General features: G+C 72.8%; 106 protein-coding genes and 1 pseudogene (2 of these 107 cut by a window edge). 62 read left to right on the top strand and 45 right to left on the bottom strand.

Translation table 11 applies throughout. The features are described from left to right. The 3 genes from groL to ACFC8N_RS09245 form a co-directional block, all read left to right on the top strand. Positions 1-680, top strand: partial view of a chaperonin GroEL gene (gene groL / locus ACFC8N_RS09255; RefSeq protein ID WP_356020274.1) — the final stretch only. 943 nt of this gene lie to the left of the window's left edge; the window shows 680 of its 1623 coding nt (coding positions 944-1623); the start codon falls outside the window, past its left edge; it ends in the stop codon at positions 678-680. 228 nt (positions 681-908) lie between these two features. Beyond that, on the top strand, positions 909-2036 hold the full coding sequence (locus tag ACFC8N_RS09250) for an NADH:flavin oxidoreductase (protein WP_356020272.1): 1128 nt from the start codon (positions 909-911) through the stop codon (positions 2034-2036). Positions 2037-2123: 87 nt separating this feature from the next. Then, a complete protein-coding gene (locus tag ACFC8N_RS09245; RefSeq protein WP_376287637.1) occupies positions 2124-3650 on the top strand; it encodes a carboxylesterase/lipase family protein in 1527 nt (508 codons plus the stop codon). Here the strand turns inward: ACFC8N_RS09245 and ACFC8N_RS09240 are convergent. Continuing rightward, positions 3645-4217: a hypothetical protein gene (locus tag ACFC8N_RS09240; RefSeq protein WP_356020267.1), complete on the bottom strand. Its 573-nt coding sequence runs from the start codon at positions 4215-4217 to the stop codon at positions 3645-3647. The two genes, ACFC8N_RS09245 and ACFC8N_RS09240, sit on opposite strands and share 6 nt — an antisense overlap. A gap of 333 nt (positions 4218-4550) precedes the next feature. Here ACFC8N_RS09240 and ACFC8N_RS09235 point away from each other — a divergent pair, with 333 nt between their 5' ends. Together ACFC8N_RS09235 and ACFC8N_RS09230 are read left to right on the top strand one after the other, a co-directional pair. Beyond that, positions 4551-4709, top strand: coding sequence for a hypothetical protein (locus tag ACFC8N_RS09235; protein ID WP_376287756.1), 159 nt, complete (start codon positions 4551-4553; stop codon positions 4707-4709). Then, the gene (locus ACFC8N_RS09230; protein WP_356020264.1) at positions 4706-5356 is read left to right on the top strand and encodes a class I SAM-dependent methyltransferase; all 651 of its coding nucleotides are present in this window, start codon (positions 4706-4708) and stop codon (positions 5354-5356) included. Before ACFC8N_RS09235 ends, ACFC8N_RS09230 begins: the two co-directional genes overlap by 4 nt. A 25-nt stretch (positions 5357-5381) precedes the next feature. On the opposite strand, the gene ACFC8N_RS09225 is transcribed toward ACFC8N_RS09230, so the two are convergent. The 4 genes from ACFC8N_RS09225 to ACFC8N_RS09210 are packed head-to-tail and all read right to left on the bottom strand — an operon-like array spanning position 5382 to position 9021. Further along, a complete protein-coding gene (locus tag ACFC8N_RS09225) occupies positions 5382-5684 on the bottom strand; it encodes a hypothetical protein (RefSeq protein ID WP_362816817.1) in 303 nt (100 codons plus the stop codon). A 30-nt stretch (positions 5685-5714) separates the two neighbouring features. Then, positions 5715-7133 carry a PTS transporter subunit EIIC gene (locus ACFC8N_RS09220; protein WP_376287635.1) on the bottom strand — a complete coding sequence of 473 codons (1419 nt, stop codon included), beginning with the start codon at positions 7131-7133 and terminating at the stop codon, positions 5715-5717. Between the two features lie 16 nt (positions 7134-7149). Next, positions 7150-8073, bottom strand: a complete 924-nt coding sequence (gene murQ / locus ACFC8N_RS09215) for an N-acetylmuramic acid 6-phosphate etherase (RefSeq protein WP_356020257.1) — start codon at positions 8071-8073, stop codon at positions 7150-7152. Between the two features lie 42 nt (positions 8074-8115). Continuing rightward, positions 8116-9021 (bottom strand): MurR/RpiR family transcriptional regulator, encoded by a 906-nt coding sequence (locus ACFC8N_RS09210; protein WP_356020255.1) that lies wholly within the window; start codon positions 9019-9021, stop codon positions 8116-8118. Positions 9022-9077: 56 nt separating this feature from the next. Between ACFC8N_RS09210 and ACFC8N_RS09205 the strand changes: the two genes are divergently transcribed. Next, positions 9078-9488 carry a hypothetical protein gene (locus tag ACFC8N_RS09205; protein WP_362816813.1) on the top strand — a complete coding sequence of 137 codons (411 nt, stop codon included), beginning with the start codon at positions 9078-9080 and terminating at the stop codon, positions 9486-9488. Between the two features lie 22 nt (positions 9489-9510). After that, a complete protein-coding gene (locus tag ACFC8N_RS09200) occupies positions 9511-9792 on the top strand; it encodes a DUF4031 domain-containing protein (RefSeq protein WP_356020251.1) in 282 nt (93 codons plus the stop codon). Here the strand turns inward: ACFC8N_RS09200 and ACFC8N_RS09195 are convergent. Both ACFC8N_RS09195 and ACFC8N_RS09190 read right to left on the bottom strand, forming a co-directional pair. Next, a complete protein-coding gene (locus ACFC8N_RS09195; RefSeq protein ID WP_376287748.1) occupies positions 9774-10853 on the bottom strand; it encodes a GNAT family N-acetyltransferase in 1080 nt (359 codons plus the stop codon). The genes ACFC8N_RS09200 and ACFC8N_RS09195 overlap by 19 nt on opposite strands. A gap of 52 nt (positions 10854-10905) precedes the next feature. Beyond that, positions 10906-11547, bottom strand: a complete 642-nt coding sequence (locus ACFC8N_RS09190) for a hypothetical protein (RefSeq protein ID WP_376287632.1) — start codon at positions 11545-11547, stop codon at positions 10906-10908. A 139-nt stretch (positions 11548-11686) separates the two neighbouring features. Between ACFC8N_RS09190 and ACFC8N_RS09185 the strand changes: the two genes are divergently transcribed. Beyond that, complete coding sequence (locus ACFC8N_RS09185; RefSeq protein ID WP_362816806.1) at positions 11687-12388, top strand: copper homeostasis protein CutC; 702 nt, start codon at positions 11687-11689, stop codon at positions 12386-12388. Between the two features lie 21 nt (positions 12389-12409). On the opposite strand, the gene ACFC8N_RS09180 is transcribed toward ACFC8N_RS09185, so the two are convergent. The 3 genes from ACFC8N_RS09180 to ACFC8N_RS09170 form a co-directional block, all read right to left on the bottom strand. Beyond that, a complete protein-coding gene (locus ACFC8N_RS09180; protein ID WP_376287630.1) occupies positions 12410-13066 on the bottom strand; it encodes a hypothetical protein in 657 nt (218 codons plus the stop codon). 42 nt (positions 13067-13108) lie between these two features. Next, complete coding sequence (locus tag ACFC8N_RS09175; protein ID WP_376287628.1) at positions 13109-15253, bottom strand: HelD family protein; 2145 nt, start codon at positions 15251-15253, stop codon at positions 13109-13111. A 103-nt stretch (positions 15254-15356) separates the two neighbouring features. Next, positions 15357-15491 (bottom strand): hypothetical protein, encoded by a 135-nt coding sequence (locus ACFC8N_RS09170; protein WP_376287626.1) that lies wholly within the window; start codon positions 15489-15491, stop codon positions 15357-15359. Positions 15492-15621: 130 nt separating this feature from the next. On the opposite strand from ACFC8N_RS09170, the gene ACFC8N_RS09165 reads away from it, so the two are divergent. Further along, the gene (locus tag ACFC8N_RS09165; RefSeq protein WP_356020240.1) at positions 15622-15804 is read left to right on the top strand and encodes a hypothetical protein; all 183 of its coding nucleotides are present in this window, start codon (positions 15622-15624) and stop codon (positions 15802-15804) included. A 30-nt stretch (positions 15805-15834) separates the two neighbouring features. Here ACFC8N_RS09165 and ACFC8N_RS09160 read toward each other — a convergent pair whose 3' ends face one another. Then, positions 15835-17478, bottom strand: coding sequence for a DNA repair helicase XPB (locus ACFC8N_RS09160; protein WP_356020238.1), 1644 nt, complete (start codon positions 17476-17478; stop codon positions 15835-15837). Between the two features lie 78 nt (positions 17479-17556). Further along, complete coding sequence (locus ACFC8N_RS09155) at positions 17557-20121, bottom strand: helicase C-terminal domain-containing protein (protein WP_376287624.1); 2565 nt, start codon at positions 20119-20121, stop codon at positions 17557-17559. Between the two features lie 110 nt (positions 20122-20231). On the opposite strand from ACFC8N_RS09155, the gene ACFC8N_RS09150 reads away from it, so the two are divergent. Both ACFC8N_RS09150 and ACFC8N_RS09145 read left to right on the top strand, forming a co-directional pair. Next, positions 20232-21308, top strand: a complete 1077-nt coding sequence (locus tag ACFC8N_RS09150; RefSeq protein ID WP_376287622.1) for a hypothetical protein — start codon at positions 20232-20234, stop codon at positions 21306-21308. Positions 21309-21359: 51 nt separating this feature from the next. Beyond that, a complete protein-coding gene (locus ACFC8N_RS09145) occupies positions 21360-21983 on the top strand; it encodes an HAD family hydrolase (protein ID WP_356020231.1) in 624 nt (207 codons plus the stop codon). Here the strand turns inward: ACFC8N_RS09145 and ACFC8N_RS09140 are convergent. Continuing rightward, a complete protein-coding gene (locus ACFC8N_RS09140; protein ID WP_356020229.1) occupies positions 21953-22210 on the bottom strand; it encodes a hypothetical protein in 258 nt (85 codons plus the stop codon). The genes ACFC8N_RS09145 and ACFC8N_RS09140 overlap by 31 nt on opposite strands. A gap of 186 nt (positions 22211-22396) precedes the next feature. On the opposite strand from ACFC8N_RS09140, the gene ACFC8N_RS09135 reads away from it, so the two are divergent. After that, positions 22397-22780 carry a cold-shock protein gene (locus ACFC8N_RS09135; RefSeq protein ID WP_353598846.1) on the top strand — a complete coding sequence of 128 codons (384 nt, stop codon included), beginning with the start codon at positions 22397-22399 and terminating at the stop codon, positions 22778-22780. A gap of 201 nt (positions 22781-22981) precedes the next feature. On the opposite strand, the gene ACFC8N_RS09130 is transcribed toward ACFC8N_RS09135, so the two are convergent. From ACFC8N_RS09130 to ACFC8N_RS09115, 4 genes are all read right to left on the bottom strand, one after another. Beyond that, positions 22982-23842 (bottom strand): 1,4-dihydroxy-6-naphthoate synthase, encoded by an 861-nt coding sequence (locus ACFC8N_RS09130; RefSeq protein ID WP_356020227.1) that lies wholly within the window; start codon positions 23840-23842, stop codon positions 22982-22984. After that, positions 23829-24617, bottom strand: coding sequence for a futalosine hydrolase (locus ACFC8N_RS09125; RefSeq protein WP_376287620.1), 789 nt, complete (start codon positions 24615-24617; stop codon positions 23829-23831). The genes ACFC8N_RS09130 and ACFC8N_RS09125 overlap by 14 nt, the downstream gene beginning before the upstream one ends. Beyond that, positions 24587-25066, bottom strand: coding sequence for a DUF2771 domain-containing protein (locus ACFC8N_RS09120; protein WP_362816793.1), 480 nt, complete (start codon positions 25064-25066; stop codon positions 24587-24589). The genes ACFC8N_RS09125 and ACFC8N_RS09120 overlap by 31 nt, the downstream gene beginning before the upstream one ends. A 62-nt stretch (positions 25067-25128) precedes the next feature. Then, the gene (locus ACFC8N_RS09115) at positions 25129-26532 is read right to left on the bottom strand and encodes an MFS transporter (RefSeq protein ID WP_356020220.1); all 1404 of its coding nucleotides are present in this window, start codon (positions 26530-26532) and stop codon (positions 25129-25131) included. A gap of 261 nt (positions 26533-26793) precedes the next feature. On the opposite strand from ACFC8N_RS09115, the gene ACFC8N_RS09110 reads away from it, so the two are divergent. From ACFC8N_RS09110 to ACFC8N_RS09100, 3 genes are all read left to right on the top strand, one after another. Further along, positions 26794-27720, top strand: a complete 927-nt coding sequence (locus ACFC8N_RS09110) for a DUF3027 domain-containing protein (RefSeq protein ID WP_356020217.1) — start codon at positions 26794-26796, stop codon at positions 27718-27720. A 267-nt stretch (positions 27721-27987) separates the two neighbouring features. Then, positions 27988-28959, top strand: coding sequence for an esterase/lipase family protein (locus ACFC8N_RS09105; RefSeq protein ID WP_376287617.1), 972 nt, complete (start codon positions 27988-27990; stop codon positions 28957-28959). A 103-nt stretch (positions 28960-29062) separates the two neighbouring features. Continuing rightward, on the top strand, positions 29063-32203 hold the full coding sequence (locus ACFC8N_RS09100) for a sacsin N-terminal ATP-binding-like domain-containing protein (RefSeq protein WP_376287615.1): 3141 nt from the start codon (positions 29063-29065) through the stop codon (positions 32201-32203). A gap of 194 nt (positions 32204-32397) precedes the next feature. Here ACFC8N_RS09100 and ACFC8N_RS09095 read toward each other — a convergent pair whose 3' ends face one another. Genes ACFC8N_RS09095 through ACFC8N_RS09085 form a run of 3 tightly spaced genes read right to left on the bottom strand, consistent with a single transcriptional unit; the run spans position 32398 to position 35778 of the window. Beyond that, positions 32398-33039 carry an HAD family hydrolase gene (locus ACFC8N_RS09095; RefSeq protein WP_356020210.1) on the bottom strand — a complete coding sequence of 214 codons (642 nt, stop codon included), beginning with the start codon at positions 33037-33039 and terminating at the stop codon, positions 32398-32400. 59 nt (positions 33040-33098) lie between these two features. After that, positions 33099-35495 (bottom strand): HAD-IC family P-type ATPase, encoded by a 2397-nt coding sequence (locus ACFC8N_RS09090; protein WP_376287613.1) that lies wholly within the window; start codon positions 35493-35495, stop codon positions 33099-33101. A 16-nt stretch (positions 35496-35511) separates the two neighbouring features. Beyond that, complete coding sequence (locus ACFC8N_RS09085) at positions 35512-35778, bottom strand: DUF2530 domain-containing protein (RefSeq protein WP_071382145.1); 267 nt, start codon at positions 35776-35778, stop codon at positions 35512-35514. Between the two features lie 150 nt (positions 35779-35928). On the opposite strand from ACFC8N_RS09085, the gene ACFC8N_RS09080 reads away from it, so the two are divergent. Then, a complete protein-coding gene (locus ACFC8N_RS09080; protein WP_356020205.1) occupies positions 35929-37371 on the top strand; it encodes an NCS2 family permease in 1443 nt (480 codons plus the stop codon). On the opposite strand, the gene ACFC8N_RS09075 is transcribed toward ACFC8N_RS09080, so the two are convergent. Continuing rightward, entirely contained in the window at positions 37364-37564 is a 201-nt protein-coding gene (locus ACFC8N_RS09075; protein WP_362816785.1) for a ribbon-helix-helix protein, CopG family, read from the bottom strand. The genes ACFC8N_RS09080 and ACFC8N_RS09075 overlap by 8 nt on opposite strands. A gap of 154 nt (positions 37565-37718) precedes the next feature. On the opposite strand from ACFC8N_RS09075, the gene ACFC8N_RS09070 reads away from it, so the two are divergent. From ACFC8N_RS09070 to thpR, 3 genes are all read left to right on the top strand, one after another. Beyond that, positions 37719-38162 (top strand): MarR family winged helix-turn-helix transcriptional regulator, encoded by a 444-nt coding sequence (locus ACFC8N_RS09070; protein WP_071372570.1) that lies wholly within the window; start codon positions 37719-37721, stop codon positions 38160-38162. A 27-nt stretch (positions 38163-38189) separates the two neighbouring features. After that, positions 38190-39539, top strand: a complete 1350-nt coding sequence (locus tag ACFC8N_RS09065; protein WP_376287610.1) for an MFS transporter — start codon at positions 38190-38192, stop codon at positions 39537-39539. A gap of 82 nt (positions 39540-39621) precedes the next feature. Next, positions 39622-40194 (top strand): RNA 2',3'-cyclic phosphodiesterase, encoded by a 573-nt coding sequence (thpR, locus tag ACFC8N_RS09060; protein ID WP_356020198.1) that lies wholly within the window; start codon positions 39622-39624, stop codon positions 40192-40194. Positions 40195-40341: 147 nt separating this feature from the next. Here thpR and ACFC8N_RS09055 read toward each other — a convergent pair whose 3' ends face one another. Next, positions 40342-41337 carry an aldo/keto reductase gene (locus ACFC8N_RS09055; protein ID WP_356020196.1) on the bottom strand — a complete coding sequence of 332 codons (996 nt, stop codon included), beginning with the start codon at positions 41335-41337 and terminating at the stop codon, positions 40342-40344. 49 nt (positions 41338-41386) lie between these two features. Continuing rightward, the gene (locus tag ACFC8N_RS09050; protein WP_356020194.1) at positions 41387-41980 is read right to left on the bottom strand and encodes a Uma2 family endonuclease; all 594 of its coding nucleotides are present in this window, start codon (positions 41978-41980) and stop codon (positions 41387-41389) included. Between the two features lie 303 nt (positions 41981-42283). Here ACFC8N_RS09050 and hemA point away from each other — a divergent pair, with 303 nt between their 5' ends. From hemA to ACFC8N_RS09025, 5 genes are read left to right on the top strand one after another with little or no spacing between them, the layout of a single operon-like run. Continuing rightward, positions 42284-43513 carry a 5-aminolevulinate synthase gene (gene hemA / locus ACFC8N_RS09045; RefSeq protein WP_356020191.1) on the top strand — a complete coding sequence of 410 codons (1230 nt, stop codon included), beginning with the start codon at positions 42284-42286 and terminating at the stop codon, positions 43511-43513. Further along, positions 43510-44046 carry a GNAT family N-acetyltransferase gene (locus ACFC8N_RS09040; protein ID WP_376287607.1) on the top strand — a complete coding sequence of 179 codons (537 nt, stop codon included), beginning with the start codon at positions 43510-43512 and terminating at the stop codon, positions 44044-44046. Before hemA ends, ACFC8N_RS09040 begins: the two co-directional genes overlap by 4 nt. Further along, on the top strand, positions 44043-45125 hold the full coding sequence (locus ACFC8N_RS09035; RefSeq protein ID WP_362816777.1) for a Gfo/Idh/MocA family oxidoreductase: 1083 nt from the start codon (positions 44043-44045) through the stop codon (positions 45123-45125). The genes ACFC8N_RS09040 and ACFC8N_RS09035 overlap by 4 nt, the downstream gene beginning before the upstream one ends. Beyond that, positions 45122-46351: an MFS transporter gene (locus ACFC8N_RS09030; RefSeq protein WP_356020185.1), complete on the top strand. Its 1230-nt coding sequence runs from the start codon at positions 45122-45124 to the stop codon at positions 46349-46351. The genes ACFC8N_RS09035 and ACFC8N_RS09030 overlap by 4 nt, the downstream gene beginning before the upstream one ends. Positions 46352-46365: 14 nt before the next feature. Then, positions 46366-47235, top strand: coding sequence for a LysR family transcriptional regulator (locus tag ACFC8N_RS09025; protein ID WP_356020182.1), 870 nt, complete (start codon positions 46366-46368; stop codon positions 47233-47235). Between the two features lie 21 nt (positions 47236-47256). Here the strand turns inward: ACFC8N_RS09025 and ACFC8N_RS09020 are convergent, their stop codons facing one another. Next, positions 47257-47940: an SGNH/GDSL hydrolase family protein gene (locus ACFC8N_RS09020; protein ID WP_356020180.1), complete on the bottom strand. Its 684-nt coding sequence runs from the start codon at positions 47938-47940 to the stop codon at positions 47257-47259. Positions 47941-48028: 88 nt separating this feature from the next. Here ACFC8N_RS09020 and ACFC8N_RS09015 point away from each other — a divergent pair, with 88 nt between their 5' ends. Further along, positions 48029-49003, top strand: coding sequence for a WD40 repeat domain-containing protein (locus ACFC8N_RS09015; protein ID WP_376287604.1), 975 nt, complete (start codon positions 48029-48031; stop codon positions 49001-49003). Positions 49004-49007: 4 nt separating this feature from the next. Here the strand turns inward: ACFC8N_RS09015 and ACFC8N_RS09010 are convergent, their stop codons facing one another. From ACFC8N_RS09010 to ACFC8N_RS09000, 3 genes are all read right to left on the bottom strand, one after another. Further along, the gene (locus ACFC8N_RS09010; protein ID WP_376287602.1) at positions 49008-49460 is read right to left on the bottom strand and encodes a PPOX class F420-dependent oxidoreductase; all 453 of its coding nucleotides are present in this window, start codon (positions 49458-49460) and stop codon (positions 49008-49010) included. Between the two features lie 110 nt (positions 49461-49570). Beyond that, the gene (locus tag ACFC8N_RS09005) at positions 49571-49945 is read right to left on the bottom strand and encodes a VOC family protein (protein WP_362816770.1); all 375 of its coding nucleotides are present in this window, start codon (positions 49943-49945) and stop codon (positions 49571-49573) included. A 108-nt stretch (positions 49946-50053) separates the two neighbouring features. Beyond that, positions 50054-50311, bottom strand: a complete 258-nt coding sequence (locus tag ACFC8N_RS09000) for a hypothetical protein (protein WP_376287600.1) — start codon at positions 50309-50311, stop codon at positions 50054-50056. A 134-nt stretch (positions 50312-50445) separates the two neighbouring features. Here ACFC8N_RS09000 and ACFC8N_RS08995 point away from each other — a divergent pair, with 134 nt between their 5' ends. Then, on the top strand, positions 50446-50937 hold the full coding sequence (locus tag ACFC8N_RS08995) for a Scr1 family TA system antitoxin-like transcriptional regulator (RefSeq protein ID WP_376287598.1): 492 nt from the start codon (positions 50446-50448) through the stop codon (positions 50935-50937). A gap of 164 nt (positions 50938-51101) precedes the next feature. Here ACFC8N_RS08995 and serC read toward each other — a convergent pair whose 3' ends face one another. Beyond that, the gene (gene serC, locus ACFC8N_RS08990; protein WP_356020172.1) at positions 51102-52220 is read right to left on the bottom strand and encodes a phosphoserine transaminase; all 1119 of its coding nucleotides are present in this window, start codon (positions 52218-52220) and stop codon (positions 51102-51104) included. Between the two features lie 157 nt (positions 52221-52377). Here serC and ACFC8N_RS08985 point away from each other — a divergent pair, with 157 nt between their 5' ends. The 4 genes from ACFC8N_RS08985 to ACFC8N_RS08970 all read left to right on the top strand — a co-directional run bounded on the left by ACFC8N_RS08985 (position 52378) and on the right by ACFC8N_RS08970 (position 58852). Beyond that, entirely contained in the window at positions 52378-55287 is a 2910-nt protein-coding gene (locus ACFC8N_RS08985) for an FAD-binding and (Fe-S)-binding domain-containing protein (RefSeq protein WP_376287596.1), read from the top strand. 189 nt (positions 55288-55476) lie between these two features. Then, positions 55477-55611 (top strand): hypothetical protein, encoded by a 135-nt coding sequence (locus ACFC8N_RS08980; RefSeq protein WP_356020167.1) that lies wholly within the window; start codon positions 55477-55479, stop codon positions 55609-55611. Positions 55612-55730: 119 nt separating this feature from the next. Continuing rightward, positions 55731-57803, top strand: coding sequence for an ABC transporter ATP-binding protein (locus ACFC8N_RS08975; protein ID WP_376287594.1), 2073 nt, complete (start codon positions 55731-55733; stop codon positions 57801-57803). An 86-nt stretch (positions 57804-57889) separates the two neighbouring features. Then, positions 57890-58852, top strand: a complete 963-nt coding sequence (locus ACFC8N_RS08970) for an EamA family transporter (protein ID WP_362816763.1) — start codon at positions 57890-57892, stop codon at positions 58850-58852. 187 nt (positions 58853-59039) lie between these two features. Here ACFC8N_RS08970 and ACFC8N_RS08965 read toward each other — a convergent pair whose 3' ends face one another. After that, positions 59040-59234 (bottom strand): DUF397 domain-containing protein, encoded by a 195-nt coding sequence (locus tag ACFC8N_RS08965; RefSeq protein ID WP_376287592.1) that lies wholly within the window; start codon positions 59232-59234, stop codon positions 59040-59042. Next, on the bottom strand, positions 59194-60039 hold the full coding sequence (locus ACFC8N_RS08960) for a helix-turn-helix transcriptional regulator (RefSeq protein WP_376287591.1): 846 nt from the start codon (positions 60037-60039) through the stop codon (positions 59194-59196). Before ACFC8N_RS08960 ends, ACFC8N_RS08965 begins: the two co-directional genes overlap by 41 nt. Before the next feature lie 118 nt (positions 60040-60157). On the opposite strand from ACFC8N_RS08960, the gene ACFC8N_RS08955 reads away from it, so the two are divergent. The 9 genes from ACFC8N_RS08955 (at position 60158) to ACFC8N_RS08915 (ending at position 71489) form a co-directional block, all read left to right on the top strand. After that, positions 60158-60952: a TIGR03084 family metal-binding protein gene (locus ACFC8N_RS08955; protein ID WP_362816759.1), complete on the top strand. Its 795-nt coding sequence runs from the start codon at positions 60158-60160 to the stop codon at positions 60950-60952. After that, entirely contained in the window at positions 60949-62625 is a 1677-nt protein-coding gene (locus ACFC8N_RS08950) for an acyclic terpene utilization AtuA family protein (protein WP_376287589.1), read from the top strand. The genes ACFC8N_RS08955 and ACFC8N_RS08950 overlap by 4 nt, the downstream gene beginning before the upstream one ends. After that, positions 62622-64220 carry an acyl-CoA carboxylase subunit beta gene (locus ACFC8N_RS08945; protein WP_376287587.1) on the top strand — a complete coding sequence of 533 codons (1599 nt, stop codon included), beginning with the start codon at positions 62622-62624 and terminating at the stop codon, positions 64218-64220. The genes ACFC8N_RS08950 and ACFC8N_RS08945 overlap by 4 nt, the downstream gene beginning before the upstream one ends. An 8-nt stretch (positions 64221-64228) precedes the next feature. Continuing rightward, complete coding sequence (locus ACFC8N_RS08940; RefSeq protein ID WP_376287585.1) at positions 64229-66091, top strand: acetyl/propionyl/methylcrotonyl-CoA carboxylase subunit alpha; 1863 nt, start codon at positions 64229-64231, stop codon at positions 66089-66091. Positions 66092-66098: 7 nt separating this feature from the next. Beyond that, positions 66099-67259, top strand: coding sequence for an acyl-CoA dehydrogenase family protein (locus ACFC8N_RS08935; RefSeq protein ID WP_376287584.1), 1161 nt, complete (start codon positions 66099-66101; stop codon positions 67257-67259). Between the two features lie 39 nt (positions 67260-67298). Further along, entirely contained in the window at positions 67299-68867 is a 1569-nt protein-coding gene (locus ACFC8N_RS08930; RefSeq protein WP_376287582.1) for a 4-coumarate--CoA ligase family protein, read from the top strand. A gap of 9 nt (positions 68868-68876) precedes the next feature. Continuing rightward, the gene (locus tag ACFC8N_RS08925; protein ID WP_356020144.1) at positions 68877-69614 is read left to right on the top strand and encodes an enoyl-CoA hydratase family protein; all 738 of its coding nucleotides are present in this window, start codon (positions 68877-68879) and stop codon (positions 69612-69614) included. A 10-nt stretch (positions 69615-69624) separates the two neighbouring features. After that, positions 69625-70221: a TetR/AcrR family transcriptional regulator gene (locus ACFC8N_RS08920; protein ID WP_376287580.1), complete on the top strand. Its 597-nt coding sequence runs from the start codon at positions 69625-69627 to the stop codon at positions 70219-70221. Positions 70222-70454: 233 nt separating this feature from the next. Beyond that, positions 70455-71489, top strand: a complete 1035-nt coding sequence (locus ACFC8N_RS08915; RefSeq protein WP_376287578.1) for an isopenicillin N synthase family dioxygenase — start codon at positions 70455-70457, stop codon at positions 71487-71489. A 49-nt stretch (positions 71490-71538) separates the two neighbouring features. Here the strand turns inward: ACFC8N_RS08915 and ACFC8N_RS08910 are convergent, their stop codons facing one another. Beyond that, complete coding sequence (locus ACFC8N_RS08910; RefSeq protein ID WP_356020138.1) at positions 71539-72639, bottom strand: citrate synthase 2; 1101 nt, start codon at positions 72637-72639, stop codon at positions 71539-71541. A 262-nt stretch (positions 72640-72901) separates the two neighbouring features. On the opposite strand from ACFC8N_RS08910, the gene pdxH reads away from it, so the two are divergent. From pdxH to ACFC8N_RS08895, 3 genes are all read left to right on the top strand, one after another. Further along, entirely contained in the window at positions 72902-73540 is a 639-nt protein-coding gene (gene pdxH, locus ACFC8N_RS08905) for a pyridoxamine 5'-phosphate oxidase (RefSeq protein WP_376287746.1), read from the top strand. A gap of 312 nt (positions 73541-73852) precedes the next feature. Then, complete coding sequence (locus ACFC8N_RS08900) at positions 73853-74311, top strand: GNAT family N-acetyltransferase (RefSeq protein WP_356020133.1); 459 nt, start codon at positions 73853-73855, stop codon at positions 74309-74311. 115 nt (positions 74312-74426) lie between these two features. Continuing rightward, on the top strand, positions 74427-75878 hold the full coding sequence (locus ACFC8N_RS08895) for a PAS domain-containing protein (protein WP_362816742.1): 1452 nt from the start codon (positions 74427-74429) through the stop codon (positions 75876-75878). Between the two features lie 28 nt (positions 75879-75906). Here ACFC8N_RS08895 and ACFC8N_RS08890 read toward each other — a convergent pair whose 3' ends face one another. Then, a complete protein-coding gene (locus tag ACFC8N_RS08890; RefSeq protein WP_376287575.1) occupies positions 75907-76662 on the bottom strand; it encodes an SIS domain-containing protein in 756 nt (251 codons plus the stop codon). 217 nt (positions 76663-76879) lie between these two features. Between ACFC8N_RS08890 and ACFC8N_RS08885 the strand changes: the two genes are divergently transcribed. Next, positions 76880-77572 carry a metal-dependent transcriptional regulator gene (locus ACFC8N_RS08885; RefSeq protein WP_055710351.1) on the top strand — a complete coding sequence of 231 codons (693 nt, stop codon included), beginning with the start codon at positions 76880-76882 and terminating at the stop codon, positions 77570-77572. Positions 77573-77903: 331 nt separating this feature from the next. Next, positions 77904-78788 (top strand): alpha/beta hydrolase, encoded by an 885-nt coding sequence (locus ACFC8N_RS08880; RefSeq protein WP_362816739.1) that lies wholly within the window; start codon positions 77904-77906, stop codon positions 78786-78788. A 192-nt stretch (positions 78789-78980) separates the two neighbouring features. On the opposite strand, the gene ACFC8N_RS08875 is transcribed toward ACFC8N_RS08880, so the two are convergent. After that, the gene (locus ACFC8N_RS08875) at positions 78981-79646 is read right to left on the bottom strand and encodes a bifunctional DNA primase/polymerase (protein ID WP_356020125.1); all 666 of its coding nucleotides are present in this window, start codon (positions 79644-79646) and stop codon (positions 78981-78983) included. 284 nt (positions 79647-79930) lie between these two features. Between ACFC8N_RS08875 and ACFC8N_RS08870 the strand changes: the two genes are divergently transcribed. Continuing rightward, positions 79931-81316 (top strand): transcriptional regulator, encoded by a 1386-nt coding sequence (locus ACFC8N_RS08870; RefSeq protein WP_356020123.1) that lies wholly within the window; start codon positions 79931-79933, stop codon positions 81314-81316. A 202-nt stretch (positions 81317-81518) separates the two neighbouring features. Further along, positions 81519-83102, top strand: coding sequence for a hypothetical protein (locus ACFC8N_RS08865; RefSeq protein WP_376287572.1), 1584 nt, complete (start codon positions 81519-81521; stop codon positions 83100-83102). A gap of 74 nt (positions 83103-83176) precedes the next feature. Here ACFC8N_RS08865 and ACFC8N_RS08860 read toward each other — a convergent pair whose 3' ends face one another. Next, the gene (locus ACFC8N_RS08860; RefSeq protein ID WP_356020119.1) at positions 83177-84493 is read right to left on the bottom strand and encodes an ABC transporter substrate-binding protein; all 1317 of its coding nucleotides are present in this window, start codon (positions 84491-84493) and stop codon (positions 83177-83179) included. A 117-nt stretch (positions 84494-84610) separates the two neighbouring features. Between ACFC8N_RS08860 and ACFC8N_RS08855 the strand changes: the two genes are divergently transcribed. Together ACFC8N_RS08855 and purU are read left to right on the top strand one after the other, a co-directional pair. Beyond that, positions 84611-85111, top strand: a complete 501-nt coding sequence (locus ACFC8N_RS08855) for a hypothetical protein (protein WP_362816735.1) — start codon at positions 84611-84613, stop codon at positions 85109-85111. Between the two features lie 119 nt (positions 85112-85230). Beyond that, positions 85231-86112: a formyltetrahydrofolate deformylase gene (gene purU, locus ACFC8N_RS08850; protein ID WP_356020115.1), complete on the top strand. Its 882-nt coding sequence runs from the start codon at positions 85231-85233 to the stop codon at positions 86110-86112. A gap of 33 nt (positions 86113-86145) precedes the next feature. On the opposite strand, the gene ACFC8N_RS08845 is transcribed toward purU, so the two are convergent. Together ACFC8N_RS08845 and ACFC8N_RS08840 are read right to left on the bottom strand one after the other, a co-directional pair. Further along, positions 86146-86658 (bottom strand): EF-hand domain-containing protein, encoded by a 513-nt coding sequence (locus ACFC8N_RS08845; RefSeq protein WP_356020113.1) that lies wholly within the window; start codon positions 86656-86658, stop codon positions 86146-86148. Positions 86659-86834: 176 nt separating this feature from the next. Next, positions 86835-87215 (bottom strand): STAS domain-containing protein, encoded by a 381-nt coding sequence (locus tag ACFC8N_RS08840; RefSeq protein ID WP_071372601.1) that lies wholly within the window; start codon positions 87213-87215, stop codon positions 86835-86837. Positions 87216-87571: 356 nt separating this feature from the next. On the opposite strand from ACFC8N_RS08840, the gene ACFC8N_RS08835 reads away from it, so the two are divergent. Both ACFC8N_RS08835 and ACFC8N_RS08830 read left to right on the top strand, forming a co-directional pair. After that, the gene (locus ACFC8N_RS08835; protein ID WP_356020111.1) at positions 87572-88141 is read left to right on the top strand and encodes a sigma-70 family RNA polymerase sigma factor; all 570 of its coding nucleotides are present in this window, start codon (positions 87572-87574) and stop codon (positions 88139-88141) included. Continuing rightward, complete coding sequence (locus tag ACFC8N_RS08830) at positions 88138-89598, top strand: zf-HC2 domain-containing protein (RefSeq protein ID WP_376287570.1); 1461 nt, start codon at positions 88138-88140, stop codon at positions 89596-89598. The genes ACFC8N_RS08835 and ACFC8N_RS08830 overlap by 4 nt, the downstream gene beginning before the upstream one ends. Positions 89599-89759: 161 nt before the next feature. On the opposite strand, the gene ACFC8N_RS08825 is transcribed toward ACFC8N_RS08830, so the two are convergent. After that, the gene (locus tag ACFC8N_RS08825; RefSeq protein ID WP_376287568.1) at positions 89760-91271 is read right to left on the bottom strand and encodes a class I adenylate-forming enzyme family protein; all 1512 of its coding nucleotides are present in this window, start codon (positions 91269-91271) and stop codon (positions 89760-89762) included. Positions 91272-91357: 86 nt separating this feature from the next. Between ACFC8N_RS08825 and ACFC8N_RS08820 the strand changes: the two genes are divergently transcribed. The 4 genes from ACFC8N_RS08820 (at position 91358) to ACFC8N_RS08805 (ending at position 95728) form a co-directional block, all read left to right on the top strand. After that, a complete protein-coding gene (locus ACFC8N_RS08820) occupies positions 91358-92551 on the top strand; it encodes an amidohydrolase family protein (RefSeq protein WP_356020104.1) in 1194 nt (397 codons plus the stop codon). 11 nt (positions 92552-92562) lie between these two features. Beyond that, positions 92563-93696: an acyl-CoA dehydrogenase family protein gene (locus ACFC8N_RS08815; RefSeq protein WP_356020102.1), complete on the top strand. Its 1134-nt coding sequence runs from the start codon at positions 92563-92565 to the stop codon at positions 93694-93696. 85 nt (positions 93697-93781) lie between these two features. Next, positions 93782-94678, top strand: coding sequence for an acyl-CoA dehydrogenase family protein (locus ACFC8N_RS08810; RefSeq protein ID WP_376287744.1), 897 nt, complete (start codon positions 93782-93784; stop codon positions 94676-94678). Positions 94679-95242: 564 nt separating this feature from the next. Continuing rightward, entirely contained in the window at positions 95243-95728 is a 486-nt protein-coding gene (locus ACFC8N_RS08805) for an ATP-binding protein (RefSeq protein ID WP_356020597.1), read from the top strand. A 281-nt stretch (positions 95729-96009) separates the two neighbouring features. On the opposite strand, the gene ACFC8N_RS08800 is transcribed toward ACFC8N_RS08805, so the two are convergent. After that, positions 96010-96936: a cyclase family protein gene (locus ACFC8N_RS08800; RefSeq protein WP_376287566.1), complete on the bottom strand. Its 927-nt coding sequence runs from the start codon at positions 96934-96936 to the stop codon at positions 96010-96012. An 86-nt stretch (positions 96937-97022) separates the two neighbouring features. On the opposite strand from ACFC8N_RS08800, the gene ACFC8N_RS08795 reads away from it, so the two are divergent. The 3 genes from ACFC8N_RS08795 to ACFC8N_RS08785 are packed head-to-tail and all read left to right on the top strand — an operon-like array spanning position 97023 to position 100166. Next, positions 97023-97958, top strand: coding sequence for an SDR family NAD(P)-dependent oxidoreductase (locus tag ACFC8N_RS08795; protein ID WP_356020098.1), 936 nt, complete (start codon positions 97023-97025; stop codon positions 97956-97958). A 10-nt stretch (positions 97959-97968) separates the two neighbouring features. Continuing rightward, complete coding sequence (locus ACFC8N_RS08790; RefSeq protein ID WP_356020096.1) at positions 97969-99117, top strand: acyl-CoA dehydrogenase family protein; 1149 nt, start codon at positions 97969-97971, stop codon at positions 99115-99117. Then, positions 99117-100166 (top strand): Zn-dependent alcohol dehydrogenase, encoded by a 1050-nt coding sequence (locus ACFC8N_RS08785; RefSeq protein ID WP_356020094.1) that lies wholly within the window; start codon positions 99117-99119, stop codon positions 100164-100166. The genes ACFC8N_RS08790 and ACFC8N_RS08785 overlap by 1 nt, the downstream gene beginning before the upstream one ends. Here the strand turns inward: ACFC8N_RS08785 and ACFC8N_RS08780 are convergent. Continuing rightward, positions 100156-101154: a helix-turn-helix domain-containing protein gene (locus tag ACFC8N_RS08780; protein WP_356020091.1), complete on the bottom strand. Its 999-nt coding sequence runs from the start codon at positions 101152-101154 to the stop codon at positions 100156-100158. The genes ACFC8N_RS08785 and ACFC8N_RS08780 overlap by 11 nt on opposite strands. Positions 101155-101225: 71 nt before the next feature. On the opposite strand from ACFC8N_RS08780, the gene ACFC8N_RS08775 reads away from it, so the two are divergent. Then, positions 101226-102545 carry an MFS transporter gene (locus ACFC8N_RS08775; protein WP_376287563.1) on the top strand — a complete coding sequence of 440 codons (1320 nt, stop codon included), beginning with the start codon at positions 101226-101228 and terminating at the stop codon, positions 102543-102545. Positions 102546-102647: 102 nt separating this feature from the next. Continuing rightward, a pseudogene (locus ACFC8N_RS08770) lies at positions 102648-103586 on the top strand (methyltransferase); the annotation flags it as partial. Between the two features lie 207 nt (positions 103587-103793). Here ACFC8N_RS08770 and ACFC8N_RS08765 read toward each other — a convergent pair. From ACFC8N_RS08765 to ACFC8N_RS08750, 4 genes are all read right to left on the bottom strand, one after another. Then, entirely contained in the window at positions 103794-104408 is a 615-nt protein-coding gene (locus ACFC8N_RS08765; protein ID WP_356020087.1) for a flavin reductase family protein, read from the bottom strand. A gap of 54 nt (positions 104409-104462) precedes the next feature. Then, the gene (locus ACFC8N_RS08760) at positions 104463-105263 is read right to left on the bottom strand and encodes an enoyl-CoA hydratase-related protein (RefSeq protein ID WP_356020085.1); all 801 of its coding nucleotides are present in this window, start codon (positions 105261-105263) and stop codon (positions 104463-104465) included. Next, complete coding sequence (locus ACFC8N_RS08755) at positions 105260-107482, bottom strand: acetate--CoA ligase family protein (RefSeq protein ID WP_376287560.1); 2223 nt, start codon at positions 107480-107482, stop codon at positions 105260-105262. Before ACFC8N_RS08755 ends, ACFC8N_RS08760 begins: the two co-directional genes overlap by 4 nt. 166 nt (positions 107483-107648) lie before the next feature. Then, the gene (locus ACFC8N_RS08750; RefSeq protein WP_376287558.1) at positions 107649-108848 is read right to left on the bottom strand and encodes a flavin-containing monooxygenase; all 1200 of its coding nucleotides are present in this window, start codon (positions 108846-108848) and stop codon (positions 107649-107651) included. A 224-nt stretch (positions 108849-109072) separates the two neighbouring features. Between ACFC8N_RS08750 and ACFC8N_RS08745 the strand changes: the two genes are divergently transcribed. The 3 genes from ACFC8N_RS08745 to ACFC8N_RS08735 are packed head-to-tail and all read left to right on the top strand — an operon-like array spanning position 109073 to position 110802. Beyond that, positions 109073-109525 carry a DoxX family protein gene (locus tag ACFC8N_RS08745; RefSeq protein WP_376287556.1) on the top strand — a complete coding sequence of 151 codons (453 nt, stop codon included), beginning with the start codon at positions 109073-109075 and terminating at the stop codon, positions 109523-109525. Next, positions 109522-109917 (top strand): Zn-ribbon domain-containing OB-fold protein, encoded by a 396-nt coding sequence (locus tag ACFC8N_RS08740; RefSeq protein WP_356020077.1) that lies wholly within the window; start codon positions 109522-109524, stop codon positions 109915-109917. The genes ACFC8N_RS08745 and ACFC8N_RS08740 overlap by 4 nt, the downstream gene beginning before the upstream one ends. An 18-nt stretch (positions 109918-109935) precedes the next feature. Continuing rightward, the gene (locus ACFC8N_RS08735) at positions 109936-110802 is read left to right on the top strand and encodes a GNAT family N-acetyltransferase (RefSeq protein WP_376287554.1); all 867 of its coding nucleotides are present in this window, start codon (positions 109936-109938) and stop codon (positions 110800-110802) included. Positions 110803-110806: 4 nt separating this feature from the next. On the opposite strand, the gene ACFC8N_RS08730 is transcribed toward ACFC8N_RS08735, so the two are convergent. Together ACFC8N_RS08730 and ACFC8N_RS08725 are read right to left on the bottom strand one after the other, a co-directional pair. Then, complete coding sequence (locus tag ACFC8N_RS08730; RefSeq protein WP_362816716.1) at positions 110807-111472, bottom strand: pyridoxal 5'-phosphate synthase; 666 nt, start codon at positions 111470-111472, stop codon at positions 110807-110809. A 36-nt stretch (positions 111473-111508) separates the two neighbouring features. Continuing rightward, positions 111509-111589: the end of a pyridoxamine 5'-phosphate oxidase family protein gene (locus ACFC8N_RS08725; RefSeq protein WP_356020070.1), read on the bottom strand. It continues 345 nt past the right edge of the window; the window shows 81 of its 426 coding nt (coding positions 346-426); the start codon falls outside the window, past its right edge — the gene reads right to left on this strand; its stop codon occupies positions 111509-111511.

The following is a 111589-nucleotide window of genomic DNA, read 5'->3' as shown; positions in this document are numbered from 1 at the left end:
TGGGCCGCGCCCGCAAGGTCGTCATCACCAAGGACGAGACCACCATCGTGGACGGCGCCGGCTCCTCGGAGCAGGTGGGCGGCCGCGTGAACCAGATCCGCGCCGAGATCGAGAACAGCGACTCGGACTACGACCGCGAGAAGCTCCAGGAGCGCCTGGCCAAGCTCGCGGGCGGCGTCGCGGTCATCAAGGCCGGTGCCGCCACCGAGGTGGAGCTCAAGGAGCGCAAGCACCGCATCGAGGACGCCGTGCGCAACGCCAAGGCGGCCGTCGAGGAGGGCATCGTCGCCGGTGGTGGCGTGGCCCTGCTGCAGGCCTCCTCGGTCTTCGAGAAGCTGGACCTGGAGGGTGACGAGGCGACCGGCGCCAACGCCGTGAAGCTCGCGCTGGAGGCCCCGCTGAAGCAGATCGCCGCCAACGGTGGCCTTGAGGGCGGCGTCGTCGTGGAGAAGGTGCGCAACCTGGCCGTCGGCCACGGTCTGAACGCCGCCACGGGCGAATACGTCGACATGATCGCCGAGGGCATCATCGACCCGGCGAAGGTGACGCGTTCCGCGCTGCAGAACGCGGCCTCCATCGCCGCGCTGTTCCTCACCACCGAGGCCGTCATCGCCGACAAGCCGGAGAAGGCCGCCGCGGCCGCTCCGGGCGGCATGCCGGGCGGTGACATGGACTTCTGATCCGTCCGGATCACCTGTCCTTCTCCGAGGGCGGCACTTCCAGCTTCCGGCTGGGGGTGCCGCCCTCGGGCGTTTCCGGAGGCGGCACCAGGACGTGTCCTGGATCACACAAGCGCGGATCGCGGACCGGAATGCGGGCCCGCGCACAGGCCGTTTACTTAAGGAGCTGCAACAATGCGTGCTCACATACCGACCGGTTAACTCCGCTGCCCCCCGAGGAGCCCCTACGTGACCGCCACGACGACCCCCGCCTCCCGCGCGGCCCAGATCCTGTCCCGCCCGATCACCCTCAACGGCCTCACCGTGCCGAACCGGATCGCGATGGCGCCGATGACCCGGATGTTCTCCCCGGGCGGCGTACCCGGCGAGGACGTGCGCTCGTACTACTCCCGCCGTGCCGCCGCCGGAGTCGGCCTGATCGTCACCGAGGGCACCTACGTGGGCCACGACTCGGCGGGCCAGAGCGACCGCGTGCCGCGCTTCCACGGCGAGGAGCAGCTGGCGGGCTGGGCGAAGGTCGCCGAGGACGTGCACGCGGCGGGCGGCACCATCGTCCCGCAGCTGTGGCACATCGGCATGGTCCGCAAGGACGGCGAGGCCCCCTTCCCGGAGGCCCCCGCGATGGGCCCCTCCGGCCTGGTCACCGCGGGCGCCGAGGCCACCGGCCGGGCGATGACCCAGCAGGACCTCGACGACGTGATCGCCGCGTTCGCCCGGGCGGCGGCCGACGCCGAGCGCATCGGCTTCGACGGCGTGGAGCTGCACGGCGCCCACGGCTACCTCCTGGACCAGTTCCTGTGGGAGGGCACCAACCGCCGTACCGACGCCTACGGCGGCGACCCGGTGGCCCGTGCGAAGTTCTCCGCGGAGATCGTGGCGGCGGTCCGCGCGGCCGTCTCCCCCGAGTTCCCGGTCATCTTCCGCTACTCGCAGTGGAAGCAGCAGGACTACACGGCCCGCCTCGCCGAGACCCCCGAGGAGCTGGAGGCCATCCTGACCCCGCTGGCGGCGGCCGGCGTCGACGTCTTCCACGCCTCCACCCGCCGCTACTGGGTGCCGGAGTTCGACGGCTCGGACCTGAACCTGGCCGGCTGGACGAAGAAGATCACCGGCAAGCAGGTCATCAGCGTCGGCTCGGTCGGCCTCGACGGCGAGTTCATCAAGGCGTTCCAGGGCGAGGGCTCCGGGACCAAGAGCATCGACGACCTCCTCGACCGGCTGGAGGCCGAGGAGTTCGACATGGTCGCCGTCGGCCGTGCGCTGCTCCAGGACCCGGAGTGGGCGGCCAAGGTGCTCGCCGACCGCTTCGACGAGCTGAAGCCGTACGACGCCGCGTCGCTGAAGACCCTCAGCTGACGCCGTCCGTCGCTCCGTTCGGGCACTTGTGATCGTCGCCGCACGTTCCCCTGACGACCGGTGAGACCGACGTCAGGGGAGCGAGCGATGACGAAGAGCGAGTCCGGGCCCGTGGTGCGCACCGCCTCCGGGGCGGTGCGCGGGCTGCGCGAGCAGGGGCTGTCGGTGTTCCGGGGCATTCCCTTCGCCGCGCCCCCGGTCGGCCCGGACCGCTTCCGGGCACCGCGCCGGCCCCACCCCTGGGAGGGCACCCGGGAGGCGTACGCGTTCGGCCCGCCGCCCCCGCAGGAGTCCGGCTTCCTCGGCCGCACGGCCCAGCCCCGGCAGCCGGAGGGCGACGACTGGCTGACGCTGAACGTCTGGACCCCGGACCCGGATCCGTCCGCCGCCCGTCCGGTGCTGGTGTGGATCTACGGCGGTGCGTTCAAACTCGGCTTCAGCGGCCAGCCGGGCTACGACGCCCAGCAGCTCGCCCGCACGGGCGACGCGGTGCTCGTCACCTTCAACTACCGCGTGGGCATGGAGGGTTTCGCCCTCTGGGCCGACGCCCCCGCGAACCGGGGCCTGCTGGACCAGGTGGCGGCCCTGGAGTGGGTCCAGGAGAACATCACGGCGTTCGGCGGCGACCCCTCCCAGGTCACCGTCTTCGGCGAATCGGCCGGCGCGGGCTCCGTCGCCTCGCTTCTGTCCATGCCGAGAGCCCGGGGCCTGTTCCGCCGCGCCGTCGCCCAGAGCGTGCCGGGCACGTTCTTCTCCGCGGACCTCGCCCGCGACATCGCCGGGTCCCTGGCGGCGCGGGCCGGCCGCACCCCCACGGCGGCCGACCTCGCCGCGACGGACCCCCGCGAGCTGACCCGGGCGGGCCAGACCCTGGGCATCGAGATGCCGGCGTACACCGACCGCTGGGGCCGGGCGGCACCGACCTCGGTGCCCTTCGCGCCGGTGGTGGACGGCGACGTCCTGCCCACGACTCCCTGGGAGGCGCTCTCGTCGGGCGCGGCGCGGGACGTGGACCTCCTGGTCGGCCACAACCGCGACGAGTACCGCCTCTTCCTGGTCATGGCCGGCATGTCCGGCAAGATCACGGACGACCTGGCGGCCCGGACCCTGCGGCTGTACGCACCGGGCGGGGAAGCGGGCGAGGCGGCGTACCGCTCGGCCTTCCCGGAGTGGGGCGCGGAGCAGCTCTTCGAACGGGTCCAGACGGACTGGCTGTTCGGGCAGCCGAGCCTGCGGCTGGCGGAGGCCCAGCGGACGGGCGGCGGCCGCGCCCACGTCTACGAACTGACCTGGCCGGCCCCCGACTCCGCGGGCGCGCTGGGCGCCTGCCACGGCCTGGACATCCCGCTGCTCTTCGGCACGTTCGGCGCCGACCTGGGCGCCCTCCTCTTTCCCGGCGGCAGACCCACACCGGAGGCGGAGCGGCTGTCGGCCTTCGTCCAGCGCGCCTGGACGGCCTTCGCCCGCACCGGCGACCCGGGCTGGCCGGCCTACGACCCCCGCTCCCGCCTGGTCCAGGTCCTGGACGCGGAACAGCGGGTGGCGCCGTACCCGGAGGAGGCGAGCAGGCGGATCTGGGAGGGGTACGCGTTCGGCGCGTTGCCGCTGCTATAGGTTCCCCAGCGGCTCGATGTCGACGCGCACGGGGGTGCCCCACACGCGGAGCACCTCGTAGTCGGTGAACTCGTGCACGAGCCGGTACGCCATGGCGGGCCGGGACGAGCGGCGCTGGGCGGCGAGATACGCCTCGGCCTCGCGCTTGTCCCGCCGGGGCGTGCCGCACAATTGCCACTCCTGGCCGTTCCACGCCTCCGGCAGCCAGCGCTGCTGCGGCTGCGGCCGGTCGGCGCGGACGCCGTAGCGGGAGGGCGCGGTGGCCGCGGCCGCGGCTTCGGTCCTGCCGCCGCCGTGATACTCCGACCGGCGTGCGGCCCGGCGCCGGGTCTCGCACAGCAGGCACAGGTCGGGGGCGCTCTCGTCCACGGGGCCCTGCGGATGCTCGGGACACCGGGTGGCGGGCGCGCCGGCGGCGACACTCTCGTCCAGCAGATCGAGCGCTCGGCGCAGATCGGCCTTGATCTCGTGCAGCCGGGAGTCCGGGGTGTCGGCGCCGAGCGCCTCCCCGTGCTCCCCGACGAGCCGCAGGGCCCGTCCGAGGGCGGTGAGCTGGGCGTGGTTCATGTCAGTCCGCGTAGTCCTTGAGTTCCTGGGTGTCCAGTGTGAAGCCGACAGGGGCGGGTCCACCGGGGATCCCCAAGGGTACGAGAGCGACTGCTGATAGCGGCCTTGTCGGCTCGCTGAAGACAGGTGAGGGTCTGGTTGTCGCGGTCGATGAGGAGGCAGGCCGGCGGTCAGGGTGTGGAGTACGGCCTCGTCGGTGGTCCCCCGGGCGAACCACTCCGCCACCAGCGGGGCGAGTTCCGCACAGTCGGCGGCGGAGAGGGACAGGACGGGCCCGGTCCTCCGGTGGCGGCTCCGGCTGCGGTACGTCGCCGCGCGCGAACGTCGAGTCCGGTGACCGGCGCGCGTGACGAGCCGTTTGCGTCGGTCGATCCGGGGCGCTGCAATGTCCGTACCGCCGAGCGGCCGGCGGACGTGCTCAAGGCGATGTCCGTCGGTGAGGAACTGCGGGTCAAGGTGCGGCAGGTGAACCGGGAGAGGCGCAGTCGTTGAGCAGACTGATCGAGGCACTGCACGGCTTCAACGCCGCCCACCCCTGGGACCACAACGCCCGCTATCACCGCTGGCTGCTGCGGCAGTTGCCCCGCGGGGCCGGGCGGGCCCTGGACGTGGGGTGCGGCAGTGGGGAACTGGTGCGGCGGCTGGCCGGGCGGCGGGCGGAGGCGGTCGTCGGAGTCGATGCCGACGCCGGGATCCTGGAGCGGGCGCGGGAGGCCACTCCCGCCGACGCCCCCGTCGCCTACACACTCGCCGAGGTGCCCGATCAGCTTCCCCCGGGACCCTACGACGTCATCACCTGCGTCGCCGTACTCCATCACCTCCCCCTCGCCGAGAGCCTCGTCCGGTTCCGGGAGGAGTTGGCGAGCGGTGGCACCCTGGTCGTGGTCGGCTGTGCGCGGGCGGAAGGGGCTCTGGACCACGCGGTCGGGCTGGCAGCCGTAGCGCTCAACCCGCTCATCGGCTGGGTGAAGAACCGGGGGCGGGTCGCGTCGCACCGGCCCGTTTCCATGACCGCCCCTGTCCGGGATCCGGAGATGACCTTCGCCGAGATCGGTCGTGAGGCCCGGCGGATCCTTCCCGGGGTCCGGCTCCGCCGCCGGCTCTTCTGGCGTTACACGCTCGTGTGGCGCGCACCGTAAGGCCCGACGAGCCCTCCTGAGGCCCTCAGCGGTTGCCGTGCGGGCCCTGGTGGCCCCGGTGGCCGGGGCGGATCAGGCTGCCCTCGCCGCACGCGGTGGTGTTCTCGCGCACCTGCAGCGGCGAGACCTCCTTGAGGACGGGGACCACGGCGAGGGTGTCGGCGCACTTCGCGGTGTCGGAGATCGTCCACTGCGCGTTGTCGTGGGCGGCCTTGGCGGTGGGCGTGGTGCCCGTGCCGGCCAGGGTGTCGGCGTGGGCGGGGGCGGCCAGCGCGGCGGCGGAGGCGGCGGTGAGGGCGGCCGTGGCGAGGAGCTTCATCGTCGTCATGCTGAGGCAACGAGCGGCCACCGCCGTGCGTCACGTGGCGGCGCTCGGCCGGGGGGCGCGCGGAAGGCCGAAGAGGTACGTCGCCGCGAAGCCCACCACGTAGCCGGTGAGCAGGCCGCCCGCGTAGACGGCGGCGGCCGCGCCCGCGCCCCTGTTGCCCGTCAGCAGCGGGAACAGGGCCCAGCCCGACGGGCCGATCGCGGTCGCGCCCACCGTGGTGCCGAGCATCGCGAAGAAGCCGACGAACGCCCCGCCCGCGGCCCCGCCCGCGCAGGCCGTCAGGAAGGGGCGGCCCAGCGGCAGGCACACGCCGTAGATCAGGGGCTCGCCCACGCCCAGCAGGCCGGCCGGGAGGGCCGAGCGGATCGTCGTCCGCAGTTCGCCGTCGTGGCGCAGGCGGACGTACACCGCGAGCGACGCGCCCACCTGGCCCGCGCCCGCCATGGAGAGGAGGGGGAGGAGGACCGTGTAGCCCTGTTGGGAGATGAGGGTGGTGTGGATGGGGATCAGGGCCTGGTGCAGGCCCAGCATCACCAGGGGGAGGAACAGGCCGCCCAGCACCAGGCCCGCCGCCGCGCCGGCCGTGGTCAGGAGCCAGTTCGCCGCGGTGCCGATCGCCGTCGCCACCGCACCGGCCGCGTACATCAGGCCGTACAGCGTCACGAGACCGGAGACGAGCACGGTGACCGTCGGCGTGAGCAGGACGTCCAGAGCGCCCGGCACCCGGCCCCGTACCCACTTCTCCACGCGGGTGGCCAGGAGCGCGGCGGCGAGGGCGCCGAGCACGCCGCCCTGGCCGGGGGACAGGTGGGCCCCGAACACCGTCACCTTCGCCACGCCCGGGTACACGACGACGGCCGCGACGGCACCGCCGAGCACCGGGGTGCCGCCGAACTCCCGCGCCGTGTTGATGCCGACGAACACCGCGATCAGCGCCAGGAAGGCGGAGGCGATGGCGGACAGGGCGGGGGAGAGGGAGGAGAGCCGGCCGGCGTTCAGGAGAAGGCCGTTGAGTCCGGAGAGGATGCCGCAGCCGATCAGGGCGGGGATGAGGGGGACGAAGACGTTCGCCACCCGGCGCAGGGCGGTCCTGACGCCCGTCTCCTGCTCTGAACTCCCTTGCTGCGAACTCCCCTGCTTCGAGCGGCCGTCGGAAGGCTCCGCTCCCCCCTCCGCGGCCCGTGCCGCCGCCGCCTCCGCCACCGCCCCTGCCACCGCCTCCGTGACCTCCTCGACCACCCCGGGCCCGAGCACGACCTGGCAGTGCGGGCCGTCGCAGACCAGGCCCAGCACCTCCGGGACCGCCCGCAGGCCCGCCTCGTCCAGCGCCGTCGGGTCGGCGAGGGCCAGCCGGAGGCGGGTCATGCAGTGGGTCACGGAGGTGACGTTGGCCGGGCCGCCGACCAGGTTGAGGACGGCGGTCGCGGTGGAGGCGGGGTCGATGCGCACGCCCCGAGCGTGCGGGTCAGCGGGGCGCGTGCGCCAGCGCGGCACGCAGATGGCCGCCGGACTCCTCCAGAAGGCGGGCGGCCGTGGGGCCGTCGACGCCGGCGAGGAGGGCCAGGATGGCGTTCTTCACCTCGCCGCCGGACTCGGCGAGCGCCCGCTCGATCTCGTCGTCCCCCGCGCCGGTGGCGAGGGAGACGATGCGGCGGGAGCGGGCCCGGAGCTTGTCGTTGGAGGCCCGGACGTCGACCATCAGGTTCCCGTACGTCTTGCCGAGCCGGATCATCGTGATCGTCGACAGCATGTTCAGGACGAGTTTCTGGGCCGTGCCGGCCTTCAGGCGGGTCGAGCCGGTGATCAGTTCCGGTCCGACGACGACCTCGATGCCGTGCTCGGCGGCGGCCGCGAGCGCGCTGTGCTCGTTGCAGGCCAGACCGATGGTCAGGGCGCCCTGCGCGCGGGCGTGTGCGACGGCGCCGATCGCGTAGGGGGTGCGGCCGGAGGCGGAGATGCCGACAACGGTGTCATCGGGCGTGAGCTTCAGCGCGTCCAGGTCCTGGCGGGCCAGCTCCGTGGAGTCCTCGGCGCCCTCCACCGAGGTGACCATGGCCGTGGGGCCGCCCGCGATCAGGCCGACGACCTGGGCGGGGTCGGTGTTGAAGGTGGGCGGGCACTCGGAGGCGTCCAGGACGCCGAGGCGGCCCGCCGTACCGGCGCCGGCGTAGATCAGCCGGCCGCCGCGCGCCATCCGTGCGGCGACGGCGTCGATGGCGGCGGAGATCTCCGGGAGGCGTCGGGCGACGGCCGTGGGCACGGCGGCGTCCTCGCCGTTCATCAGGCGGGCGAGGTCGGGGGTGGGCAGGCGGTCGATGTCGGCGAGTTCGGGGCGGAAGGCCTCGGTGGTCAGGGAGGCCAGCTGGCTGCGCAGGTCATGGGAGGTCATGAGGGGAGCGGCTCTCTCAGGTTCGGGATCGCGTGCGGTTACTCACCTGGGGTTGGTGCGATGCCGGTGAGCCAGCGCCTCGTACGACGCGGCCAGCGCGGGCGCCGCCGTCTCGTACGTCCGCTGGGCCACACCCACGAACAGGCAGTCCACCACGAGCAGTTGACTCGTCCGCGAGGACATCGCGGCGGGGCGCAGCTCGCTCTCCCGTGAGGTGGACGTGGTCAGTACGTGGTCGGCGTACTGGGTGACCGGCGAGTCGGGCCGGCCGGTGATCGCGACGGTCGCCGCCCCGTGTTCGAACGCGACCCGCAGCGGCTCGATGACGTCCCCCGTCGAGCCGGAGTGGGTGATCGCGATCGCCACGTCGCCCGGGCGGAGCTGCACCGCGTTGGTCACGGCGAGATGCGGATCGCTGTGGGCGTGGGCTATGAGGCCGATGCGCAGGAGCTTCTGGGTGAGGTCCTGGGCGACGAGGCCGGAGGCGCCGATGCCGTACACGTCCGTGCGGCGGGCGCCCGCCAGCGCGGTGACGGCGGCGCCGAGCTGGGCGGTGTCGAGCCCGGCGGCGGTGTCGGCGAGGGTCTGCTGCTCCTCGTAGGCCAGCTTGGTGACGACGTCGGCGATGGGGTCGTCCACCGCGATGTCGGTCGTGATGGCCGGTGCCCGGCCCGACTGCTGCTGCGCGGCCAGCCCGGCGAGGGCGAGCCGCAGGTCCCGGTATCCCGGGTAGCCGAGCAGGCGGGCGGTGCGCACGACCGTGGCCTCGCTGGTGCCGGTCAGTTCGGCGAGGCCGGTGACCGTGAGGGCGGCGCAGCCGGCCGGGTCGTTCGCGACGGCCTCGGCGACGCGGTGCATGGACCGGGTCATGGAAGGGGCGAGGGTGCGCACCTTCGCGGCGAGGGATCCGCCCGGACTGCCGAAACTTTCCTTCACGTCCTGGGTCACATATGAAAGATATTTTCGGTTCGGTGTGGTGGTCAAGAGTGCGCACAATGGGTTCCATGGACCCCGTCGATCCCGCCCACCCGGCCCGTCCCGTCACCCCCCTCGAACAGGCCCTGCACGCCGCCCGCGCGCGGGTGCTGGCCGATCTGGTCGCGGGCGAGGTCGCGCACGCGGACGTGGTCTCGCTGGTCGAGGACTCCGTGGCGGAGCGGCGCTGGTGGGTCGAGCAGTGGCCGGACGGGGCGGCCTTCGTCGCGGGGCTGGTCGCGCAGGACGTACAGGACGCGCTGCTGGAGCGGTACGGCCGCTGGCCGCTGTGCCCGGTGTGCGGCTCGGGCGATCCGCACGCCCTCGACGTGGAGCCCGAGCTGGGCCCCGATCCGCACTGGGTCTGCCACAAGGCGGGCGTGAAGGTCGCGGCGGTCGGCTCCCTGGGCTCGGCCGCCGGCCCGGCGGCCTCGTCGTGAGGCGTGAGGCGCCGGTGACCCTGTGACCCTCTACATCGACCCGCCCGTCTGGCCCGGGCACGGGCGCCTGTGGTCGCATCTGGTCAGCGATGTGTCGTACGACGAACTGCACGCGTTCGCCGCGAAGTTGGACATCCCCCACCGCGCCTTCGACGGCGACCACTACGACGTCCCGGAGCGCCGGTACGCGGACGTGGTGGCGGCGGGGGCGGTGGAGGTCAGCAGCCGCACGGTGGTGCGGCTGCTGCACGCCTCGGGGCTGCGACGGCGTAAGCGCAGGGGGGATCAGGCGCGGCGGAGGTAGAGCCCGAGCCCCTCCTCCATGCCGTGCTCGGTCCGGGCGGTCCGCTCCTCCTCCGGCGTGGCCCGGGTGAAGCCGGCCCGGGAGACCACCCGCTGCGAGGGGATGTTGGTGTGCTCGATGGTCGCGACGACCATCGAGACGTCGTCCCGGGCCAGCGCCCGCTCGGTCAGGGTGCGCAGCGCCTCGGTGGCGTAGCCGTGTCCCCGGGCGCCCTCGGCGAGGTCGTAGCCGACCTCGACCCAGCCCTCCTCGTTCGGAGCGCCGTGGAAGCCCATGCCGCCGATGGCGCGGCCGTCCTCGTGCCGGACGAGGGCGAAGACCCCGAACTCCGGCCGGTGCGTGCCCGCTTCGTACGCCTTCACCAGGAAGCCGGAAGCGTCCCGGGTGCCCTCGTAGGGGCCGCCCTCGATCCAGTCGAAGCCGCCGTCGCCGCCGAGGCGCAGGTCGCGGGCGGCGGCCGGGCGGATGCCGACCAGGTCGAACCGCTCGGCCGGGACGACCAGGTTGTTGTGCCAGCGCCAGTCGGTGACCGGGGCGCGGCCGGGCAGCTCGCCCCGCCCGGTGGCCCACAGCAGGGTCGGCCAGGGCGCGGGGCCGGGCTGGACCTGCGGGAAGATGCAGGTCAGCACGGATTCGGCCAGGTCCTCGTCCGGTGCGTAGGGGAGTCCGAGGCCCTCGGCGATGTCGTGGGTGTGCAGCAGCACCTCGGCGATGCCCATCGCCGCGAAGCCCTCGCGGTCGGCGCTGCGGAACGGGTAGGGGTGGAAGGCGCGCACGCCGGGCGGGGCGGTGTCGACGGTGGCGGCGAGCAGTGCGCCGGTCGTCTCGATCACGTGCAGCAGGCCGGTGTTGTCGGTGCCCTCTTCGAGGGTGATCTCGAAGGGGACGTACGCGTCCCGGGCGCGTCCGGCGAGGTTGCCGGCGTAGCCCAGGCAGTCCTCGGCGATGTGGAACGCGGTGGCGTGGCAACTCCACTCCACCCGGCCCGCCTTGACGGCCGTCCAGTCCCGGTCCGCCGCCTGCCGCAGCGCCGCCGTGCAGCTCGCTACGGCTCGCTTCACATCATCCCCGCTGATCGTTCGCATGGGGCGCACTGTAAGCGGGAGCGTCGGCTCAGGTCGACAGCAATTCCAGCTCGGATCCGAGGTTGTAGCGGGCGGTGGCCTCCCAGTGCGCGCGGCCGTACGGGGTGTGGAACAGCCGTGGCAGTGCGAGGAGTTGGCGCAGGATCGCGCAGCGGCCCTCCCGGAAGGCGTCGTTCGGCACGAAGTGGTACTCCTCGCGCACCTCGGCGGCGTAGACGGCGTACGCCGACGGGGGCGCGGCCAGGATCGCGAGGTCCGCGTCGCACAGCACCTGGCCGTCGCGGTCGTCGCCGGCCGGGTCGTGCGTGACGGTGAGCCGGACCAGCCGGGCCACCTCGGCGGTCTTCCCCGGTGACACCCCCGCCTCCGGGAGCGCGCGCTCGGCGAGCCGCGCCGAGCGCTCCTCGTTCTCGGAGCGCTCGGGCAGGTAGACGGCGTCGTGGAACCAGGCGGCCAGCCGTACGACGTCGGGGTCGGCGGCGTGGTCCGCGAGGACGTCGACGTGGTCGAGCACCGCCGTCAGGTGGGTCACCGTGTGGTACCGGCGCTGCGGCTCCTGCCAGCGGACGAGCAGGTTGTCGGCGTACGGCGCGGGGTCGGGGCCGCCGGGGGCGCGGGCGGCTTCCAGGGCGCGGGCGAAGCGGGGGCGCAGGGCGTCGAGGTCGGCCATGGGCCCATTGTGGCGTGCGGGTGGCTCGTCGCCGGTGCGGTCGGCCACGGGGTGGGGCAGGGCGTACCCTTTGGATTGGACTAGACCTCTAGAGCCGTACTTGGATACCTGGACCTGTAGCCGCGATGAATGGGGTGCCATGAGCAAGCGTGCAGTCCTGGAGGTGATCGCGCTCGACGTGGCGGACGCGGTCGCCGCCCAGGCGGGAGGCGCGGATCGCCTGGAGCTGGTCACCGAGATGGCGGCCGACGGGCTCACCCCCGCGCCCGCCACCGTCGCCGGGATCCGGGCCGCCGTCGACATCGACCTGCGCGTGATGCTGAGGCTGTCGGACGGGTTCGCGGCGGGAACCGCCGAGGACGTCGCCGCTCTGGTCCGGGCGGCGGGCGAGATGCGGGCGGCCGGCGCCGACCAGTTCGTGCTCGGCTTCCTCGACGCGGACGGCGCGGTGGACCTGGCCGCGGTGGAGCGGGTGGTCGCCGCCCTGGACGGCTGCGCCTGGACCTTCCACCGGGCGATCGACCGCGCCGCCGACCGCGACGCCCTGCGCAAACAGCTCGCCGACCTGCCCGGCCTGGACACCTACCTCACGGCGGGCGCCGCCGGCGGCGTGGACGAGGGACTGGCGACGCTGGTCGCGGAGGCGGGACGCCGCGGCGAGCCCGGGTACGACCAGACGGTCCTGGTCGGCGGCGGGCTGCGCCTGGAGCATGTCCGCCCGCTGCGGAACGCGGGGATCGACGCGTTCCACATCGGCGGCGCGGCTCGCTCCGCGGGTTGGGCCGGGCCCGTTTCCGAGGAGGCTGTGCGGGAATGGCGGACGGCGGTGGACGGGGAGTAGGACCTGCCCCGCCCACCGGTGTCACGCGGTCGCGAGCGCGACCAGGACGAACAGGAACACGAGCACGAAGCCGCTCAGCGGGAGCAGGCCGAACATTCCCGCCGGGCGGCGCAGGACCGGGCTGCCCGGGTCCAGGCCGGGGCCCATGGGGGCCACCGGGGCGGGGAGCTTGCGGATCTTGGACAGGGCGAAGAGGTTGATCAGCAGCGTGATGGGCGTGATGATCACCGACATCGGGCCCCACCAGCCCTGCACCATCGTGTCCGACTGCATCTTGCGGAACACGGCGAGCGCGCAGGTCTGGCAGAAGGTGCCCTTCCGCCACAGGTTCCGCATCACGATCAGGAAGCCCTGGTGGCCGCGGATCGTCACCCGCGTGGCCGGCCCGGCCCCGCACACGTCGCAGCCGGGTCCGGCGGGCGCCTGCTGGTAGGGAGCCTGCTGGCCGTAGCCGCCGGGTCCCTGCTGGTACGGCGCCTGGGGCTGGCCGTAGCCGCCGGGCGCCTGCTGGGGCTGGTACGGCCCGGGGGCGGGCTGCTGGTACGCCCCGGGCGCCTGCGCGTAGGGCCCGGGAGCCTGCTGGTACGGACCCGGCTGCTGCGGATACGCACCCGGCTGCTGCTGGTACGGACCCGGCGCCTGCGGGTAACCGGGATGCGGGGACGGCGGTGTGCTCAACGGAGGCCTTTCCATGGGGACGTGGCGGAACGGAGCAGAACCCTACTCACCGTTCCTCTCGGCGAGTTGCGCAGGCACCGGTGCAGCGTGCGTCACGATCAGCCCGGACACCGCTCGCGTGAGCGCCACGTACAGCCGCCGCAGGCCCGTCCGTTCGTCCGGCTCGCCGTCCACCACGGCCTGGGGCTCGTCCAGGGCGACGTAGTCGTACTCCAGGCCCTTGGCGAGGGAGGCCGGGACCAGGGTGAGGCGGGTCTCGCGGGTGGTCTCCTCGCCGGGGGCGAGATACGTGATCCCCGCCGCCGTCAGGGCCTCGGCCAGGGCCGGGATCCGGGCGTCGGCCGCGATCAGGCCCGTCGAGCCCTCGTTGCCCAGCAACTCCTCGCACGCGGCGACGACTTCGGCGGTGTCCGTGATCGCGCGGACCTCGAAGAAACCGGGGTTCTCACGGACCGAGGCGACCGGGGTGAGGCCGGGCGCGATGTGCGGCAGGAGCCGGGAGGCGTACGCGATGACGTCCGTCGGCACACGGAAACCGGCCGTCAGCTCCTCGATCACGCCCTCGCGCTTGCCGAGGTGGGCCAGCGCCTCGTCCCAACTCCGGGTCGCCCACGGGGTGGTGCCCTGGGCCAGGTCGCCGAGGACGGTCGCGCTGCCGGTGGTGCAGCGGCGGCCCACCGAGCGGTACTGCATCGGGGACAGGTCCTGCGCCTCGTCCAGCACGACATGGCCGAGCGAGTGGGTGCGCTGGATCAGGTCGGCCGTCTCGTCGACCAGCACCGCGTCGGCCGGAGACCACCTGGCCGACTTCACGCTGCGCACCGGCCTGTCCCACAGGATCGTCTTCTGCTCGTCCTCGTCGAGGATCCCCTCGGCGTGCTCGGCGAGGAAGTCCGCGTCCGTCAGCAGGCGCAGCACGAGCTTCGCCGGGTCGACCACCGGCCAGAGAGCCTTCACCGCCGCCTTGACCGCACTGTTGCGGGCCACCGCGTCCTGCACCCGGTCGTCCGGCGCCTCACCGGCCCGCTCCATCTGCACCAGCACCGCGTGCGCGATCCGCTGCGGCAGCGCCTCGCGGGCGGCGCCGTACCGGATGTCGCGCTCCAGCAACTCCCGTACGACGTCTTCCAGTTCGTACGCCGGTACGCGCCAGCGACGTGAGCCGCGCACCACCACGACCGGTTCCGTCGGCATGCTCACGTGCGCGTACAGCGCCCGGCGCAGCACCTCGGCCATCCGGGCGTCGCCCTTGATCACGGCCGCCGCCGCCTCGTCCGCGCCGCGCACCTCCACGTGCGCCACCAGGTCGTCCACGGTGGCCTGCTGCACCGCCAGCTCGCCCAGCGCGGGCAGCACCTGCTCGATGTAGTGCAGGAAGGACTTGTTTGGCCCGATGACGAGGGTGCCGGTGCGGGCCAGCCGCTCCCGGTGGGCGTAGAGGAGGTAGGCGACCCGGTGCAGGCCGACGGCGGTCTTTCCGGTACCGGGCCCGCCCTGGACGCAGACGGTGCCGCCCAGCCCGGAGCGGACGATCTCGTCCTGCTCGGGCTGGATGGTGGCCACGATGTCCCGCATGGGGCCGACGCGCGGCCGCTCGATCTCCTGCTGGAGGAGCTTGCTGGTCTTCGCGCTCTCCTCGGGGTCGGACAGGTGCTCGTCCTCGTACGCCGTGAGCTCGCCGCCGGTGTAGCCGAAGCGGCGGCGCAGCCCGACGTCCATCGGGTCCTTCTTGGAGGCGCGGTAGAACGGCTGCGAGACCGGTGCGCGCCAGTCGATGACCATGGGGTCACCGTCGTGGTCGTGCACATGCCGGCGCCCGATGTAGAACTGCCCGCCCGTCTCCCACCGCCGCCCTTGCAAGGAAGGCGCTTCGCGCCTCTTTTTTGATTCCTCCGCGCCCTCGGCCCGGTCCGCGCCCGGCGCGTGGAGGTAGTTCAGCCGGCCGAAGAACAGCGGGGTGTCGCTCAGGTCGGCCAGCGCCTTGATCCGGTCGTCGATCTGGCGGGCCAGCACCTGGGCGTTGACCCAGTTCGCGGCGACGTCCTTGATGTCCAGCGCCTCCACGTCCTCGCGCATGGCGCGCAGCGCGGCACGGGAGGACGTCAGATGGGCGCGCTCCCGGGCGAGCGGGTCGTCGGCCGGGGCGGCGGACGGGGCGTCGAGCGGCTCTTGGGCGGGCGTGGACAAGGGGGTGCCTCCGGTAGACCTGCTGGGTGGCTACGACGATGCCGCACGGTTACCGACCGGGCGGCGGCACTCCGCTGAGGGGAGGCGGGCAAGAGAGGGGATTTTAGTCGGGGCGGGGAGACGAGCGCCAATGAATTTCCGCCGCCGGGAACAGCCCACGCGCCAGGGCCTCGTCCAGCAACGCCCGCACGCCGCCGGGCTCGTGCAGATTCAGGTACTCCCGGTCCGGCAGACGCATCGCGGCACCCTAGGGGACCCGTCCCCCTTGGAGTAGGGGGCGAGGTCCACCCGGAGGTCTAGTCCGAGCCGCCCATAACTGGCCCTGGAGACCGATGCGGGTCAGGTGTCCGCGGAGCCACCATGGAGACATGAGCGCAGCAAGCATCTCTCCGGCCCCCGCCCGGCCCCCGTCGGGTGCCACGGCGACGGACGGCCCCCACCACCACCCGCTCGGCAACGCCCTGCGCGCCCTCAAGGTGTTCGCGGAGGCCGCCTTCAACGTGATCATCCTTGGCGAGTACGGCGAGGAAGCGGGCATACGCCGTCGGTGACGGCCCCGAACCCGCCGGCGCGCCGTCGCCTCAGCCCTCCGCGAGGATCTCGTCCGCGTCCATGATGCGGTAGGCGTAGCCCTGTTCCGCCAGGAAGCGCTGGCGGTGGGCGGCGAAGTCCTGGTCGATCGTGTCGCGGGCGACCACCGAGTAGAAGTGGGCCTGGTGGCCGTCGGCCTTCGGGCGCAGCACGCGGCCGAGCCGCTGTGCCTCCTCCTGCCGCGAACCGAACGTGCCGGACACCTGGATCGCGACCGTCGCCTCCGGCAGGTCGATGGAGAAGTTCGCGACCTTCGAGACGACCAGCACGCTGATCTCGCCCTCGCGGAAGGCGTCGAAGAGCTTCTCGCGCTGGGCGTTGGAGGTCTCGCCCTTGATGACCGGGGCGTTCAAGTGCTCGCCCAGCTCGTCGAGTTGGTCGATGTACTGCCCGATGACGAGGATCTGCTGCCCGGCGAACCGGCGCACGATCGCCTCGGTGACCTTCCGCTTGGTGTCCGTTGTCGCACAGAAGCGGTACTTCTCCTCCGTCTCGGCGGTGGCGTACGCGAGCCGCTCGGAGTCGGTCAGGTTGACCCGCACCTCGACGCAGTCGGCGGGCGCGATGTAGCCCTGCGCCTCGATCTCCTTCCAGGGCGCGTCGAACCGCTTGGGGCCGATCAGCGAGAAGACGTCCGACTCGCGGCCGTCCTCGCGCACCAGCGTCGCCGTCAGGCCGAGACGGCGCCGGGCCTGAAGGTCCGCCGTGAACTTGAAGACGGGAGCCGGCAGCAGATGCACCTCGTCGTAGACGATCAGCCCCCAGTCCCGGGAGTCGAAGAGCTCCAGGTGCGGATAGACGCCCTTCCGCCGCGTCGTCAGCACCTGGTACGTGGCGATGGTGACCGGCCGGATCTCCTTGCGCGTCCCGCTGTACTCGCCGATCTCGTCCTCGGTCAGGGAGGTCCGCTTCACCAGCTCGTGCTTCCACTGCCGGGCCGAGACGGTGTTCGTGACGAGGATCAGGGTCGTCGACTTCGCCTGGGCCATCGACCCGGCCCCGACCAGCGTCTTTCCGGCACCGCACGGCAGGACGACCACACCGCTGCCGCCGTGCCAGAAGTTCTCCACGGCCTGCTTCTGGTACGGCCGCAGCGCCCAGCCGTCCTCCAGCAGCTCGATCGGGTGCGCCTCGCCGTCGACGTACCCGGCGAGGTCCTCGGCCGGCCAGCCCAGTTTCAGCAGTACCTGCTTGATCTGCCCGCGTTCGGACGGGTGCACGGCGACGCTGTCCGGGTCGATCCGGGCGCCCACCAGCGGGACGATCCGCTTGGACCGCAGCACCTCTTCCAGCACGGGCCGGTCGGTGCTCGTGAGGACCAGTCCGTGGGTGGGGTGCTTGGACAGGGTCAGCCGACCGTAGCGGTCCATGGTCTCGGCGATGTCGACCAGCAGCGCGTGCGGCACCGGGTACCGGCTGTACTGCACGAGCGCGTCCACGACCTGCTCGGCGTCGTGCCCGGCCGCCCGCGCGTTCCACAGCCCGAGCGGCGTGACCCGGTAGGTGTGGATGTGCTCCGGCGCCCGCTCCAGCTCGGCGAACGGCGCGATGGCCCGTCGGCAGTCGTCGGCCCGCTCGTGGTCGACTTCCAGGAGCAGGGTCTTGTCGGACTGGACGATCAGCGGTCCGTTCACGCGCGGCACACCCTTTCCACTCAGGCCGAGTACATGTCGGCCAAACGTCCAGTGTGCCGCATCCCCCGCAGAACCGGGTCAGTCCTCCGCCAGCTCCGCCACCCCCGTGATCCGGTGCAGCGGGTACGTCCGTACCTCGTCCGCCGTGTGGTCGTACGCCGTGACGAAGCCGCCCTCGACGCGGACCGGGGCGATGACCCGCTGGCTGGCCGAGCCCTCGGCGTTGACGTAGCCGATCCAGAGGGATTCGCCGGTCAGGACGGCGGCCTGCATGGTGGCCAGGGTCTCGGCGGAGGAGGTGCGCGGCAGCTCGCCGCCCGCCAGCGGGGCCCTGCTCCCGGTGCCGGTCTCGGAACCGGCGGGCTTGCGTGGCGCGGTGGCCGCCAGGTCGCCCGCCCGGATCGCGCGGATCGCCGCCGCGAGGAGCGTGGCGTCGGGCGGCGGCGGGCCGTCCGGGACCGGCTCGGGTGCCGTGCGCGGCGGGGTGCGGTGGGCGTGCGCGCGGGCGATCAGGACGTCGCCCTCGGCGGACTCGGCGGCCGGTGCGAAGCCCATCGCGCGCAGGCCCTCCAGCAGGGCCGCCGGGTCGGACTGGGCGGCCAGCACGGTCGGGGCCAGCCGGCGCAGCCGCAGACCGGCGGCGCGCTTGTCGGCCAGGATCTCGTTCAGCAGGGCGTCGTCGTCGCAGCGGACGTACGCCGAGGCCGCGCCGACCCGCAGATGGCCGTGTTTGCGGGCCACGTCGTCGATCAGATAGGCGAGCGGCTGCGGGACCGGCGTGCGGGAGTGCTCGGTGAGGAAGGCGTGCAGGTCGGAGGCGGTGCGGCCGGCGTCCAGGGCGCGGCGCACCGAGGCGGGCGTGAAGCGGTAGACCGTCGCCCCGCCCTTGGACTCGACGTCCGCGAGCACGTCCAGCGTGTCGGCGAGCGGCCGCCGGAGCGGGCCCGGCGCCACCGCCGTCAGGTCGGCCTGGAGCAGGACGTGGTCCAGGGGCTCGGGCAGCAGCGGGGCGAGGACGCGGGCGGCGGCCGCCGTCGCCGCCGCCTGCTCGGCGGGCGAGAGCGGCGCCGGGGCGGGGCCGGGCGCGTGGTGGTGGACCGGCAGCCTGGCGCCCGGCCCCGCCGGAACCTCGGCGACCGGAGTCGGCGCCGGCGCCGGCGCGCCGAGCAGCGCCCGCCCCTGTGCCGACAGCGCGCCCCGTCCCGTGATCCCCAGCAGTTCCGCCTCCGACAGCGTCCAGCGGGCCAGCCGGGAGCGCAGGTCCTCCTCGCCGCCCTCCTGCCGGGGCCCGCGCAGGGGCCGTTCCCAGCGCAGCCGGTTCAGCACCGACCCGGTGTCCGGCGCCGTGCCGGTCGGCAGCCCGGCCAGCAGGGTCAGCACCCGGTGCCGTACCTCGGCGGCGGCCGAGCGGTCCAGGCCCGGGCCGAGCGCGGAGAGCGTACGGTCCTTCGCGTCCCGCCCGCCGACCAGCCCCGGCGTGCGGGTGCCCGCGAGCCAGGCCTCCGCGAGGGCGGACCAGCGCTCGGCGGCGGGCCGCTCCAGCCACTCGTCGTAGCCGGGCGTGGCCGCGTACCGCTCGTCGGCCTCGCCGTCGGAGGCGATCAGACCGGCCGCGTACGCCAGCTCCACCCAGAACGCGGCGACCGGCTCGGAGACGTCCAGGGCGACGGCCGTCCGCTTCAGATCGCGCACGCTCAGACCGCCGGCCCGCAGCACGCCCGGCCCGCCCTCGTCCCAGTCCTTCAGCAGCTCCTCGACGGTGGCGAGCGCGGTGTACGCCTGCCCGGCCGCCGTCGCGTCCACCACCTGCGGGCTGTGGGCGGCGGCCGGTTCGACGGCGGGCGGCAGCGGCTCCGGCGTGCGGTGGGCCCGGCCCTCGCGCAGGTGCAGGGCCACCTCACGCGGGAGTACGACCGTGCCGGGGGTGGTCGGCAGCAGCAGGCCCCGGTCCAGCAGCCAGCGCAGATGGGCGGCCGGATCGGCGGTGACCTGCCCGTACGGCGGCCCCCACACCAGCCGGTGCAGCACGTCGAGGGCGGCCTCCGGGGCCCCGGCGAGCAGCCTGGCCATCTTCTTGCGGTGACCGAACAGGGCGGTGAGCCCGGCCACGGCGGACACCGCGTCGTGCGTCGACGGCAGCCCGGCCGTCGTCACGATCTCCTGTATCCGGCCAGGCGACATGCCCGACGTCGCCTCCTGCACGGACGGGCCGAGCCCGGTCGGGGAGGGGTGCTGCGGGGCGGGGGCGAGGAGTTCACGGGCGGTCCGCACGAGCCGCAGCCGCTTGTCGTCGCCCCACACCAGGGCCTGCTCGCGCAGGGTGGCGACGGCCCTCGGCAGCGCGGCGGTCACGCTCTCGTCGGCCGCGTCGCCTGCCATCAGCCCGAGCAGCGTGGTGTACGACGCCGGGTCCGGGGCCACGGCCAGCGCCTCCGCCGTCTGGAGCGCGAACCGGTCCAGCCGCTCCAGCGCGCGCAGCACCGAGGCGCGGGTGCCGGCCCGGGTGGCGAGCTGGGTGAGGTCGGTCGGCACCGGCGTGATGAGGTCGGGACGGCTGCGCAGGAGCGCGGACAGCGAGGCGTCGTCCCTGGCGCGCAACGCTTCCGCGAGGGAACGGGGAGCTGGTCGGGCCGCTTGGCTCATCTGACCCACGGTAGCGGGTGCGTCCGTTCCCGCCGAGTGAACCGGGGGAGGGCGGCCAGGCGGTACCGTCCTCAGCGGGGTTTCCACACCGTCGCCCCGGAGGGGTTCCGTTGGGGATCGAGAGTGACAAGGTCGTCTACGAGTACCTGAGCCGTGTCGGAGACATCGCTCAGCAACGGCAGTTGCCGTCGTCCACGCGCATGCGGCTGGTCTCGGAGCTGCGCAACGAGATCGACCGGCACCGGGCCAGGGTGACGGTGGACTCGCCCGCCGCCGTCCGCCGCATCCTGGACCGGCTCGGCAGCCCGGACGACGTGGTCGAGGCGGCGGGCGGAACGTCCGGCGGCGCCGGCGGTATGCCGCAGCCGCCCGCCGCCGCCGTACCCGTACAGCCCGCGCCGCGCGTGCGGAAGCGGCCGCCGAAGCCGGCGGCCGGGGACGGCGCCGGTGGTGCCGCCGAGGGCGCGGGACGGCCGAAGGGCCTGCGCCGGGTCGTACCCCGCCCCCGTTCCCGCCCCCGCCCCGCCGACCCCGGGCCCGAGGGCCCGTCCGTCCCGCGCGAGGCGCCGTCGTCCCCGGCGCGCCCCGGCCCGGCGTACGACTTCGGGGACGACCTCCCCCAGCCCGAGTGGTGGCGGACCGGCGACACCCCCTTCAGCGGCGCCGGGACCGACTCCGTGCCGGGGTTCGTGGGCGGTGTGGAGATCCCGGAGATGCTCCGGCGGCCGCAGAAGGAGACGGCCGCCGAGGAGTCGAAGAAGGAGCAGGAGGCCGAGGAGGAAGCGCCGGAGGCCGCCGAGGAGGATGCGTCCGCCGGGCGCCGCCGCCTGCTGCCCCTGGGCCCCGCCGCCGGCTGGACCAACCCCCTCCTGCTGCTGGCCGCCGCCGCGCTGGTCGCCGGCGCGGTGCTCGGCAACTGGTTCGCGCTGCTGCTCGGCTGGGTGATCGCCTACGGTTCGCGCAGGCTGACCGCCGCGGAGACGAAGACGGCCGTGATGATCCTGCCGGGCGCGGCGGTGGCGGCGGGCCTGGTGTGGCTGTGGGGGCGGCAGGACGGCCGCTGGGGTCAGCCGATCGCGCAGGGGCACATGGGGGACGCGGTCGCGGGGACGTGGCCGTGGGTGGTCCGGGGCGCGGCGGTGGCGTCGGCGTTGTTCCTGGTGTGGCGGTCGCAGCGGCGCGGCTGAGTTCCCCTCGCCCCTTCGGTGCGCTCGTACGCACCCGGCACAATGGGCGACATGACTCTCACCGTCGGCTTCGACCTCGACATGACGCTCATCGACTCGCGCCCCGGCATCCGCGCCTGCTACCTGGCGCTGGCGGAGCGGACCGGGACGTACATCGACGCCGACCTGGCGGTGACGCGGCTCGGGCCGCCGCTCGCGGAGGAGCTGGTCAACTGGTTCCCCGAGGAGCGGATCCCGGCGATGGCGGACCTGTACCGGTCGATGTACCCGACGATCGCCATCGCCGCGACCCCCGCCATGGCAGGCGCGAGGGAAGCGATGGAGACCGTACGGGCGGCCGGCGGGCGGACCATGGTCGTCACGGCGAAGTACGAGCCGAACGCCAAGCTGCACCTCGCGCACCTCGGCATCGAGCCCGACGTGGTCGTGGGCGACCTGTGGGCCGAGCGGAAGGCGGAGGCGCTGCGCGAGTACGGCGCGCATGTGTACGTCGGTGATCACGTCGGGGACGTGCGTGGGGCGCGCACGGCGGACGCGCTGTCCCTCGCCGTGGCCACCGGGCCCTGCTCGGCGGAGGAACTGCGCGCCGCGGGCGCGGACGTCGTCCTGGACGACCTGTCCGCGTTCCCGGAGTGGTTCGACGGCTACCGCTCGGCGGCCGCGGCCCGCGCCTGACGCCGGCCGACCGCCACCGACCGCACCAGACCGGCGCCGGCGAGCAGGAATCCGACGCCCATGAGCATGCTCAGCAGGTACATGTAGGTCGGGAAAGGCGTCGCGCCGAGGAACAGCGGGGTCACCGTGACGAGGGTGGCCAGCGCGCCGATGAAGAACACGACGGCACCGGCCCGGACCAGTCGGTCGCCGGGCCCGGCGGAATTCGTTTGGGTTTTGTCACGCACCGGACCAGGGTAGTTCCCAGCCACGGTGAACAACCGGGGGACGTCTTGTCACCCGCCCGAAGAGCATTAGCCTTGGTAGCACTTGGTATCGCTAGGTAGCAGCGGGTCACGGTCGACCCGCTCGCGTGCTATCGAGAGCCGTTTCCGAAGTAGTTTTCCCGACGAGATACGAGGACGAGGACAGACGTGCCTACCGGCAAGGTCAAGTGGTTCAACAGCGAGAAGGGCTTCGGCTTTCTCTCCCGCGACGACGGCGGTGACGTCTTCGTCCATTCCTCGGTTCTCCCCGCCGGAGTCGACGTACTCAAGCCGGGACAGCGTGTGGAGTTCGGCGTCGTCGCCGGTCAGCGCGGTGACCAGGCGCTCTCGGTGACGGTGCTCGACCCGACCCCGTCGGTCGCGGCGGCCCAGCGCAAGAAGCCGGACGAACTGGCCTCGATCGTGCAGGACCTGACGACCCTTCTGGAGAACATCACGCCGATGCTGGAGAAGGGCCGCTACCCGGACAAGGTCTCCGGCAAGAAGATCGCCGGCCTGCTCCGCGCGGTCGCCGACCAGCTGGACGTGTGAGACCTCGGGGAAACCTCAGGGAACCTCAGGGAAAAACGAGCGCATCCGGGCCGAGGGGCGGAACAAGCCCCTCGGCCGCCGCACGTGTGAGCGGTCCGCGGATCGCGGCGCCGCTTTCGTCCGCCGCCCTTGCGCCGCTGCGGGGGCCGCGGACGGCTGTGCCGGACTCCGTCGCGGCCGTGCGTCAGGGAAAGTCGTGCGTCAGGGGAACGAGAGCGCCTCGGGCGGGAGTGCGGGCAGCAGCCCCTCGGCCGCCGCGCGTGTGAGCAGGCCGCGGATCGCGGCGTAGCCGTCCTCGCCGAGGTCGGCGGTGAACTCGTTGACGTAGAGGCCGATGTGCTGGTCGGCGACGGCCGGGTCCATCTCCTGGGCGTGGGCCATGACGTACGGCCGGGAGGCCTCGGGGTCGTCCCAGGCGGCCCGCACGGAGGTGCGCACGGACCCGGCGAGCCGCGTCAGCGTGTCCGCGCCCAGCGAGCGCTTGGCGATGATCGCGCCCAGCGGGATGGGCAGCCCGGTGGTGTGCTCCCAGTGCTCGCCCATGTCGGCGAGCTTGTGCAGCCCGTAGTTCTGGTACGTGAAGCGGGCCTCGTGGATGACCAGCCCGGCGTCCACCTTGCCGTCCCGCACGGCCGGCATGATCTCGTGGAACGGCATGACCACGATCTCGCCGACCCCGCCCGGGAGGGTGTCCGCCGCCCAGAGGCGGAAGAGCAGGTACGCCGTCGACCTCTCGCTCGGGACCGCGACGGTGCGGCCCGTCAGGTCCGCGTCCGCCTCGCGCGTGAGGACCAGCGGCCCGCAGCCCCGGCCCAGCGCGCCGCCGCACGGCAGCAGGGCGTACTCGCCGAGGACGTACGGCAGGACGGCGTACGACACCTTCAGCACGTCGAACTCGCCGCGCTCGGCCATGCCGTTGGTGATGTCGATGTCGGCGAACGTCACGTCCAGCGCGGGGGCGCCGGGGACGCGGCCGTGGGCGAGGGCGTCGAAGACGAAGGTGTCGTTCGGGCAGGGGGAGTACGCGATCTTCAGCGTCTGCTGCTGCTCACTGGTCGTCATGTCGGTTCCAACTCTCCAATGCGGGGGCGAGCTTCCCGAACGCCTCGGTGAGGGCGGCGAGGGCGTCGCCGATGCGCCACGCGGCGCGGTCGCGCGGGCCGACCGGGTTGGAGACCGCGCGGATCTCCAGGACGGCCGTCCCGTGCGCGTCGGCCGCCTCCGCCACCCCGAAGCCCTCCATGCCCTCGGCGAGCGCGCGGGGGTGCCGGGTGCGCAGTTCGGCCGTGCGGGCGGCGGAGCCGGTGACGGTGGAGACGGTGAGGATCGTGCCGGCGGGGGCGCCGGTGGCCTGGCAGGCAACCCGTACGAGTGATCTCGGCGGGTCGTGGTGGATGGCGCCGAAGCCGAGTTCGGTGACCGGGAGGAAGCCGTCGGCGGTCTGGGCGCCCAGGTCGGCGACGGTGATCCGGTCGGCGACGACGAGCGAGCCGACGGGGGCGCCGGGCGGGAAGCCGCCGCCGATCCCGGCCGAGACGACCAGGTCGTAGGGGGTGCCGGCGAGCCGGGCCGCGGTGAGCGCGGCGGCGACGGAGGCGGCGGCGCGCGCCGGTCCGACCCCGGCGGCGAGCAGGTCCCAGACTCCGGCCGTACGCGCCGAATGCGCCGTACGCGTCAGCTCCGCGCCGGGCAGGCCGACCTGCTCGACGGGGGAGTCCGGCGGGCGGAACGCCCGTGCCACCGCGTCCCGTTCGGCGGGGACGGCGGTGGCGACGAGGATGCGCGCGGCAGGCGTGGAAGACGTGGTCAGGAGGCCTTCTTCAGCTTGAAGGCCCACAGGCCCTTGCCCGGGCTGGTGGCGCCCATCTGGATGGAGACCGTGTTGGTGTCGCCCTGGGTGCCGTACTGGGCGTTGAAGAACGCGCTGCCCGGGATCGTCCGGTACGTCTTCTTGCTGGAGTCGGTGAACTGGCGGCCGTTCACCAGGATGACCCAGCCCGCGTCGGCGATCTTCGGGTCGACGCCGAAGCGGACGGTGTCGTCCGTGTCGACCGTGATCGACTTGACGTCGTTGATCTTCTTGGCGCACTTCGCGAGCGACTTGTTGTCCAGCGTGTTGCCGTCGTTGTAGCAGAGTGCCTCGGAGTTGACCGAGCTTCGTCCGACGGTGATCGTCGCGACGGGCGTCGGCTTCTCGCAGGCCGTCAGCAGAAGCAGTCCGGCGGAAACGGCGCCGGCGGCGGCGACGGCGCGGCGGCGTCGCACAGCGGATTGCAGCGTGGTCATGGCCGAAGGCTATCGGGCGCCCGGAGCCGTCCGGCCACGTGGGGTACGGCGTGCCCGGTTCGTTACGCCACGCGGGCCCTGGGACGGCCTCCGTGGCGGGCGGAGGCGAGCAGTCCGCGCAGCGTGGTGAGCCAGCCGACGGCGACGAACGCGGCGCCGATCAGCAGGCCGACGGTGCCGTCGAGCGGCAGCACGATGCCGACCGCGCCGCCGAACACCCAGGCCATCTGGAGCAGCGTCTCGGAGCGGGCGAAGGCCGAGGTGCGCACCTGCTCGGGCACGTCCCGCTGGATCAGCGCGTCCAGGGCCAGCTTGGCGAGGGCCTGGGCGAACCCGGCGACCGCGGCGAGGCAGGCCACCAGGAACGCGCCGAAGAACACGGCGGCCACGACCGCGGTGCCGAGCACCACGGCGACGACGGTCACGATGATGATCTCCGGGGCGCGCGATCTCAGCCAGTTCCCGACCGCCGTTCCGAGGGCGTTGCCCACGCCGGCGGCGACGCCGACGATGCCCAGCGAGACCGCCGCGCTCTCCCCGGTCAGCGGGTGCTCGCGGAGCAGGAACGCGAGGAAGAAGATCAGGAAGCCGGACAGACAGCGCAGGGCCGCGTTGGCGCCGAGCGCGTGCGTGACGGCGGGGCCCACGGTCCGCAGCCCCGGCCGCTTCGCCCGCTGGTTCCTGAGTGGCCCCCGCAGATGCTCCTCGTCGGCCGCGAGCAGCGCCCGGTCCTCGCCCTTGGCCGAGTCCACCTTGTGCGGCAGGGTGAACGACAGGAACGTTCCCGCGACGAAGATCACGAAGGCGCCGTAGAGCGGCCAGGGATCCCCGATCCTGTGCAGCCCTGCCGCCACCGGCGCGGCGGCGCCGGTGGCCAGCAGACCGGCGAGGGTGACCCGGGAGTTGGCCTTCACGAGCGAGAAGCGGGGCGGCAGCAGCCGCGGCACGACGGCGCTGCGGACCACGCCGTACGCCTTGGACGCGACCAGCACGCCCAGTGCGGCCGGGTACAGCTCCAGGCCGCCGCTCGCCACCGCACCCGAGATGATCAGCGCGAGCAGGGCGCGGGCCAGCATGGCCGCGGCCATCGCGGCGCGCCGGCCGTGCGGCAGCCGGTCCAGGAGCGGGCCGATGACCGGGGCGAGGACGGTGAAGGGCGCCATGGTGATGGCGAGGTACAGCGCGACACGCCCGCGTGCCTCGTCGGTGGGCACGGAGAAGAACACGGTGGAGGCGAGCGCCACGGTGACCATCACGTCGCCCGCGCCGTTCACCGCGTGCAGCTCGATCAGCTTGCCCAGCCCGGACTCGCCCGCGCCCTGGGCGTGCGTGGCCCGGCGGATGCCGCGGGCGGCACCGGTGACGGGGAAGTGCAGGGCACGCCCGACGGAGCGGGCGGCCCCGCCGACGCGGGCCGCTCCGCCGCCACGACCACTCGCCTTGTCCGCGGCTGCCACGACGTTCATAGTGCCCCGAGAAGCGGGCCGATAGTGCGAGGCCGGGCGAGTCGGGTGTGTGGACGGGGGGCCGGGTGTGCGGGCGGGTGGGAAAAACCCACGAATCCCGTTCGGTGTAGCGTGCGTATCTCAGCCATAACGCAGAATGGATGGCAGAGGTGCGCCCAGCGCGCGGATGCAGACGTCGATGCGGTCCTACGGTCCGCTCCGTCGGCAGGCCCGCCGGAGGCAGGCCCACACGTGAGACGGCGTAGGAGAGAAGCGATACCTGTGAGCGCAGCGACAACGCGAAGCCGCACCCCCGACCGTCTGTGCGCGGAGGCGGTCGACCTCGCCCGCGCCGCCGCCGAGGAGGCCGCCGCACCCGGTGTGGTCGGTGAACACACCGGCCTGGTGTCCGAGGGCGACCGCGTTGTCACCCACTTCTTCGAGTGCAAGGAGCTGGGCTACCGCGGCTGGCGCTGGGCGGTGACCGTGGCCCGCGCCTCCCGTGCCAAGATCGTCACACTCGACGAGGCCGTCCTGCTCCCCGGCCCCGACGCCCTCCTCGCCCCTGAATGGGTGCCCTGGAGCGAGCGGCTGCGCCCCGGCGACCTCGGCCCGGGCGACCTGCTGCCCACGGACCAGGAGGACCTGCGCCTGGAGCCCGGCTACACGGCCGAGGAGGAGCCGCCGCCGAACGCGCTGGTCTCCCACGAGATGGAGGAGCTGGCGGACGCGGAGGACGCCGAGGTCACCCCGGGCGCCCCGGCCGTCCAGCTCACGGTCCCCTCCCGCGGCTCGATCGCCTCGGTCGCCGAGGAACTGGGCATGCGCCGCGCCCGCGTCCTGTCCCGCTACGGCCTGCACACCGCGGCCGACCGCTGGGACGAGGCCTTCGGCGCGCGGACCCCGATGGCCCAGGCGGCCCCGGCCACGTGCATGACCTGCGGCTTCCTCGCCCCGGTCGGCGGCTCGCTGGGCCAGGCCTTCGGCGTGTGCGCCAACGAGTTCGCCCCGGCCGACGGCCGCGTGGTCTCCCTCGCCTACGGCTGCGGCGCCCACTCCGAGGCCGCGGTCATGCCGAAGCCCCCGCAGGTGGCCCCGCCGGTCATCGACGAGACGAAGGTCGACGCCTTCCCGCTGCGCCCCGCCCGCGACTCGGGCTCGGTCCCGGAGACGTCCGACGAGGAGACGGCGGAGCTGGGCCACTCCTGACCCGGGCCGCTCTTGACCCGGGCCGCTCCTGCCCCGGGCCGCTGCTGATCCGGGCGCTGCCCAACGGCGGCCTCCGGGGACGCAGTTGTTCCCGGAGGCGAAAAGTGACGAATCGATCGCTTACGGTCGCTCTTTCCGGGCGCTGACCGGATGAAACGCGCTGCTCCATAAGGGGTGACGTGTCCGCTCCGGCCCTCCGCGGGGCGCCCCGCTCTTCGATCATCGCCGCGTCGGCACTAGGCCGGCCTTGAGGCGAGGAGTGGTGCAATGCGGCGCATCAGGTGGTCGGCGGTCGGTGCGGGGCTCGCGGCCCTTTCGCTGGCCCTGGGTCTTCAGGGGACGGCGGCCGCGGCCGCCGGGCCCCCGCCCCCGGCACCGCACGGGCGGCTCCTCGCCTTCCCGCTGGCGGCGATCGAGGGGCTCGTCCGGCCGGAGTCGGCGCCGGCCGGCGCCGACGACTGGAGCTGCAAGCCGACGCGCACGCATCCGCGCCCGGTCGTCCTGGTCCACGGGACCTGGGCGAACGCCCATGACGACTGGGGCCTCATGGCCCCGTACCTGAAGCAGCTGGGCTACTGCGTCTTCGCCGTCAACTACGGCGGGGCACCGGGCAGTCCGCTCAAGGGCACCGCGCACGTCCCGGTCTCCGCCGGGCAGATCGCCGCCTATGTCGACCGCGTGCTCAAGGCCACCGGCGCCGACCAGGTCGACCTCGTCGGGCACTCCCAGGGCGGCGGTCTGACGCCCCGCTGGTACCTGCGGTTCGCGGGCGGCACGGATCCCGCGCATCCGCGGCGGAACAAGGTGCACAGCCTCATCGGACTGGCGCCGTCCAACCACGGCACGACCGCCTCCGGACTCGGCACCCTCACCACCGAGCTGGGCCTCAACCAGCCCGTCTCGCTCCTCCTCGGCCAGGCCTACGCGGACCAGATGGTCGGCTCCGACGTGAACACGGCCCTGGACCGGGGCGGGGACACCCAGCCCGGCGTCGCCTACACCGTCATCACCACCCGGCTCGACGAGGTCGTCACCCCGTACACCCACCAGTTCCTGACCCCGGGACCGGGCGCGACCGTCAAGAACATCCTGATCCAGGACGTCTGCCCGCAGGACCTCTCCGAGCACGTCTCGCTCGCGTACGACGCCAACGCCGCCCAACTCGTGCGCGACGCCCTCGACCCCGCCCACGCGCGGCCCGTCGACTGCCACCTCTCCCTGCCCGTGCTCGGCGGCTGAGGCGACCGGCCCGGGCCCGCCGCCCTGCCGCCCGCCACCCGGGCCCCGGCCACCCCGTGCGCGCTGTACCTTCGTCCTCACAGCGACGAGGTGGAGAGTGAACGTGAGCAGCAAGTACGTGCGGCCGGCGGCCGAGGGCGCCGACCCCTTCGGCACCGCCCGGCTGCGGCGCGGTGTGCTCGACGCCTGGGCCACCAGCCCCGCCCGGTTCCGGGAGGACGCCAACGCCGAGGAGGACCTGGTCCTGGGCGGCTACCGGGACCGGCTGGTCGTGGAGCTGGCGCAGAACGCCGCCGACGCCGCCGCACGTGCGCACGCCCCGGGCCGGCTGCGGCTCACCCTCCAGGGCGGCGTCCTCGTCGCCGCCAACACCGGTGCCCCGCTGGACGCCGCCGGTGTCGAGTCGCTGTCCACGCTGCGGGCCTCCGCCAAGCGGGACGCCGAGGGCGCCCGCAGCGCCGTGGGCCGGTTCGGCGTCGGGTTCGCCGCCGTCATCGCGGTGACGGACGAGCCCGCGATCGTGGGACGTCACGGCGGGGTGCGCTGGTCGCTCGCCGAGGCGCGGGAGCTGGCCGCCGAGACCGCCCGGCACAGCCCGGGGCTGGGCGACGAGGTCCGGCGCCGCGACGGCCATGTGCCGCTGCTCCGGCTGCCGTTCGCCGCCGAGGGCACCGCGCCGGAGTCGTACGACACCGCCGTCATCCTGCCGCTGCGGGACACGGCCGCCGCGGACCTCGCCGAGCGGCTCCTCGACGCCGTGGACGACGCGCTGCTCCTCGCCCTGCCGGGCCTCGCGGAGGTCGTCATCGAGGTCGACGGCCGGGAGCCGCGCGTCCTGCGCCGCCGTACCAGTGCCGCCGACGGCGCCGTCACCGTCGTGGAGGACTCGCGGGAGGGCACGACGCGGTGGCGCAGCGTCTCCGCCCACGGCGCGCTCGCCGCCGACCTGCTCGCCGACCGGCCCGTGGAGGAGCGGCTGCGGCCCCACTGGTCCGTGACCTGGGCGGTGCCCGAGGACGAGGCCGGGCGGCCCGTGCGGCCGCGCACCGCGCCCGTCGTGCACGCGCCCACCCCGAGCGACGAGCCGCTCGGCGTCCCGGCCCTGCTCATCGCCTCTTTCCCGCTCGACACCACCCGCCGGCACGCGGCCCCCGGCCCGCTCACCGACTTCCTGGTGCAGCGCGCGGCCGACGCGTACACCGAACTCCTCGCCGCCTGGCGGCCGGTGACGGGCGGGATCATCGACCTCGTGCCCGGCCCGCTGGGCAAGGGCGCGCTGGACGGTGCCCTGCGGCAGGCCGTGCTGGAGCGGCTGCCGCGCACCGCCTTCCTGCCCCCGGCGCTCGCGCCGAGCGGCGAGGACGAGCTGCCCGAGGTGCTGCGGCCCCGGGACGCGGAGATCGTGGAGGGCGCCGGGGCGGACACCGTCCGGGTGCTCGCCGAGGTGCTGCCCACCCTGCTGCCCGCGGGTCTGGAACGACGTTCCGAGCTGCGCAGCCTGGGCGTCGCCCGGCTGTCCCTCGCCGACGCCGTCGACCGCCTCGCCGGGCTGGAGAAGGACCCCGACTGGTGGTGGCGGCTCTACGACAGCCTCGCCGGGGTCGACCCCGACCGGCTCTCCGGGCTGCCGGTGCCGCTCACCGACGGCCGTACGGCCATCGGCCCCCGGCAGGTCCTCCTGCCCACCCCGGACGCCGCGCGGATCGACCCCGAAGTCCTCGGCCGGCTCGGGCTGAAGGTCGCCCACGAGGGCGCCGCGCACCCGCTGCTGGAGAAGCTGGGCGCGCTGCCCGCGAGCCCGCGCGCGGTGCTCACCACCCCGCAGGTGCGGGCCGCCGTCGCCGCCTCGCTGGACGAGGAGGGGGCACTGGGCTGGGAGGAGGACGCGCCGGACGCCGAGGAACTGGCCGACACCGTCCTGGCGTTGGTGCGCGACGCGGGGCTGGAGCCCGGTGACGAGCCCTGGCTCGGCGCGCTCGCCCTGCCCGACGAGGACGGCGAACTGGCCCCGGCCGGTGAGCTGGTCCTGCCCGGCAGCGCCTTCGCCCGCGTGATCCGCGAGGGCGAACTCGCCGCCGTGGACGCCGACATGGCGGACAAGTGGGGTGAACAGCCGCTGACCGCCTGCGGGGTGCTCGCGAACTTCGCGCTGGTCCGCGCCGCCGACGTCGTCCTCGACCCGGACGAACTGGAGCCCCGGGACGGCGACTTCGCCGAGCCCGACGACGCCGGGCTGCTCGACGCCGTCGACGTGTGGTGCGAGGACATCCTCGACCGCTTCCCCGACAGCCCCGTCCCGCCGGTCGCCACCGAGCTGATCGCCGTGCGCGACCTGGACCTCGTGGACGACGCCCACTGGCCCGAGGCCCTCGCCCTCCTCGCCCAGCCGCCACTGCGGGACGCCCTGACCCAGCCGGTCCGCATCCTGCTGCCCGACGGCACGCACGAGGTCGTACGGCCGTACACGGCGTGGTGGCTGCGCGGCCACCCCGTCCTCGACGGCCGTCGCCCCGCCGGCCTCCTCGCGGCCGGCGGCGACCCGCTCCTGCACGGCCTGTACGACGAGGCCGACGCGACCGGGTTCGAGGACGAGCAGGTGCTGCGCGCCCTCGGTGTACGCACCTCGGTCGCGGCCCTGCTGGACGAGCCGGGCGGTGCCGCCGAACTGCTGGACCGCCTGGCCGATCCCGAACGCCCCGTCTCGTCCGCCCAACTGCACGGCCTGTACGGCGCGTTGGCGGACCTGGACCCCGAGCAGGTGACCCTGCCGGACGAGCTGCGGGCCGTGGCCGACGGGCAGGTGGAGGTCGTGGACGCCGCCGACGCCGTGGTCGTCGACTCCCCCGACCTGCTGCCCTTCACCTCCGGCGTGCCCCTGCTGCCGGTCCGCCCGGCCCGGGCCGCCGAGCTGGCGGAGCTGTTCCAGGTGCGGCGGCTGAGCGAGTCCGTCACCGGCGCGGTCCACTCGGAGGGCACCGAGCACGACGTACCGGACCCGGTGCGCGTCCTGCTCGGAGCACGCACCCCGCAGACGTACGTCGAGCACGAGGAACTCCTCGTGGACGGTGTGGAGATCGACTGGCGGCTCACCGACGACGGCGTGCTGCACGCGGCCACGCTGGAGGGCGTGGCGGCCGGCCTGGCGTGGGCGTCGGGCCAGTGGCCACGCCGCTTCGAGGTCGCAGCCCTGCTGGAGGACCCGTCCAGGACGGAGGAACTGGCGAGGGACCGCTGGTTCGACTGAGCATGCCCCACCCGCCGGCGTCGTGCGGGACACCGACGGGACGGGCGTTCTGTGGACGCGACCCTGACCCTGCGGTCGCCATGGGACCCCGTCTGCCGGGGGCAAGGCTGTTCTCGTGCGCTTCTCAGTACCTTGACGACCAGCAGCGGCACTGGCTGCCACGGGGGCGTGCGGGCGTCTCGGCTCCAGCGGGCTCAGCCGGCGACGATGGCGGTGAGCTGGGCCAGGCTGTCGATCCGCCAGTCGGCAGCCGCGACGACGTCGGCGTCGTCCGCCCACAGGTGTCCCCACGGGCCGCGGCGGATGTGCGCGGCGCGCAGCCCGGCTGCCTTCGCCGGGAACACGTCGTTGACGGGATGGTCACCGACGTACAGAGTCGCGTCCGGCGCGGCGTGCGCCACCTCCAACACCCGTTGGAAGAACTCCGGTTGAGGTTTTGCGACACCCCACTCCCCGGAGGTGACGACGAGGTCCGCCGGGAGATCCAGGCCGCGCAGCAGCTCCCCCGCGCGAGGCGTCTGGTTCCCGGCGACGATCACCCGCACGCCCTGCTCCCGAAGGGCCGACAGCGCGGGCCGGACATCTGGATACAGGTCGGTCTCGTCCAGGTGTTCACCGTGACCGGCTGCCTCCCGGGCGCGGTACTCGGCGGCGACGTCGATCCCCGGGCGCAGCATCCGTAGTGCTTCTGCGTTGTCCTGGCCTCGCGCGACGACAGCGCCGACCAGAGCGGACAGTGTGTGTCTCGGGACATCGAGCCAGTCCGCCCACGAGCCCCAGTAACGGTCGTCCCGAGTGATCGTCTCTCCGATGTCGAACACGATGGTCTCCAGCACCCTGAGAGCCTATGCGCCCCACGTGCCGTCCGGTCACACGAAAGCCCCGCCGCCTACGTCTATACAGGAAACCGCCGGTCCACCCACTTCCAGATCCACTCCAGGGCGGCCGCCGCCACCACCGCGATGCCGACGGCGGTCCACGGCATGGCCACGCCCACCAGTTTCAGCGCGAAGAAGCTCTGCAGGGCCGGGACGACCAGGACCACCAGGAACGCCACGCCCATCGCGGCCACCAGGGTCACCCGCCACCAGGTGTAGGGCCGGGCGACGATCGCCAGGATCCACATGGAGATCAGGAACAGCGTCAGCGTGGCCGCGCTGGTCTCGGCGCCCAGCTCGCCGCTGCCGCCGTAGTGGTGACGGGCGATCAGGTACGTCACGAAGGTCGCCGCGCCGCACATCACGCCACCCGGGATCGAGTACCGCATCACCCGCCGGACGAAATGGGGTTTCGCGCGCTCCTTGTTGGGGGCGAGGGCCAGGAAGAAGGCGGGGACGCCGATGGTGAGGGTGGAGAGCATGGTCAAGTGGCGTGGGAGGAAGGGGTATTCGACCTGCCAGCAGACCACGAGCACCGCCAGCAGCACGGAGTACACGGTCTTCACCAGGAACAGCGTCGCCACGCGCGTGATGTTGCCGATCACCCGGCGCCCCTCGGCGACGACCGACGGCAGGCTCGCGAAGCTGTTGTCCAGCAGCACGATCTGCGCCACCGCGCGCGTCGCCTCCGAGCCGGAGCCCATGGCGACCCCGATGTCGGCGTCCTTCAGCGCGAGCACGTCGTTCACGCCGTCGCCGGTCATCGCGACCGTGTGCCCGTCGGACTGGAGCGCGCCCACCATGTCCCGCTTCTGCTGCGGGGTGACCCGCCCGAAGACGGTCCCGGAGTCCAGCGCCCGCGCCATCCCCGCCGCGTCGCCGGGCAGCCGTCGCGCGTCCACCGCCGTACCCTCCAGGCCCAGCTTGGCCGCGACCGCGCCGACCGAGACCGCGTTGTCCCCGGAGATGACCTTGGCGCGGACGTCCTGCTCGGCGAAGTAGCGCAGGGTGTCGGCCGCGTCCGGCCGCAGCCGCTGTTCGAGTACGACGAGGGCGGCGGCGCGGGCGCCGCGGGCCGGCTCGGTGTCGTCCAGGTCGCGCGCGGCGCGGGCCAGCAGCAGCACCCGCAGCCCCTGCTCGTTGAGCCGCTCGGTGTCGGTCAGGGCCGGGTCGCCGTCGGTGAGGAGGACGTCGGGGGCGCCCAGCAGCCAGGTGCTGGTCTCGCCGTCGCCCTCGCTGAACGCGGCCCCGCTGTACTTGCGGGCCGAGGAGAACGGCAGCGACTCGACACAGCGCCACTCCTCGCTGTCGGGGTAGGCGTCGATGATCGCCTGGAGGGAGGCGTTGGGGCGCGGGTCGGACTCGCCGAGCGCGCCGAGGACCTTGCGCACGTACGTCTCGTCGTAGCCGTCGAGGATCCTGAGCCGGGTGACGTCCATGCCGCCCTCGGTGAGGGTGCCGGTCTTGTCCAGGCAGACGGTGTCGATGCGGGCCAGCCCCTCGATGGCCGGGAGCTCCTGCACCAGGCACTGCTTGCGGCCCAGCCGGATCACGCCGATCGCGAAGGCGACGGAGGTGAGCAGCACCAGTCCCTCGGGGACCATCGGGACGATGCCGCCGACGGTGCGGGCCACCGCGTCCTTGACGTCGTTGCTCTTGACGACGAGCTGGGTGATGACGAGCCCGACGGCCGCCGGGACCATCATCCAGGTGACGTACTTGAGGATCGTGGAGATGCCGGTGCGCAGCTCGGAGTGGACCAGTGTGAAGCGGGAGGCCTCCTCGGCGAGCTGGGCGGCGTAGGCCTCGCGGCCGACCTTGGCGGCCTGGAAGGCACCGCCGCCCGCGACCACGAAGCTGCCGGACATGACCGGGTCGCCGGAGCGTTTGACGACGGGGTCGGCCTCGCCGGTGAGCAGCGACTCGTCGATCTCCAGCCCGTCGGCCTCGGCGCACACCCCGTCCACGACGATCTTGTCCCCGGGGCCGATCTCGATCAGATCGCCGAGCACGATCTCGCCGGTCGCGATCTCGACGGCCGCCCCGTCCCTGCGCACGGTCGGTCTGGCCTCGCCGATCACCGCGAGCGAGTCGAGGGTCTGCTTGGCCCGCCACTCCTGGACGATGCCGATTCCGGTGTTGGCGAGGATCACGAAGCCGAACAGGCTGTCCTGGATCGGCGCGACGCACAGCATGATCACCCAGAGCACGCCGATGATCGCGTTGAACCGGGTGAAGACGTTGGCCCGCACGATCTCGCCGAGCGACCGGCTGCTGCGCACGGGAACGTCGTTGACCTGCCCGCGCCTGACGCGGTCCGCCACCTCGGCACCGGTCAGCCCGGCCGGCCTGGTCATCGGCAGGGCCACCGGATGCACGGGGTCGAGTTCGGCGCCCGCGTCTATGTGGGTCATGTCATCGACGGTACGGCTACTTCGGCGTCGTCGCCTTCAGCGCCGCCGCCCGCTTGATCGCGGCGTCGCGCTTCCTGACGTACCAGATCCCGATCAGCCCCAGTCCGCCTCCGGCCAGGCAGGTCCACAGCCACCACAGGTGACCGTGGTCGTGGAACCAGCCGTAGAACGGCAGCTGGACCAGGAAGAGCACGAACCACACGATCGTGCCGCCGGTGATGGTGGCGACCACGGGGCCCTCCAGGGGCTCCGGTGCCTCGTGCTTCGGGGTCCATTTGGCCATGCGCACAGCTTAAGCGCCGCCGGTGTCTACGCGCGGAGATAGCGATCTAGCACTCATACGTTCATACTGAAACCGTTTGTCTTTGTCCACTTCTGCTCGTATGAAACTCCAACGCGGCTCGGGGGAACCCCGTCGGAGATGAGGTCCCGCATGTCCACCTCGGCTCCTGCCAAGGCCCCCACGCCCGAGAAGGGCGCGCCGAACAACGCGCTCGACCGCTACTTCAAGATCTCCGAGCGCGGCAGCACCGTCGCCCGCGAGATCCGGGGCGGTCTCGCCACCTTCTTCGCCATGGCGTACATCATCGTGCTGAACCCGATCATCCTCAGCAGCGCGAAGGACATGTACGGGCATCACCTGGACAACGGCCAGCTGGTGACCGCGACCGCGCTGACGGCCGCCTTCACCACCCTCCTCATGGGCGTCTTCGGCAACGTGCCGATCGCGCTCGCCGCCGGCCTCGGTGTGAACTCCGTCGTCGCCCTCCAGCTCGCGCCCCGTATGACCTGGCCGGACGCCATGGGCATGGTCGTGCTCGCCGGTGTCGTGGTCATGCTGCTGGTCGCCACCGGCCTGCGCGAGCGCGTGATGAACGCCGTGCCGTTCGGCCTGCGCAAGGCGATCTCGATCGGTATCGGCCTGTTCATCATGCTGATCGGCCTGGTCGACTCCGGCTTCGTCACGCGCATGCCCGACGCCGCCCAGACCACCGTCCCGCTCCAGCTCGGCGTCGGCGGCCATCTGCACGGCTGGCCCGTGCTGGTCTTCATCCTCGGCGTGCTGCTCACCTTCGCGCTGCTCGTCCGGAAGACCCCGGGCGCGATCCTGATCTCGATCGTCGGCATGACCGTCCTCGCCGTGATCATCAACGCCGTCACCACGGTCTCCTCCTGGGGCCTGACCGTCCCGAAGTGGCCGGGCAACCCGGTCTCCACCCCCGACTTCGGCCTGGTCGGCCAGGTCAGCCTGTTCGGCGGCTTCTCCCGGGTCGGCCTGCTGACCGGCGTCCTGTTCGTCTTCACGGTCCTGCTGTCGTGCTTCTTCGACGCGATGGGCACGATCATGGGCGTCAGCGACGAGGCCAAGCTGACCGACGCCCAGGGCTACATGCCGGGCATCAACAAGGTCCTCTTCATCGACGGCCTCTCCGTCGCGGCGGGCGGCGCCAGCTCCTCCTCGGCCACGACCGCGTTCGTGGAGTCCACGGCCGGTGTCGGCGAGGGCGCCCGGACGGGCCTCGCGAACGTCGTCACGGGCGGTCTCTTCGCCGTCGCGCTGTTCCTCACCCCGGTCGCCACGATGGTCCCGTCCCAGGCGGCCACCCCGGCGCTGATCGCGGTCGGCTTCCTGATCCTGTCGAACTCGATCAAGGAGATCGACTGGGCGGACTACACGATCGCCATCCCGGCCTTCGTGACGATGCTGATGATGCCGTTCACCTACTCGATCACCAACGGCATCGGCATGGGCTTCATCACCTTCACGGTGCTGCGCCTGGCCGCGGGCCGGTTCCGGGAGATCCCGGTGGCGATGTACGTCGTCTCGGCGGTCTTCGCCTTCTACTACCTGATGCCGGCCCTGGGCCTCACGTGATCGGCCGGGGCTCGGAGACCCCGTAGAACTTCTCCGTCTCCTCGACGGCGGCCTGGAACCGCTCGTCGAAGTCGTCGCGAATGAGCGTCCGGATGACATAGTCCTGGACGCTCATTCCTCTTTTCGCCGCGTGGTGCCGGAGCCGTTCGAGCAGCTCCCCGTCTATCCGCAGGCTGAGCACACTGGTCCCCATGCCTACGAGGGTCGCCACATCCGGCCGCCCCGTGCGTCACTTTCGGGAATCGACTCACTCGTACGGGTGATGGAGAGGTTCAGTGGCCAGGGTCACGGGCAGCCTGTCGGTGTCGCGGTGGTCTTTAGAGAGAGTAATGAGTTACTCTAAGGACATGCCGGACCTGGATCTCACCCATGGCGACGACGCAGCCGCCGTGAACTCCCTCCGCTCCGCCGTGATGCGGCTGAGCCGTCGGCTCAAGCACCAGCGGGTGGACGAGTCGCTGAGCCCCACCGAGATGTCGGTGCTCGGCACGCTCTCCCGCTGCGGCTCGGCCACGCCGGGCGAACTCGCCCGCAAGGAGCACGTCCAGCCGCCGTCGATGACCCGCATCGTCGCGCTGCTCGAAGCCAAGGGGCTGGTCCGGCTGGAGCCGCACCCCGAGGACCGGCGCCAGAAGGTCGTCACCCAGACCGAACAGGCCGAGGCGATGCTCGAAGAGAGCCGCCGCAAGCGCAACGCGTTCCTGGCCGGACTGGTCGAGGGCCTGGACGAGGACGAGTGGGCGTCCTTGCGCGCCGCCGCCCCCGTGCTGGAGAAACTCGCACACCTGTAAGCCGCTGTATGGAGGAGGCGAACTCGTTTGAGTACGGGATCCGGAACACCTTCCGCCCCCGCACCGACCGCTACTACCACCCCTGTCTCCCGTAAGACCTCCTCGATGTTCAGCTCGCTGAGGATCAGGAACTACCGCCTCTTCTTCCTGGGCCAGGTCGTCTCGAACACGGGCACCTGGATGCAGCGCATCGCCCAGGACTGGCTCGTCCTCAGCCTCACCGGCTCCTCAGCGGCCGTGGGCATCACGACGGCCCTCCAGTTCCTGCCGATGCTGCTCTTCGGCCTCTACGGCGGTGTCCTGGTCGACCGTCTCCCCAAGCGGCCCACGCTGCTGGTCACCCAGTCCTCGATGGCCCTGTCCGGCCTGGCGCTCGCCGCGCTGACCCTGTCCGGCCACGTCCAGGTCTGGCACGTCTACCTGGCCGCCTTCGCCGTCGGCCTCGCCACGGTGGTGGACAACCCGGCCCGGCAGTCCTTCGTCTCGGAGATGGTCGGCCCCGAGCAGCTGCAGAACGCGGTCAGCCTGAACTCGGCGAACTTCCAGTCCGCCCGCCTGATCGGCCCGGCCGTCGCCGGCCTCATGATCACCGGTGTGGGCACGGGCTGGGCGTTCCTCGCCAACGGCCTGTCGTTCGCGGCCCCCATCGCCGGCCTGCTCCTGATGCGCGCCCGCGAGCTGCACGTCGTCACGCGCACCCCGCGCGGCAAGGGCCAGCTGCGCGAAGGCCTGCGGTACGTGGCCGGGCGCCCGGACCTGATCTGGCCGATCGTGCTGGTCGGCTTCATCGGCACCTTCGGCTTCAACTTCCCGGTCTGGCTCTCCGCCTACGCCGAGCACGTCTTCCACGCGGGTGCCGGCGGCTACAGTCTCTTCAACACCCTGATGGCCGTCGGCTCCCTGGTCGGCGCCCTGCTGGCCGCCCGCCGCGGCACGGCACGGCTGCGCGTCCTGATCGCCGCCGCGGTGGCCTTCGGCACGCTGGAGACCGTGGCCGCGCTGGCCCCGTCGTACTGGCTGTTCGCGCTGCTCATGGTCCCGATCGGGGTCTTCGGCCTGACGGTGAACGTCACGGCGAACACCTCGGTCCAGATGGCCACCGACCCGGCCATGCGCGGCCGGGTGATGGCGCTGTTCATGATGGTCTTCATGGGCGGCACGCCGCTGGGCGCCCCGGTCGTCGGCTGGGTCACCGACACCTACGGCCCCCGTGTCGGCTTCGTCCTCGGCGGCGTCGTCTCGGCCGCGGCCGCCGCGGCCGTCGGCCTCGTCCTGACCCGCATCGGCGGCCTGCGTCTGTCGCTGGGCTGGCACCACGGCCACCCGAGAGTCCGCTTCGTCCCGCGCGAGCGGGAGGAACTGGCCACGGCGGCGTAGGCCTGCCGGCCGGGGGGGCGGGCCGCGGTGAGCTGCCCGCGCCCCGCGCCCCGTGCCCGCGGGGGTCTGCGAAGGTGAGGGCATGAGACTCTTCGCCGCGGTGCTCCCGCCGGAGCACGTCGTCCACGAACTCGCCGCCGAGGTGGCCGAGTTGAAGAGGCTGCCCGGCTCGCAGGGGCTGCGCTGGACCAACCGGCCGGGCTGGCACTTCACGCTCGCCTTCTACGGGGAGGTCGCCGACGACGTCGTACCGGCCCTGTCGGACCGCCTGGCCGTCGTGGCCCGCCGCACGGCCCCCTTCGACCTGGCCCTGTCCGGCGGCGGCCAGTTCGGGCACGGCAAGGCCCTGTGGACGGGTGCCTACGGCGAGGTGGAGTCGCTGCGGCTGCTGGCCGAGCGGGCGGAGGCGGCGGCACGGAAGGCGGGGCTGCCGATGGAGGAGCACCGCCGCTACCGGGCGCACCTGACGGTGGCGCGGGGCCGGGACTCGGTCGACGTGCGACCGTATGTGGATCTGCTGCGCGGCTTCACCAGCACGACCTGGACGGTGAGCGAGGTGGTGCTGGTCCGCAGCAACCTCCCGAGGTCCGGGGTGCCGGGGGAGCAGCCGCGGTACGAGGCGGTCGCCCGCTGGGCACTCGGCGGGGCCCGTTAGGCTCGTTGCCGTGGACCCGAAAACCCGGAACCGGATCATGGCCGGTGTACTTGTGCTGATGTTCGTGGTGGTGGCCTTGGCCTCGGCCATGAAGTAGTCACATGTAGGAGTCAGGGGCGCGGGAGTGCTCCCCGCGCCCCTGCGGTGCTACCAGGCGAACGCCTCCGGCGACGGACCCGGGCCCGGGAAGACCTCGTTCAGCCCCGCCACCAGTTCCTCGCTCAGCTCCAGCTCGACGGCGCGCAGCGCGGAGTCGAGCTGCTCGGCCGTGCGCGGACCGACGATGGGCCCGGTCACCCCCGGCCGGGTCAGCAGCCAGGCCAGGGCCACCTCGCCGGGCTCCAGGCCGTGCTTGTCGACCAGGTCCTCGTACGCCTGGATCCGGGCGCGGGCGGCCGGGTCGGCCAGGGTGTCGGCGGCGCGGCCCGAGGCACGGCGACCGCCCTGCACCTCCTTCTTGATGACCCCGCCGAGCAGACCGCCGTGCAGCGGGGACCAGGGGATGACCCCGAGGCCGTACTCCTGCGCGGCCGGGATGACCTCCATCTCGGCGCGCCGCTCGTGGAGGTTGTACAGGCACTGCTCGCTGACCAGCCCGATGGTGCCGCCGCGCCGGGCGGCGGCCTCGTTGGCCTGGGCGATCTTGTAACCGGGGAAGTTGGAGGAGCCGACGTAGAGGATCTTGCCCTGCTGGACCAGGGTGTCGATCGCCTGCCAGATCTCGTCGAAGGGGGTGTCCCGGTCGATGTGGTGGAACTGGTACAGATCGATGTGATCGGTCTGGAGCCGCTTCAGGCTGGCGTCCACGGCCCGCCGGATGTTCAGCGCGGAGAGCTTGTCGTGGTTCGGCCAGGCCGGCTGTCCGTCGGCGGCCATGTTCGCGTAGACCTTGGTGGCGAGGACGACCTTGTCGCGCCGCGCGCCGCCCTTGGCGAACCAGTTGCCGATGATGCTCTCGGTGCGGCCCTTGTTCTCGCCCCACCCGTACACGTTGGCGGTGTCGAAGAGATTGATGCCCGCGTCCAGCGCCGCGTCCATGATCGCGTGGCTGTCGCCCTCGTCCGTCTGCGGCCCGAAGTTCATCGTCCCGAGAACGAGCCGGCCGACCTTGAGTCCCGTGCGTCCTAGCTGCGTGTACTTCATGGTCCCCAAGCCAACGGCTTGAAGTGCGCTCGAAGCAAGCGGGGTTGGGCTAGTCGCGGGGGAAGGCGTCGGTCTTGAGGGTGAGGTCGATCACCGTGCCGGTGAGGTCGATGTCGGTGCCGAAGTCGAACGGCGTCCTGCTCTCGTAGTCACCGTCCTTGGGGTCGGTGTAGACGTAGCAGCGGCCCTGGTACGGGTCGGCGACGATGTAGAGGGGGACTTCGGCAATCGCGTAGGCGGTCTTCTTGGGGCCGTAGTCATTCTGGGCCGTCCCCACGGAGATGACCTCGGCGACGAACTCGACGTCCTGGTATCGCCAGTGGCCTGTGTCGTCCTTCTTCGCCGACTCGCTGAGCAGAGCCACGTCCGGGCAGAAGCCGTTCTCGTGGCCCGGGAAGTCGATGCGGACGTCCGAGAACACCTTGACCTCCCTCCCGAACCTGTCTTCGAGGGCCCAGAGGAACTCGCGGATGACCATCCAATGTGTGTCGCGCTGCGGCGTCATGAAAACGTTGCCCCCGACGATCTCGACCCTGAATCCTTCGGGGACGGGCATACGCTCAAGCCGCTCGAACCACTCGTCCAAACGCTCGGTGTTGGCGTCGGCGTCGGCCATCTCGATCCTGTCTTCAAGGACGGTCATCGTGGCGCTCCTCCCCGGCCGCCCCACGGACAGGTGCGGCCGCGCAGTACAACGATACGCACGGTGACCAGGACTCGCCGGATTCAGGTCAACCTGTTCCAGCCACGTACGCCTGTTCCCCCCGCATCGCCCCAGCCCGCCAGGTGCCGGAACTGCACTGATGCGTTTTCCGCATCTCTGATGCGCGCCGGACATTGGTGCAATGTCCAAGCATCTGGATCTACTTCCCGTACCGCAATCAGCACGACGGTGCCCACCGGCACCGCAGCACGACAGTACGGGGGTACGGCCATGCACGAGGCCATGTACGAAGACTTCCTGGCGCAGAAGCTGGAAGAGCTGCGCAGCGGCGGACAGTACCGGGAGTTCGTGGACATCAACCGGCGCGCCGGCGCCTACCCGAAGGCGGACCGCCGGACCGCCGACGGCCGCACGCAGCAGGTGACGGTCTGGTGCAGCAACGACTACCTGGGCATGTCGCAGCACCCGAAGGTGCTGGAGGCGATGCACCGGGCCGTCGACGAGTACGGCGCCGGCTCCGGCGGCTCGCGCAACATCGGTGGCACGCACGCCCATTACGCGCGGCTGGAGACGGCACTCGCCGAGTGGCACGGCAAGGAGGCCGCGCTCGTCTTCCCGACCGGGTACGGCTCGAACGACGCGACCCTGCAGTGCCTGCTGCGGGTGCTGCCCGACCCGCTCGTCGTCTCGGACGAGCTGAACCACGCGTCGATCATCAACGGCATCCGCAGCACCCGGGCCGAACGCGCCGTCTTCCGGCACAACGACGTCGGCCACCTGGAGGAGATACTCGCCGCGCAGCCGCTGGACCGGCCGAAGATCGTCGCGTTCGAGTCGGTGTACTCGATGGACGGGGACGTCGCCCCGATCGAGGAGATCATCAAGGTCGCCCATCACCACAACGCGCTGACGTACCTGGACGAAGTGCACGCCATCGGCATGTACGGGCCCCGGGGGGCCGGCCTGGCCGCGCAGCTCAACGTCGACCACCACATCGACATCATCCAGGGCACGATGGCCAAGGCGATCGGGGTGATCGGCGGCTACATCACCGGCTCGGCCACCCTGATCGACGCCGTGCGCAGCTTCGCCTCCGGCTTCATCTTCACCACCTCGCTGCCGCCGGCCGTCGTCGCCGCCTGCCACGCGAGCATCGAACACCTCAAGACGTCCGGTGCCGAGCGCGACGCACTGCACCGCAAGACCGCGCTCCTGCGCGACGCGCTCCAGCGCGCCGGCATCCAGGTGATGCCGTGCAGCACCACGCACGTCCTGCCGGTCCTGGTCGGGGACGCCGCGCTGTGCAAGAAGTCGGCCGCCCGGCTGCTGGACGAGTACGGCGTGTACCTGCAGCCCATCAACTCCCCGACCGTCCCGGTCGGCACCGAGCGCTTCCGCGTCAATGTCACGCCGAACCACAGTGACGAGGACATCGCCCATCTGGTGCAGGCGCTGAGCGAGGTCTTCGCGTACTTCGGCGTGGCCGGCGCGTCCGAGGAGCGGGCGGCATGAGCGCCACGAACCGAGCGGCGGACGTACCGGTGCGGCCCGCCGGCGTCGGCGACATCGACGAACTGGTGCGCCTGCGCGCCTACCTGCTGGAGGACGCCGGCTCGTCCGAGGTCCCGTACGCGGCCACGTCCGCCACCGCGAGCGCGGCGTGGCGCAGCAGCTATCGCACCTGGCTCGCCGAGCGCCTGCCCCGCGACCCCGACCTGCGTGCGGCCGTCGTGGACGGACCCGGCCGGCTGCGCGCCTGCGCGATCGCCGTCGTCGACCAGCGGGCCCCGTCGCCCGTGTGCCCGAGCGGCCGGGCCGGGTGGATCCAGTCCGTGGTGACCGACCCCCGCGACCGGGAGCAGGGCCTGGGCGCCGCCGTACTGGACCACCTCGCCGACTGGCTTCGCTCGCGCGGCGCCGACGAGATCGTCCTGCAGACCACCGCCCGCGCACGGGACTTCTACCTCCGCTCGGGTTTCCTGCCCACCGGCGAGGACCTGCTGTACAAGCCGCTGCACACCACGAAGGAGGCCGCTGCCGCATGAAGACGGCACGTGTACTGATCGCGGGCATGGGATACGCCGGCTCGCGCTTCCTGAGCGCGCTGCGCTCGCTCGACGGGCCGGACGGGGTCGGGGCCAGGCTGGAGTTCGCCTACCACGCGCGTCACCGCACCCGCGAGGACATCCCCTACTTCGGCTCGCTCCCGCAGGCGCTGCGCGACTTCGCGCCGGACCTCGTCATCGTCGCGGTCACGGACTCGGCCCACGCCGAGATCCTGACGGCGCTGGACGGCTACCGCGGCTTCGTCCTCGCCGAGAAGCCGCTGACCTCGCGTCAGGACGACCTCGCCGCCGTGGCCTCGGCACTGCGGCACACCTCCGGGTTCGCGATGGATCTGGTCGAGCGCCACTCCGACGTCACCATGGCGCTGCGCGACTACGCCGGCCGCCATGAACTGCGCCTGGTCCGCGCCCACGCGACCTGGGGCAAGGACCGCATCAACGACCACCGCCCGACGGTCGGTGTCACGAGCGAGGTCATCCACTCGCTCGATCTGCTGCGCCTGATCGGCCCGCGGGACCACGCCGTCGAGCCGGTCGACGTCATCGGCGTGGCATCCGACTTCTCGGTCAGCGGACCGGAGGTGCTGGACAGCGTGGCCCTCACCGCGACCCTGGGCGGGGCGCCGGTCACCGTCTACAGCAGCTTCACCAACATCACCCGGCAGCGCACCGTGGACTGCACGTTCCGCGCCCCCGACGACTCCCTCGTGCACGCCACGGCCGTCTACGACACGCCCGTGTGGGACGCCGACCGGCTGCGGATCTGGCGCCGCACGGACGCGGGCGAACAGACGCTGAGCGTCGTGGACACCCGGGAGGATCCGGTCCCCCAGGAGCTGCGCGGCATCGTGAAGCTGCGCCGGCTGGTCGCCGACGCCCTGCGTTTCGTGGTGCACGGCACGGACCCGCTCGTCGGCTTCGCCGGCCTCGACGAGTCGATCGCCCTGCAGCGACTCCTCAACCGCATCGAGGACATGGCACGAGTCGCCGGCCCCGCCCGGTACTTCCCCCACGGGCGGACCGTCGCCACCGAGGTGGACTGGGAGCGGCTGGGATGACCGCCACCACGACCCGGCCGCCGCGGCACGGCAGCAGCTTCATCCTCCTTCTCGCCCTGGGCGCCTTCGCCCTCGGCCTCGACGCCTACGTCATGGCCGGGCTGCTGCCCCGCGTCGCGGACGACCTGGCGGTGTCGGAGGCCTCGGCCGGCCAGATGGTCACCGTGTTCACGCTCTGCTACGCGCTGGCCGCGCCCGTCTTCGCCACCGCGCTGGCCGGGCGCCCCGCCAAGGTGGTGCTCGCCTGCGCGCTCGCCGTCTTCACGGTGGGCAACGCGCTCACCGCGCTGGCCCCCGGGCTGCCCGTCCTGCTCGTGGCGCGCGCCCTGGCCGGCATCGGCGCGGGCCTGTACTCGCCGATGGCCGCGGCGACGGCGGCGGGCCTCGGCGGGGCGGAGCGCCGCGGGCGCAGCCTCGCCCTGGTCATGGGCGGGATGAGTATCGGCACCGTCATCGGCGTGCCCATCGGGGTGCTGCTGGCCGAACACGTGGGCTGGCGCGGCACCCTGTGGCTGATCACGGCACTCGGCGTGGTCGCGCTGGGCGGCATCGCGCTGCTCCCGCGCACCGAGGCCGGGCCGCCGCCCGCGCTGCGCGACCGGGTACGGATCCTGACGGACGGCCGGGTCGCCTCCGTCGCCGTCGTCTCGCTCCTCGGCGGCGTCGCCAGCCTCGGCCTCTACACGTATCTGGCGCCCTTCCTCTCCGACGCGGCCGGTCTGCACGAGACGGTCGGCCCGATGTGGGCCTGGGGCGCGGGAGGCGTGCTCGGCAGCCTGCTCATCGGCCGGGTCGTGGACCGTACGAAGCGGCCCTTCGCCGTCGTCGCGTGCGTGCTGACCCTGCTGACCGCGGCTCACCTCGTGATGCCGGCGGCCGCCCGGTTCTCCTGGGCGCTGGCGGTCCCGCTCGTCGTCTGGGGAGCGGCGGGCTGGGCGCTCCAGGTGCCGCAGCAGCACCAGTTGATCGCCGCGCAGCCGGAGCAGGCCCCGGTGGCGGTGGCGCTGAACAGCTCCGCCGTCTACCTCGGCAGCGCGATCGGCTCGGCACTCGGCGGCACCGTCATCGCGGCGGGCGTGGCCCCCCGCGCCCTGCCGTACTGCACGGCGGGACTCGCCCTGCTCGCGCTCGTCCTGCACCTGAGTGCCGTACGGCACTTCACCCGGCGCGCCCAGCGGCGGCCCGCACCGCCCGCACCCTCGGTCACGGCCCCGACGGTACGGTGACTAACCTGGCGAACATGGACATCGGCATACACCACCTGCGGTGCTTCCTCACCCTCGCCGAAGAGCAGCACTTCACCTGGGCGGCCGACCGGCTCGGGGTGTCCCAGCCCACCCTGAGCCGGCAGATCCGGCGCCTGGAGGAGACGCTGGGCCGCTCCCTGCTCGACCGCAGCACCCGCCACCCCCGGCTCACCGCCGAGGGGCGGCGGTTGCAGGGCGAACTGCACGCGCTGCTGCCGCGCCTCGAAGCGGCGCTGCGCCCGCCGAGACCCGAGGCGGCCTTCCGTCTCGGCTACGCCTGGGGGTTCCCGGTGGCGCTGGGGCGAGCGGCCATGGAGCAGATGGAGCGGGAGCACCAGCTCCTGATCCAGCCGGTGCGCGCCGACGACCGCACCGCCGGGCTCCAGGGGGGCCTCGTCGACGCCGCCCTGTTGTGGGGCGGCGTCGACGACCCGCGGCTGACCTCCGTGGAGATCCTGCGCGAGGAGCGGGTCGCCGCGGTGTCGAGGCGCTCCACCCTCGCCGTCCGGTCCACCGTCACCTGGCGTGATCTCGGCCGCCGTTGTCTGGTGCTGAACACCGTCAGCGGCACCCTCACGCCGGACGACTGGCCCCGCTCCGCCACCCCCGAGATCGGTGCCGAGACCACGAACATCGACGAGTACCTGCACGCGGTGGCCGTCCGGCGCGGCGTGGGCGTCCTGCCCGCCTCCGTGGCCGCGCAGCACCCCGATCCGGACGTGCTCTATCTGCCGCTGACCGGAGCGCCCCCGGCCACCTTGCACTGCGTCTATCCGCGCACCGACCCGCACCCGCACGCCGCCGTGCTGGCGAAGACGCTGCTCCGGCAGCGCACCGGGCGTCCGTCCTGCCCCGCGCGGTGAGCAACGGCTGCCGTCGTCACGTCAGTTCAGCCCGCCCGCGTACGCCTGTCCGACCCCCCACGCCTGCCACATCGCCCCGGCGAACGCGCCCGCGATCCGGTGCTCCCCGCTCGCGTTGGGGTGCGTGCCGTCGTAGGTGTCGGCGTGGATGTCGTACGCCTTGGGCGGCGAGGCCAGCAGCAGCGGGGAGCGGGGCTCGTCCAGGTCGGCGACCGTCTTCGCGAGCAGGGTGTTGAAGAGGTCCACCTGGGCCGCGAACGGCTCGTCGGCCGCGGCCCGGATGTTCGGGATCACCGGGAGGACGACCATGCGTATGCGCGGGGCGGCCTCCCGGGCGCCGGCGACGAACGCCCGTACGTTCTCCGCGGTCTGCTCCGCGTTCGTGTAGAAGCCCAGGTCGATCAGGCCGAGGGAGACCAGCAGCACGTCCGGGCGGTGGGCGCGCACCGTCTCGCCGATCAGCGGGGCCATGTGCAGCCAGCCCTCGCCCCAGCCCGCCAGGTGGCGGCGCGGGAAGTCGGGCTCGGCGTAGGCGTACGACGTCGGCGCGTCGGACGACTTGTCGTACAGCTCCTCGCGCGGGCCGACGAACGTGAACGGGCCGCCGTGCGTCTCGCACAGGTGCCGCCACAACCGGTAGCGCCAGGTGTGCTCGCCCGCGCTCCCGATCGTCATGGAGTCACCTACGGGCATGAATCTGAGCATCCGCTCATGATGGACGATCACGCACAGCGGTGGGGTGTGAGGCCCACCACGTCCGAGCAGGTCCAGGTGGGGATGGCAGGCTTGGGGGATGCGCCGATCGTTCGCCGTCCTCGCCCCCGCGCTGCTCGTGGGTGCCTGCGCGCTGCCCGCCTCCGCCGCTGAAAACGGCGCCGGCGACCGGGGGTTCACCCTCAGGGACCCCCGGATCACCGAGTCCAGCGGTCTGGCCGCCTCCCGGCAGCACCCCGGCATCTACTGGACGCACAACGACAGCGGCGACGGCCCGTACCTCTACGCCGTGGACAGCCGGACCGGGAAGACCGTCGCCCGGATCACCCTGCGCGGCATCGGCTCCCCGCGCGACGTCGAGGCCGTCTCCATCGGCCCGGACGACCAGATCTACGCCGGCGACATCGGCGACAACCTCGACGGCTCATGGCCGTACGTGTGGATCTACAAGCTGCCCGAGCCGAAGGTGCTGAAGGACCGGACGGTCACCGCCACGCAGTACGTCGTGAAGTACGCGAACGGACCCCGCAACGCCGAGTCGCTGGTGGTCCACCCGAAGACCGGGCGCGTCTACATCATCGACAAGAAGGAGGACGGCGGGCACCTCTACGAGGGCCCGGCCACCCTCTCCGCCTCCGGCACGAACGTCTTCCGGCCCGTCGCCGCCGTCGACCTGTGGGCCACGGACGCCGCCTTCTCGCCGGACGGCCGGCAGCTCGCCGTACGCGGGTACTTCGGCGGGATCTACTACGACTGGAACGGCGGCCGCATCAAGCGCGCGGGCCGGCTCGACGTGCCCCTGCAGGGGCAGGGTGAGGGCATCACGTACTCCGCCGACGGGACCAAGCTGCTCTACAGCTCCGAGGGGGCGGGCACCCAGGTCGAGACGGAGGACGCCCCCGGCCGGTCCACGGGCACCACGTCACCTTCCGGCGGCGCGAGTTCGACGGCCGGACCGGCCGGCGGCAGCGGCGACTACAAGACGGGCGCCGCGATCGTCGCCGCCGTGGTGGCCGCCCTTCTCGGGGTGCGGTGGCTGCGGCGCAGGGCCTGATCGGTCACCGGTCGCCGGGCTTCGCCCACTTCCCCGGCGGTGTCTGCGGGGGCGCCTCCTCCACCGGCCGTACCTCGTAGTGCAGCGTCGTCGCCCGCATCACCTTGTGCGAGAGCGGCACCAACACCCCTTGCACGAACGGGTACTTGTGCCGCAGCAGCCGCGCCGCGTGCCGGTCCTCCGCGCTGCCGTGCTCCAGCAGCCGGGCCCGCGCGTGGATCTCCGGTCCGGTGGGGGCCCCGCGCACGGTGGCGGGAGCCAGCTCCACCTCGGGGTTGCCGCGCAGCCGTTTGACCTTCCAGGTGGTGCCCGGGGTGCGGAAGTAGGCGTGGTCCCCCTCGACGGCGATGTTCACGGGGGTGCCGACGCCGGTGCCGTCCCGCTTGTGGGTCGTGAGCAGGGCGGCGTACTGCTTGACGAACGGGGCGAGCGCGGGGCTCGTACGCACACTGGCCATGTCTCCATGGAGACACCGGACGCCCGGCTTCTCAAGTGCGGGGTGCGTGGGAGCGCTCCCGTGAGCGCGGAGTCGACCACGTCGTCGTAGAGCCCGACCCGCAGGACGCCTCAGTGGAGGCAGAGGCAGAACGGGTGGCCGGCCGGGTCCGCGTAGACCCGCCAGTTGGCCCCCGCGCGGACCTGGTCCGTTCGCTCCAGCACGGTCGCGCCGAGGGAGAGCGCCCGCTTCTCCTCGCCGTCGAGGTCGTCCACGTCGAAATCCAGGTGGAGCTGCTGCGGGCGCTCCTGGCCGGGCCATTCGGGCGCCCGGTAGCCCTCCACCCGCTGGCAGGCCAGCGGCGTCCCCTCGAAGCCGTGCACCTCGACCCAGTCGGGATCCTCCGGATGCGCGACCACGCGCCCGCCGAGCAGTTCCGCCCAGAACTCGGCGAGCCGCACCGGATCTGCGCAGTCCAGCGCGACCGCCTGCAACTTTCGAATCACTTCCGGCACCCCTCGCTCTTCAGCCGCTTCCGCGACGCCCCTGTACGGGAGGTGTCGTACCCGCCGCTGCGGCAGGCATGCGCGGCGGGTACGCCGGCCCGCGCTCCGTCATGCGCCGAGCGGACACGGCAGGCCGCCGTGCTCGCGATGCGGAGCACAGCTGACGATGGCCAGGGAAAGGTACGAGGGGCGTTCGAGGTAGAAGCCGAGCGACACGTCACCGCCCGCGGTCAGCCGCTTCCGGGCGGAGGCGACGAGGGTGGTGAGGTGTCCGGCGTCCCGCTGGGCCGCGGCGGCGAACCGGGGCGCGTACTCGGTCGGTCGCCGCCCGAGCCAGACCGCCGACGCCAACTCGCGGGTGGGCATGGCCCGGTCCAGGAGACCTGGAACACCCTGGTCTCCGACGCGCAGACCATGCATGCGTTGAGCAACGCCGCTGTCAGCGGGATGCTCCACTCCAGAACGCGCCCCGGGACACGAAAACCGCAGTACGGGCCCGCATGAAACGGCAAGAGCGGCTGTACCGGCCGGGCAAGCGGTTGAACCTGCTCATGCATGAGAGTGTGCTGTGGGCTCGGATCTGCCCATCGGAAGTGCCGGCGGCACAACTGGATCGTCTGCCCGGCGTGGTGGGCATGGACACCGTGGGCATAGGGATCCTGCCACTGGACGCCAACCTGCCTCTGCCGCTGGGCAACTCGTTCTGCATGCTGGACAAGCGCCTGGTCGTGGTCGAGGACCGGCACGCCGAACTCTGGCTGGACGACGCCGAAGCGATCGCTCTCCACCGCCGGGTCTGGGACACCTTCGCGGAGTCGGCTGTCTTCGGCGCCGATGCCCAACAGGTGATCGCCCGGGTCCGGCGGAGCATCGGAGACCGAGAACAGCCGATTGATCTCCCGCGCGGTTGCACGGCGCCGTCGTACGACGCGCCCGCATGGTCTCCGAACCGGTCACCGACTACATCGCACGGCATGTACGAGCTCCACTGAGCCGGAAGCGTCATCGCTTGAGTAGGTACGGCCGCATCACGTCATCGGTGGCTTCCGAGGAGTTGTCCGCCGGACAGTAGGACGGCCGAACCCCGTACAGCGAAGGGCGCCCGGTGATTCCTCCCCGGGCGCCCTTCACCGTCGTACTCGAACAGCTCGAAAGGTCAGAGCTTCTCGATCACGAAGTCGATGCACTTCGTCAGGGCCTCGACGTCCGCCGGGTCGATCGCCGGGAACATCGCGATGCGGAGCTGGTTGCGGCCGAGCTTGCGGTAGGGCTCGGTGTCCACGATGCCGTTGGCGCGCAGGACCTTGGCGACGGCGGCGGCGTCGATCTCGTCGGCGAAGTCGATCGTGCCGATGACCTGCGAGCGCTTGGCCGGGTCGGTGACGAACGGGGTGGCGTACTTGGATTCCTCGGCCCAGGTGTAGAGGCGGGTGGAGGAGTCCTTCGTGCGGCCCGTGGAGAAGGCGAGGCCGCCCTGGCCGTTGAGCCACTCCAGCTGCTCGTTCAGGAGGAAGAGGGTGGCGAGGGCCGGGGTGTTGTACGTCTGGTTCTTGCGGGAGTTGTCGATCGCCGTGGGGAGGCTGAAGAACTCCGGGACGTGGCGGCCGGACGCGTGGACGCGCTCCGCGCGCTCGATCGCGGCCGGGGAGAAGACGCCGATCCACAGGCCGCCGTCGGAGGCGAAGGACTTCTGCGGGGCGAAGTAGTAGACGTCCGTCTCGGACACGTCGACCGGCAGGCCGCCCGCGCCGGACGTGGCGTCCACGAGGACGAGCGCGCCCTCGTCGGCGCCGGCCACGCGCTTGATCGGCATGGCGACACCGGTGGAGGTCTCGTTGTGGGTGAAGGCGTAGACGTCGACGCCCGCCTCGGCCCGCGGCTCGGGGTGGGTGCCGGGGTCGGTGGCGATGACGGTGGGCTCGGCCAGCCACGGCGCCAGCTTGGCGGCCTTGGCGAACTTGGAGGAGAACTCGCCGAAGTTCAGGTGCTGCGACTTGTTCTCGATCAGACCGTGGGTGGCGATGTCCCAGAAGGCGGTCGAGCCGCCGTTGCCGAGAACCACCTCGTAGCCCTCGGGCAGGGAGAACAGCTCGGAGATGCCTTCGCGGACCTTGCCGACCAGGTTCTTGACGGGCGCCTGGCGGTGGGAGGTGCCCAGCAGGGACGAACCGGTCGCGGCGAGGGCGTCCAGCGCCTCGGTGCGCACCTTGGAGGGGCCCGCGCCGAATCGTCCGTCGGCGGGCTTGATGTCAGCGGGAATCTGGATGTCGGCCACGAGTCGGAGGGTATCCGGTGGGCGAAACCGGGCGGAACCGTGTCCGTCCGATGAGACGAGATCGTCCGGCGGCAGAACTCGTGAATTAGTACGACGATATGGGCGAGGCTGTGGAAAACTTTCGGTGACGGTGCGTGATCGGATGCATGCTGGACGCATGACAGATCTCGCCGAGGCGCTGCGCAGGTCCGTCCGGGGAGAGGTGGGCTTCGACGTCACCTCCCGGGCGCTGGTCACGATGGACGCGTCCAACTACCGACGCGTCCCGCTCGGCGTCGTGGCCCCGAGAGACGCCGACGACGTGGCCGCCGTGCTGGCGGTGTGCCGGGCGCGCGGGGTGCCGGTGGTGGCGCGCGGCGGGGGCACGTCGATCGCCGGGCAGGCGACGGGCACGGGCGTGGTGCTGGACTTCACGCGGCACATGAACCGCCTGCTGGAGCTGGATCCGGGCGAGCGCACGGCCGTCGTCCAGCCCGGCCTCGTCCTCGACCGGCTCCAGGAGGCCGCCGCCCCGCACGGCCTGCGTTTCGGCCCGGACCCGTCCACGCACAGCAGATGCACGCTCGGCGGAATGATCGGCAACAACTCGTGCGGCTCCCACTCCGTCGCCTGGGGGACCACCGCGGACAGCGTGCGCGAGCTGTCCGTCGTCACCGCGCGCGGGCAGTTCCTGCGGCCGGGGCGGGACTGGGCCGGGGCGCCGGACGGCCTGCGGGAGCTGGCGGCGGGCGAGCCGGCCCGGCTGCGCACCGGCTTCCCCGACCTGCCCCGCCGCATCTCGGGGTACGCGCTGGACGCCCTGCTGCCCGAGAAGGGCGCCGACGTGGCCCGCTCCTTCTGCGGCTCGGAAGGCACGCTCGGCATCCTGACCGAGGCGGTCGTACGGCTGGTGCAGGCGCCGCGCGCGCGTGCGCTCGCCGTGCTGGGCTACGGCGACGAGAGCGCGGCGGCCGAGGCCGCGGCCGGACTCCTGCCGCTCGGCCCGCTGACGGTGGAGGGCATGGCGGCCGATCTGGTCCGTTCGGCGGCCGGGCTGCCGAAGGGCGGCGCCTGGCTGTTCGTGGAGACCGGCGGGGAGTCGGCGGGCGAGGCACGCGCGCGTGCGGAGCAGATCGTCCGCGCGGCCGACGTCGTCGACGCCCTGGTGGTGACGGACGCGGGTGCCCAGCGGGCCCTGTGGCGCGTCCGCGAGGACGCGAGCGGCACGGCGACCCGCCTGCCCGACGGCTCCGAGGCCTGGCCCGGCTGGGAGGACTGCGCGGTGCCGCCCGCCCGGCTCGGCGCCTACCTGCGCGACTTCCGCGCGCTGCTGTCCGCGCACGGCCTGCGCGGCACGCCGTACGGCCACTTCGGCGACGGCTGCATCCACGTCCGCATCGACTTCGACCTGCTCACCGAGGCCGGCGTCGCCCGCTTCCGCCGCTTCTCCGAGGAACTGGCCGACCTGGTGGTGGAGCACGGCGGCTCGCTGTCCGGGGAGCACGGCGACGGACAGGCCCGCGCGGAGCTGCTGCCGCGCATGTACGGTGCCGAGACGGTCCGGCTCTTCGAGCGGGCCAAGGCGCTCTGGGACCCCGACGACCTCCTCAACCCCGGCATGCTGGTCCGCCCCGCCCCGCTGGACACCAACCTTCGCTTCTCGGTGCTGCCGGGACGCCCCGTCGACGTGGAGTTCGGCTATCCGGCCGACGGCGGCGACTTCCGCGCGGCGGTCCGCCGCTGCGTGGGCGTGGCCAAGTGCCGCACGGCCACGGCGTCCGGCCCGGCCGTGATGTGCCCGTCCTTCCGGGCGACCGGCGAGGAGGAGCACTCCACGCGCGGCCGGGCCCGGCTGCTGCACGAGATGCTGGCGGGCGAACTGGTCACCGACGGCTGGCAGTCCGCCGAGGTCCGCGACGCCCTCGACCTGTGCCTGTCCTGCAAGGGCTGCCGCTCGGACTGCCCGGTCGGCGTCGACATGGCCACCTACAAGGCCGAGTTCCTGCACCACCACTACGCCGGCCGGCGCCGCCCCGCGGCCCACCACAGCATGGGCCGGCTGCCCGAGTGGCTGCGCTGGGCGGCCCGCACGCGCACGGCCCGGCTGCTCAACGCGCTGGCCTCGCTACGGCCGTTCGCCGCCGTCGGCAAACGCCTGGGCGGGATCGCGGCGGAGCGGGACATCCCCCGGCTGGCGACGCGGACGTTCACCGGCTGGTGGCGCACGCGGCGGGCGGCATCCGCGCCCCGGTCCGCGCCTGAGCCCGCGCCCGAGTCAGCGCCCGCGGGGAAGCTGGTCGTGCTGTGGCCGGACACCTTCACCGAGCACCTGTCCCCGGCCGTGGGCCGGGCCGCCGTCCGGGTGCTGGAGGCCGCCGGACTGCGGGTGGCCCTGCCGCCGACGCTGCTGCCGCGCGAGGCGGCGCTCGGCACGGGGCGCAGCAGATCGGCCCTCGCACTCCTCACCGCCCGCCGGGCCCGGGTCTGCTGCGGCCTGACGTACGTCTCCACCGGCCAACTGGACCGCGCCCGGGCGGTGTTGCGCCGCACGCTGGACCTGATGGAGCCGGTGCTGCGGGCACGGGTCCCGGTCGTCGTCCTGGAGCCGAGCTGCGCGGCGGCGCTGCGCACCGACCTGCCCGAGCTGCTGCCCGACGACCCGCGGGCGGCCGAGCTGTCCGCGGCGGTCCTCACCTTCGCCGAGGCCCTGGAGCGGCACGCCCCGCACTGGACGCCGCCGGCCGTGGACCGCCCGGTCGCCGGCCAGACCCACTGCCACCAGCACGCGGTCCTCGGCGACAGTCCCGACCGCCGGCTGCGCGAGGCCGCGGGCCTCACCGGCGAACTGAGCGGCGGCTGCTGCGGCCTCGCGGGCAACTTCGGCTTCGAGAAAGGCCACTTCGAGGTGTCGAAGGCCTGCGCCGAGGACCAGCTCCTGCCCTCGCTGCGCGCCGCGCCTGAGGAGGCGCTCGTCCTGGCCGACGGCTTCTCCTGCCGCACCCAGCTGGCGCAACTGGCCGGGGTTCGAGGCAGACACCTGGCGGAGGTACTGGCGGAGGCGCTGGAGGCCGGTTCCGGTTGTTCATAAGGGAGTGCTCAGGTTCATAAGAGAATTCTCAGGTTCGAGTGGCTCTCTCAGGAACCGCCAATGTTTTCACAGCGCCCCTTTGCCAAATTTGCCGTTCAGGGTCTGTGGTGGCGTGTAGGTTCTTCGATGTCGGGAGCCGGACGCGGAATTCTCGAAACCACAAGAACTGCGAAACACCAGGAGTAGGAAATGGGCTTCAACAAGCTTGTCCCGCTGCCCCCCAAGCCCAAGAAGCAGCTTCCCCCGCCGCCGCACCCGAAGCCGAAGCCGCGGAAGCACGAGCCGAAGCCGCTGCCCAAGCCCTTCCCCGGCCGGGACCAGTAACCCCGAGCTGATCCGAAAGGGGTCGATGGTGCACCGTCGGCCCCCTTTCTTTTTTCATTCCGGAATCTCCGGAGCCGTAGAAATTCCAAAAATTCCAGGAACTCCAGGGAGGGGGTCGGGTGATCGGCGACGGTGAAGAATTCGAGGACGACGCGTACGAGACCCCCACGACTCCCGCCCGGGCGGCGTTCCGCCGGTTCTGGCCGCTGACCCGGGGCCTCAGGAAATGGCTGCTCGTCGTCTGGGTGTGCACGGTGATCGCCGCGCTCGCCGAGACCGAGGCCGTCCTGCTGTTCGGCGACCTCACCGACCACGCCCTGGAGAAGGGGTCGCTGGCCGCGTTCTGGGCACCGGCCCTGAAGTGGCTGGGTGTCGCCGTCGTCGGCGCGTTCGTCGCGTACGCCGGCAACTCCCTGGCCGCGTGGGCCACCGAACGCTTCGTGATGCGGCTGCGCGAGCACGTCTTCGACCATGTCCAGCAGTTGCCGCCGCACTTCTTCCAGCGCCACCGCCAGGGCGATCTGCTCTCCCGGCTGACCAGCGACGTCGAGGCGATCGAGACGCTGGTCGTGTCCGGCCTGGTCGGCGCCGCCTCGGCCGCCTTCTCCGCCCTCTTCTACGCCGCCGCCGCGTTCTGGCTGCGCTGGGACCTGGCCGCCGCGACCTTCGTGCTCGCGCCCCTGTTCTGGCTGGCCGCGCGCCGCTTCTCCGGTTCCATCAAGGACGTCTCGCGCGCGGGCCGGGTCGCCGACGGCGCCATCACCTCCGTGGTCGAGGAGTCCCTCGGCAACATCGTGCTCACCCAGGCCTACGACCGCCGCGACGCCGAGCGCCGCCGGCTGGGCGAGGAGGCGAACGCCTGGTTCCGCGCCTCGGTCCGCTCCACCCGCCTCAACGAGGCCTACGAACAGCTCGTCCAGGTCATCGAGACGGTCTGCGTGCTCGCGGTGATCGGCATCGGCGCCTGGGAGATCTCCACCGGCCGCATGACCCTCGGCCGGCTCCTCGCCTTCGCCGCCTTCCTCGGCTACCTCTACCCGCCCGTGCGCGGCCTCGCCCAGCTCGGCCTCACCGTCACCGCCGCCACGGCGGGCGCCGAGCGCCTCATCGAGATCCTCGACGTCCGCCCCTCGGTCACCGACCCCCCGCGCGGCACGGAGACCGGCCGCCCGGACGGCACGGTCGAGGTCCGGCAGGCCACCTTCACCTACCCGGGCGCCGAGAAGACCGCCCTCGAAGGCCTCTCCTTCACGGTCAGCCCCGGCGAGCTGGTGATCGTCACCGGCCCGAGCGGCGCCGGGAAGTCCACGGTCTCCAAGCTCCTGCTCCGCTTCTACGACCCCGACGCCGGCGAGGTCCTGCTGGACGGCGTCCCGCTGCGCGACTTCCCCCTGGCCCGCCTGCGCGAGTACGTCACCCTGCTCCCGCAGGAGACCCTCGTCCTGCACGACACGGTCCGCGCCAACATCGCCTGCGGCCGCCCCGGTGCCAGCGAGCAGGCCATCGAGGAGGCGGCGAGGGCGGCCGACGCCCACGAGTTCATCGTCCGCCTCCCCGACGGCTACGACACCAGGGTCGACCCCAACTCGGCCCGCCTGTCCGGCGGTCAGCTCCAGCGCCTGGCCATCGCCCGCGCGATCCTGCGCGACGCCCCGGTCCTGGTCCTGGACGAGCCGACGACGGGCCTGGACGCGATGGCCGCCCGCCGCGTCGTGAAGCCTCTGCGCCGTCTGATGGCGGGCCGTACGACGATCATGATCACCCACGACCTCAACCTGGCCCCCGACGCCGACCGCATCCTCGTGGTGGACCGCGGCCGCATCGTCGAGACCGGCCGCCACGACGAACTCCTGGCCAGGGGCGGCGCGTACGCCCGTCTGCACCGCTCGCAGAACAACGCGGTCATGGACACGGGCGAACTGCGCATGCCGCTGTGGGAGGACCACCGGCCGGCCCCGCCCCGGCCCCCCGCCCCCCAGCCCCACGCCCAGTCATGGCAGCATCCCCAGGCCTGGCAGGACCCTCAGACCTGGCAGGCCCCCCAGGGCGGCTGGCCCCCGGCACAGCCGGGCCAGGGACCGTACGCGTACGGACACCACGCACCGATGTCCCTGGCCGACGGCCGCCCGCTCTTCCGGGACGAGGAGGGAGCGGACTGGAGGCCGGATCCCACGATGCGGGACAGCTACTAAAAGGGTTCACGCTCCTGTCGAAGTCCATTACCCTGAACTTGTTAGTACATCGGGATAGACATACTCGATCAAGTCCAGGACAGCCCGTGACCGCCGCCTCCAGCACCAACGCCTCCCACACCACCACGCCGGCCGCGACCCCGGCCGCCCCGTCCGGCGCACCGCGCCGCTTCGGCTCGCCCCGCTCACTCGGCCCGGTCGGGCTGGTGCTGGCCGGCGGCATCTCGGTCCAGTTCGGCGGCGCGCTCGCGGTGACCCTGATGCCCCGCGCCGGCGCGCCGGGTGTCGTCACCCTGCGCCTCCTCGCGGCGGCGATCGTCCTCCTCGTGGTCTGCCGCCCCGGGCTGCGCGGCCACTCGCGCGCCGACTGGGGCACGGTGGTCGCGTTCGGTATCGCCATGGCCGCGATGAACGGGCTCTTCTACGAGGCGGTCGCCCGTATCCCGCTGGGCCCGGCGGTCACCCTCGAAGTCCTCGGCCCGCTCACCCTGTCCGTCCTGGCCTCCCGCCGCGCGATCAACGCGGTGTGGGCGGGTCTGGCCCTGCTCGGCGTGTTCCTGCTGGGCGGCGGAGGCTTCAGCGACCTGGACCCCACAGGTGTCGGATTCGCCCTGGGCGCAGGCGCCATGTGGGCGGTCTACATACTCTTCAGCGCCCGCACGGGCCGCCGCTTCCCCCAGGCGGACGGCCTGGCCCTGGCCATGGCGGTGGCGGCGCTCCTCTTCCTCCCCCTGGGCGTCACCTCGGCGGGCACCCGTCTGCTGAACCCCACCACCGTCGCCCTCGGCTCGGCCGTGGCCCTGCTCTCCTCGGTCCTCCCCTACACCCTCGAACTCCTGGCCCTGCGTCGCCTCCCCGCCTCCACCTTCGCCATCCTGATGAGCCTGGAACCGGCCATCGCGGCCACGGCGGGCTTCCTCATCCTGGGCCAGTCCCTGTCCTGGACCGAGGCGGCCGCCATCGCCCTGGTCATCGCCGCCAGCATCGGCGCGGTCCGCACCCAGGTGGGCCGCGGCAAGGCCCGGGTGGAGCCGGCACCGGAGGCGTGACGGCAGGGGCATCGGAGGTCTCACGTTCGACCCGCTGGCTCTCGGCGACGGGACGCGGCTGACGACGGAAGAGGACGTGGTGCGCAGGTGGCGGGTGGTCGGCGCGGAGTGAATTCGCCGACGGCGGCGATCGATCACGCAGCGCATCCCGGCCCCGGCCGCTTCCGGCCGGGGCTGATCAGTCGCTTCAGCCCTTGACCGACTGAACGAAGGCCGACCAGGCGCGGGTGGGGAAGAGGAGGGCAGGCCCATGCTGGTGCTTGGAGTCACGGACGGCTGTGGCGGGGGTGAGATCGGCGACCTCGACGCACTGGCCGCCCGTGTCGCCGCTGTAGGACGACCTACGCCATATCGCGCCCGACAGCTCCCGGCTCGTCTCCATAGCGCTCCTCCATCACGCGGGCGATCAGCGCTGCCGAGTCCTCGGCGGAGAGGGCAGCAGCCTGAAGTTGATCGTAACGGACCGAACCTTCCTTGACCGCTTGTGGATTGGCCGTCATGTGCCCCTGGACGAAGTCCTCCGTGTAGACGATGTCGGGTTCCTTGTCGAAGCGCAGCAGGGCGTATGACCCCATCAACCCGGTATGCGCCCCCGCCGTGAACGGCAGCACCTGAATGCTCACCCACGCGCGCTGCTGCATGGTCAAGAGGTGCGCGAGTTGCTCCCGCATGACTGCCCGGCCTCCGACTTGCTGATGCAGCACCGCCTCGCTGAGCACCACCCAGGTGGCCGGCGGTTCTTCGCGCTCCAGGATCCGCTGCCGCTCCAATCGCGCCGCCACCTTGGAGTCGAGACCCGCGTCGTCACGCAGACCCAGCACGGTGCGGGCGTACGCCTCGGTCTGGAGCAGGCCGTCCACCAACTGCGCCTGGTACGTGGAGATGTATGCCGCCTTCGCCTCCATCTCCGCATACGGCTGAAACCAACTGGGCAACTGGCTCCGTAACACCAGCCCGACCAGACGCGAGAACAAGCCGTCCGTCCCCAGCGCCGCATCCACCCGCTCGGAGAACTCCCGCTGCGGCACCCGCGCGGCCGTCTCGATCATGCCGATGAACGACCCCGTGCAGAACACGATCGACCCCAGTTGGGCCAGCGTCAGGCCGGCCGCTTCCCGTGCCCTGCGCAGCTCGTAGCCGTAGTAGTCCAACGGTGACGCACTGGGATCGAGTTTGCGGATGTTCACCGTCACCACCTCCGTTCACCGAGGGTAGCGACCCGCGTGCACACAGGAGTTGCCCTGTGGAAAACAAATTCATGCAAGCGTGCTTGATTGTTTCTGCCCTCACTGCCATGCTCCCCCCATGGCCGACCCGACGCCCGTCATCGACGACCTGCGTGCCGAGAGCGAGGAACTCGACCTGCTCGTGGCCGAGTTGAGCGCCGAGCAGTGGGCACTGCCCACCCCCGCCCCCGGCTGGACCCTCGCCCACCAGATCGCCCACCTCGCCTGGACCGACCGTTCGGCCCTGCTCGCCGTCACCGACGCGGACGCCTTCCGGGCACTGGTCGAGAAGGCGCTCGCCGCCCCCGACTCCTTCGTGGACGAGGGCGCGGAGGAAGGCGCCCGGCTCGTGCCCGCCGAGCTGCTGTCGGCCTGGCGCGAGGGACGCACCGCCCTCGACCAGGCCCTGCGCGCCGCGCCGCCCGGCGCCCGTTTCCCCTGGTACGGCCCTCCGATGTCGGCCGCCTCCATGGCCACCGCCCGCCTCATGGAGACCTGGGCCCACGGCCTGGACATCGCCGACGCCCTGGGTGTGGTGCGCCCACCCACCGACCGGCTCAGGCATGTGGCCCGACTCGGGGTGCGGACACGCGACTTCGCCTACAGCGTCCACCAGCTGACCCCTCCCGCCGAAGAGTTCCGCGTCGAACTCGCCGCGCCGACGGGGGAGACGTGGGCATACGGCCCCGAGAACGCCCCGCAGCGCGTCACCGGCCCCGCCCTCGACTTCTGCCTCCTCGTCACCCAGCGCGCCCACCGCGCCGACCTCGGCCTGACCGCCGTGGGCCCGGACACCGACCGCTGGCTGGACATCGCCCAGGCCTTCGCGGGGCCGCCCGGCGGCGGCCGCCCGCCGAAGGAGGGCGAGCGGTGAACCCCCTGCGCATCGGCAACTTCTCCGGCTTCTACGGCGACCGCGCGAGCGCCCTGCGCGAAATGCTCACCGGCGGCGAACTCGACGTCCTCACCGGCGACTACCTCGCCGAACTCACCATGCTGATCCTCGCCCGCGACCGGCTCAAGGACCCCGGCGCCGGTTACGCCCGTACCTTCCCGCGCCGGCTGGAGGACTGCCTCGGCCTCGCCCATGAGCGCGGAGTGCAGATCGTCACCAACGCCGGAGGGCTCAATCCGGCCGGACTGGCCAGTGCCATAAGGGAGTTGGCCGACCGGCTCGGCATCCCGGTCACCGTCGCGCACGTCGAGGGCGACGACCTCACCGCCGCCCACCCCGGCACCCTGGCCGCCCACGCCTACCTCGGCGGCTTCGGCATCGCCGAGTGTCTGCAAGCCGGTGCGGACATCGTCGTCACCGGGCGCGTGACCGACGCGGCCCTGGTCACCGGGCCCGCCGCCGCCCACTTCGGGTGGGCGCGGACGGACTACGACCGGCTCGCGGGCGCCGTCGTCGCCGGGCACGTGCTGGAGTGCGGGACGCAGGCGACCGGCGGGAACTACGCCTTCTTCCAGGAGGGCGACGTCCGGCGGCCCGGGTTCCCGCTCGCCGAGATCCACGCCGACGGCAGCAGCGTGATCACCAAGCACCCCGGCACCGGCGGCCTGGTCGACGTCGGCACCGTCACCGCGCAGCTGCTGTACGAGACCGGCGGCGGGCGGTACGCCGGGCCCGACGTCACCGCCCGCCTGGACACCGTACGGCTGAGTCCGGACGGGGCGGACCGGGTGCGGATCGAGGGGGTGCGGGGCGAGGCACCGCCGCCGGACCTCAAAGTCGGGCTCAACCGGCTCGGCGGCTTCCGCAACGAGGTCGCCTTCGTCCTCACCGGGCTCGACATCGAGGCCAAGGCCGCGCTGGTGCGGGAGCAGCTCGACGACGCGCTCGCCACGTCGCCGCCCGCCGAGGTCCGTTGGGAGCTGGTGCGGACCGACCGGGACGACGCGGACACCGAGGAGACCGCCAGCGCCCTGCTGCGGCTCGTCGTACGGGACGCGGACGAGCGGGTCGTCGGGCGGGCGCTGAGCGGGGCCGCCGTGGAGCTGGCGCTGGCCAGCTACCCCGGGTTCCATGTGCTCTCGCCACCGGAAAAGGCCGCGCCCTATGGGGTCTTCGAGGATGGGTACGTCCCCCATGGCGCCGTCGACCATGTGGCCGTCCTCCACGACGGACGTCGTGTCCCTGTGGCGCCGCCCCAGGAGACCCGGCCCCTGGACGCCGTACCCGAACCGGCTCTGCCCGCGCCCCTGCCGCCCGGGCCGACCCGCCGCGCGCCCCTCGGGCTGGTCGTCGGCGCCCGCAGCGGGGACAAGGGCGGGAACGCCAACGTGGGGGTGTGGGCCCGCAGTGACGACGCCTGGCGGTGGCTCGCGCACGAGCTGACCGCCGAAAGGTTCCGGCAACTGATCCCCGAGAGCCGGGACCTGCCCGTCACCCGGCATCCGCTGCCGAACCTCCGCGCGGTCAACTTCGTCGTCGAGGGCATCCTCGGCGCCGGCGTCGCCGCCCGGCACCGTTTCGACCCGCAGGCCAAGGCCCTCGGCGAATGGCTGCGCTCCCGCCACCTGGACATCCCGGAGGCCCTGCTGTGACCACCCTGACCTCGGCCCTGGACCCGGCCGGCCCCGACCACCGGGCCAACCGCGAGGCCATGCTCGCCAAGCTCGCCGAACTGGACGCCGAGCACGCCAGGGCGCTCGCGGGCGGCGGCGAGAAGTACGTACAACGACACCGCCAGCGCGGCAAGTTGCTCGCACGAGAGCGGATCGAGCTGCTCCTCGACCCGGACACGCCCTTCCTGGAGCTGTCCCCGCTCGCCGCCTGGGGCAGCGACTACACGGTCGGCGCCTCGATCGTCACCGGCATCGGCGTGGTCGCGGGCGTGGAGTGCCTGATCACCGCGAACGACCCGACCGTGCGAGGCGGCGCGAGCAACCCGTGGAGCCTGAAGAAGGCCCTGCGGGCGAACGACATCGCGCTCGCCAACCGGCTGCCCTGCATCAGCCTGGTGGAGTCCGGCGGCGCCGACCTGCCGTCCCAGAAGGAGATCTTCATCCCGGGCGGCGCCATCTTCCGCGACCTCACGCGCCTGTCCGCCGCCGGCATCCCGACCGTCGCCGTCGTCTTCGGCAACTCGACGGCCGGCGGTGCGTACATCCCCGGCATGTCCGACCACGTGATCATGGTCAAGGAGCGGGCGAAGGTCTTTCTCGGCGGTCCGCCGCTGGTGAAGATGGCCACCGGCGAGGAGAGCGACGACGAGTCCCTGGGCGGCGCGGAGATGCACGCGCGCGTGTCGGGTCTGGCCGACTACCTCGCCGTCGACGAGCCGGACGCGCTGCGGCAGGCGCGGCGGGTCGTCGCCCGCCTCAACCACCGCAAGGCGTACCCGGATCCGGCGCCCGCCGAGCCGCCCAAGTACGACCAGGAAGAACTGCTGGGCATCGTCCCCGGCGATCTGAAGATCCCCTTCGACCCGCGCGAGGTCATCGCCCGGATCGTGGACGCCTCCGACTTCGACGAGTTCAAGCCGCTGTACGGGACCAGTCTGGTCACCGGCTGGGCCGCCCTGCACGGATATCCGGTCGGCATCCTCGCCAACGCCCAGGGGGTCCTGTTCAGCGCGGAGTCGCAGAAGGCCGCCCAGTTCATCCAGCTCGCCAACCAGCGCGACATCCCGCTGCTCTTCCTGCACAACACCACCGGCTACATGGTCGGCAAGGAGTACGAGCAGGGCGGGATCGTCAAACACGGCTCGATGATGATCAACGCGGTCAGCAACAGCAGGGTTCCGCACCTGTCCGTGCTCATGGGGGCGTCGTACGGGGCCGGGCACTACGGCATGTGCGGGCGCGCCTACGACCCCCGGTTCCTGTTCGCCTGGCCGAGCGCCAAGTCCGCCGTGATGGGGCCGCAGCAGCTCGCGGGCGTGCTGTCGATCGTCGCCCGCCAGTCGGCGGCGGCGAAGGGGCAGCCGTACGACGAGGACGCGGACGCCGCCCTGCGCGCGATGGTGGAGCAGCAGATCGAGTCCGAGTCGCTGCCGATGTTCCTGTCCGGGCGGCTGTACGACGACGGCGTCATCGACCCGCGCGACACCCGCACCGTCCTCGGCCTGTGCCTGTCCGCGATCCACACCGCGCCCTACGAGGGCGCGCGTGGCGGCTTCGGCGTCTTCCGGATGTGAGGGATTCCGTGATCTCTGCGATTTCGACACTGCTCGTCGCCAACCGGGGCGAGATCGCCTGCCGGATCTTCCGCACCTGCCGTGAGTTGGGAATCCGGACGGTCGCCGTGCACTCGGACGCGGACGAGAACGCGCTCCACGCGCGCGTGGCCGACACGGCGGTACGGCTGCCGGGCGCGGCGCCCGCCGAGACGTATCTGCGCGGCGACCTGATCGTGAAGGCGGCCCTCGACGCCGGCGCGGACGCCGTGCACCCCGGCTACGGCTTCCTCTCCGAGAACCCCGACTTCGCCCGCGCCGTGCGCGACGCCGGCCTGACCTGGATCGGCCCGCCCCCGGAGGCCATCGAGGCGATGGCCTCCAAGACCCGCGCGAAGGAGCTGATGGGTCTCGCGCCCCTCGACGCGGCGCAGGTCACGGAGGCCGAGCTGCCGGTACTGGTGAAGGCGGCCGCCGGGGGCGGGGGGCGCGGGATGCGGATCGTGCGCCGTCTGGAGGAGCTGAGCGCCGCACTGGAGGCCGCACGCGCCGAGGCCGCGAGCGCCTTCGGCGATGGCGAGGTCTTCATCGAGCCCTACCTGGAGCACGGCCGCCACGTCGAGGTGCAGATCCTCGCCGACACCCACGGCACGATCTGGCCCCTCGGCACCCGCGACTGCTCCCTCCAGCGCCGCCACCAGAAGGTCGTCGAGGAGGCCCCGGCGCCCGGCCTGTCCGAGGGGCTCACGCAGGACCTGTACGCGCTGGCCGTGCAGGCCGCGCGCGCCGTCGCCTACGGGGGCGCGGGCACCGTCGAGTTCCTCGTCGCCGACGGCCGCGCGCACTTCCTGGAGATGAACACCCGCCTCCAGGTCGAACACCCCGTGACCGAGGAGGTGTTCGGCATCGACCTGGTCGCCGAACAGATCCGGATCGCGGAGGGCGGGGCCCTCGAAAAGGACCCGCCACGCGCGCGTGGCCACGCGATCGAGGCCCGCCTGTACGCCGAGGACCCCGCCCACGACTGGGCCCCGCAGACCGGCACCCTGCACCACCTCGCCGTACCGGCCGGCGCCCGCCTGGACACCGGCTACACCGACGGCGACACCGTCGGCGTCCACTACGACCCGATGCTCGCGAAGGTCGTCGCCCACGCAGCCACCCGCGCGGAGGCGATCCGCAGGCTCGCCGGAGCACTGGAGCGCGCGGAGATCCACGGGCCGGCCACCAACCGCGCCCTGCTGGTCCGCTCCCTGCGCCACGAGGAGTTCACCGGCGGCCGCATGGACACCGGCTTCTACGACCGCCACCTCACCGCACTGACCGAGCCCGCCCCCGACCCGTACGCCCCCCTCGCCGCCGCCCTCGCCGCCGCCCACGGCCGCTCCCGCTTCGGCGGCTGGCGCAACCTGCCCTCACAGCCGCAGGTGAAGCGGTATGCGGTGGCGGGGGAGGAGCAGGAGGTCCGCTACTGGCACACGAGGGAAGGCCTGGCGGCGGACGGGGTACGCGTCGTGCATGCCGACGAGCGCGCGGTCGTACTCGAAGTGGACGGTGTGGAACGGAAGTTCGTGATCGCTCGCTACGGCGACGAGGTGTACGTGGGCACCACCCGCCTCACCGCCCTGCCCCGCTTCCCCGACCCCACCGCCCAGCTCGCCCCCGGTTCCCTGCTCGCGCCGATGCCGGGCACGGTCGTCCGCGTCGCAGAGGGCCTGGCGGAGGGGGCGGCGGTTCGGGCCGGCCAAGGCCTCATCTGGCTGGAGGCGATGAAGATGCAGCACCAGATCTCGGCGCCGGTCACCGGAACCCTGACCGCGCTGCACACCAGGACCGGCCAGCAGGTGGAACCCGGAACGTTGCTCGCCGTAGTGCAGGAAACCTCTTCTTAGGAGCCTCATGTCTCCCGTCATCGAAACCGAAGAGCACAAAGCCCTCCGCTCAGCGGTAGCCGCCCTCGGCAAGCGCTACGGACGCGACTACCTCGTCCAGGCGGTCGCCGCAGGAAAGCCCCCCACCGAACTCTGGTCCGAGGCAGGAAAACTCGGCTACCTCGGCGTCAACCTGCCGGAGGCGTACGGCGGCGGAGGCGGTGGCATCACCGAACTCTCCATAGTCCTCGAAGAGCTGGGTGCCGCAGGCTCGCCCCTGCTCATGCTCGTCGTGTCCCCGGCCATCTGCGGAACGGTCATCTCCCGCTTCGGCACCGAGGCCCAGAAACAGGCCTGGCTCCCCGGAGTCGCCGACGGCACCCGGCTCATGGCCTTCGGCATCACCGAACCCGACGCCGGCTCCAACTCCCACCGCATCACCACGACCGCGCGCAAGGACGGCACCGACTGGCTGCTCACCGGCCGCAAGGTCTTCATCTCCGGTGTCGACATCGCCGACGCCGTCCTCGTCGTCGGCCGCACCGAGGACGCCCGCACCGGACGCCTCAAGCCCTGCCTGTTCATCGTCCCGACGGACGCCGCGGGCTTCGACAAGCGCCCCATCGACATGGAACTGAGCGCGGCCGAGAAGCAGTTCGAGCTGGTCCTGGACGACGTACGGCTGCCCGCCGACGCGCTCGTCGGCGACGAGGACGCCGGTCTGCTGCAACTGTTCGCCGGACTCAACCCCGAGCGGATCATGACCGCCGCGTTCGCCATCGGGATGGGCCGGTACGCGCTCGCCAAGGCGATCGAGTACGCCCGCGACCGCACCGTCTGGAAGGCCCCCATCGGCGCCCACCAGGCCGTCGCGCACCCCCTGGCCCAGGCGCACATCGACCTGGAGCTGGCCCGGCTGATGATGCAGAAGGCGGCCCACCTCTACGACGCCGGCGACGACATGGGCGCGGGCGAGGCCGCCAACATGGCGAAGTACGCGGCCGGTGAGGCCTGTGTGAAGGCCGTCGACCAGGCCGTGCACACCCTCGGCGGCAACGGCCTCACGCGCGAGTTCGGCCTCGCCTCGCTGATAACGGCCGCGCGCGTGGCTCGTATCGCGCCGGTGAGCCGGGAGATGATTCTCAACTACGTCTCCCACCAGACGCTCGGCCTGCCCAAGTCGTACTGAGCCGGGCCGACCGAGCCGCCGCTTCCGCCTGGAGGAACCGTGTTCCGCAGCGAGTACGCAGACGTTCCGCCCGTAGAACTCCCCATCCACGAGGCCGTCCTGGGCCGGGCGGCCGAGTTCGGCGACCTGCCCGCGCTGATCGACGGCACGGACGGCACCACGCTCACGTACGAGCAGGTGGACCGGTTCCACCGGCGCGTCGCCGCCGGGCTCGCCGACGCCGGCGTGCGCAAGGGCGACGTCCTCGCCCTGCACAGCCCCAACACGATCGCCTTCCCGACCGCCTTCTACGCGGCCACGCGCGCGGGTGCCTCCGTCACCACGGTGCACCCGCTCGCCACGCCCGAGGAGTTCGCCAAACAGCTCCGCGACAGCGCCGCCCGCTGGATCGTCACCGTCTCGCCGCTGCTCGGCACCGCCCGCCGGGCCGCCGAACTCGCGAGCGGCGTACGGGAGATATTCGTCTGCGACCGCGCGAGCGGGCACCGCTCCCTGGCCGACATGCTCGCGACCACCGCCCCCGAGCCGCAGCCCGTCCTGGACCCGGCCGAGGACATCGCGGCCCTGCCGTACTCCTCCGGCACCACCGGCGTCCCCAAGGGCGTCATGCTCACCCACCGGCAGATCGCCACCAACCTCGCCCAGCTGGAGCCCGCCGTCCCGGCCGCCCCCGGCGACCGCATCCTCGCCGTCCTGCCGTTCTTCCACATCTACGGCCTCACCGCCCTGATGAACGCGCCGCTGCGCAAGGGCGCCACGGTCGTCGTACTGCCCCGCTTCGAGCTGGAGACCTTCCTCGCGGCCATCCAGAACCACCGCATCACCGGCCTGTACGTCGCCCCGCCGATCGTCCTCGCCCTCGCCAAGCACCCGGCGGTCGCCGACTACGACCTGTCCTCGCTGAAGTACGTCATCAGCGCCGCCGCCCCGCTGGACGCGCACCTCGCGCGCGCGTGCGCCGAGCGGCTCGGCCTGCCCCCGATCGGCCAGGCCTACGGCATGACGGAACTGTCCCCGGGCACGCACGTCGTACCCCTCGCCCGCCTGCACGACGCCCCCGCCGGCACCGTCGGCCGCCTCGTCGCCGGCACCGAGATGCGGATCGTCTCCCTGGACGACCCCGGCAAGGACCTCGCCGCCGGCGAGCCGGGCGAGATCCTGATCCGCGGCCCGCAGGTGATGAAGGGCTACCTCGGCCGCCCCGACGCCACCACCGCCATGATCGACGCCGACGGCTGGCTGCACACCGGAGACGTCGGGCACGTCGACGCGGACGGCTGGCTGTACGTCGTGGACCGGGTCAAGGAGCTCATCAAGTACAAGGGCTTCCAGGTGGCCCCCGCCGAGCTGGAGGCGCTGCTCCTCACCCACCCCGGCATCGCCGACGCCGCCGTCGTCGGCTCCTGCAACGAGGAGGGCAACGAGGTCCCGCACGCCTTCGTCGTCCGCCGGGCCGACGCCGCCGAAGACCTCACCGAGAACGAGATCATGCTGTACGTCGCCGAACGGGTCGCGCCCTACAAACGCGTCCGCCGGATCACCTTCCTCGACACCGTCCCGCGCGCGGCCTCCGGCAAGATCCTGCGCCGCGAACTGCGGGCCCTTTAGGGAGCACCCGTGAGCACACCGATCGGCCGCACGCGCACGCGTGGCGTCGAGACCCTCAGCCTCGACGCCAACGGCACCCGCAACGCGCTCTCCGCGGCCCTCGTCTCCGGCCTGGCGGGCGCGCTGGCCGACTGCGCCGCGGACGAGGACGTACGCGCCGTCGTCCTCACCCACAGCGGCAACACCTTCAGCGCGGGCGCCGACCTGCGCGACCCTCCCGACCCGGACGCCCTCGTCGGCCTGCTCCGGCAGATCGTGGAGCTGCCCAAACCGGTCGTCGCCCGGGTCACCGGGCATGTCCGCGCGGGCGGCCTCGGCCTGCTCGCCGCCTGCGACCTGGCCGCCGCGTCCGCCACGGCCACCTTCGCCTTCACCGAGGTCCGCATCGGGGTCGCCCCCGCGGTGATCTCCCTGCCGGTGATCCCGCGCACCGACCCCCGCGCCCTGGCCCGCTACTACCTCACCGGCGAGCGTTTCGACCCGGCCGAGGCCGTCCGCCTGGGCCTGCTCACCACGGCGGACGAGGACGTGGACGAGGCCCTGGCCCCGATCCTCGACGGCCTGCGCCGCTCCTCCCCCCAGGCCCTGGCCGAGACGAAACGGCTGCTCACGGCTAGGGTGCTGGAGACGTTCGACCGGGACGCGGCGGAGCTGACCGCGCTCTCGGCCCGGCTGTTCGCCTCCGGCCCGGCCCGGGAGGGGATGACGGCCTTCCTTCAGAAGCGGGACGCGGCATGGGTGGTGTGACCGGATGGGCATGACGGCGGAACGCGACCGCGCGCCCAAACAGGACCGCAGCCGGGCCACCCGGCAGCGGCTGCTGGAGGCCGCCGTGGCCTGCCTGGCCGAGCACGGCTGGGCGGGCTCCACCGTCTCCGTCGTCGCCGAACGCGCGGGTGTCTCCCGGGGCGCCGCCCAGCACCACTTCCCGACCCGGGAGGACCTGTTCACGGCGGCCGTCGAGTACGTCGCCGAGGAGCGCTCCACCGCGCTGCGGGAACTCTTCCCGGGCGGCGCCGCCGACGACCGCCGGGCCGTCGTCGCGGCCCTCGTCGGCCTCTACACCGGCCCCCTCTTCCGCGCCGCCCTGCACCTGTGGGTCGCCGCCTCCAACGAGGACCAGCTCCGCGCGCGCGTGACCGAGCTGGAGGCCCGCGTCGGCCGCGAGACCCACCGCATCGCCGTCGAACTGCTCGGCGCCGACGAGAGGCGCCCCGGCGTCCGGGAGACCGTCCAGGGCTTCCTGGACATGGCCCGCGGCCTCGGCCTCGCCAACCTCCTGACCGACGACACCGCCCGCCGCGACCGCGTCGTCGCCCAGTGGGCCGACCTGCTGGAGCGCGCGCTCGCCTGAGCCGGTGAAGCGTGAAGCGGGCCACATCCGTATCCCGTGCGGCGCAGTACTCTTGCCGCATGCTTCCGATGCTCGTTCGCCGTCGCCACGTGGACTTCGTGCGCGTCACGAGCATGGGCTGTCGCCTTTCGGCCTGATTCAGCCCCTTTCTTCTCCCTCTTCTTACGGCATCCTGGGCGCCGCCCTACCCTCGGCGGCCTGCCCGTGGCCCACACACCCCTGTGGACGCACCCATGACTTCGCACACCGCGACGAACCCGTCGTACGAACAGCTCCCGATCATCGACCTGTCGGCCGCCGACCGCGGCTCCCAGGCCCGGGACCTGCTCCACGCCCAACTGCACAGCGCCGCGCACGACGTCGGCTTCTTCCAGCTCGTCGGACACGGCGTGACCCGGGCCGAGACCGACGCGCTGCTCACCGCCATGCGCGCCTTCTTCGCCCTCCCCGAGGCCGACCGGCTCGCCCTCGACAACGTCAACTCCCCGCATTTCCGCGGCTACACCCGCACCGGCGACGAGCGCACCGCAGGCGCCCGCGACTGGCGCGACCAGCTCGACATCGGCGCCGAACGCCCCGCCCGCGTCCCAGGCGCGGGCGAGCCGCCGTACTGGTGGCTCCAGGGCCCCAACCAGTGGCCCGCCGCCCTGCCCGAGCTGCGCAGCGCCGCCCTGACCTGGATCGACAGGCTGAGTGCGGTCGCGGAGCGCCTCCTGCGTGAACTGCTGACGGCGATCGGCGCCCCGGCCGACTTCTACGCCCCGGCCTTCGGCGAGCACGCCCATCCGCACCTCAAGCTCGTCCGCTACCCCGGCAGCGCGGGCGACGGCACCGACCAGGGCGTCGGCGCCCACAAGGACTACGGCTTCCTGACCCTGCTCCTCCAGGACACGGTCGGCGGCCTCCAGGTCCAGCGCGAGGACGGCCTCTTCCACGACGTCCCGCCCGTCGAGGGCGCCTTCGTGGTCAACCTCGGCGAACTGCTGGAAGTGGCCACCAACGGCTACCTGGTGGCCACCAACCACCGCGTGGTCAGCCCGCCCGGAGCGACGGAACGCTTCTCGGTGCCGTTCTTCTACAACCCCCGCCTGGACGCGAGGATCCAGCCACTGCCCTTCCCGCACGCGGCAACGGCTCCCGGCATCACGACCGACCCCTCGAACCCGCTGTACGCCGAGTACGGCTACAACGAGCTCAAGGGCAAGCTGAGGGCACACCCGCTGGTGGCGGAGCGGCATCACGGGAAGCTGCTGACACCGGCGGCGTGAACCCCCTCAGGGGCACGGGGGCGTACCCCTCAGGTATGAGGTACGCCCCTCAGTGGGCGATGTCCGCGTACCCCTCGACGTCCTGCGGACTGCGCACCCCCGGCCCCACGTACCGCGCGGAAGGCCGCACCAGGCGACCCGTGCGCTTCTGCTCCAGGATGTGCGCCGACCAGCCGGCGGTGCGGGCACACGTGAACATCGACGTGAACATGTGGGCCGGCACCTCGGCGAAGTCCAGCATGATCGCCGCCCAGAACTCCACGTTGGTCGCCAGCACACGATCCGGGCGCCGGCTGTGCAGCTCGTCCAGCGCGGCCTTCTCCAGGGCCTCCGCGACCTCGAACCGCGGTGCCCCCAACTCCCGTGCCGTACGCCGCAGTACGCGCGCGCGTGGGTCCTCGGCCCGGTACACCCGGTGCCCGAAGCCCATCAGCCGCTCACCCCGGTCCAGGGCCCGCTTCACGTACCCCTCCGCGTCCCCGGTGCGCTCGATCTCCTCGATCATGCCGAGCACCCGGGACGGCGCGCCCCCGTGCAGCGGACCGGACATCGCGCCGACCGCCCCCGACAGCGCGGCGGCCACGTCCGCGCCGGTCGACGCGATCACCCGCGCCGTGAAGGTCGACGCGTTCATGCCGTGCTCGGCGGCGGAGGTCCAGTACGCGTCCACGGCCGCGACGTGCTTCGGGTCGGGCTCGCCCCGCCAGCGGATCATGAACCGCTCGACCACCGACTGCGCCTTGTCGATCTCCCGCTGCGGCACCATCGGCAGCCCCTGCCCGCGCGCGGACTGGGCGACGTACGACAGCGCCATCACGGCGGCCCGCGCGAGGTCGTCGCGGGCCTGGCGCTCGTCGATGTCGAGCAGCGGCCTCAGCCCCCACACCGGGGCGAGCATGGCGAGCGCCGCCTGCACGTCCACCCGGATGTCACCGGAGTGCACCGGGACCGGGAACGGCTCGGCGGGCGGCAGACCGGGGGTGAAGGCGCCGTCGACCAGCAGCCCCCACACGTTCCCGAACGAGACGTGCCCGACCAGGTCCTCGATGTCGACGCCCCGGTAGCGCAGGGCGCCGCCCTCCTTGTCCGGCTCGGCGATCTCCGTCTCGAACGCGACGACTCCCTCGAGTCCGGGTACGAAATCGGACATCAGGCGGCTCCTCGTGATGTGTCGGGGTGGTCACCCCGGTGATGCCCCGATCGGCCGGTGGTCACCCGGTGGTCACCCGTACGCAGGGCCCACCGGCGGGGAACCAGCACGATATCCCTCAGTGCCAGATATCGGGAGACCGAACGACACTGAGTGCCACGACTGTTCGAGACGTCTTCGGTGGCGGGTGCGGCAAGATGACCGCGTGACCGACCGCGAATTCCGCCTGGAGCCCCTCGACCCCGCCCTCGATCCCGCCGCCATGCGCAAGCAGTACCGGGTCTACGGCCTCGCCGAACAGGACCTCGCCTCGCATCCCATGGACCAGTTCACGCGCTGGTTCGAGGACGCCGCGCGCACGGCCCTGCACGGCACGCTCTACGAACCCAACGCCATGGTCGTCTCCACGGCGGACGCGACGGGCCGCCCCAGCTCACGCACGGTCCTGATGAAGCAGTACGACAGCGACGGCTTCGTCTTCTACACCAACTACGACTCCCGCAAGAGCCGTGACCTCGCGGAGAACCCGCACGTCTCGCTGCTCTTCCCCTGGCATCCGATCGCCCGCCAGGTCATCGTCACGGGCACCGCCCGCCGCACCGGCCGCGACGAGACCGCCGCCTACTTCCGCACCCGCCCGCACGGCTCCCAGCTGGGCGCCTGGGCCAGCACCCAGTCCGCGGTGATCGCCTCCCGCGCCGAACTGGTCACGGCCTACGCCGACCTCCAGGCCCGCTACCCCGAGGGCGAACAGGTCCCGGTCCCCCCGCACTGGGGCGGATTCCGCGTCGTCCCCGAGACGGTCGAGTTCTGGCAGGGCCGCGAGAACCGACTCCACGACCGCCTGCGCTACGTCTCCCGGCCGGACGGCACGTGGGCGGTGGAACGCCTCAGCCCCTGAGGAACGGGACGTCCCGCGCACGCGGACGCCCCGCGAACGCAGACGACCCGCGGGCTGGGTTCCTCCGAGGAGGAGCCGGCCGGACGTACCGGCAGCCCGCGGGTCGGGTGACTGCTTGGGATAGGCCGGCTGCGTGCTCGTATCGCACGCCGGTCCGGCACCGCACAGAGCGTGGTGACGGGCCGCTAGCCCGCAGCCACCTCACGCGTCCGGTATTCATACATCTGCCGAACCACCTCCCTTCTCGTGTGCTCCACACCATAAGAAGCCCTCGGGAGCCGTTCAACCCCTTTTTTCGTTACCGTCCGGCACATGACAACACTCGGCATCGGCCTGAGCATCGTCCCCGTCACCGGCGACGCCATGCTCGAACAGTGGCGGCACGTCCACAACGTGATCGTCCCGCCCGCCGCGATGTCCCCGGCGGACGCGCGGGACCGGCAGGAGCGGTACCGGCTGCGGAACGCCTACCTGGGAGACGTGCTCGTCGGCTGCTCCACCGTGCGCCCGCCGGGCGCGGAGGAGGGGGCGGCGACCGTCATCGCGCGCGTGCTGCCCGGTTTCCGGCGGCGGGGGTTCGGGACGGCCCTGTACGAGGACGGGCTCGCCCACGCGCGCGTGCTCGGCGCGAGCGTGATCGAGACGTGCGTGCTGGCGGTGAACGAGGACGGACTGCGCTTCGCCGCGCGGCGGGGGTTCGTGGAGACCGAGCGCTACGTGCTCGACGGGCAGCGCGACGAGTGGGTGGACCTGCGGTGGAGCGTGGGTTGAAACTCGGGGAGTTTGCGGGAACAGGATGTGGGCTGTGTCACGTTCCAGTTGAATGAGGGCCAGTGAGCGAACCGCGCGCCGTACGGGCGCCGACGCAAGCCTCCAGGGGGTCCAGGTGAGTGCTTCCCGGCGGAGTGGGACCACCGACGAGCTGGGACCGGACGAGCCGGATGAACCGGGCGGGCCGGGCCCCTCCGGTGAGCCCGGTGAGTCAGGAGAGCCCGGTGAGTTCGGGGGTTCCGATCTGCTCGCCGCGCTGCTCGACGGCATGGACGCGGCGCTGTGCGCCTTCGACGCCGACGGGGTCGTCACGCACTGGAACCGGGAGGCCGAGCGGATCCTCGGCTGGACGGCCGCCGAGGCGGTCGGGCGGCACGGCTTCGCGGGCTGGGCGGTGCGCAGCGCCGACGCCGAGGAGGTCCAGTCCCGGCTGATGTCGGCCATGCACGCGGCGGGCCGGCAGGTGCACGAGTTCGCCCTGGTGACCAAGGACGGCGGGCGGGTGCTGGTGCGCACGCAGTCCGCCGCCGTACGCGGCCCCGACGGCAAGCCCGCCGGTCTGTACTGCGCGTTCAGCGAGGTGCACGCGCAGATCGATCTGGAGCGGTCGATCGCGCTCAGCGAGGCCCTGTTCGAGAACGCGGCATGGGGCGTCGTCCTCATCGACGCCGATCTGCGGCCCGCCGTCGTCAACGCGCACGCGGCCCGCGCGCTCGGCGTCGGCCGCACGTCCGTGCTCGGCAGGCCCCTCGGCGAACTGCTCGCCCAGGGCGTCGAGGAGCTGGAGGCCGCGCTCACCCACGTCCTGTCCGAGGGCGCGCCGCCCGCGCCCGCCGACATGTGGTTGGCCCTGCGCACCGCGGAGGGCGAGCGGCGGCGGTGCTGGCGCAGCGGCTTCGTACGGCTGGCCTCGCCGCTCGCGGAGGAACCGGTGCCGCTCGGCGTGGGCTGGCTGTTCCAGGACGTCACCGAGGCCAAGCAGGGCGAGCAGGAGGCGTCCCTGCTGCGGTTCCGCGCCAACCAGCTGCACCGCGCGGGCCACGCCGCCGCCGAGTGCGAGGACCCGGCCGAGGCGGTCACCGTCCACCTGGACTTCGCGCTCGCCGGCTTCGCCGACCACGCCCTGATCGACCGCGTGGCCCACCCCTCGCGCGCCGCCGGCGAAGGCGGGCAGGAGGGTGCCGTGCGGCTGGTGCGGCTGGCCGCGACGCCCGCCGGGGCGCCGGGGCCGAGCATGCTCACCGGCGCGGCAGGGCTGCCCGTGCGCTACGCCGCCGGGCATCCGGCCGTGCAGTGCGTGGAGCGGGCCGGCTCCGTGCGCGCGGACGCCGGGTCGGTCCCGGCGGAGCTGGCGCGGCAGTGGGCGCTGGCCCGGCAGTGGCCCGACGACGCGGTGCACGCCCTGTGCGCGGTGCTGCGCAGCCGGGGCCGCACCCTCGGCGTCGTGACCTTCCTGCGCGGCTGCGGCCGCGCCCCCTTCGAGCGGTCCGACACGGCCTACGCCGAGGACGTGGCCGTACGCATGGCGGCCGCGCTGGACCTGGCGGACGCCGCACACGGCTCGTAGGCGATCACTTCCGTTCGGTCCCCCCGGCTCAGTGCCGGTAGAAGATCCGGTCGCCGTACTCCCGCATCACCCGGCCGTTCCACTCGTGTCCGCCGTCGACGTTGCCCGAGCGCAGCAGCGGCGGCTCGATGCCGCGCTCGGCGAGGGCGGCGGCGGCGGTCGCCATGACGGCCTGCATCAGCGCGGTGGTGACCACCGTGGAGGCGGGCGCGAAGGGCGCCGGGATGGTGTCGAGGGTGAGTTCGGCGTCGCCGACGGCGATCTTCGAGTCGAGGACGAGGTCGCAGTGGTCCTTCAGGAAGGTGCCCGAGACGTGCCGGGACGTCGTCTGGGCGGCGTACACGACCGACGTCACGCCGATGACCTTCACGCCGAGCGCGCGGGCGTTCAGCGCCATCTCGACGGGCAGGGCGTTGCGGCCGGACAGGGAGATGATCACCAGGGCGTCGCCGGCCCGGACCGGCGAGGTGTCGAGCACGGCGCTCGCGAGGCCGTCGACGCGTTCGAGGGCGGAGCCGAGGGTGGCCGGGGTGACGTCGACGCCCACGACACCGGGCACGGCCAGCAGGTTCATCAGGGCGAGACCGCCGGCGCGGTAGACGACGTCCTGGGCGGCCAGCGAGGAGTGCCCGGCGCCGAAGGCGAACAGGCGGCCGCCGGCCTCGACGGTGTCGGCGAGCAGGGTGCCGGCCGCCCTGATCGGCTCGGCCTCCTCCTCGCGGACCCGTTGCAGCAGGTTGATGGCGGCGTCGAAGAACAGGTCGGCAGGCGTGCCGTCGCTCATGCGGTGCCCCTTCGCAGCGTCTGTGTCGCGGATCACCGTGCGGTCTGGACCAGTGCGGTGTCAATACGGCCGGGAGCGAGCGCCCCGAAGGGGTTCGGCCCCTCGTTTTCCCGGTGCTCCCCGCTTGTCAGTGGGATCCGGCAGAATTGGTGCCAGGGCCAGCGCACGCGCCGGGCTTCGGGCAGAGGTTTCCGGCAGAGGTAATCGAGGGGCACGTATGTCCGGACTGATCGACACCACGGAGATGTATCTCCGCACCATCCTCGAACTCGAAGAGGAAGGCGTCGTGCCCATGCGAGCCCGCATCGCGGAGCGGCTCGACCAGAGCGGGCCGACGGTGAGCCAGACGGTGGCACGCATGGAGCGCGACGGCCTGGTGTCCGTCGCCAGCGACCGCCACCTGGAGCTCACGGACGAGGGCAGACGGCTCGCCACGCGCGTGATGCGCAAGCACCGGCTGGCCGAGTGCCTCCTCGTCGACGTGATCGGCCTGGAGTGGGAGCAGGTCCACGCCGAGGCGTGCCGCTGGGAGCACGTGATGAGCGAGGCCGTGGAGCGCCGCGTCCTGGAGCTGCTGCGGCACCCGACCGAGTCGCCGTACGGCAACCCGATCCCGGGCCTGGAGGAGCTGGGCGAGAAGGACGGCGCCGACCCGTTCCTGGACGAGAGCATGGTCTCGCTGGCCGACCTCGACGCGGGCGCGGACGGCAAGACGGTCGTCGTCCGCCGGATCGGCGAGCCGATCCAGACGGACGCCCAGCTGATGTACACGCTGCGGCGCGCGGGCGTGCAGCCCGGCTCCGTGGTGAGCGTGACCGAGTCGGCCGGCGGTGTGCTGGTGGGCAGCGGCGGTGAGGCGGCCGAGCTGGAGGCGGACGTCGCCTCCCATGTGTTCGTCGCCAAGCGCTGACAAGCGAAGGGCCCCGGCGCCTTGCGGCGCCGGGGCCTGTCCTCCCCTGTGCTGACCCGGAGCCCCGAGCTCTCAGGGTCATCCCCCTCGGACCGTTTTTCCCCGAGCGGTCCGCCTCCCGCCAGAAAGATCCCCTGGGCGGCGGCGATCATTCCTGGAGGGGTGTCACTCGAATGAGGGGTGTTGTCCGCGGAAACAGATCTTTCGAATAGGCATTCGATAATCTGGGGCGGCACGACGCGACGACGAGCACGACAGCGACAGCGGCGAGTACGAGCGAGTACGGCAGTACACCGGTACGAGGCAGGCGGAGCTGGGGGGTGCCAAGCCCATGGCGCGACGTATCGACGTGACGGGAGCGGGCGGGGTGCACCTGGCCGCCTGGGAGTTCGCCGACCCTCCCAAGAGGGACGCGGCCGCCGGTGACCGCCCGGCTGCGGATCCCGGCGCTCCGGGCGTGCTCCTGCTCCACGGGCTGATGGGCCGCGCCTCGCACTGGGCCTCGACCGCCCGCTGGCTCGCCGCCCGGCACCACGCGGTCGCCCTCGACCAGCGCGGCCACGGCCAGAGCGACAAGCCCGCGCAGGCCGCGTACACCCGCGAGGCCTATGTCGAGGACGCCGAGGCCGCCCTCGAACAGCTCGGCCTCGCCCCCGCCGTCCTCGTCGGCCACGCCATGGGCGCGCTGACCGCCTGGCAGCTCGCTGCGAAACGCCCCGACCTCGTGCGCGGCCTGATCATCTGCGACATGCGGGCCTCCGCGCTCGGCGCGGCCTCGCAGCGCGAGTGGGCCGAGTGGTTCCGCTCCTGGCCCGTCCCCTTCGCCACGCTCGCCGACGTCCGCAAGTGGTTCGGCGAGGACGACCCCTGGGTGGAGCGCCCGAACCCCGCGCGCGGCGCGTTCTACGCCGAGGTCATGCACGAGTCGGCCGACGGCTGGCGCCCCGTCTTCGAGCCGGAGCAGATGCTCGACTCCCGCGAGACGTGGGTGTACGACGCCCACTGGGAGGAGCTGGCCCAGGTCCGGTGCCCCGCGCTGGTCGTCCGCGGCCTGGACGGTGAGCTGGGCCGGGCGGAGGCGCAGGAGATGGTGCGGGTGCTGCCCCGGGGGAAGTACGCGGAGGTGACGGACGCGGGGCACCTGGCCCACTACGACCGGCCGGCGGCTTGGCGGGCGGCTGTGCTGCCGTTTCTCGACGGCTTGCTGGGAGATTGAGTTGCTACGCGTCTGCCGGGCTGGTGCTTCGCCGGCACGTGCGCGTGGGTGGTGGGTTCTCGCGCAGTTCCCCGCGCCCCTTGGGCACGTTGATGCTCGCCGGCCCAAGGGACGCGGGGAACTGCGCGACAAGCCACGGACTACCCGCACCCGCCGACGAAACGGAAACCCGGCAGACGCGTGGGCGAACGGCTACCGGTCCCTGCCGCACGCGTACGCCAGCGGGGAGATCAGCTCCTCCGCGTCCGGGAGCCATCGGTTCGCCGGGGTCGGGCGGCAGGCCCACTGGACGGCGCCGCGGGAGCCGAAGCGGGTCGGCGGGGCGGCGACGTAGGAGCCCTCGCCCAGGGTCACGAGGTCGAGGGACGACAGCGACCAGCCGAGCTTGCGCACCAGCTCCGGCACCTTCGCGCAGCCGCCCGGCAGCACGAAGAACTGCATCCGCCGGTCCGGCGCCAACGCCACAGGACCCAGCGTCAGTTGCATCCGCTCCATCCGGGCCAGCGCCAGGAACCCCGCGCTCTCCGGGACGGACAGCGCGTCGAAGGTCCGTCCCGTCGGCAGCAGGATCGACGCGGTCGGCTGCTTCTGCCACATCCGGCGCGCGACGGTCGCACTGCCGGTCGCCTGGGTCGCCCAGTCGGGGCGCGCGGGGTGCGCACCCGGCGCAGAGCAGGAGACGTCGCCGCACGAGCAGTGCTGCCGCCCGTCGGCGGCTTCCAGCCAGGTGCCGGGGAACACGTCCCAGTGCCGCTCCTCGGCGTACCGTACGGCGGTCTCCAGCAGCGTTTCCCCGCGCTGCTGCGGAATCTGACCGGTCATCTGACTGTGCTGGGCGCCCGCGATCGTCTCTTCCACGCTCCTCTCAACTCCCGCGCCCACCTGGAGTTACGGCCGTACCGCGCGCGGGGGAGGAGCATCGATTCCGCAGCCGGGGCGCATGGGTGCACGTCCGGGGGCGCGTGGGGGGAAGCGGGGCGTGGGGTGGGTAGCCAGGGAGGGGGTTGGCAACCGTCTTTACCCCGGCAAACCGCACATGTCGCGCATTGACGGTATGTCAGCTGGGCAGTGATCTTTCCGAACGGATCGACTCGGCCGGATCTTTGCTCCAGGGGATCGCAACGCATCACAGGGGGTTGTACATGGCCGCAAGGCCTCTCGTGGCGAGGCAGCCGAACGAACGGCTGCAGGCACTCATCCAGGAAGCGGGGTGCTCGAACGCCGGGCTGGCCCGGCGGGTCAACATGTGCGGGGCGGAGCACGGACTCGACCTGCGCTACGACAAGACGTCCGTGGCCCGCTGGCTGCGCGGCCAGCAGCCGCGGGGCCGGGCCCCGGCCATCATCGCGGAGGCGCTCGGGCGCAAGCTCGGCCGTACGGTCACGATCGACGAGATCGGCATGGCCAACGGCAAGAACCTCGCCTCGGGAGTCGGTCTCCAGTTCTCGCCGACGGTACTGGGGGCCATCGAGCAGGTCTGCGAGCTGTGGCGCAGCGACGTGGGGCGCCGGGACTTCCTGTCCGGCTCCTCCGTCGCCGCCTCCGCGCTGGTCGAGCCCAGCCGTGACTGGCTGATCTCGGCGCCGGACTCCCAGGTGGCCCGGCAGGCGGGCCCGAGAGTCGGCCAGGCCGACGTCGCCGCCGTACGGTCCATGACGCAGGCGCTGACCGACCTGGACCACCAGTTCGGCAGCGGGCACGTCCGGCCGGTCGTCGTGCACTACCTCAACAGCGTCGTCTCCGGGCTGCTCGCGGGCTCCTACCGGGAGGCGGTCGGACGTGAACTCTTCGCCGCCGTCGCCCGGTTGACCGAGCTGGCCGGCTACATGGCGGTGGACACCGGCCAACCCGGGCTGGCCCAGCGGTACTACATCCAGTCGCTGCGGCTCGCCCAGGCCGCCGGGGACCGCGGCTACGGCGGCTACGTGCTCGCCGCGTCCATGAGCCACCTCGCCGCGCAGCTCGGAAACCCGCGCGAGATCTCCCAGTTGGCGCGGGCGGCGCAGGAGGGCGCGCGCGGGCAGGTGACGCCGCGGGTGGAGGCGATGTTCCACGCGGCCGAGGCGCGCGGGCACGCCCTGCTCGGCGACGCGCGCGCGGCGCAGACGGCCACCGGGCGCGCGGTCACGGCGATGGAGCAGGCCGACGACTCATCCGGGGACGACCCGGCCTGGATCCGGCACTTCGACGAGGCGTATCTGGCCGACGAGTTGGCGCACTGCCACCGCGACCTCGGCCAGGCCGAGCAGGCGGCCCGATACGCCGAGCAGTCGCTGGCCGGGCATCCCGAGCACCGGGCCCGCCGGCGCGCCATCGGCTATGTGCTGCTCGCCACGGCCCAGGTGCAGCAGCGCGAGATCGAACAGGCCTGCACCACCGGACTGAAGGCGGTCGAGCTGCTCCAGTCGCTGCGCTCCAACCGGGGCGCCGAGTACCTGGAGGATCTCCAGCAGCGGCTGGAGCCGTTCGGGGAGGAGGCGGTGGTAAGGGAGTTCGGGGCGCGTCTCGATCTCCAGCAGGCCGCCTGAACACCGGCCCCGCGATGCGGTGAACACACGGGAAACGGAACGCCCGGGTGTGACATGTGCCCTTGTACTGCGCATTGCGGGGCGGTTTTGTTACCACTCTCACAGGGATCGAGGTCGTGCCCTGAGCTGCGTGGCACCCGGCTCGGGGGACCCGGTAGCGTGACCCGACGATTCACAAGGTCCCCCATTAGTAGGAGTCCCGGTGACGCAGAGTGGACAACGCGAGGAGCCCTCGGCGCAGAACGCGCGCGAAGGCATCGTGCTGCCCTCCGACGGAGGCGAGCCCGTGCTGCCCGGCATGACCGGCGCGCCCGCTCCTGCCGCCCCCTCCGGCGGGCAGGCCTGGAGCGGATCCTGGGGGCCCGGACAGCAGCCGTCCCAGCCCGGCCAGGGCTGGCCCCCGGCGGCCGCCCAGCAGTGGGACGCGCCCCGGGCGAGCCCCGGCGCCCTGCCGCCCGAGGGCGCCCCGGCCCCCTCGTACGACGGCCAGGGCGGAGGGTACGGCACGCCCGCGCCGTACCCGCACCAGCCGGAGCACCAGCCGGGGTACCAGCAGCCGCAACAGCACCAGCCGGAGTACCCGCAGACCGCCGCGTCCGGCGCGCACGCCGCCCCGGCCGGCGCCGCGCCGCTGCCGGCCGCCGTGCCCGGCGCGCTGCCCCCGGCGGCCGACGGCGCCACCCAGTACATACCGCCGGTCCCGGCCGTGCCCGGCCCCGCCGACGAGGGCGCCACGCAGTACATCCCGCCCGTGCAGGCCGCCCCGGCCGACGGCGCGACGCAGTACATCCCGCCGGTGGCCCCCGGCGCACTGCCGCCCGAGGCGAACGGTGAGCAGACCCGTTACCTCGGCATCACGCCGCAGCAGCCGGCGCCCGCGTCGTCCGACGCCGAGGCCACCCAGTACATCCCGCCGTACGCGGCCCAGGCCCAGGGCGGGGACCGGCAGCCGCCGGCCGAGTTCGACAACCTCTTCCGCAGCGGCCCGGCGGGCGCCGACGGCGCGGCCGGGTCCACCCAGCAGCTGCCGCGCGTCCAACCGCCGGGCGCCTACCCGGGCCCCGCGCAGGCGCACGCCCCGGCGTACGGCCAGTCGCAGGCGCCGTACGGAGCGCAGCAGCCGGCGTACGACCCGGCGCACGACGACGACCGGCCCCGGCGGAGGTCGCGGGTGCCGCTGATCGCGGGCATCGGCGTCGGCATCGTCGTCATCGGTGTGGGCGCCGGCGCGCTCCTCAGCGACGGCGGCAGCAAGGGCACCGACAGCAAGACGGTCGCCGCCACGTCCCCGGCCACCGGCCAGGGCTCCGCCGCGCCCGGCACCGACCCGGCCCGGCAGCAGGCGGTCGAGCTGGACAAGCTGCTCGCCGACAGCGGCAGCAGCCGCGCCTCGGTGATCAACGCGGTGGCCGCCGTCAAGGGGTGCGACAACCTCGACGGCTCCGCCACCGACCTGCGCGACGCGGCCAAGCAGCGCACCGAGCTGGTCACCCGGCTGGGCAAGCTGTCCGTCGACAAGCTGCCGGACAACGCCGCCCTGACCGGCGCGCTGACCCAGGCCTGGCAGGCCTCCGCCTCGGCCGACAACCACTACGCGGCCTGGGCCGACCAGGTCAAGGGCCAGCACAAGGGCTGCCGCAAGGGCCATGCCAAGGTCACCGGGGAGGCCCAGGCGGGCAACCGGGCCAGCGGTACCGCCAGCGAGCAGAAGGCGAAGGCGGCCGGGCTGTGGAACGCGATCGCGCAGAAGTACGGCCTGACCCAGCGCCAGCCCACCCAGCTGTGAGCCGCGGCCGCTGAGCCGCTGCCGGTGACCCGTGCCGCCGTCGGCACCCGCACTCCCGCCGGGGCCGACGGCGCTCACTGCACCTGGGCGTTCTCCAGCGTCTGCGTCATGTCGGCGGTCCCGCCGATGCCCTTGCGGGCCGCCACCAGCTCGCCGTTCTGCACGACCTCCAGGGTGACGTTCGCGTTGACCAGCCGCGGGAAGCCGACGGAGGAGAGCTTGCCCTCGTAGGGCCAGCTCAGCGTCGGGGTGAGACCGCCCGTGGAGACGTGCAGGCCGTTGTTGAGGGTGCGGCGCACGGCGTCGGCGGTGACGTCACCGGAGCCGATCTTCTCCAGCGCGGCCTTCAGCACGGTGTAGGCGATCCAGGTGGTCTGCACTCCGGCGTCCGCGGGGTCGATGCGGTTGTCGCCGAAGGCCTCCTCGTTGATCACCTTCTTCATCAGGTCCCAGCGCGCGTCGGTCGCCGGCGGGTACCAGCTGGTGATGTACGACCCCTCGTACGGCCCCTCGGCCCCGCCCGTGGAGTTGATCAGGGTCTGGTCGACGCTGCCGAGGACGGTCGCCATGCGCACGTCGGGATAGGTCTCGCGGGCCCGGCGGAAGGAGTCCATGAAGGTGTCCGTGCGGTCCCCGAGCGCGGGCACCACGCAGCCCTTGCGCGGCGCGTCCTTGGTGGCCTCGCGCAGGGCCCGGTCGGACTGGGCGCTGTACTCGGTGGCGTTCTCCTCGGCCATCTCGTCGTCCGCGTTCGCGTGCCCGCCCGCCTTCAGGCCCGAGTTCAGCAGCGGGGGCAGCTCGTCGCCGGCGATGCTGTCGGGGCGGACCAGGGCGACGTTCCCGCAGCCGGCCGCGAGGGCGCGGCCGAGACCGGCGAGCAGGGCGGGCTGGCCGCCGTTGACCGGGTACGACATCTGGCCGGTGAACTCGTCGCTGGTGACGCCGTAGCCGCCTATGTACGGGATGCCGGCGCTCTCCAGCGGGGAGAGGAAGGAGTCGCCGAACTGGCTGTAGGAGCCGACGACCGCGACCACGTTCTCCTGGGCGGCCTGCCGGGCGCACTGGGCGGCGCCCACGCTGTCGTTGTGGTCGTTGCAGGTCAGGATCTCCAGCTTGCGGCCGTTGACCCCGCCGTGGGCGTTGATCCACTTGCCGTAGGCGCGGGCCATCGCGGGCATGCCGGGCTTGTTGGTGGCGTCGGTGTTCTCCGGCGCCCAGGTCATGACCTTGATCGGGTCATCCCCGGAGCCCCCCGTGGCACCGGGGATGACCCCGCATCCGGCGGTGAGCGACGCACAGAGCGCCACGGCGCCCGTGGACAGGGCGGCGGCTCTGACGGGCCGGGAGAAGGAGCGCGGGAGGGTGGTGCGGTTGTGCGGCCTGCCGGTCATGTGTGCCCACGCTTCCCTCACATCACTAACCCGGGAGTGACCCTCGGTCAACGAAAGGTGACGTCGAGGTGAAATGCGGGGGCCGGTGAGGCGTGTGTGGCGAGGAACGTACGATCGATGACCGTGCAAGGTTCGGAGAACTCTTCCCGTCGCGGCCGTCGCTCCTCCACCATGGGCGGCATGCCTCTAAGCGACATGCCGTGGTGGCGCTGGCGCAGCAACGTGCGTTCGGCCCTGCACATGCTCTCCGACCCCGTGTTCCAGCGCGACGTCTGGCTGGCCGGCGTGGACGGGTACGGCGACGTCACCGACGCCGTGTACCGGCTGGTGGAGGACACCTGGCTGGACAACTGGTCCGCGGAGAAATACGTCGGCACGATATTCCGGGACTCGCAGGAGGCGGCGCTCGTGGACACCGCCGTGCTGCGGGTGCTGCGCATCATGCACCAGGTCGGCCCGGACGCGCCGGTCTCCGCGTATGTCGACCACCAGGGCTGGCCGGAGGCGGTGCGGGCGGCGCGGGACGCGCACGTGCGCATGTCGGTGAGCGACGGGGAGGACCCCGAGACGCCGCCGAAGACGCTGGAAGTGCTGCGCATCCTGACGCGGACCGCCTAGGACCGCCCGGAGCCTGCCCGGGACCGGACCTGCCCGGGACCTTCCGGGACCGGGGGCCGGTGTCCCGTCCTGCGGGACAATCGCCCACGGCGGGTGGCCGGCGTGAGACCCTGTGGTGCATGAATGAGCAGTCCGCGCCCGCCGCCGCGCCGTCGGCCCAGTACGTCCTCACCCTCTCCTGCCCGGACAAGAAGGGCATCGTGCACGCGGTGTCCAGCTATCTCTTCATGACCGGCTGCAACATCGAGGACAGCCAGCAGTTCGGTGACCACGACACCGGTCTGTTCTTCATGCGCGTCCACTTCTCGGCCGAGGAGCCGGTGACGGTGGACAAGCTGCGGGCGAGCTTCGCGGCGATCGGCGACTCCTTCCACATGGACTGGCAGATCAACGAGGCCGACGCGAAGATGCGCATCCTGCTCATGGTCAGCAAGTTCGGGCACTGCCTGAACGACCTGCTCTTCCGGGCCCGGATCGGCGCGCTGCCCGTGGAGATCGTGGGCGTGGTGTCCAATCACACGGACTTCCAGGAACTGGTGGGTTCGTACAACATCCCCTTCCACCACATCCCGGTGACGAAGGACACGAAGCAGGACGCCGAGGCGCGGCTGCTGGAGATCGTCCGCGAGGAGGACGTCGAACTGGTCGTCCTCGCCCGCTACATGCAGGTCATCTCGGACGACCTGTGCAAGCAGCTCAGCGGCCGGATCATCAACATCCACCACTCCTTCCTGCCGAGCTTCAAGGGCGCCAAGCCGTACCACCAGGCCCACGCGCGCGGTGTGAAGCTGATCGGCGCCACGGCCCACTACGTGACGGCCGACCTCGACGAGGGGCCGATCATCGAGCAGGAGGTCGAGCGCGTGGGACACGACGTCACCCCGGACCAGCTGGTGGCCATCGGGCGGGACGTGGAGTGCCAGGCGCTGGCGCGGGCGGTCAAGTGGCATGCCGAGCGCCGGATCCTGCCCAACGGGCGACGGACGGTCGTCTTCGCCTAGCCGCCGCGGCGCCGTGTCGGCACCTCGGCGGGGTCACTCGGGGATCGTGAAGTACCCCGCGAACGCCGGCACGAGCTCCGCCTCGCCGAGCACGCCGTCGCCGTCCGTGTCGAGGGCGGCGGCGGTCGCCCTGGCCACGGCGTCCGGTACGCGCAGGGCCCGCAGCCCCCGCGCCGTGTCCGCGACCGTGATCCGGCCGTCGGAGTCCGTGTCCGCCACCGCCAGCGCCGCGTGCAGGAAGGGGCGGGCGATCTCGGCGAAGCGGGCGGGGGTGTCGCGCAGGCGCTTGACCGCGCCGGTGACGAACTCCTCGCGGGTGATGCGCTGGTCGCCGTCCCGGTCCGCGATGCCGGCCATGCCCTGCCAGAACGCCTCCGCGCCCGCGTAGAGCGCCTGCCCCTCGGCGGAGCGGGCGGGCACGGTGAACTCGGCGAGGAGCGCCTTGGCCGCCGCGCTGAAGTCCTCGCGGTCGATCCAGCCGTTGCCGTCCTGGTCGAGGGTGGCGAACCGGGCGGCGATCCTGCGCTCGTACTCGGTGCTGACCATGTCTGTTCGGGCCGCCTTACGTGTGCGTCGGTCGATCTCGCTCGGAGCGTACGACGCGGTCGGCCGGAAGATGGCGGGAAACCGGCGGTTGTGCCAAGACCGGGGGAATCCTGCGACACATGTGTGGACTTGTCGCGAAGACCGGGGCACGCTGCGGCGCGGGGCGCTGCGGCGCGTCAGGCGGACAGCGGGTCCGCCTCGTCGGACGTGGCGGAGTCGAGGTCGGGGCGGACGTCGAAGAGGCGGCGGACGCCGAGCGCGCCGAGGACCCGGTTGACGTGGGAGCCGTCGACCGCGCCCCGGTCCGGCAGGATCAGCCGCAGCCGGCCCTGACAGGAGCGGATCAGCCGGCGGGCGGCGATGAGGACGCCGACCCCGCTGGAGTCGCAGAAGAACACGTCGGAGAGGTCGACGACGAGGCTGTGGTGCCCGTCGGCGACGACGTCGTGCACCCGCTGGCGCAGCACCGGCGAGGTCATCAGGTCCAGTTCCCCGGACACCCGCAGGACGGCCCACTCGCCCTGTTCGACGCCGGTCACGTTGAATGCCACGGCTATGCCCCTCCGCTCGCCGGAACTCTCGGAACCACCTGAGCCGCCAGAAAACGGAAGCAGTTCCTACGCTTGCTTTCGCGCGGCTGCCCACCGGCCGTTCCCTGAAACGTCGGGCAGGAAACCGGACGTGATCGACAAGGGGCTTGTTTCGGTCACTATCGATCGTGTTCGATCAGAGATGTCATGGGGACGCTCACACATTGTGTGAAGTTTATGTGAAGAGGGCACTATCACCTGCGGTGCCTCCCGGGGCGCGCATTGACACAAAGGGGCGTGCGCTGTCAGAGGTGCCGACTACATTCGAGGAGACGGTGCAGACACGCTGTAGGGCCGGAGCACGGGCGAGGGGAGGGGACCGCATGGCCGCGAAGGACGTACCGCCCCGCTGGGACCGCAAGATGCAGCAGCGCCTCGCCCGCGGCGAGGCGGCCGCCCTGGGCGAGCTGTACGACAGGTTCGCCTCGCTGGTGCACAACCTCGCCCACCGCGTCCTCGGCGACGAGAAGGCCGCCGACATCGTCACCCGCGAGGTCTTCGCCCACGTCTGGGAGCACCCCGAGAGCTACGACCCCCGGCAGGGCCCGCTGCGCTCCTGGGTGGCGGGCGTGGCCCACCGGCTCGCGGTGCAGCGGCTGCGCGACTGCGAGACCGCCGCGCTGCCCCGGGAGGCCGGTGCCGCCGAGGAACTGGAGCGCAAGGTCCGCCGCGCCTCGGTCGCCGCCCGCGCCGACTTCATCGTCCACTCCATGCCCGCCCCGCTGCGCGCCGCGCTCGAACTGGCCTACTTCCAGCGCAGGGACTACCGCCAGACCGCCGTCGACCTCGGCGTCACGGAGGACGAGGCCCGCCGCCGGCTCCGCCTCGGCCTGCAACTGCTCTCCACCGCCCACGACACCGGGGTGCCTCCGGGACACGGGGGTGCGGTGTGAGCGGCGCGGGCCGGTTCGAGGCACACGACGAGCACGAGGGCCCCGAGGAGCAGCACGGGAGGCGTGCGGAGCACGGGAGTCACCGGGACGACGGCGCCGCCGGTCCCGCTGAGCGCGACCACCCCGGCCGGCGCGACGGCGACGGTGCCGGCGACGGCCCGGGACAGCTGACGCCCGGCTCCGGCGCGCCCGTGCCGGACCGCCCCCGCATACCGACGCCCCGCGCCTCCGTGGAGGACGGCGGACAGCCGCTGCCCGACCTCGCCGACCTGGGAGATCCCGCCCCCGTGCCGCTCGACCTGCCGCACGACGTCCTGAAGTCGCTCCTCGGCGCCTGGGCGCTGGCCGCCTGCTCGGCGGCGGAGACGGCGGCCGTCGAGGACCATCTGGGCTCCTGCGGAAGCTGCGCCGACGAGGCCCGCCGGCTGCGCGAGGCGGTCGGCCTGCTGCACCAGCCGGAGAGCCTCGACCTGGACCCGGGCCTGCGCACCCGCGTCCTGGAGACCTGCCTGGACCGCCGCCCGCCCCGCATCCCGCTGCCGCGGTGGGCAACGCCGTACGACGCCGAGACCGCCCGACTCGACGCCCTCCTCCAGGACTTCGGGGACGCCGAGTGGCATGCGCCGGTCCGGCTGCGCTGGTTCGAGGGCGACGCCGCGGCGAGCCGGCGTACGACCGTGGCCGGGGTGATCGCGCACCTGCTCTCCGTGGACGGCATGATCGCGCTCGCCCTCGGCCTGGAGGACCCGCTGACCGATGCCACCGACGCGGACGGCACCGGCGCGACGGACCCGGCCGGACGCACGGAAGCCTTCTGGCGGACCTCTCGCTTCCCGCCGACCCTCCCCCACCCTTCGGGTGGGGGGACCCCCATCTCGCTTCGCTCGGTGCGCGGACCCTGGCGCGAGCAGAGCCACAGCCTGGTGCGCACGGTGGCCTTCACGGGCAGCCACGCGGGCGGACTCCCGGTGTCGTACGGCGACTTCTCCCTCCCGCTGCACGACGCGATGCTGGACCGCGCCTTCGAGTGCTGGGTGCACGCCGAGGACATCGCGGAGGCGGTCGACTACCCCTACGACCCGCCCGCGCCCCGGCATCTGAACAAGATGATCGACCTCACGGCCCGCATGCTCCCGGCCGCGCTCGCCGAGCGGCGCCGCGCGGGCCGCTCCGCCCCGGGCGGCACCCCGCACCTGGTCGCGGCGGGCGCCCCCGGCCGCAGCCTGCGGCTGGAGATCGAGGGCGCGGCGGGCGGCGAGTGGCTGATCCCGCTGGACTCCCCGGCGGCGGTGGGCTCAGCGGAGTTCGAGGTGGCCCATGTCGCCCTGGACGGCGTGGAGTTCTGCCGCCTGGCGTCCGGCCACATCCCCCCGGAGGAAGCGGCCGCAGGCCAGGACGGCGACCGCCAGGCGATCAGAGACGTGCTGTTCGCGACGGCGGGGTTGAGCCGGATGTGACCGTGTCTTCGACGAGCGCGTGAGGCCTGTTGCCAGGGGGATGTCGGCCTCACCCGACACCCCGCCCGATCCTACGGATCCGAAGGGGTCCGCCCCGATCTCGCTGCGCCGTACCCGCTCCGTCCCGGGTGAACGCGAACGAAGCCGGTTGCCCGGGCCGCCTACGGCAACGGTCCCGAGAACCGCTCCCGCAGCTTGTACTTCAGTACCTTCCGCAACGTCTCGTTCCTCGGCAGCGCGTCCACCACCTCCAGCCGCTCCGGCAGCTTGTGCACGGAGAGGCCGCCCGTCCGCAGGTGGGAGACCACGTCCGGAAGGGTCAACTCACCGGCTCCCGGCGGCTGTTCCACCACCGCGCACACCAGCTCTCCCCGGTCCGCGTCCGGCAGGCCGATCACGGCGGCGTCCGCGACCAGCGGGTGGGCGGCCAGCAAGTCCTCGATCTCCTTGGCCGAGATGTTCTCGCCCTTGCGGATGATCACGTCCTTCAGGCGTCCGGTGAGGACCAGATGACCGGAGGGAGTGACGTGGCCGAGGTCGCCGGTGCGCAGGAAGCCCTCGGCGTCGAAGGCGGCGGCCGTCTGGGCGGGGTCCAGATAGCCCTGGCAGACGGCCTCGCCGCGCAGCCGCACCTCGCCGTCGGTGATGCGGATCTCCATGCCCCGCGGGGGGCGGCCCTCGGTCGTCGCCAGGTTCTCGGCGGTGTCCCGCGGGTCGCCCATCGTGATCATCGGGACCTCGGTCATGCCGTACCCGTGTGTGAGCTGGACGTCCATCTCGCGCACGACGGCGTGGTAGACCTCCGGCGGCTTCGGGGCGCCGCCGCCCGCGAGCAGTCGCAGGGAGGGGATCAGCTTCGTCCTCGGCGGCTGGGTGCGCTGCTCGGCGAGGAAGAGCGAGTAGAAGGCCGTCGAGCCGCCGGCCACGGTCACCTCGTGCCGCCGGTACTCCGCGAGCGCGTCCGGCAGCGCGAAGTGCTCGAACAGCACCGCCGGGAAGCCGTACAGCAGGAGCATCACCAGGTAGTCGGGGCCGCCTATGTGGGCGTAGGGGAAGGCGATCGAGCCCACGTCGTCGGCCGTCAGCCGCAGCGCGTGCGCCAGGCAGGAGCCGCCCGCGAGCAGCGAGCGGTCGGTGTGCAGCACGCCCTTGGGGTCGGAGGTGGTGCCCGAGGTCCAGTAGATCCAGCGCACCGAGGTGCCCTCGGCGGGCGGGGCGGGGAGCGTCGAGGGGGCGCCGTCCGGCAGGGTGTCGTACGCCTCGAAGATTCCCTTCGCGCCGAGGCGTCGTGCCATCTCCGTGTGGTCGTGGCCGCGCCACACGCCCGGGACCGCGAAGAACTCCGCCCTCGACTCGCGCAGCGCGAAGCCGACCTCGCGGTCCCGGTAGAAGGGGATGACCGGGGACTGTACGGCGCCCAGGCGGGCCAGTGCGAGGGACAGCAGGACGGTCTCGACGCGGGTGGGCAGCTGCCAGGCGACCACCGTGCCGGGGCGGACTCCCATGCCGTACAGCCCGGCCGCCACCCGCTCGGCGCGCGAGCGCAGCTCGCCGAAGGTGAGCGTGCGGTCCCGCTGGATCAGCACCGGGCGGTCGGGGGTGAGGGCCGCGCGGCGGACGACCAGCTCCCACAGCGTGCGGGAGGAACTCAGGGAGTGCGGGGTGTCGTTCACGTCGGCCCCCTCCTTGGCTGACGACTCGTCAGGTAGCATGTTATCTGACGAGTCGTCAGATAAGTATCGTCCGGCGGAGGGGAACCATGACCGAACTGCCCCGCATCATCAGCGTCGACGACCACGTGATCGAGCCCGCCCACCTCTTCGAGACCTGGCTCCCGGCCAAGTACCGGGACCGGGGCCCCAAGCCGCTGACCGCCGGGATCGGGGAGCTGGCCTACGTCGCCGGGAAGTACCAGATCACCATGGACCCGGCGGGGCAGCCGACGGACTGGTGGATCTACGAGGACCTGAAGTTCCCGTACAAGCGCAACATCGCCGCCGTCGGATTCGACCGCGACGAGATGACGCTGGAGGGGATCACACGCGAGCAGATGCGGCGCGGGTGCTGGGATCCCGTCGAGCGCCTGAAGGACATGGACCTCAACCACGTCGAGGCCAGCCTCTGCTTCCCGACCTTCCCGCGTTTCTGCGGCCAGACCTTCGCCGAGGCGCACGACAAGGAGGTCGCCCTCGCCTGCGTGCGCGCCTACAACGACTGGATGGTGGAGGAGTGGTGCGGGGACAGCGGGGGGCGGTTGATTCCGCTGTGCCTCATCCCGCTGTGGGACGTCGGGCTGGCCGTCGCCGAGATCCGGCGCAACGCCGAGCGCGGGGTGCGGGCGGTCACCTTCTCCGAGATCCCCACCCACCTCGGGCTGCCGTCCATCCACTCCGGCCACTGGGACCCGTTCTTCGCCGCCTGCCAGGAGACCGGCACGGTCGTCAACATGCACATCGGCAGCAGCTCGCAGATGCCCGCCGCCTCCCCCGACGCCCCGCCCGCCGTCCAGGCCTCGCTCAGCTTCAACAACGCGATGGCCTCGATGATGGACTATCTCTTCAGCGGGGTCCTGGTGAAGTTCCCGCAGCTCAAACTCGCCTACTCCGAGGGCCAGATGGGCTGGGTGCCGTACGCCCTGGAGCGCGCCGACGACGTGTGGGAGGAGCACCGGGCCTGGGGCGGGGTCCGGGACCTGATCCCCGAGCCGCCGTCGACGTACTACTACCGGCAGATCTTCTGCTGCTTCTTCCGCGACAAGCACGGCGTCGCCTCGATCGACGTCGTCGGCCGCGACAACGCCACCTTCGAGACCGACTACCCGCACGTCGACTCGACCTTCCCGCACACCAAGGAGGTCGCCCTCGACCATGTGAAGGGCCTGGACGACGAGACCGTCCACAAGCTGATGCGGGGCAACGCCATCCGCATGCTGGGCCTGGACCTCGACACGTAAGGGGACAGGTGATGGACCTCACCTGCACACCCGAGGAGGAGGAGTTCCGGGCCCGGCTGCGCGAGTGGCTCGCCAAGGCGCTGCCCACGCTGCCGGCGAAGCCGTCCCCCGACGACTGGCCCGCGCGCAGGGCGTACGACCTCGGCTGGCAGCGGATGCTCCACGACGCCGGGTACGCCGAGGTCCACTGGGACGCCTCCCCGACCACCCGGCTGATCTTCCTGGAGGAGACCGAGCGCGCGGGGGCGCCGTATGTGGGGGCGAACTTCGTCGGCCTGCTGCACGCCGGGCCGACCATCGCCGCCGAGGGCACGGCCGGGCAGCGGGCGCGCTGGCTGCCGCCGATCCTGCGCGGCGAGGAGGTGTGGTGCCAGGGGTTCAGCGAACCGGACGCGGGTTCCGACCTCGCCGCGCTGCGCACGCGCGCGCGGCGGGACGGCGACGACTACGTGGTGAGCGGGTCCAAGATCTGGACCTCGCACGCCGAGGTCGCCGACTGGTGCGAACTGCTCGTGCGCACCGACCCGGACGCGCCCCGGCACCGGGGGATCACCTGGCTGGCCATGCCCATGGACGCCGACGGGATCACCGTACGGCCGCTGCGCACCCTCGCCGGGTCGGCGGAGTTCGCCGAGGTGTTCCTGGACGAGGTGCGGGTGCCGGCCGCCAACCGCGTCGGCGCGGAGAACGACGGCTGGCGCGTGACCATGGTGACCCTGTCCTTCGAGCGGGGCACGGCCTTCGTCGGCGAGGTGGTGGCCTGCCGCCGGGTGCTCGGCGAACTCGCCCGCACGGCACGGGAGAACGGCCGCTGGGACGACCCCGTGCTGCGCCGCCGCCTCGGCCGGCTGGAGGCGGAGTTCCGGGCGCTGTGGCGGCTGACCCAGTGGAACGTGAGCGCGGCTCAGGCACGCGGCGGGGTGCCGGGCACGGGCGCCTCGGTCTTCAAACTCCGCTACTCGCACGCCCGCCAGGAACTGTACGACGCGGCGGCGGACGTCCTCGGCCCCGACCGCCTCGACCTGGACCGGCCGTGGGTCCTCGACCGCCTGTCGGCCCTGTCGTACACGATCGCCGCCGGCACCTCGCAGATCCAGCGCACCATCGTGGCCGAGCGGATCCTCGGTCTGCCGAGGGGGAGATGAGCCATGCGCCGGCCGCGCGGGACGGGCTCGGCGCAACCATGTCCGGGCCCGGCGCGTCCGCGGCCCGCCCGAAGGGGAGATGAGCGTGCGGTTCCAACTCACCGATGATCAGCGGGCGTTGCAGACGGGGGTGCGGGAGCTGCTGGGCCGGTGCTTCGGGCGGGAGGCGCTGCGGGCGGCCGTGGAGGCGCCGGGGCGGCTCGACCGGGCGCTGTGGCTGGCGCTCGGCGGGGCGGGGTTCTTCGCCCTGCGGCTGCCCGAGGCGGCCGGCGGGGTCGGGCTGGGCCTGCCGGAGGCGGTGCTGGCCTTCGAGGAGGCGGGGCGGGCACTGGTGCCGGGCCCGCTGATCGCCACGCACCTCGCGGCCGCCGACGTACCGGGCGCGGCCACCGGGGAGACGGTGGTGGCGGCCGTGGACGGGGAGTTGGTGGAGTGGCTGGCGGCGGCGGACCGGGTGCTCGGGGAGACGGCGGGGGCCGCACCGGTGCGGTCGGTCGACCCGCTGACACCGCTGCACCGGGTCACCGGCACCGCGCCCGCCGATCCCGCCCGCGTCGGTCCCGCTCCCGTCGATCCCGTGGCCGTTCTCCTGACCGCGGCCGAACAACTGGGCACAGCCGCGCGGGTGTGCGAGCTGGCCGTGCAACACGCCCGGACCCGCGAGCAGTTCGGGCGGCCGATCGGGACGTTCCAGGCGGTTCAGCATCTGTGCGCCGACCTGTTGGTGCGCAGCGAAATCGCCCGTGTGGCGGTGTACGCGGCGGCCGTCACCGCCGACCCGGCCGACATCGCCGCCGCCCGGCTGCTGGCCGACGAGGCCGCCGTACGCGGTGCCCGCGACTGTCTCCAGGTGCACGGCGGCATGGGTTTCACCTGGGAAGCCGACGTCCACCTGCACCTCAAGCGGGCCTGGGTGCGGTCCGAGCGTGGCGGCGGGTGCACGCAGAGTGAGGAACTGCTCGCCGCGCGACTGGCCGGCTGAGCGGCCGGCACCGCCGTGGGCTGCGGCGCCGGGAAGTCGTGGCCCAAGATGTCGCGGATCGTGGCCAGATGGCGTCACAGAGCGTTGATATCCGGTTGTGTCCATCGCGTGACTCGTAACAGCCTGGAGTCGGGCGCCCGCTCCGGTACCTTGTGTGAGATGCGAGTGGCTGTGAGCGCGAGCCGGGCCGGCGATCCCCCTGGGGCGATGCCGGACGAAGCGGTGCGCACCGCTGCTCGCGGGGCGGTCCCGGCGTCGTACGCCGCGTCGTGTGCCGTCTGTTCGACTCCCCGGCACGAGCGTCGCACAGTATGCCTCACACATACTCCTTCGCGCTGGAATATGCCCGAAGCGCTTGTTGGGGTGACTGTACGTCAACCATGCTGTCTCATCAGGGAATCACGGTCCGTGATCCCTGCTCTGGCCGTTGTTCTGGCCATGCAGAAAATGGCTACGATCGTGGCCCTCGTCGTGATCGCCGCCGCGGCCTACGCCGTGGCGGCCGGGCGGTGCGGGGTCATGTGTCCGCCGGTTCGGATGGTGTGAGCGGTGCAGGTGCTTCAAGTGCAGCTGGAGATCCGGCCCGACCCCGCGGAGGTGGGGCGGGCGAGGCGGTGGGCGCTCTCGCGGCTCGCCGGGTTCGGTATAGCGGCCGACGAGCCGCTGGCCGAGACCCTGGTCCTGCTCGTCTCCGAGCTGGTGACCAACGCCGTGGTGCACACGGGGCGTCCGGCCGTGCTGAGACTCTCCCTGCCGGGCGGACCGGCCGAAGTGCCGGAGCAGGCCGCTCCGTCGGCCACGGTGCGGGTGGAGGTGGCCGACACCAGCTCGCGCGCCCCTGTGCCGCGCTGCGCCCGCGGTGACGCCACCGGCGGCCGGGGCCTCGCCCTCGTGGACTGCCTCGCCGATCGCTGGGGCTGGAGCCCGGAGGGCGCCGGCAAGAGCATCTGGTGCGAGCTGGACCGCTGTTCGCAGCCCCGGGAGGGTGCGGCACTGGCGTACGGAGGCGCACTGTCCGCGTACGAGGGGCTGGCCTTCGAGGCGGTGTAGGTCCGGGCGCGGTGGTGCGCCGGGGGTGCATCCGTGCGCCCGGGCTGTGAAGTGGGCGTACGTAACAAATCCCCGTACCGGCGTTGACGTGACGTGACCGGCTGAACACGCTGGTGGGCGTCGATTCGCCGCGAGGGGACGGCAAGGGTCCGCGATACGGCGGCCCTCGCCGAGTGTGGGTCGCATCGGATGGCGGCGCGCGTGCACGGCCGTGGGGGAGACGCGCCGTCGGGGGGCGCGCCGCCATCCGGTCACGTCGGTCCCGTCGCGCTCCCGCCGCCTCACAGGATCGCCACCGGCGCCACCGGTGTGCCCGTCGCGCCCACGAACGGCTCCGGCATCGCCGACAGCAGGAAGGCGTACCGCCGCTCTTCTCCACAGGCTGTGGACAACTCTTCCAGATTCCAGTTCTGGCCCTGGAGCATCCCCATCTCCACCAGGTCCAGCGCGTGCACGGGCAGCCACAGATCGTCGATCTCGGGTGGAAATATCTCAAACGTGAGCGTGTCGTTGGCGACGGCCGCCACGTCGCGCGCGTGGAACCACTCCGGTGTGCGCACGGACAACCCCGGCGACGGATAGCCGTACCCGTGCTTGTCCCCGGCCAGGTAGACCTGCACCTGGCCGGTCCGCACGAGCACGATGTCGCCGGCACGCACGCGCGTGCCGGCGAGTTCCTCGGCCGCCTCCAGGTCCTCCGGCGTGACCGCGTGGCCCCCGGCCAGCCGGTCCGTGCCCCGCGCGCGTGCCACGTCCAGCAGCACCCCGCGCGAGACGACGTGCCGTGCCGCGGCGATCCCGCTGAACTCGGCGCCGCCGTGCGCCGTGACCGTGTGCGCCGGGCGGCCGTTGTAGAGCTTCCCGGAGTGCGAGACATGGGTGAGCGCGTCCCAGTGGGTGCCCGCCTGGAGCCCCATGGTCACCACGTCGTCGCTGCACGCGACCGTGCCGGGGCCGAACAGCTCCTGGTTGACCTGCACCATGGCGTGCAGCGGGTTGACCCGGCCCGGGATCATCCCGGTCTGGACGCCGTCCTCCCGCAGGGGCAGGGCGAGCGGGACGCGGCGGCCGGTGCGGACGCAGGCGGCGGCCTCGCGCACGACCGCGTCGGTGACGAGGTTCAGGGTCCCGATCTCGTCGTCCGCCCCCCAGCGCCCCCAGTTGTTCACGCGCCCCGCGATCTCGTGGAACTCCTTCGGCAGTGTCATCAGGTGCCTCCCCGGGGCTTGTGTCCGTGCGTCCGACGGGCCATAGAATCTAACGGACCGTCAGAAACCGCGGGAAGGGGCCGGGCGTGGGGAACTTCTTGGCAGGCAAGGTGGTCGCCGTGACGGGGGCCGGGCGCGGCATCGGCCGCGCGGTCGCGCTCGCGGCGGCGGCCGAGGGCGCGAAGGTCGTCGTCAACGACTACGGGGTCGCCGCCGACGGCACCGCGCCGACGAGCGAGGTCGCCGAGGCCGTCGTCAAGGAGATCGAGGCGGCGGGCGGCGAGGCCGTCGCGGTCGCCGACGACATCTCCACGATGGCGGGCGGACAGCGCGTCGTGGACACGGCGGTCGCGGCGTACGGCCGGCTCGACGGGGTCGTGTGCGTGGCGGGCATCCTGCGCGAGCGGATGCTGTTCAACATGACCGAGGCGGAGTGGGACCCCGTGCTCGCCACCCACCTCAAGGGCACGTTCACCGTCTTCCGGGCCGCCTCCGCGGTGATGCGGCAGCAGCGCGCGGGCACACTGATCGGCTTCACCAGCGGCAACCACCAGGGCTCGGTCTCGCAGGCCAACTACAGCGCCGCGAAGGGCGGGATCATCTCGCTGGTGCGCAGCGCCGCGCTCGGGCTGCACAAGTACGGGGTGAGCGCGAACGCCGTCGCCCCCGTGGCCCGTACGCGGATGTCGGCGAACGTCCCCATGGAGCTGGCCGAGATCGGCGAACCGGAGGACGTGGCCGCGCTGGTGGTGTACCTGCTGTCCGACGCGGCCGCGCAGCAGGGGATCACCGGGCAGGTGTACACCGTCGCGGGCCCGAAGATCGCGGTGTGGGCCCAGCCGCGTGAGCTGCGCTCCGTCTACGCCGAGGGCTCCTCCTGGACGCCGGAGCGGATAGCCGAGGTGCTGCCGGGGTCGGTGGGCGCGGACCCGATGCCGATGCTGGACCGGCTGGTGGCGATGGAGCAGGCGGCGCGAGCGGGCTCCCGGCCCAACGCCCGGCCCGATGCCCGGACGGCCTGAGGCGGTCCCCATGGATTTCGGGTTCAGCGAAGAGGACGACGCGTTCCGTGCCGAGGTCCGCTCCTGGCTGGCCGCCCACGCCGACGCGTCGTGCGACAGGCGCGGCTGGGAGCGCACCCTCGGCGCGGCCGGCTGGATCGGGCTCGGCTGGCCCGAGGCGGGATACGGCAACCGCACCGCCACGCTCACCCAGCAGGTCGCCTGGGCCGAGGAGTACGCGCGCTCGGGGGCGCCGGGGCGGTCCGGGCACATCGGCGAGAACCTGCTCGCGCCCACTCTCGTCGCGCACGGCAGCGACGCGCAGAAGCGGAGGTTCCTGCCCCCGATCGCCGCCGGGGCGGAGCTGTGGTGCCAGGGCTACAGCGAGCCCGGGGCCGGCTCCGACCTCGCCGGGATCCGCACGACGGCCGTGCGGGACGGGGAGCGGTACCGGATCAGCGGGCAGAAGATCTGGACCTCGCTCGCCCACGAGGCCGACTGGTGCTTCGTACTGGCCCGCACCGAGCCGGACTCCCGCCGCCATCACGGGCTGAGCTTCCTGCTCGTGCCCATGGACCAGCCCGGCCGCATCGAGGTCCGGCCCATCCGGCAGCTGACCGGCACCAGCGACTTCAACGAGGTCTTCTTCGACGGGGCGCACGCGCGCGTGGAGCACGTCGTCGGGGGCGCGGGGCAGGGCTGGCGGGTCGCCATGAGCCTGCTCGGCTTCGAGCGCGGGGTGTCCACGCTCGCCCAACAGATCGGCTTTGCCGAGGAGTTGGGGCGGGTGGTGCGCAGCGCCGTGGACAGCGGAGCCGCGGCCGACCCCGTCGTACGGTCGCAGCTCGTACGGCAGTGGGCCGAGCTGCGGGCCATGCGCTGGAACGCCCTGCGCACCCTCGGCGGCTCGGGCGATCCCGGCGCGCCCAGCGTCGCCAAGCTGCTCTGGGCCGGCTGGCACCAGCGCCTCGGCGAGCTCGCGGTGCGGGTCCGGGGCGCGGCGGCCTCGGCGGGCCCGGCGGACTGGTCGCCCACGGCGCCGTACGAACTCGACGCGGACCAGCACCTGTTCCTCTTCTCCCGGGCCGACACGATCTACGGCGGCTCCGACCAGGTCCAGCGCACGATCATCGCCGAGCGCGTGCTCGGTCTGCCCAGAGAGCCCAAGGGGGCCGTGTGATGCGTGGAGTGGTGTTCGACGGCGCACAGGTCCGGGTGGTCGACGATCTCGCGGTGCGGGAGCCGGGCCCCGGCGAGGTGCTGGTGGCCGTCGCGGCGGCGGGGCTGTGCCACAGCGACCTGTCCGTGGTGGACGGGACGATTCCCTTTCCGGTGCCGGTGGTGCTGGGACACGAGGGGGCGGGCGTGGTGGAGGCGGTCGGCCCCGGGGTCACGCACGTCGCGCCCGGCGACCACGTGGCGCTGTCCACGCTCGCCAGCTGCGGCACCTGCGCGGAGTGCGACCGGGGCCGGCCGACCATGTGCCGGCAGGCGATCGGCCGCCCCGGCAGGCCCTTCACGCGGGGCACGGGGCCGGTGTACCAGTTCGCCGCCAACTCGGCCTTCGCGGAACGCACGGTCGTCAAGGCCGTCCAGGCGGTGCCGATCCCCGAGGACGTCCCGCTCCCGTCCGCCGCGCTCATCGGGTGCGGGGTGCTCACGGGGGTCGGCGCGGTGCTGAACCGGGCCCGGGTGGACCGGGGGGACAGCGTCGTCGTCATCGGCACCGGCGGGATCGGGCTGAACGTCATCCAGGGCGCGCGCATCGCGGGGGCGCTGCGGATCGTCGCCGTGGACGCCAACCCGGCCAAGGAGGACGCGGCCCGGCAGTTCGGCGCGACCGACTTCCTGACCTCGGCGGACGGCGTGAAGGACGTCCTGCCCACGGGTGCCGACCACGTCTTCGAGTGCGTCGGCCGGACCGAGCTGATCCGGCAGGCGATCGACCTCCTCGACCGGCACGGACAGGCCGTCCTGCTCGGGGTCCCGCCGGCCACGGCCGAGGCGTCCTTCCTCGTCTCCTCCCTCTTCCTGGACAAGTCCGTCCTGGGCTGCCGCTACGGCTCCTCGCGCCCCCAGCGGGACATCCCCCTGTACGCCGAGCTGTACCGCCAAGGGCGGCTGCTCCTCGACGAGTTGGTGACGGCGGTGTACCCGGTGGAGGACTTCGAGAAGGCGCGGGCCGACGCGGAGTCGGGGCGGGTGGCGCGGGCGGTGCTCACGTTCTGACGCCGGTCCGGAACGTCCGGCGATAGGCGGTCGGTGTCACCCCGAGCGCCTGCTGGAGATGCTGGCGCATCGACTGGGCCGTGCCGAAGCCCGTCTCGCGGGCCACCTGGTCGATGGACAGCTCCGTGGTCTCCAGCAGCTGGCGGGCGCGCTCCACGCGCTGCTGGGTGAGCCACTGGCCGGGGCTGACCCCGACCTCCTCGCGGAAGCGGCGGGTGAAGGTCCGTACCGACATGGCCTCCTGCTCGGCCATGTCCCGCAGCTGGATCGGCTCGTGCAGCCGGCCGAGCGCCCAGGCCCGCGCGGCGGTCGTGGTCGCCACCTGCGGGTCGGGGACCGGGCGCCGGATGTACTGGGCCTGGCCGCCGTCGCGGTGCGGCGGGACGACCGTGCGCCGGGCCACGTCGTTGGCGACGGCCGTGCCGAAGTCGCGGCGCACCATGTGCAGGCACAGGTCGATCCCGGCGGCCACCCCGGCCGACGTCAGCACGTCGCCGTCGTCGATGAACAGCACGTCGGCGTCGACCTCGATCTTCGGGAACAGCCGCTGGAAGCGCTCGGCGTCGGCCCAGTGCGTGGTCGCCGGGCGGCCGTCGAGGTAGCCGGCGGCGGCGAGGACGTAGACGCCGGTGCAGATGGAGGCGAGGCGGGTGCCGGGGCGGATGCGGGCGAGGGCGGCGGCCAGTTCGCCGGTGAGGCGGCCCTCGTCGAAGACCGGGCCGAGTTCGTACGACGCGGGGACGATCACCGTGTCGGCCTCGGCGAGGGCCTCGGGCCCATGGGCGACGTGGATCGTGAAGTCGGCGTCCGTCTCGACCGGGCCGGGCGGCCGTACGGAACAGGTCACGACCTCGTACAGTGGCCGGCCCCGTTCGTCCTTCGGGCGGCCGAAGATGCGGTGCGGGATGCCCAGCTCGAAGGGGAGCAGGCCGTCGAGGGCGAGGACGACGATGCGGTGCGGCCGGAATTCCCCGGCGAGAACGTCCATGGCCCGATCCTAGCGAATGCTGTCCTTCGGGCCACTCGATGCGCGGGACTGAAACCTGGACGCTCTATGACGTGACTCAGACAAGCCCAGCCGCAGCCCCCGACCGGGCGACCCCGGTCCCGCCCGCCCGGCGCCCGCGCGTGCACCGCGCCTGGTTCGTCGCGGCCGTCACGTTCGTCACGATCATCGGCGCGGCCGCGTTCCGTTCGCTGCCCGGCCTGCTGATCGATCCGCTGCACCAGGAGTTCGGCTGGTCCCGCGGCACGATCGGCGCGGCCGTCTCCCTCAACCTCGCGCTCTACGGCCTCACGGCCCCGTTCGCCGCCGCCCTCATGGACCGCTTCGGCATCCGCAAGGTGGTCGCCGTCGCGCTGGTCGTGATCGCGACCGGGTCGGGCCTGACCGTGTGGATGACGGCGGCCTGGCAGCTGTGGCTGTGCTGGGGCCTGCTGGTGGGCCTCGGCTCCGGCTCGATGGCGCTCGCCTTCGCGGCGACGGTCACCAACCGCTGGTTCACCGAGCGGCGCGGACTGGTCAGCGGCATCCTCACCGCCGCGTCCGCCTCCGGCCAGCTCATCTTCCTGCCGGTGCTGTCCTGGATCGTCGAGCACCACAGCTGGCGCCCCGCGGCCGTGACGGTCGCCCTGGCCGCCCTCGCCGTCGTCCCCTTCGTCTGGCTCCTGCTGCGGGACCACCCGGCGGACATCGGCGTGAAGCCGTACGGCACAGGGGAGTTCATACCCAAGCCCGCACCGGTGACGGGCGCCGCGCGCCGCACGCTCACCGTGCTGTCCACCTCCGTCCGCACCGGCACCTTCTGGCTGCTGGCCGGCACCTTCGCGATCTGCGGTGCCTCCACCAACGGCCTGATCCAGACCCACTTCGTGCCCGCCGAGCACGACCACGGCATGCCGGTCACCACGGCGGCCTCGCTGCTCGCGGTCGTCGGGGTGTTCGACGTGGCCGGCACGATCGCCTCCGGCTGGTTCACCGACCGCTTCGAACCCCGCCGCCTGCTGGCGGTGTACTACGCCCTGCGCGGCCTCTCCCTCCTCTTCCTCCCGATGCTGCTGGGTCCCGCCGTCCACCCCCCGATGCTCTTCTTCATCGTCTTCTATGGCCTCGACTGGGTGGCCACCGTCCCGCCCACGCTGGCCCTGTGCCGGGAGCAGTTCGGCGAGGACAGCGCCATCGTCTTCGGCTGGGTGCTCGCCTCCCACCAGATCGGCGCGGCCCTGGTCGCCTACCTCGGCGGCGTCGCCCGCGACGTCTTCGGCTCCTACGACCTCGTCTGGTACGCCTCGGGCGCCCTGTGCGCGGCGGCGGCGCTGATGTCCCTGGTGATCCGCCGGGCCGCCCCGCAGGCCCCCGCCCTGGCCGCAGTATCCTGAACGCACGCTTTCGGAAAGGGATGTTGATGACACTCGGCATGGTCCTCGGCGACGCGTTCCTCGTGCCCGCACACGTAGGAACCCCCTCCCGAGGAGCATGCCGTGTCCCCCTCGTCCACGGTCCGCTGGACCGAGAGCGACGTATCCCTCTCCGCCCACTGGCACTCTGAAAGCCGACTCCCGCCGCCCCGGCGGCTGATCGTCGCCGACGACCGCATCCGCGCCGCCACCGCACACCGCCTCGCCGCCGAGGGCACCGCCCTGCTGTGGCGGGGCGACTACCACGGCGCCCGCCAACTGCTGAGCGCACTGGCCCGCCGTATCGACGCCAAGGCACCCGGACCGGCGTCCTCGTCCGCGGCCGAGACCTTCCACCTCCAACGCCGCTTCCGCGCACACCGTGCCCGCGTCCTGGGCCGCCTCCTCGTCCTCCTGGAAGCGGACCATCGCCTCACCCTGCGCCGCGCACCGGACGTCCGCCGCGCCTGCGCCGACGCCTACGGCCCGCCCGCCGGCCCGACTCTCGTCCCGCTGCGCGAACTGCTCGGTGTCCTCGGCGCCCGCCAGTGGCGGGTAACAGGCGTCGACGTCCCGGCCCTGGGCCCCGGCACCCGGATCCACCCGCACTACGGCGTCTTCGCCCCCGTGCGCGGCGAGTACGTCGACCTCGTCGCCGGGGCCCCGCTGCCCGAGGCCGCGACGAGGGGCCGTACCGCCTTCGACCTCGGCACCGGCACCGGCGTCCTCGCCGCCGTCCTGGCCCGGCGCGGCCCGACCCGGATCACCGCGACCGACGTCAGCCCCCGGGCCCGCGCCTGTGCCCGCGACAATCTGAGCCGTCTGGGTCTCGCCGACCGGGTCACGGTCACCGGCCCGGACCTCTACCCGCCCGGCCGGGCCGCGCTCGTCGTCTGCAACCCGCCCTGGCTTCCGGGCCGCCCCGTCTCCCTCCTCGACCAGGGCGTGTACGACCCCGGGGGCGCGATGCTGCACGCCTTCCTGGCCGGGCTCCCCGCCCACCTCGAACCCGGCGGCGAGGGCTGGCTGATCCTCTCCGACCTGGCCGAACACCTGGGCCTGCGCACGCGGGCCGACTTGCTCTCCGCCATCGAGAACGCGGGCCTGACGGTCCTGGGCCGCACGGACACCCGCCCCCGCCACGCACGCGCGAGCGACCCGACCGACCCCCTGCACGCGGCCCGCGCATCCGAGGTGACGTCGCTGTGGCGGCTGGCGGTCAGGCGAGTCTCAGGGGCTGACGGGGCCGAGCCGGGCGAACCGCCCCCGGTGGAACAGCAGCGGGTCCCCGTCGCCGTCCGTGCCCAGCGCGTTCACCCGGCCCACGACGATGAGATGGTCGCCCCCGGGGTGCACGGCCTGGATCGTGCAGTCGATCCAGGCGGCCGCACCGGTCAGGCGGGGTGAGCCGGAGACGGGAGCCGGGGCGTACGCGACCCCCGCGAACTTGTCGGCGCCGCTCGCCGCGAAGGCCCGGCACAGCTCGCCCTGGCCGGCGGCGAGGACGTTGACGCAGAAGACGCCGGCCCGGGCGATGCGCGGCCAGGTGGTCGACGTACGGCCCACCAGGAAGCAGACCAGGGGCGGTTCGAGGGAGAGGGAGGAGAAGGACTGGCAGGCGAAGCCGGCGGGGCCCGGTTCGTCCTCGGCGGCCGGGGCGGTGACGACCGTGACCCCGGTCGCGAAGTGCCCCAGCACCCGCCGGAACTCCCCGGCCTCCACCGGCGCCCGCTCATCCTCCCGGACGCACCGCAACTGCGGCCGCGGCAACGGCTCGACCGGCCTCGGCGCCGGGGCCGACCTGAGGTATCGGACGGCTGCCGCTGCCGCCCCTGCGTGTCCCATCACACCGTCCATTGAAGCTGACGGTACGTCAGATGAGAAGCGCCCCGGACGCCCTCATCGCCCCCGGAACTCAGGACTTCTGCGCTCCACGAACGCCCGCAGCCCGTCCTGGGCGTCCGCGGTCGTCATGTTGATCTCCTGGGCCCAGGCCTCCGCGGCGAAGGCGGTCGCGCGGTCCGTGTCGAGGGAGGTGTTCACCAGGTGCTTGGTCAGGGCCAGCGCGCGGGTGGGACCGGCCGCCAGGCGGGCCGCCCACGCGCGGGCCGTCTTCTCCAGGTCGCCGTCCGGCACGACCCGGTTGACCAGGCCCAGCCGCTCCGCCTCCGGCGCCGGGAGCGCGTCCCCGAAGAACATCAGCTCCTTGGCCCGGTGGGGGCCCAGGAGGCGGGGGAGCAGATAGGCGCCGCCCGCGTCCGGCACCAGGCCCCGGCGCACGAACACCTCGATGAAGCGGGCCGACTCGGCCGCCACGACCAGGTCACAGGCCAGCGCCAGATGCGCGCCGAGGCCCGCCGCCGTGCCGTTCACGGCGGCGAGCACCGGCTTCTCGCAGTCCAGCACGGCCGCGATCAGGCGCTGGGCGCCCAGGCGGAGGACGCGGGCCACGTCTCCGGGAAGCCGTTCCCCGCTCCCGCCGCCGCGCAGGTCCGCCCCCGCGCAGAAGCCCCGACCGGTGCCGGTCAGCACCAGGGCCCGTACGTCCGGGTCCGCCGAGGCCGCCGTGAACAGTTCGACCAGGCGGTCCCGCATGTCCGGCGTGAGGGCGTTCAGCGACTCCGGGCGGGACAGGGTGACGTACGAGACCTGGTCCCTGACCTCGTGCTCGATCCCGGTGCCCGGCGCCCGCGGCGTCATCGGCACACCACCAGCGCGTCCAGCGCCACCGCGCCCTGCCCCCGCTCCAGCACCATCAGCGGGTTGATGTCCAACTCGGCGATGTGGTCGCCGAGTTCGAGTGCCATGCGCTGGACCCGCAGGACCACCTCCACCAGGGCGTCCCGGTCGGCCGGCGGGCGGCCGCGGACGCCGTCCAGCAGGGCCCGGCCGCGCAGTTCGGCGAGCATGGCGTGGGCCTGGTCCTCGCCGAACGGCGGGACGCGGACCGCCGCGTCGTGCAGGACCTCCACCAGGACCCCGCCGAGGCCCACCGTCACGGTCGGGCCGAACAGGTCGTCGTGCGTGACCCCGACGACCATCTCGACGCCCTGCTCGACCATCTGGCACACCAGGATCCCGTCCAGCGAGACCCCCTCGTAGCGCGCGATGTCCGTCAGCTCGCGGTAGGCCTCCCGGACCTGGCTGGCCGATGTCAGGCCGACCTTCACCAGGCCCAGTTCGGTCTTGTGGGCGATCTGCGCGCCGGAGGCCTTCATCACCACCGGGTAGCCGACCTGGGCGGCCGCCCGTACGGCCGCCGCCGCGCTGGTCACCAGCTGTTCGCGCGGCACCCGGATGCCGTAGGCGCGCAGCAGCTGCTTGGCCGCGTGCTCGCTGAGCCGGCGGCCCGGGCTCATCAGGGCCTCCGCCTTGCGGTAGGAGGGGGAGGGGGTGCGCGGGGCCTCGTCGAAGGGGGAGCGGTACTCGCTGACGAAGGCGTGGTGGCCCAGCCAGGCCCGGACCGCCGTCAGGCAGTTGCCGACCGTACGGAAGGTCGCCACCCGGGAGGAGCCGAGCAGCACCTCGCGGTACGCGGGCTCCGTGCCGACCGGGGAGCCCCACACCACGCAGATCAGCTTGTCCGTCTCCTCGGCCGCCGCCACCAGGTCCGCGACCAGCCTGTCGCTCAGCGGCGGGAAGGGGCCGGTGACCGGGCAGATCAGGACGCCGACCGAGGGGTCCGCGAGGAGCGCGTCGATGATCTTGCGGCCGCGGTGGTCGCCCACCGGGTGGCCGCCGTTGTCCACCGGGTTGGCCACGCTCAGGTACTCCGGGATCCACTGGTGCAGCTCCGCCTGCCGGTCCTCGGACAGCCTCGGCAGCCTCAGCCCCATCCCGGCCGCCAGGTCGGCGACGTGCGCGCCGGTGCCGCCCGAGATCGAGTAGACGGCCACCCCGTCCGCCAGCGGGGCCCGCGCCCGCGCCAACAGGGTCGCGGTGTCCTGGAGTTCGTCGAGTCCGTCGACGCGTACGACGCCGTACTGGCGCATCGCCGCGTCCACCACGTCGTCGGCTCCGGTCAGCTTGCCGGTGTGCGAGGCGGCCGTACGCGCCCCGGCCTCGGTGCGGCCCACCTTCACCGCGACCACCGGCACCCCGCGGCGGGCGGCGCGGTCGGCGGCCAGCAGGAAGGCGCGGCCGTCCTTGAGACCCTCCACGTAGGCGGCGATGGCGCCGACCTCGGGCTGTTCGGCGAAGTACGAGATGAAGTCGGCGGTCTCCAGATCGGCCTCGTTGCCGGTCGGCGCCCAGTGCGACAGACGGACGCCCAGCTGCTGCAGCGAGAACACCGGGCGGCCCTGGTGGCCGGACTGGGTGATCAGGGCGATCGCCGGGCCGGTGAGGTCCTCCCGGAACCGCTCGAAGGCGTTCAGGTTGGTGTTCGGGCCGAGCAGGCGCAGGCCCGAGCGGCGTACGGCCTCCGCGAGCCGCCGCTGCGCCTCGGCGCCCGCCTCGCCGGTCTCGGCGAAGCCCGAGGCGAAGGCCACCGCGAACTTCACCTTCGCGTCGGCCAGTTGCTCGATCAGCGGCAGCGGATCGGCGACGAGGAGGACGGCCAGGTCGATCTGGCCGGGCGGCAGGTCGGCGACGGAGGCGACGCACGGGACGCCGAAGACGGCAGGGCGGGTCGGGTGCACCGGGTGCACCCGCGCGCCGACCCGCTCGGCCCAGGCCAGCAGCTGCCGGGTGATCCCCGTGTTGGGCCGCCCCTCGGCGTCCGAGGCGCCGATCACGGCGACGGACTCGGGGCGGAAGAAGCGGGTCAGATCCGGTACGTCCGCGTACAGCGGGCGCCCGCCGACGTCGAGGTCGTCGACCCGGTCGTGGACCGCGAGCCCGGGCCGCTGCTCGCCGCAGGCGATGACCCGGGCCCGGCGGGAGTCGGTGGTGAGGGTGCCGTGGGTTGATCCAAGCATCGGTCCGCCCCGCTCCTGTGAGACAGCAGAAGTAAACTGACGCAGTGTCAGATTACTGAACTGACGCATTGTCAGGAACTGGTCGGACATTCAAAGTTACCGGCGGGTGCGCCGTCCCGTCACCGGTCCCGTCGTCAACCCTGCCCCCGGACCGTCATCGGCCCCGTCACCGATTGGTCCTGGCCACCGCCTTCGCGATCTTCCCGGCGTCCAGCGCCAGTTCGCGGAGCATCCCGCTGATCGGGTTGGTGAACCCGGTGAAGTACAGGCCGGGCGCCTGCGCGGGGGTGCGGCCGCCGCGCACGACCGGCATGCCCCGCCCGTCGAGGACGTCGAGATGGCCGACCAGCTCCTCCAGTGCCCGCGCGTAGCCCGTCGCCGCGATCACCGCGTCCGTCTCGACCCGGCTGCCGTCGGCGAGGACCACCTTTCCGGGGTTCCCGCCCTCGAAGGAGTCGACGGCGGCCACGATCTCCACCGTGCCCGCGCGCACGGCGTCGATCAGGCCGGCGTCCTGCACCGGGATCGCGCCCTGACGCACCCTGCTGTACAGCCCGGTGTCCGGGCGTGGCAGCCCGTGCGCCGCGAGGTCCGGCAGGGTCGCCTTCGCGAACGGCCCGGCCAGCCGGTCCACGAGGCCCACCGGCAGCCGCCGTACCAGCACGCCCGTGTACTGCGCGGCCCAGCCGAGCGTCGAGCGGCGCAGGATGTGCGGGGCGGTCCGCACCGCCAGCCGCACCCGCGCCGCTCCGCCCTCGACCAGGTCCACGGCGATCTCCGCGCCGGTGTTGCCGGCCCCGACGACCAGCACGTCCCGGCCCGCGTACGGCTCGGCGTTCCGGTACGCGCCGGCATGCAGCAGCTCCCCGGTGTAGTCGTCGAGGCCCGGCCAGTCGGGCAGCCGCGGGGTGTGGTTGTGGCCGGTGGCGACGACGACCGCGCTGCCGGTCAGCTCGCGGCCGCCGGAGGCGTGCAGCAGCCAGCCGGTGCCGTCCGGCGTCCGGTCGACGCGGAAGACCTCCACGCCGGTGACGATCTCCAGCTCGTGGTGGTCGGCGTACTTCTCCAGGTAGCGCACCACGTCGTCCCGGGCGACCCAGCGCCCGAACCTCCGGGGGATCGCGAGGCCGGGCAGGGCGGACAGCCGCCGTGTGGTGTGCAGCCGGAGGCGGTCGTAGTGTCCGCGCCAGGAGGCGCCCACCCGGTCCGCCTTCTCCAGGACCACTGCCCGCACGCCCCGCGCCCGCAGCGCGTACGCGGCCGCCAGGCCGCCCGGCCCGGCGCCGATGACGTACACCGGGTGGCCGGCGGAGGCCGGGGCGGGCCGCGGGGAGGCGGGCGTGGAAGCGGAATGTGAGTCGGCCATACCCGGAGCGTAATCACCCACCTGCTTGATGGGTCTCGGTCAAGACCGGAATTGGTTGCGGATTGATCACGGGTGTACGGGAAGGGTTCGCGACCGGTGAAGAAACGCCCCAACTCATGGCCGGTTACCGCCTGTTGCTCACCGCCTGCCGGTCACCGCCCCTCGGCGTGACGGCCGGGCTCCGGCGGTGGGCTTTACGGCACATCTGACGTACCGTCAGATCCATGGACTCCATATGGCTGGACGGCGCCCAGTGGCTGGCGGTGCTGCGGATCGGCCTCGGGCTGTGGTGGCTGGAGAGCTGGCGGCACAAGGACAAGAAGGCCTGGTTCGAGCGGGGCAGCGGCATCGCGTGGGCGGCCGGGATCGCGGAGAAGCACCGCTGGGCGGTGGTGCGCGGCGGCTTCGCGGCGACGGTGAAGCCGCACCCGAAGCTGATGGCCTACGTCGTCGCCTACGCCGAACTCTCCCTCGGCCTCGGCCTGATCCTCGGCTTCCTGACCCCGGTGGCACTGATCGGCGGCCTGCTGCTGAACGGCATCTACTTCGTGCTGATGATCCACGACTGGGCCGAGCAGGGGCAGAACTCGATGATGGCGCTGATCTCGCTGGTCGGCCTCTTCGCGATGGCCTGGCAGACCTGGTCGATCGACGCCTGGCTGGGGTGGTTCCGATGAGCACGGCGCGCCACGACATCCCTGAGCCCGACGCCTTCACCCGCCCGTACTGGGACGCGGCCGCCGCGGGCCGGCTGCTGATCCGCCGCTGCGGGGCCTGCGGCCGGGCCCACCACTACCCCCGCGAGTTCTGCCCGCACTGCTGGAGCGAGGACGTGACCTGGGAAGAGGCGAGCGGCCGGGCCGCGCTCTACACCTGGTCCACCGTCCACCGCAACGACCTGCCGCCCTTCGGCGAGCGCACGCCGTACGTCGCCGCCGTCGTCGACCTGGCCGAGGGGCCGCGGATGATGACGGAGCTCGTGAACTGCCCGGAGGGGACACCGGCCGCCGGGATGGCGCTGCGGGTGGCGTACCGGGACGGAAATCCGGTGTTCGAGCCGGGCGGCTGAACCCGATCATTGGGGTGCATGAGCCCTGAGAACTGGTATCTCACCGAAGATCTCGACGAGTTCCTCGCCCGCGCGGGAGACTTCCTGCACTCCCGCCCGGCCCTGCACACGGTCCCGCTGACCGTGACGGACGGGCTGCGCCGCCGCGGCCCGCACGTCTACGGCCCCGAGGACCCTGTCTTCGGCATCCTGTCCGAAGACGGGGGCGGTCCGATCCGCGCGGTCCTGCTCCACACCCCGCCCTTCCCGGTGCACGTCACCCCGCTCACCCCGGACGAGGCGGACGCCCTGGCGGCCCGTCTCGCGGACCTGGACCACCTGGTCTCCGGGATCTCCGCCGCGCGCGGGACGGCGGAGGCCTTCGCGGCGGCCTGGCAGCGGCGGACGGGAGCGGCGGGCAGTGTCCGTCAGCGGCAACGGCTGTACCGGCTGGAGGAGTTGACGGTGCCGGAGCCGAGGCCCGAGGGGCGGGCGCGGATCGCCGAGGAGAGGGATCGCGCGTTGCTCGCCCGCTGGTACGGCGCCTTCCACGAGGACGTCGGAACGTCACGCGGGCAGGACCCGGGCGAGTGGGCCGACGCCCGCCTCTCCCACGACGGCGTGACCCTCTGGGAGAGGGCCGACGGCACACCCGTCTCCCTGGTCGGGACCACCCCGCGGATCGCCGGCCAGGTCCGCGTCGCCCCGGTCTACACCCCGGCCGAACTGCGCGGCCGGGGCTACGCGGGCGCGGCCACGGCGGCGGCGAGCCGGGCCGCGCGGGAGGCCGGGGCCGCGGAGGTCGTCCTCTTCACGGACCTCGCCAATCCGACGAGCAACGGCCTGTACCAGCGGATCGGGTACCGGCCGGTGGCGGACTTCGCGGTGTGGGGGTTCGGGGACTGAGCCCTCACGGCCAGAGCAGCCCCTTGCTCCACCCGAACTCCGTGCTCCGGTACTCCAGCCGCACGTGCCGGCGCTCCGGGTCGCCCTGGAAGAACTCCACCGTTTCGGGGTGCAGCCGGTACAGGGTCCAGGTCGGGGACGGCTCGGCCGGGTTGGCGCGGGCGCGGTCCCAGGCAGCCTCCGAGGCCCGGCGCAGTTCGGCGACCGAGGCCAGCCCCTCGCTCTGGCGGCCCGTGAGCGCCGCCGCCAGCGCGCCCGTCGAGCGGGCGTGCAGGTCCGCCTGGCTCTCGGTCGAGGGGGCCGCCGTCACCGGGCCGCGCACCCGGACCTGGCGGCCCAGCACCGGCCAGTAGAAGGCCAGGGCGGCGTGCGGATGGGCGGCGAGGGCGCGGCCCTTGCGGCTGGTGCGGTGTGTGGCGAAGGCCCAGCCGTCCGCGTCGGCGCCGTGCAGCATCACGATCCGTACGTCCGGCCGCCCCTCCTCGTCCACGGTCGCCAGCGACATCGTGTGCGGCTCCGGCTGCCCGGCCGCCACCGCGTCCGCGAACCAGTCGGTGAACAGGAGCAGGGGCGTCGGCGGGGCGGTGCCGGGGTCGAAGGCGGGCAGTGTCGTGGTACCCGCGTCCCACACCCGCAGCGACCGCAGCAGCGCCGGGAGATCAGTTGCCATGTCCTCCATGGTCACACCCGCAGGCCGGGCCCCTGCTCACACCTGACCGAGGTCCGACGACACCCACCGCTCGGGACGCATGTGGACCACCACCTGCTCCCCGTGGTTCTTCCAGGC

This window comes from Streptomyces sp. NPDC055966 (assembly GCF_042269865.1).
Lineage (GTDB): Bacteria > Actinomycetota > Actinomycetes > Streptomycetales > Streptomycetaceae > Streptomyces.
Note: the sequence above shows the minus strand (reverse complement) of the source record. Positions and strands in the feature narration are given on the sequence as shown.

What these genes read in the sequence shown, in the direction of transcription:
- ACFC8N_RS09245 (WP_376287637.1), top strand. Translation starts at nt 2,124, where the DNA reads ATGACGAAGAGCGAGTCCGGGCCCGTGGTGCGCACCGCCTCCGGGGCG.
- ACFC8N_RS09240 (WP_356020267.1), bottom strand. Translation starts at nt 4,217, where the DNA reads ATGAACCACGCCCAGCTCACCGCCCTCGGACGGGCCCTGCGGCTCGTC.
- ACFC8N_RS09225 (WP_362816817.1), bottom strand. Translation starts at nt 5,684, where the DNA reads ATGACGACGATGAAGCTCCTCGCCACGGCCGCCCTCACCGCCGCCTCC.
- murQ (WP_356020257.1), bottom strand. Translation starts at nt 8,073, where the DNA reads ATGACCTCCCATGACCTGCGCAGCCAGCTGGCCTCCCTGACCACCGAG.
- ACFC8N_RS09205 (WP_362816813.1), top strand. Translation starts at nt 9,078, where the DNA reads ATGGACCCCGTCGATCCCGCCCACCCGGCCCGTCCCGTCACCCCCCTC.
- ACFC8N_RS09190 (WP_376287632.1), bottom strand. Translation starts at nt 11,547, where the DNA reads ATGGCCGACCTCGACGCCCTGCGCCCCCGCTTCGCCCGCGCCCTGGAA.
- ACFC8N_RS09185 (WP_362816806.1), top strand. Translation starts at nt 11,687, where the DNA reads ATGAGCAAGCGTGCAGTCCTGGAGGTGATCGCGCTCGACGTGGCGGAC.
- ACFC8N_RS09170 (WP_376287626.1), bottom strand. Translation starts at nt 15,491, where the DNA reads ATGCGTCTGCCGGACCGGGAGTACCTGAATCTGCACGAGCCCGGCGGC.
- ACFC8N_RS09165 (WP_356020240.1), top strand. Translation starts at nt 15,622, where the DNA reads ATGAGCGCAGCAAGCATCTCTCCGGCCCCCGCCCGGCCCCCGTCGGGT.
- ACFC8N_RS09155 (WP_376287624.1), bottom strand. Translation starts at nt 20,121, where the DNA reads ATGAGCCAAGCGGCCCGACCAGCTCCCCGTTCCCTCGCGGAAGCGTTG.
- ACFC8N_RS09145 (WP_356020231.1), top strand. Translation starts at nt 21,360, where the DNA reads ATGACTCTCACCGTCGGCTTCGACCTCGACATGACGCTCATCGACTCG.
- ACFC8N_RS09130 (WP_356020227.1), bottom strand. Translation starts at nt 23,842, where the DNA reads ATGACGACCAGTGAGCAGCAGCAGACGCTGAAGATCGCGTACTCCCCC.
- ACFC8N_RS09120 (WP_362816793.1), bottom strand. Translation starts at nt 25,066, where the DNA reads ATGACCACGCTGCAATCCGCTGTGCGACGCCGCCGCGCCGTCGCCGCC.
- ACFC8N_RS09115 (WP_356020220.1), bottom strand. Translation starts at nt 26,532, where the DNA reads ATGAACGTCGTGGCAGCCGCGGACAAGGCGAGTGGTCGTGGCGGCGGA.
- ACFC8N_RS09105 (WP_376287617.1), top strand. Translation starts at nt 27,988, where the DNA reads ATGCGGCGCATCAGGTGGTCGGCGGTCGGTGCGGGGCTCGCGGCCCTT.
- ACFC8N_RS09090 (WP_376287613.1), bottom strand. Translation starts at nt 35,495, where the DNA reads ATGACCCACATAGACGCGGGCGCCGAACTCGACCCCGTGCATCCGGTG.
- ACFC8N_RS09085 (WP_071382145.1), bottom strand. Translation starts at nt 35,778, where the DNA reads ATGGCCAAATGGACCCCGAAGCACGAGGCACCGGAGCCCCTGGAGGGC.
- ACFC8N_RS09080 (WP_356020205.1), top strand. Translation starts at nt 35,929, where the DNA reads ATGTCCACCTCGGCTCCTGCCAAGGCCCCCACGCCCGAGAAGGGCGCG.
- ACFC8N_RS09075 (WP_362816785.1), bottom strand. Translation starts at nt 37,564, where the DNA reads ATGGGGACCAGTGTGCTCAGCCTGCGGATAGACGGGGAGCTGCTCGAA.
- ACFC8N_RS09070 (WP_071372570.1), top strand. Translation starts at nt 37,719, where the DNA reads ATGCCGGACCTGGATCTCACCCATGGCGACGACGCAGCCGCCGTGAAC.
- thpR (WP_356020198.1), top strand. Translation starts at nt 39,622, where the DNA reads ATGAGACTCTTCGCCGCGGTGCTCCCGCCGGAGCACGTCGTCCACGAA.
- ACFC8N_RS09055 (WP_356020196.1), bottom strand. Translation starts at nt 41,337, where the DNA reads ATGAAGTACACGCAGCTAGGACGCACGGGACTCAAGGTCGGCCGGCTC.
- ACFC8N_RS09050 (WP_356020194.1), bottom strand. Translation starts at nt 41,980, where the DNA reads ATGACCGTCCTTGAAGACAGGATCGAGATGGCCGACGCCGACGCCAAC.
- hemA (WP_356020191.1), top strand. Translation starts at nt 42,284, where the DNA reads ATGTACGAAGACTTCCTGGCGCAGAAGCTGGAAGAGCTGCGCAGCGGC.
- ACFC8N_RS09040 (WP_376287607.1), top strand. Translation starts at nt 43,510, where the DNA reads ATGAGCGCCACGAACCGAGCGGCGGACGTACCGGTGCGGCCCGCCGGC.
- ACFC8N_RS09035 (WP_362816777.1), top strand. Translation starts at nt 44,043, where the DNA reads ATGAAGACGGCACGTGTACTGATCGCGGGCATGGGATACGCCGGCTCG.
- ACFC8N_RS09030 (WP_356020185.1), top strand. Translation starts at nt 45,122, where the DNA reads ATGACCGCCACCACGACCCGGCCGCCGCGGCACGGCAGCAGCTTCATC.
- ACFC8N_RS09025 (WP_356020182.1), top strand. Translation starts at nt 46,366, where the DNA reads ATGGACATCGGCATACACCACCTGCGGTGCTTCCTCACCCTCGCCGAA.
- ACFC8N_RS09020 (WP_356020180.1), bottom strand. Translation starts at nt 47,940, where the DNA reads ATGCTCAGATTCATGCCCGTAGGTGACTCCATGACGATCGGGAGCGCG.
- ACFC8N_RS09015 (WP_376287604.1), top strand. Translation starts at nt 48,029, where the DNA reads ATGCGCCGATCGTTCGCCGTCCTCGCCCCCGCGCTGCTCGTGGGTGCC.
- ACFC8N_RS09010 (WP_376287602.1), bottom strand. Translation starts at nt 49,460, where the DNA reads ATGGCCAGTGTGCGTACGAGCCCCGCGCTCGCCCCGTTCGTCAAGCAG.
- ACFC8N_RS09000 (WP_376287600.1), bottom strand. Translation starts at nt 50,311, where the DNA reads ATGCCCACCCGCGAGTTGGCGTCGGCGGTCTGGCTCGGGCGGCGACCG.
- ACFC8N_RS08995 (WP_376287598.1), top strand. Translation starts at nt 50,446, where the DNA reads ATGAAACGGCAAGAGCGGCTGTACCGGCCGGGCAAGCGGTTGAACCTG.
- ACFC8N_RS08985 (WP_376287596.1), top strand. Translation starts at nt 52,378, where the DNA reads ATGACAGATCTCGCCGAGGCGCTGCGCAGGTCCGTCCGGGGAGAGGTG.
- ACFC8N_RS08980 (WP_356020167.1), top strand. Translation starts at nt 55,477, where the DNA reads ATGGGCTTCAACAAGCTTGTCCCGCTGCCCCCCAAGCCCAAGAAGCAG.
- ACFC8N_RS08965 (WP_376287592.1), bottom strand. Translation starts at nt 59,234, where the DNA reads ATGGAGACGAGCCGGGAGCTGTCGGGCGCGATATGGCGTAGGTCGTCC.
- ACFC8N_RS08955 (WP_362816759.1), top strand. Translation starts at nt 60,158, where the DNA reads ATGGCCGACCCGACGCCCGTCATCGACGACCTGCGTGCCGAGAGCGAG.
- ACFC8N_RS08935 (WP_376287584.1), top strand. Translation starts at nt 66,099, where the DNA reads ATGTCTCCCGTCATCGAAACCGAAGAGCACAAAGCCCTCCGCTCAGCG.
- ACFC8N_RS08920 (WP_376287580.1), top strand. Translation starts at nt 69,625, where the DNA reads ATGACGGCGGAACGCGACCGCGCGCCCAAACAGGACCGCAGCCGGGCC.
- ACFC8N_RS08915 (WP_376287578.1), top strand. Translation starts at nt 70,455, where the DNA reads ATGACTTCGCACACCGCGACGAACCCGTCGTACGAACAGCTCCCGATC.
- ACFC8N_RS08910 (WP_356020138.1), bottom strand. Translation starts at nt 72,639, where the DNA reads ATGTCCGATTTCGTACCCGGACTCGAGGGAGTCGTCGCGTTCGAGACG.
- pdxH (WP_376287746.1), top strand. Translation starts at nt 72,902, where the DNA reads ATGCGCAAGCAGTACCGGGTCTACGGCCTCGCCGAACAGGACCTCGCC.
- ACFC8N_RS08900 (WP_356020133.1), top strand. Translation starts at nt 73,853, where the DNA reads ATGACAACACTCGGCATCGGCCTGAGCATCGTCCCCGTCACCGGCGAC.
- ACFC8N_RS08890 (WP_376287575.1), bottom strand. Translation starts at nt 76,662, where the DNA reads ATGAGCGACGGCACGCCTGCCGACCTGTTCTTCGACGCCGCCATCAAC.
- ACFC8N_RS08885 (WP_055710351.1), top strand. Translation starts at nt 76,880, where the DNA reads ATGTCCGGACTGATCGACACCACGGAGATGTATCTCCGCACCATCCTC.
- ACFC8N_RS08880 (WP_362816739.1), top strand. Translation starts at nt 77,904, where the DNA reads ATGGCGCGACGTATCGACGTGACGGGAGCGGGCGGGGTGCACCTGGCC.
- ACFC8N_RS08870 (WP_356020123.1), top strand. Translation starts at nt 79,931, where the DNA reads ATGGCCGCAAGGCCTCTCGTGGCGAGGCAGCCGAACGAACGGCTGCAG.
- ACFC8N_RS08860 (WP_356020119.1), bottom strand. Translation starts at nt 84,493, where the DNA reads ATGACCGGCAGGCCGCACAACCGCACCACCCTCCCGCGCTCCTTCTCC.
- ACFC8N_RS08855 (WP_362816735.1), top strand. Translation starts at nt 84,611, where the DNA reads ATGACCGTGCAAGGTTCGGAGAACTCTTCCCGTCGCGGCCGTCGCTCC.
- purU (WP_356020115.1), top strand. Translation starts at nt 85,231, where the DNA reads ATGAATGAGCAGTCCGCGCCCGCCGCCGCGCCGTCGGCCCAGTACGTC.
- ACFC8N_RS08845 (WP_356020113.1), bottom strand. Translation starts at nt 86,658, where the DNA reads ATGGTCAGCACCGAGTACGAGCGCAGGATCGCCGCCCGGTTCGCCACC.
- ACFC8N_RS08835 (WP_356020111.1), top strand. Translation starts at nt 87,572, where the DNA reads ATGGCCGCGAAGGACGTACCGCCCCGCTGGGACCGCAAGATGCAGCAG.
- ACFC8N_RS08820 (WP_356020104.1), top strand. Translation starts at nt 91,358, where the DNA reads ATGACCGAACTGCCCCGCATCATCAGCGTCGACGACCACGTGATCGAG.
- ACFC8N_RS08815 (WP_356020102.1), top strand. Translation starts at nt 92,563, where the DNA reads ATGGACCTCACCTGCACACCCGAGGAGGAGGAGTTCCGGGCCCGGCTG.
- ACFC8N_RS08800 (WP_376287566.1), bottom strand. Translation starts at nt 96,936, where the DNA reads ATGACACTGCCGAAGGAGTTCCACGAGATCGCGGGGCGCGTGAACAAC.
- ACFC8N_RS08790 (WP_356020096.1), top strand. Translation starts at nt 97,969, where the DNA reads ATGGATTTCGGGTTCAGCGAAGAGGACGACGCGTTCCGTGCCGAGGTC.
- ACFC8N_RS08785 (WP_356020094.1), top strand. Translation starts at nt 99,117, where the DNA reads ATGCGTGGAGTGGTGTTCGACGGCGCACAGGTCCGGGTGGTCGACGAT.
- ACFC8N_RS08780 (WP_356020091.1), bottom strand. Translation starts at nt 101,154, where the DNA reads ATGGACGTTCTCGCCGGGGAATTCCGGCCGCACCGCATCGTCGTCCTC.
- ACFC8N_RS08765 (WP_356020087.1), bottom strand. Translation starts at nt 104,408, where the DNA reads ATGGGACACGCAGGGGCGGCAGCGGCAGCCGTCCGATACCTCAGGTCG.
- ACFC8N_RS08760 (WP_356020085.1), bottom strand. Translation starts at nt 105,263, where the DNA reads ATGACGCCGCGGGCGCCGGGCACCGGGATCGAGCACGAGGTCAGGGAC.
- ACFC8N_RS08755 (WP_376287560.1), bottom strand. Translation starts at nt 107,482, where the DNA reads ATGCTTGGATCAACCCACGGCACCCTCACCACCGACTCCCGCCGGGCC.
- ACFC8N_RS08750 (WP_376287558.1), bottom strand. Translation starts at nt 108,848, where the DNA reads ATGGCCGACTCACATTCCGCTTCCACGCCCGCCTCCCCGCGGCCCGCC.
- ACFC8N_RS08745 (WP_376287556.1), top strand. Translation starts at nt 109,073, where the DNA reads ATGGACTCCATATGGCTGGACGGCGCCCAGTGGCTGGCGGTGCTGCGG.
- ACFC8N_RS08740 (WP_356020077.1), top strand. Translation starts at nt 109,522, where the DNA reads ATGAGCACGGCGCGCCACGACATCCCTGAGCCCGACGCCTTCACCCGC.
- ACFC8N_RS08735 (WP_376287554.1), top strand. Translation starts at nt 109,936, where the DNA reads ATGAGCCCTGAGAACTGGTATCTCACCGAAGATCTCGACGAGTTCCTC.
- ACFC8N_RS08730 (WP_362816716.1), bottom strand. Translation starts at nt 111,472, where the DNA reads ATGGCAACTGATCTCCCGGCGCTGCTGCGGTCGCTGCGGGTGTGGGAC.